At 45.9% G+C, this 115,343-nt stretch carries 102 protein-coding genes, 2 tRNA genes and 3 rRNA genes (2 of these 107 only partly in view); 67 read left to right on the forward strand and 40 right to left on the reverse strand.

What is annotated here, in order from left to right; genetic code table 11:
- The 4 genes from JM642_RS07890 to JM642_RS07905 form a co-directional block, all read right to left on the reverse strand.
- Positions 1-1,318: the 5' portion of a hypothetical protein gene (locus JM642_RS07890; RefSeq protein WP_203433762.1), read on the reverse strand. The gene continues 635 nt to the left of window position 1, outside the view; 1,318 of the gene's 1,953 nt are visible here — the first part of the coding sequence; it begins with the start codon at positions 1,316-1,318; its stop codon lies beyond the left edge, outside the window.
- A gap of 279 nt (positions 1,319-1,597) precedes the next feature.
- Positions 1,598-1,978 carry a DUF2069 domain-containing protein gene (locus JM642_RS07895; protein WP_037426780.1) on the reverse strand — a complete coding sequence of 127 codons (381 nt, stop codon included), beginning with the start codon at positions 1,976-1,978 and terminating at the stop codon, positions 1,598-1,600.
- Positions 1,979-2,029: 51 nt separating this feature from the next.
- Positions 2,030-2,380 carry an arsenate reductase (glutaredoxin) gene (arsC, locus tag JM642_RS07900; protein ID WP_037419889.1) on the reverse strand — a complete coding sequence of 117 codons (351 nt, stop codon included), beginning with the start codon at positions 2,378-2,380 and terminating at the stop codon, positions 2,030-2,032.
- A gap of 112 nt (positions 2,381-2,492) precedes the next feature.
- Entirely contained in the window at positions 2,493-3,962 is a 1,470-nt protein-coding gene (locus JM642_RS07905) for a M48 family metalloprotease (RefSeq protein ID WP_086904487.1), read from the reverse strand.
- A 112-nt stretch (positions 3,963-4,074) separates the two neighbouring features.
- On the opposite strand from JM642_RS07905, the gene JM642_RS07910 reads away from it, so the two are divergent.
- Positions 4,075-4,308, forward strand: coding sequence for a sulfurtransferase TusA family protein (locus JM642_RS07910; RefSeq protein WP_037419895.1), 234 nt, complete (start codon positions 4,075-4,077; stop codon positions 4,306-4,308).
- Positions 4,309-4,506: 198 nt separating this feature from the next.
- Entirely contained in the window at positions 4,507-5,607 is a 1,101-nt protein-coding gene (locus JM642_RS07915) for an AI-2E family transporter (protein WP_144375842.1), read from the forward strand.
- A 111-nt stretch (positions 5,608-5,718) separates the two neighbouring features.
- On the opposite strand, the gene JM642_RS07920 is transcribed toward JM642_RS07915, so the two are convergent.
- On the reverse strand, positions 5,719-6,636 hold the full coding sequence (locus JM642_RS07920; protein ID WP_037426785.1) for a LysR family transcriptional regulator ArgP: 918 nt from the start codon (positions 6,634-6,636) through the stop codon (positions 5,719-5,721).
- Between the two features lie 112 nt (positions 6,637-6,748).
- On the opposite strand from JM642_RS07920, the gene JM642_RS07925 reads away from it, so the two are divergent.
- The 10 genes from JM642_RS07925 (at position 6,749) to JM642_RS07970 (ending at position 17,139) form a co-directional block, all read left to right on the forward strand.
- Positions 6,749-7,369 (forward strand): LysE/ArgO family amino acid transporter, encoded by a 621-nt coding sequence (locus JM642_RS07925; RefSeq protein WP_037419906.1) that lies wholly within the window; start codon positions 6,749-6,751, stop codon positions 7,367-7,369.
- Between the two features lie 245 nt (positions 7,370-7,614).
- Positions 7,615-8,088: a DUF2919 domain-containing protein gene (locus JM642_RS07930; protein WP_037426787.1), complete on the forward strand. Its 474-nt coding sequence runs from the start codon at positions 7,615-7,617 to the stop codon at positions 8,086-8,088.
- Positions 8,089-8,305: 217 nt separating this feature from the next.
- Complete coding sequence (locus JM642_RS07935; protein WP_037419911.1) at positions 8,306-9,511, forward strand: HD-GYP domain-containing protein; 1,206 nt, start codon at positions 8,306-8,308, stop codon at positions 9,509-9,511.
- Between the two features lie 68 nt (positions 9,512-9,579).
- Positions 9,580-10,431 (forward strand): NAD(P)-binding domain-containing protein, encoded by an 852-nt coding sequence (locus JM642_RS07940; protein ID WP_203433378.1) that lies wholly within the window; start codon positions 9,580-9,582, stop codon positions 10,429-10,431.
- A gap of 130 nt (positions 10,432-10,561) precedes the next feature.
- Positions 10,562-11,185, forward strand: coding sequence for a thiol:disulfide interchange protein DsbA/DsbL (locus JM642_RS07945; protein WP_203433380.1), 624 nt, complete (start codon positions 10,562-10,564; stop codon positions 11,183-11,185).
- A gap of 438 nt (positions 11,186-11,623) precedes the next feature.
- Positions 11,624-11,890 (forward strand): DUF4212 domain-containing protein, encoded by a 267-nt coding sequence (locus JM642_RS07950; protein WP_011622295.1) that lies wholly within the window; start codon positions 11,624-11,626, stop codon positions 11,888-11,890.
- Between the two features lie 11 nt (positions 11,891-11,901).
- Positions 11,902-13,638: a sodium:solute symporter family protein gene (locus tag JM642_RS07955; protein WP_037419920.1), complete on the forward strand. Its 1,737-nt coding sequence runs from the start codon at positions 11,902-11,904 to the stop codon at positions 13,636-13,638.
- A gap of 150 nt (positions 13,639-13,788) precedes the next feature.
- Positions 13,789-15,651 carry a DUF294 nucleotidyltransferase-like domain-containing protein gene (locus JM642_RS07960; protein ID WP_037426795.1) on the forward strand — a complete coding sequence of 621 codons (1,863 nt, stop codon included), beginning with the start codon at positions 13,789-13,791 and terminating at the stop codon, positions 15,649-15,651.
- Complete coding sequence (locus tag JM642_RS07965; protein WP_144346172.1) at positions 15,651-16,328, forward strand: exonuclease domain-containing protein; 678 nt, start codon at positions 15,651-15,653, stop codon at positions 16,326-16,328. Before JM642_RS07960 ends, JM642_RS07965 begins: the two co-directional genes overlap by 1 nt.
- Before the next feature lie 211 nt (positions 16,329-16,539).
- Entirely contained in the window at positions 16,540-17,139 is a 600-nt protein-coding gene (locus JM642_RS07970; RefSeq protein ID WP_047533632.1) for a lecithin retinol acyltransferase family protein, read from the forward strand.
- 34 nt (positions 17,140-17,173) lie between these two features.
- Here JM642_RS07970 and JM642_RS07975 read toward each other — a convergent pair whose 3' ends face one another.
- Together JM642_RS07975 and JM642_RS07980 are read right to left on the reverse strand one after the other, a co-directional pair.
- Positions 17,174-18,238, reverse strand: a complete 1,065-nt coding sequence (locus JM642_RS07975) for a ketoacyl-ACP synthase III (RefSeq protein WP_144375844.1) — start codon at positions 18,236-18,238, stop codon at positions 17,174-17,176.
- A gap of 92 nt (positions 18,239-18,330) precedes the next feature.
- Positions 18,331-19,002, reverse strand: a complete 672-nt coding sequence (locus JM642_RS07980) for a GntR family transcriptional regulator (protein ID WP_037419935.1) — start codon at positions 19,000-19,002, stop codon at positions 18,331-18,333.
- Positions 19,003-19,318: 316 nt separating this feature from the next.
- Between JM642_RS07980 and gmhB the strand changes: the two genes are divergently transcribed.
- The 12 genes from gmhB to JM642_RS08040 all read left to right on the forward strand — a co-directional run bounded on the left by gmhB (position 19,319) and on the right by JM642_RS08040 (position 31,654).
- A complete protein-coding gene (gene gmhB / locus JM642_RS07985; RefSeq protein ID WP_037426804.1) occupies positions 19,319-19,870 on the forward strand; it encodes a D-glycero-beta-D-manno-heptose 1,7-bisphosphate 7-phosphatase in 552 nt (183 codons plus the stop codon).
- A 580-nt stretch (positions 19,871-20,450) separates the two neighbouring features.
- A 16S ribosomal RNA gene (locus tag JM642_RS07990) occupies positions 20,451-21,993 on the forward strand.
- Positions 21,994-22,063: 70 nt separating this feature from the next.
- Positions 22,064-22,140, forward strand: a tRNA-Ile gene (locus JM642_RS07995).
- Between the two features lie 137 nt (positions 22,141-22,277).
- A tRNA-Ala gene (locus JM642_RS08000) sits at positions 22,278-22,353 on the forward strand.
- 282 nt (positions 22,354-22,635) lie between these two features.
- Positions 22,636-25,528 (forward strand): 23S ribosomal RNA (locus JM642_RS08005).
- Positions 25,529-25,750: 222 nt separating this feature from the next.
- Positions 25,751-25,866 (forward strand): 5S ribosomal RNA (gene rrf / locus JM642_RS08010).
- The 16S, 23S and 5S rRNA genes sit together here with 2 tRNA genes alongside, the layout of an rRNA operon.
- A gap of 561 nt (positions 25,867-26,427) precedes the next feature.
- Positions 26,428-26,715: an OadG family transporter subunit gene (locus JM642_RS08015; RefSeq protein WP_203433382.1), complete on the forward strand. Its 288-nt coding sequence runs from the start codon at positions 26,428-26,430 to the stop codon at positions 26,713-26,715.
- 11 nt (positions 26,716-26,726) lie between these two features.
- Positions 26,727-28,562: a sodium-extruding oxaloacetate decarboxylase subunit alpha gene (gene oadA, locus JM642_RS08020; protein WP_203433384.1), complete on the forward strand. Its 1,836-nt coding sequence runs from the start codon at positions 26,727-26,729 to the stop codon at positions 28,560-28,562.
- A gap of 8 nt (positions 28,563-28,570) precedes the next feature.
- On the forward strand, positions 28,571-29,701 hold the full coding sequence (locus tag JM642_RS08025) for a sodium ion-translocating decarboxylase subunit beta (protein ID WP_203433386.1): 1,131 nt from the start codon (positions 28,571-28,573) through the stop codon (positions 29,699-29,701).
- A 361-nt stretch (positions 29,702-30,062) separates the two neighbouring features.
- Complete coding sequence (locus tag JM642_RS08030) at positions 30,063-30,665, forward strand: GNAT family protein (RefSeq protein ID WP_088585445.1); 603 nt, start codon at positions 30,063-30,065, stop codon at positions 30,663-30,665.
- A gap of 93 nt (positions 30,666-30,758) precedes the next feature.
- Positions 30,759-31,214, forward strand: a complete 456-nt coding sequence (locus JM642_RS08035; protein WP_037419745.1) for a GNAT family N-acetyltransferase — start codon at positions 30,759-30,761, stop codon at positions 31,212-31,214.
- 44 nt (positions 31,215-31,258) lie between these two features.
- Entirely contained in the window at positions 31,259-31,654 is a 396-nt protein-coding gene (locus tag JM642_RS08040) for a hypothetical protein (protein WP_037419558.1), read from the forward strand.
- Between the two features lie 50 nt (positions 31,655-31,704).
- On the opposite strand, the gene JM642_RS08045 is transcribed toward JM642_RS08040, so the two are convergent.
- A complete protein-coding gene (locus JM642_RS08045; RefSeq protein WP_203433388.1) occupies positions 31,705-32,598 on the reverse strand; it encodes a LysR family transcriptional regulator in 894 nt (297 codons plus the stop codon).
- A gap of 141 nt (positions 32,599-32,739) precedes the next feature.
- Here JM642_RS08045 and JM642_RS08050 point away from each other — a divergent pair, with 141 nt between their 5' ends.
- The 4 genes from JM642_RS08050 to JM642_RS08065 all read left to right on the forward strand — a co-directional run bounded on the left by JM642_RS08050 (position 32,740) and on the right by JM642_RS08065 (position 39,618).
- Positions 32,740-33,510, forward strand: a complete 771-nt coding sequence (locus JM642_RS08050) for a TSUP family transporter (RefSeq protein WP_037419568.1) — start codon at positions 32,740-32,742, stop codon at positions 33,508-33,510.
- A gap of 292 nt (positions 33,511-33,802) precedes the next feature.
- Positions 33,803-35,002, forward strand: a complete 1,200-nt coding sequence (locus tag JM642_RS08055) for an exonuclease SbcCD subunit D (protein WP_203433390.1) — start codon at positions 33,803-33,805, stop codon at positions 35,000-35,002.
- The gene (locus JM642_RS08060) at positions 34,999-38,055 is read left to right on the forward strand and encodes an SMC family ATPase (RefSeq protein ID WP_203433392.1); all 3,057 of its coding nucleotides are present in this window, start codon (positions 34,999-35,001) and stop codon (positions 38,053-38,055) included. Before JM642_RS08055 ends, JM642_RS08060 begins: the two co-directional genes overlap by 4 nt.
- A gap of 267 nt (positions 38,056-38,322) precedes the next feature.
- Positions 38,323-39,618 (forward strand): peptidoglycan DD-metalloendopeptidase family protein, encoded by a 1,296-nt coding sequence (locus tag JM642_RS08065; protein ID WP_037419574.1) that lies wholly within the window; start codon positions 38,323-38,325, stop codon positions 39,616-39,618.
- 361 nt (positions 39,619-39,979) lie between these two features.
- On the opposite strand, the gene JM642_RS08070 is transcribed toward JM642_RS08065, so the two are convergent.
- The 4 genes from JM642_RS08070 to JM642_RS08085 all read right to left on the reverse strand — a co-directional run bounded on the left by JM642_RS08070 (position 39,980) and on the right by JM642_RS08085 (position 43,019).
- On the reverse strand, positions 39,980-40,447 hold the full coding sequence (locus JM642_RS08070) for a hypothetical protein (protein WP_037427304.1): 468 nt from the start codon (positions 40,445-40,447) through the stop codon (positions 39,980-39,982).
- 86 nt (positions 40,448-40,533) lie between these two features.
- Entirely contained in the window at positions 40,534-41,061 is a 528-nt protein-coding gene (locus JM642_RS08075) for a M48 family metallopeptidase (protein WP_203433394.1), read from the reverse strand.
- A gap of 56 nt (positions 41,062-41,117) precedes the next feature.
- Positions 41,118-41,555, reverse strand: a complete 438-nt coding sequence (locus JM642_RS08080) for a DUF3010 family protein (protein WP_037419582.1) — start codon at positions 41,553-41,555, stop codon at positions 41,118-41,120.
- Between the two features lie 114 nt (positions 41,556-41,669).
- Positions 41,670-43,019, reverse strand: coding sequence for a DEAD/DEAH box helicase (locus tag JM642_RS08085; RefSeq protein WP_203433396.1), 1,350 nt, complete (start codon positions 43,017-43,019; stop codon positions 41,670-41,672).
- Positions 43,020-43,388: 369 nt separating this feature from the next.
- Here JM642_RS08085 and rssA point away from each other — a divergent pair, with 369 nt between their 5' ends.
- The 7 genes from rssA (at position 43,389) to JM642_RS08120 (ending at position 50,482) form a co-directional block, all read left to right on the forward strand.
- Positions 43,389-44,336, forward strand: coding sequence for a patatin-like phospholipase RssA (rssA, locus tag JM642_RS08090; protein ID WP_037427298.1), 948 nt, complete (start codon positions 43,389-43,391; stop codon positions 44,334-44,336).
- Positions 44,337-44,448: 112 nt separating this feature from the next.
- Positions 44,449-45,129, forward strand: a complete 681-nt coding sequence (locus tag JM642_RS08095; RefSeq protein WP_203433398.1) for a hypothetical protein — start codon at positions 44,449-44,451, stop codon at positions 45,127-45,129.
- 303 nt (positions 45,130-45,432) lie between these two features.
- Positions 45,433-47,550: an anaerobic ribonucleoside-triphosphate reductase gene (gene nrdD / locus JM642_RS08100; protein ID WP_203433400.1), complete on the forward strand. Its 2,118-nt coding sequence runs from the start codon at positions 45,433-45,435 to the stop codon at positions 47,548-47,550.
- 115 nt (positions 47,551-47,665) lie between these two features.
- Complete coding sequence (nrdG, locus tag JM642_RS08105; protein ID WP_047537477.1) at positions 47,666-48,127, forward strand: anaerobic ribonucleoside-triphosphate reductase-activating protein; 462 nt, start codon at positions 47,666-47,668, stop codon at positions 48,125-48,127.
- A gap of 125 nt (positions 48,128-48,252) precedes the next feature.
- Positions 48,253-48,609, forward strand: coding sequence for a YibL family ribosome-associated protein (locus JM642_RS08110; protein ID WP_037419602.1), 357 nt, complete (start codon positions 48,253-48,255; stop codon positions 48,607-48,609).
- Positions 48,610-48,872: 263 nt separating this feature from the next.
- A complete protein-coding gene (ribA, locus tag JM642_RS08115) occupies positions 48,873-49,484 on the forward strand; it encodes a GTP cyclohydrolase II (protein ID WP_069455185.1) in 612 nt (203 codons plus the stop codon).
- A 113-nt stretch (positions 49,485-49,597) separates the two neighbouring features.
- The gene (locus tag JM642_RS08120) at positions 49,598-50,482 is read left to right on the forward strand and encodes a hypothetical protein (protein WP_203433764.1); all 885 of its coding nucleotides are present in this window, start codon (positions 49,598-49,600) and stop codon (positions 50,480-50,482) included.
- A 39-nt stretch (positions 50,483-50,521) separates the two neighbouring features.
- Here the strand turns inward: JM642_RS08120 and JM642_RS08125 are convergent, their stop codons facing one another.
- Positions 50,522-50,974 carry a FlxA-like family protein gene (locus JM642_RS08125; protein ID WP_069455183.1) on the reverse strand — a complete coding sequence of 151 codons (453 nt, stop codon included), beginning with the start codon at positions 50,972-50,974 and terminating at the stop codon, positions 50,522-50,524.
- A gap of 164 nt (positions 50,975-51,138) precedes the next feature.
- Here JM642_RS08125 and JM642_RS08130 point away from each other — a divergent pair, with 164 nt between their 5' ends.
- Positions 51,139-52,248, forward strand: a complete 1,110-nt coding sequence (locus JM642_RS08130) for a PQQ-dependent sugar dehydrogenase (protein WP_203433402.1) — start codon at positions 51,139-51,141, stop codon at positions 52,246-52,248.
- A 209-nt stretch (positions 52,249-52,457) separates the two neighbouring features.
- Here the strand turns inward: JM642_RS08130 and JM642_RS08135 are convergent, their stop codons facing one another.
- The 4 genes from JM642_RS08135 to JM642_RS08150 form a co-directional block, all read right to left on the reverse strand.
- On the reverse strand, positions 52,458-52,826 hold the full coding sequence (locus tag JM642_RS08135) for a VF530 family protein (RefSeq protein WP_203433404.1): 369 nt from the start codon (positions 52,824-52,826) through the stop codon (positions 52,458-52,460).
- A 125-nt stretch (positions 52,827-52,951) separates the two neighbouring features.
- A complete protein-coding gene (locus JM642_RS08140) occupies positions 52,952-54,400 on the reverse strand; it encodes a carbon starvation protein A (RefSeq protein ID WP_037427281.1) in 1,449 nt (482 codons plus the stop codon).
- 195 nt (positions 54,401-54,595) lie between these two features.
- The gene (gene btsR, locus JM642_RS08145) at positions 54,596-55,306 is read right to left on the reverse strand and encodes a two-component system response regulator BtsR (RefSeq protein WP_037419615.1); all 711 of its coding nucleotides are present in this window, start codon (positions 55,304-55,306) and stop codon (positions 54,596-54,598) included.
- A complete protein-coding gene (locus tag JM642_RS08150) occupies positions 55,303-56,985 on the reverse strand; it encodes a sensor histidine kinase (protein ID WP_203433405.1) in 1,683 nt (560 codons plus the stop codon). The genes btsR and JM642_RS08150 overlap by 4 nt, the downstream gene beginning before the upstream one ends.
- Positions 56,986-57,113: 128 nt before the next feature.
- On the opposite strand from JM642_RS08150, the gene JM642_RS08155 reads away from it, so the two are divergent.
- Positions 57,114-57,365: a YecH family metal-binding protein gene (locus JM642_RS08155; protein ID WP_037419620.1), complete on the forward strand. Its 252-nt coding sequence runs from the start codon at positions 57,114-57,116 to the stop codon at positions 57,363-57,365.
- A 110-nt stretch (positions 57,366-57,475) separates the two neighbouring features.
- Here the strand turns inward: JM642_RS08155 and JM642_RS08160 are convergent, their stop codons facing one another.
- From JM642_RS08160 to JM642_RS08185, 6 genes are all read right to left on the reverse strand, one after another.
- On the reverse strand, positions 57,476-57,817 hold the full coding sequence (locus JM642_RS08160) for a replication protein RepA (protein WP_203433407.1): 342 nt from the start codon (positions 57,815-57,817) through the stop codon (positions 57,476-57,478).
- On the reverse strand, positions 57,804-58,472 hold the full coding sequence (locus JM642_RS08165) for an AAA family ATPase (protein WP_011623182.1): 669 nt from the start codon (positions 58,470-58,472) through the stop codon (positions 57,804-57,806). Before JM642_RS08165 ends, JM642_RS08160 begins: the two co-directional genes overlap by 14 nt.
- 77 nt (positions 58,473-58,549) lie before the next feature.
- Entirely contained in the window at positions 58,550-58,852 is a 303-nt protein-coding gene (locus JM642_RS08170; protein WP_037419625.1) for a PilZ domain-containing protein, read from the reverse strand.
- A gap of 150 nt (positions 58,853-59,002) precedes the next feature.
- Entirely contained in the window at positions 59,003-59,407 is a 405-nt protein-coding gene (locus JM642_RS08175) for a phosphate-starvation-inducible PsiE family protein (protein ID WP_011623180.1), read from the reverse strand.
- Positions 59,408-59,559: 152 nt separating this feature from the next.
- Positions 59,560-60,735 carry an NnrS family protein gene (locus JM642_RS08180; RefSeq protein WP_203433409.1) on the reverse strand — a complete coding sequence of 392 codons (1,176 nt, stop codon included), beginning with the start codon at positions 60,733-60,735 and terminating at the stop codon, positions 59,560-59,562.
- A gap of 287 nt (positions 60,736-61,022) precedes the next feature.
- Positions 61,023-61,532 carry a DUF2062 domain-containing protein gene (locus JM642_RS08185; protein ID WP_037419631.1) on the reverse strand — a complete coding sequence of 170 codons (510 nt, stop codon included), beginning with the start codon at positions 61,530-61,532 and terminating at the stop codon, positions 61,023-61,025.
- A 32-nt stretch (positions 61,533-61,564) separates the two neighbouring features.
- On the opposite strand from JM642_RS08185, the gene JM642_RS08190 reads away from it, so the two are divergent.
- From JM642_RS08190 to JM642_RS08205, 4 genes are read left to right on the forward strand one after another with little or no spacing between them, the layout of a single operon-like run.
- A complete protein-coding gene (locus JM642_RS08190) occupies positions 61,565-63,886 on the forward strand; it encodes a DNA internalization-related competence protein ComEC/Rec2 (protein WP_203433411.1) in 2,322 nt (773 codons plus the stop codon).
- A 32-nt stretch (positions 63,887-63,918) separates the two neighbouring features.
- Positions 63,919-65,724 carry a lipid A export permease/ATP-binding protein MsbA gene (msbA, locus tag JM642_RS08195; protein ID WP_203433413.1) on the forward strand — a complete coding sequence of 602 codons (1,806 nt, stop codon included), beginning with the start codon at positions 63,919-63,921 and terminating at the stop codon, positions 65,722-65,724.
- Positions 65,725-66,732 (forward strand): tetraacyldisaccharide 4'-kinase, encoded by a 1,008-nt coding sequence (gene lpxK, locus JM642_RS08200; protein ID WP_037427268.1) that lies wholly within the window; start codon positions 65,725-65,727, stop codon positions 66,730-66,732.
- Positions 66,722-66,901, forward strand: a complete 180-nt coding sequence (locus JM642_RS08205) for a Trm112 family protein (protein WP_037419644.1) — start codon at positions 66,722-66,724, stop codon at positions 66,899-66,901. The genes lpxK and JM642_RS08205 overlap by 11 nt, the downstream gene beginning before the upstream one ends.
- 117 nt (positions 66,902-67,018) lie before the next feature.
- Here the strand turns inward: JM642_RS08205 and JM642_RS08210 are convergent, their stop codons facing one another.
- Positions 67,019-67,483: a hypothetical protein gene (locus tag JM642_RS08210; RefSeq protein WP_037419646.1), complete on the reverse strand. Its 465-nt coding sequence runs from the start codon at positions 67,481-67,483 to the stop codon at positions 67,019-67,021.
- 212 nt (positions 67,484-67,695) lie between these two features.
- Here JM642_RS08210 and JM642_RS08215 point away from each other — a divergent pair, with 212 nt between their 5' ends.
- The gene (locus JM642_RS08215) at positions 67,696-68,385 is read left to right on the forward strand and encodes an energy-coupling factor ABC transporter permease (RefSeq protein WP_047540500.1); all 690 of its coding nucleotides are present in this window, start codon (positions 67,696-67,698) and stop codon (positions 68,383-68,385) included.
- Positions 68,386-68,415: 30 nt separating this feature from the next.
- Here the strand turns inward: JM642_RS08215 and JM642_RS08220 are convergent, their stop codons facing one another.
- The 3 genes from JM642_RS08220 to JM642_RS08230 all read right to left on the reverse strand — a co-directional run bounded on the left by JM642_RS08220 (position 68,416) and on the right by JM642_RS08230 (position 72,874).
- Complete coding sequence (locus JM642_RS08220) at positions 68,416-68,772, reverse strand: glutathione S-transferase N-terminal domain-containing protein (protein WP_037427267.1); 357 nt, start codon at positions 68,770-68,772, stop codon at positions 68,416-68,418.
- Between the two features lie 217 nt (positions 68,773-68,989).
- Entirely contained in the window at positions 68,990-72,244 is a 3,255-nt protein-coding gene (locus JM642_RS08225; RefSeq protein ID WP_203433415.1) for a DUF748 domain-containing protein, read from the reverse strand.
- A 249-nt stretch (positions 72,245-72,493) separates the two neighbouring features.
- On the reverse strand, positions 72,494-72,874 hold the full coding sequence (locus tag JM642_RS08230) for a VOC family protein (protein ID WP_037419655.1): 381 nt from the start codon (positions 72,872-72,874) through the stop codon (positions 72,494-72,496).
- A gap of 348 nt (positions 72,875-73,222) precedes the next feature.
- Here JM642_RS08230 and JM642_RS08235 point away from each other — a divergent pair, with 348 nt between their 5' ends.
- The 3 genes from JM642_RS08235 to JM642_RS08245 all read left to right on the forward strand — a co-directional run bounded on the left by JM642_RS08235 (position 73,223) and on the right by JM642_RS08245 (position 74,541).
- A complete protein-coding gene (locus tag JM642_RS08235) occupies positions 73,223-73,927 on the forward strand; it encodes a DUF445 domain-containing protein (RefSeq protein ID WP_203433417.1) in 705 nt (234 codons plus the stop codon).
- A gap of 79 nt (positions 73,928-74,006) precedes the next feature.
- Entirely contained in the window at positions 74,007-74,357 is a 351-nt protein-coding gene (locus tag JM642_RS08240) for a VOC family protein (RefSeq protein WP_203433419.1), read from the forward strand.
- Positions 74,332-74,541: a DUF1289 domain-containing protein gene (locus tag JM642_RS08245; RefSeq protein ID WP_169548684.1), complete on the forward strand. Its 210-nt coding sequence runs from the start codon at positions 74,332-74,334 to the stop codon at positions 74,539-74,541. Before JM642_RS08240 ends, JM642_RS08245 begins: the two co-directional genes overlap by 26 nt.
- Before the next feature lie 72 nt (positions 74,542-74,613).
- Here JM642_RS08245 and cdd read toward each other — a convergent pair whose 3' ends face one another.
- Positions 74,614-75,504 carry a cytidine deaminase gene (gene cdd / locus JM642_RS08250; RefSeq protein WP_203433421.1) on the reverse strand — a complete coding sequence of 297 codons (891 nt, stop codon included), beginning with the start codon at positions 75,502-75,504 and terminating at the stop codon, positions 74,614-74,616.
- Positions 75,505-75,677: 173 nt separating this feature from the next.
- Entirely contained in the window at positions 75,678-77,090 is a 1,413-nt protein-coding gene (gene sbcB / locus JM642_RS08255; protein ID WP_144345693.1) for an exodeoxyribonuclease I, read from the reverse strand.
- A gap of 174 nt (positions 77,091-77,264) precedes the next feature.
- Between sbcB and JM642_RS08260 the strand changes: the two genes are divergently transcribed.
- From JM642_RS08260 to JM642_RS08270, 3 genes are all read left to right on the forward strand, one after another.
- The gene (locus JM642_RS08260; RefSeq protein WP_203433423.1) at positions 77,265-78,068 is read left to right on the forward strand and encodes a hypothetical protein; all 804 of its coding nucleotides are present in this window, start codon (positions 77,265-77,267) and stop codon (positions 78,066-78,068) included.
- A gap of 34 nt (positions 78,069-78,102) precedes the next feature.
- Positions 78,103-78,918 (forward strand): 23S rRNA (guanine(745)-N(1))-methyltransferase, encoded by an 816-nt coding sequence (gene rlmA / locus JM642_RS08265; protein WP_037419673.1) that lies wholly within the window; start codon positions 78,103-78,105, stop codon positions 78,916-78,918.
- A gap of 305 nt (positions 78,919-79,223) precedes the next feature.
- On the forward strand, positions 79,224-79,433 hold the full coding sequence (locus JM642_RS08270; protein ID WP_011072720.1) for a cold-shock protein: 210 nt from the start codon (positions 79,224-79,226) through the stop codon (positions 79,431-79,433).
- Positions 79,434-79,761: 328 nt separating this feature from the next.
- On the opposite strand, the gene JM642_RS08275 is transcribed toward JM642_RS08270, so the two are convergent.
- Together JM642_RS08275 and rne are read right to left on the reverse strand one after the other, a co-directional pair.
- A complete protein-coding gene (locus tag JM642_RS08275; RefSeq protein ID WP_037427309.1) occupies positions 79,762-81,321 on the reverse strand; it encodes a SulP family inorganic anion transporter in 1,560 nt (519 codons plus the stop codon).
- Positions 81,322-81,464: 143 nt separating this feature from the next.
- Positions 81,465-84,743: a ribonuclease E gene (gene rne, locus JM642_RS08280; RefSeq protein WP_203433425.1), complete on the reverse strand. Its 3,279-nt coding sequence runs from the start codon at positions 84,741-84,743 to the stop codon at positions 81,465-81,467.
- A 595-nt stretch (positions 84,744-85,338) separates the two neighbouring features.
- Here rne and rluC point away from each other — a divergent pair.
- Positions 85,339-86,298 carry a 23S rRNA pseudouridine(955/2504/2580) synthase RluC gene (rluC, locus tag JM642_RS08285; protein WP_037427257.1) on the forward strand — a complete coding sequence of 320 codons (960 nt, stop codon included), beginning with the start codon at positions 85,339-85,341 and terminating at the stop codon, positions 86,296-86,298.
- 38 nt (positions 86,299-86,336) lie between these two features.
- Positions 86,337-87,080 carry an HAD-IA family hydrolase gene (locus tag JM642_RS08290; protein WP_144376444.1) on the forward strand — a complete coding sequence of 248 codons (744 nt, stop codon included), beginning with the start codon at positions 86,337-86,339 and terminating at the stop codon, positions 87,078-87,080.
- A 3-nt stretch (positions 87,081-87,083) separates the two neighbouring features.
- On the opposite strand, the gene JM642_RS08295 is transcribed toward JM642_RS08290, so the two are convergent.
- Positions 87,084-87,668 carry a nucleoside triphosphate pyrophosphatase gene (locus JM642_RS08295; protein WP_081990957.1) on the reverse strand — a complete coding sequence of 195 codons (585 nt, stop codon included), beginning with the start codon at positions 87,666-87,668 and terminating at the stop codon, positions 87,084-87,086.
- A gap of 284 nt (positions 87,669-87,952) precedes the next feature.
- Here JM642_RS08295 and yceD point away from each other — a divergent pair, with 284 nt between their 5' ends.
- The 11 genes from yceD (at position 87,953) to JM642_RS08350 (ending at position 96,655) form a co-directional block, all read left to right on the forward strand.
- Positions 87,953-88,477 carry a 23S rRNA accumulation protein YceD gene (yceD, locus tag JM642_RS08300; protein ID WP_011072716.1) on the forward strand — a complete coding sequence of 175 codons (525 nt, stop codon included), beginning with the start codon at positions 87,953-87,955 and terminating at the stop codon, positions 88,475-88,477.
- A gap of 17 nt (positions 88,478-88,494) precedes the next feature.
- On the forward strand, positions 88,495-88,665 hold the full coding sequence (gene rpmF, locus JM642_RS08305) for a 50S ribosomal protein L32 (RefSeq protein ID WP_011072715.1): 171 nt from the start codon (positions 88,495-88,497) through the stop codon (positions 88,663-88,665).
- 15 nt (positions 88,666-88,680) lie between these two features.
- Complete coding sequence (gene plsX / locus JM642_RS08310; protein WP_037419691.1) at positions 88,681-89,709, forward strand: phosphate acyltransferase PlsX; 1,029 nt, start codon at positions 88,681-88,683, stop codon at positions 89,707-89,709.
- A gap of 9 nt (positions 89,710-89,718) precedes the next feature.
- On the forward strand, positions 89,719-90,678 hold the full coding sequence (locus JM642_RS08315) for a beta-ketoacyl-ACP synthase III (RefSeq protein WP_037419694.1): 960 nt from the start codon (positions 89,719-89,721) through the stop codon (positions 90,676-90,678).
- A 104-nt stretch (positions 90,679-90,782) separates the two neighbouring features.
- Positions 90,783-91,709: an ACP S-malonyltransferase gene (fabD, locus tag JM642_RS08320; RefSeq protein ID WP_203433427.1), complete on the forward strand. Its 927-nt coding sequence runs from the start codon at positions 90,783-90,785 to the stop codon at positions 91,707-91,709.
- Between the two features lie 9 nt (positions 91,710-91,718).
- Positions 91,719-92,465, forward strand: a complete 747-nt coding sequence (fabG, locus tag JM642_RS08325) for a 3-oxoacyl-ACP reductase FabG (protein ID WP_011623152.1) — start codon at positions 91,719-91,721, stop codon at positions 92,463-92,465.
- A gap of 163 nt (positions 92,466-92,628) precedes the next feature.
- Positions 92,629-92,862, forward strand: a complete 234-nt coding sequence (acpP, locus tag JM642_RS08330; protein ID WP_006081231.1) for an acyl carrier protein — start codon at positions 92,629-92,631, stop codon at positions 92,860-92,862.
- Positions 92,863-93,071: 209 nt separating this feature from the next.
- Positions 93,072-94,310: a beta-ketoacyl-ACP synthase II gene (gene fabF, locus JM642_RS08335; protein ID WP_037419711.1), complete on the forward strand. Its 1,239-nt coding sequence runs from the start codon at positions 93,072-93,074 to the stop codon at positions 94,308-94,310.
- Positions 94,311-94,488: 178 nt separating this feature from the next.
- Complete coding sequence (locus JM642_RS08340) at positions 94,489-94,857, forward strand: hypothetical protein (RefSeq protein ID WP_037419714.1); 369 nt, start codon at positions 94,489-94,491, stop codon at positions 94,855-94,857.
- 116 nt (positions 94,858-94,973) lie between these two features.
- Positions 94,974-95,453, forward strand: coding sequence for an acyl-CoA thioesterase (locus JM642_RS08345; RefSeq protein ID WP_037419717.1), 480 nt, complete (start codon positions 94,974-94,976; stop codon positions 95,451-95,453).
- 326 nt (positions 95,454-95,779) lie between these two features.
- Positions 95,780-96,655 carry an NAD(P)-dependent oxidoreductase gene (locus JM642_RS08350; protein WP_037419720.1) on the forward strand — a complete coding sequence of 292 codons (876 nt, stop codon included), beginning with the start codon at positions 95,780-95,782 and terminating at the stop codon, positions 96,653-96,655.
- Between the two features lie 96 nt (positions 96,656-96,751).
- Here JM642_RS08350 and JM642_RS08355 read toward each other — a convergent pair whose 3' ends face one another.
- A complete protein-coding gene (locus JM642_RS08355) occupies positions 96,752-97,600 on the reverse strand; it encodes a D-hexose-6-phosphate mutarotase (RefSeq protein WP_037419727.1) in 849 nt (282 codons plus the stop codon).
- A gap of 227 nt (positions 97,601-97,827) precedes the next feature.
- On the opposite strand from JM642_RS08355, the gene JM642_RS08360 reads away from it, so the two are divergent.
- From JM642_RS08360 to JM642_RS08370, 3 genes are all read left to right on the forward strand, one after another.
- The gene (locus JM642_RS08360) at positions 97,828-99,618 is read left to right on the forward strand and encodes an acyl-CoA dehydrogenase C-terminal domain-containing protein (RefSeq protein ID WP_037419728.1); all 1,791 of its coding nucleotides are present in this window, start codon (positions 97,828-97,830) and stop codon (positions 99,616-99,618) included.
- A 293-nt stretch (positions 99,619-99,911) separates the two neighbouring features.
- Complete coding sequence (locus JM642_RS08365) at positions 99,912-102,128, forward strand: TonB-dependent siderophore receptor (RefSeq protein ID WP_203433429.1); 2,217 nt, start codon at positions 99,912-99,914, stop codon at positions 102,126-102,128.
- A gap of 260 nt (positions 102,129-102,388) precedes the next feature.
- The gene (locus tag JM642_RS08370) at positions 102,389-103,396 is read left to right on the forward strand and encodes a patatin family protein (protein WP_203433431.1); all 1,008 of its coding nucleotides are present in this window, start codon (positions 102,389-102,391) and stop codon (positions 103,394-103,396) included.
- A 150-nt stretch (positions 103,397-103,546) separates the two neighbouring features.
- Here JM642_RS08370 and asnB read toward each other — a convergent pair whose 3' ends face one another.
- The 5 genes from asnB to purM all read right to left on the reverse strand — a co-directional run bounded on the left by asnB (position 103,547) and on the right by purM (position 110,120).
- Entirely contained in the window at positions 103,547-105,211 is a 1,665-nt protein-coding gene (asnB, locus tag JM642_RS08375; RefSeq protein WP_144345681.1) for an asparagine synthase B, read from the reverse strand.
- A gap of 482 nt (positions 105,212-105,693) precedes the next feature.
- A complete protein-coding gene (locus JM642_RS08380) occupies positions 105,694-107,367 on the reverse strand; it encodes a M28 family metallopeptidase (RefSeq protein ID WP_203433433.1) in 1,674 nt (557 codons plus the stop codon).
- Between the two features lie 185 nt (positions 107,368-107,552).
- Complete coding sequence (locus JM642_RS08385; RefSeq protein WP_099458270.1) at positions 107,553-108,299, reverse strand: HAD-IIA family hydrolase; 747 nt, start codon at positions 108,297-108,299, stop codon at positions 107,553-107,555.
- Positions 108,300-108,438: 139 nt separating this feature from the next.
- On the reverse strand, positions 108,439-109,083 hold the full coding sequence (gene purN, locus JM642_RS08390) for a phosphoribosylglycinamide formyltransferase (protein ID WP_037427506.1): 645 nt from the start codon (positions 109,081-109,083) through the stop codon (positions 108,439-108,441).
- Entirely contained in the window at positions 109,083-110,120 is a 1,038-nt protein-coding gene (gene purM, locus JM642_RS08395; RefSeq protein WP_172588461.1) for a phosphoribosylformylglycinamidine cyclo-ligase, read from the reverse strand. The genes purN and purM overlap by 1 nt, the downstream gene beginning before the upstream one ends.
- Positions 110,121-110,447: 327 nt before the next feature.
- Here purM and upp point away from each other — a divergent pair, with 327 nt between their 5' ends.
- Positions 110,448-111,074 carry a uracil phosphoribosyltransferase gene (gene upp / locus JM642_RS08400; protein ID WP_023267861.1) on the forward strand — a complete coding sequence of 209 codons (627 nt, stop codon included), beginning with the start codon at positions 110,448-110,450 and terminating at the stop codon, positions 111,072-111,074.
- A gap of 187 nt (positions 111,075-111,261) precedes the next feature.
- Positions 111,262-112,668, forward strand: a complete 1,407-nt coding sequence (locus JM642_RS08405; protein WP_203433435.1) for a GGDEF domain-containing protein — start codon at positions 111,262-111,264, stop codon at positions 112,666-112,668.
- Positions 112,669-112,756: 88 nt separating this feature from the next.
- On the opposite strand, the gene JM642_RS08410 is transcribed toward JM642_RS08405, so the two are convergent.
- Positions 112,757-114,076, reverse strand: a complete 1,320-nt coding sequence (locus JM642_RS08410) for a Na+/H+ antiporter family protein (protein ID WP_037419402.1) — start codon at positions 114,074-114,076, stop codon at positions 112,757-112,759.
- 368 nt (positions 114,077-114,444) lie between these two features.
- On the opposite strand from JM642_RS08410, the gene JM642_RS08415 reads away from it, so the two are divergent.
- Complete coding sequence (locus JM642_RS08415) at positions 114,445-115,050, forward strand: peroxiredoxin C (protein WP_011623136.1); 606 nt, start codon at positions 114,445-114,447, stop codon at positions 115,048-115,050.
- Between the two features lie 75 nt (positions 115,051-115,125).
- On the opposite strand, the gene rnt is transcribed toward JM642_RS08415, so the two are convergent.
- Positions 115,126-115,343: the 3' portion of a ribonuclease T gene (rnt, locus tag JM642_RS08420; RefSeq protein WP_069455157.1), read on the reverse strand. It continues 451 nt past the right edge of the window; 218 of the gene's 669 nt are visible here — the last part of the coding sequence; its start codon lies beyond the right edge, outside the window — the gene reads right to left on this strand; it ends in the stop codon at positions 115,126-115,128.

Raw genomic sequence — 115,343 nt, forward strand, 5'->3', positions numbered from 1 at the left:
ATGCGTGCACGCTTCTTGGGAAGAAGTCATTAGCGTGAGCGAGCTCATGGTATAAGAGTGAGGCGAGGTCAGGATTAATTTGAGCCAGAGTCCGTGTGGCGCGCGTAGTGATTGGGAAGCCCTGTGAAGCATATTGATTATTTTTAACGTAACGCCATGGCATGATGAAATTCAGCTCATTGCCAAAGCTACTGCGATAATCTGGCGCTTCGTTGATGGTATCGCGCTGCATAGGTGTCAGCCAAAGGTCGTTGGGGTCGAGATAAATCGCCCCTGTAACAACCCAATAGAAAGATGGGCGCACATCATAACTAATCACCACTGCGGTGACCGATTGTAGCAGGCGGGCAAAGTCACTATTAGGATCCATCTGCCGTAAAAATGCGGCAAAATTGTCCCCCATCCAATCGTGGGACACTAATACCCTATCAAGAATCGTATCGACATCAAGGTTATCCGAAACTTGGCCTATGAGTGGCAATTGATTGATTGTACAAGCCTCTTTTAACTGATTCGAGTACACACAGCTCGTTAACGCACTGGCATAAGGTGAGGTTGGATGATAAGCGTGAGTGCGTGCAAGTGGCGTATCAAAGTAACTGGAGCTTATCGTGGGCGCTGCCGTGGTTAATACAAAGGCTTCATCTGTCACTACATTACCGTTAATCGTGGCTGATGCCCTAAGACGGGTTAAGGTATCTTGAGCAACAGCGGGTGCGGTAAATAGGGGTCTAAAGGGATCGCTTATGTCAAGGCTGACATCGGGGCCTTCGGCGATACACCAATTGATATTGGCGGCACTGAGGCCGGCTTGCTGACCAATTCGCAAGCTCACATCGTTACCCTCAACGGCTTGATGATCTTGACGAATATTCAGTAATCCGCCCGTGTTGTTATCGGCATTAATGCTGATGTCACCCGTCACATTGGTATTGGTGCCGGTGATTTGTAAGCGAAAGCGGTAGCTGCCCGCGGCCGGGAGGTCCATCGCTAACACAGGACTATTTTGACTAACGAGTTCAATGCTGGGGCCTTCGAGTTGTTGCCAACGGAAGGTGAGATCCTGCGAATCGCGATTACCTAGGCTGGCAATAATGGCACTGGATTGTCCTACACCATATTGAGATTCCGTTTTAAACCGAATAGCACCAGTATCTGTGGTCACTAATGGTGTGACTGAGGTACAACGTGGCACATTGGTTGTGGGAGGCGTAACTGTGCCGCCATCGCTGTTGCTATCACCTCCGCCGCCACAGGCACTCAGTGTTGCTGCGGCGGCTATGATACTGAATCGACGAATTGGGCCCCATATTTCCATCATGACTCACTCCAATTAATTCGCTGTTATTGTTTGTTTTTGTTGTTTGACAGGCACGATTCACCGTCATTTATTGGCACAAAAAATGACTATAGCACGCTCTTTTAGTTACAAAAAGCGATCGAAGGTAGCTTAAATGTTGTAGATTGTTTGTAGTGATTATTGGAGATAGGCGGGGCATTGATCATTTTGACTAAAAACGGATGGACTGGCGCCGAGGGTGTGTCGGGCAATAAAAAGCGCGGTGTAAATCAACCGCGCTTTATTATATTCGGAATATTAGTCTTGCTTATCGGATTTTTTCTTCAGACCTAGGCCGAGTTCACGCCCACGGATACGAGCATAAAACGGGAACGCGACTAACAGCGCGCCAATGAGCAGGACCTCAATAATGGCAAAGGCCAATGCATCGGTCGTGACATACAACAAGGTGAGGGCGTGCAGCATATATAAGCATAAAATAAAGCTCGCCCATGCGTAGGTGTAAGGATTACCTTTTAAAATGCCTTTGATAGGAAGCAATAAAGGCACTATCCATAATAGGCTGAATAATAATGTATATTCCCCATTTATGCCTTGACCAATAAACCAGCCGCCCAGCAGCAGAACAAGGGCAAGGTAGCCTAAGCGGCTAAGTGTCAGTAGAGAGCTTGAGGTCATGATTTTCCTAATCTAAACATCTTGGAACAGTGGTGAAATAGCCTGAACAACTTAGAGAATATTCAGTACATTTTCCGGTGGACGACCAACGGCTGCCTGTTGATTAGCCAGTACGATTGGGCGTTCAATCAATTTTGGCGTCTTGACCATGGCGTCGATAAGTTGTTCTTCGGTTAAAGCCGGATTGGCAAGACCTAGTGCTTGATACTCGTCTTCCTTAGTGCGCATTAACTCACGGGCGCTGAGTTTGAGCGTGGCTAAAATTCCACGAATATCAGCGGCGCTTGGAGGGGTTTTAAGGTATTCCACTATTGTGATTTCGCAGCCTTGTTGCTCGAGTAGGGCTAAGGTTTCGCGGCTCTTTGAACAACGTGGGTTATGGTAAATCGTTGCTTGGGTCATAGTACTCATGCTCAATCGGCTAAAACAATGGCGCGGATGATAGCAGAAAAAACAGCGCCCCGTCAGGGTGTTCGGGGCGCGATTATAGGCTGTAGAGATAAAATGGCTGATTTTACTTTAGGGCATCCATTTCTTTATCTGCCTGTTTAAATTGGCGGATCCGTGCTTCAATTCGCGCCAGTTGTAATGGATTACCTTCCGAGGCGCGATAGGCAAAGTTCAGTTGATCGATTGCGCCTTTATAATTCGCCCCCAGTGCCATTAACTCGGCATTGGAGAAATACTCCATCCCTTGGTTACCAAGTTTCTTGTAGGCAAGATTTAGCAACTGATAGGGCAGTTGATTCTGCTTATCGAGGAAAATCATATCTTCGAGCAGCGGAATCGCTTTGGCGGGATCACCAGCCTCGATATAGATATTGGCTAAGTTAGCGTTGATCACCTGCGAAGTGGGTTTCATCTTCCGCTGAGTTTCGAGTAACTTAGTTGCCTGGGCATAATCCTTACGTTCGTTAAGCAAATCCGTCTTAGTATCGAGATAAAACAAGTTGTTATCATCGATTTTTAATAGATCATCGACAATTTTTTCGGATTCATCAAACTTCTTCAATCTAAACAGTGCTAAGGCTTTGCCGTAGAGGGCCGCCTCTTTAAAGCTGTAGGTTTGCTTATTGAGCTGCTTTTCAAACATGCTCAATACCGCATCGTCGCTATAACTGGAAAAACGCACCTGAATACGGGCTTTAGCGAGCTGGAAGTTCAGATTATCCGGCACATAACGGTGGGGATATTGCTGGGCACGATCCCGCGCTTCGGAAATCCGTGATTCAGGTAAAGGGTGGGTTAACAGCATTTGCGGTGGCGTAGTCGTAAAACGGTAACGACTGGCGAGTTTGCCAAAGAAATCGGCGGAGGCATTAGGATCAAATCCCGCATCGACTAAAATTTGCATGCCGATACGATCGGCTTCTTTTTCATGCAGGCGGGTATAGTTGATTTTTGATTGTGTCGCCATGGCTTGGGTGGTTGCCAACGCGGCCATCCCTGCTTGAGGAACGGCGATCGTTAATAAAATGGCGCCGAGTAAGCCAGCTACGGTCGCTGGTCCGGTTTTTTGCTGCGCTTCGAGGGAGCGTGCTAAGTGACGCTGGGTCACGTGGGTGATTTCATGGCCTAATACTGAGGCCAGTTCACTTTCGTTATCAGCATTAAGAAATAGCCCTGTGTGCACCGCAACGTGGCCGCCAAAGAAGGCAAAGGCGTTGATTTCATCATTTTGCAGCAAGAAGAAATAAAAGGGCGTTTTGACTCCCGTGGCGTGGGCGACCAATTTGTTGCCCAGTTCAGTTAAATATTGGCTCAATACCGGATCGTTCAGCATGGGCGCCGATGAGCGAATAACGCGCATATAGGCATCGCCATAGACCATTTCTTTTTCTAGGCTGAAGGTATTGACGGCGGCGGTACCCAGATCGGGCAAGTCGTTGTTGGCAAAACTCTTTGCGGCTCCACCGAGTAACATTAATGAAAGCACACTCGCCGCAAGGGGTTTACATCGGGTCAAAAACGTCAAATTACGCAAGTGGATCCTTTATTTCTTTTAAGTGTCTCAACTAAGGCTTAGGTAGCCCTTAGCTTGTAGTTTGAATTGCAACTTAGGATAATAGCCCAAGTTCGTTCATAGCAAGTTCATTATGATTTTTATTGATTTAACATCATTGCGCTGCCCCGTTCCCTTGGTTAAGGTCAAACTTGCGTTGAAGTCTGTGTCTGCTGGTGACAGCTTACATATCCTACTCTCAGACCCAGGTTCCCGCCGAGATGTTCCCACTTTTTTAAAAAAACAGGGGCATCAGGTCGTGACGTTACACGATGATGCAAGCCAGTTAGGCCTATTAATTACAAAAGTTGATTTATCGCAGGGATAATCATACACAAAGCATGATTCAATGCCGCAGTCAAAATGGCGAGTTAGCTAGCTGACTGCAACTTAACCTAGGCTTGTCAGTCATAGTTAGCAGTTAACTGATTTTCAAGCATATACACAGTTAATCTACTGCGATAAGGTTAACTCATAAGTCACTTTCCTGCCTGTTGGGAAAGCCAACCCCCATTGGAATGAATGCATGTTTAGTTTTTTTTCTCGTTGGTATCAAGAGCGATTTAGTGATCCACAGGCCGTCACCTTATTGGCCATTCTAGTGGGTTTAGCGTTAGTACTTTATTTTGCTGGTGGTTTGTTAGCCCCGCTACTTGTTGCTCTGGTGTTGGCTTTTTTACTCGAATGGCCTGTGGCGCAAATGCTGAAATTGGGGATTAATCGCACGACGGGGGCTTCCTTAGTGCTAGTGCTGTTTTTAGGGATAGTGGTGCTGCTGACCTTTGGGCTAATCCCCAGCGTGTGGCGTCAAGGGGTAAGTCTGATGACGGATTTACCGAATATGATAGATAAAGGGCTACTGACCTTGCAGGGGTTAGCGACCCAGTATCCTAAATTTATAAGTACTGAACAGCTCGATTTAATGGTCTCCGAGTTGAAGAAATTACTTGATACCCAACATGTGCTCGACATTGCGAAACAGCTGATTGGTTACTCTGCGTCATTATTGGTGCTGATGGTGTACGCTATTTTAGTGCCATTGTTGGTGTTCTTTTTTCTTAAGGATAAAGATCAACTGATCCTCGGTAGTAAGCGTTTTTTCCCCACCAATCGTCAGTTGGCTCGAAAAGTGTGGTTTGAAATGCACCAACAGATCTTTAACTATATTCGCGGCAAAGTGATTGAGATTGTGATTGTCGGAGTGGCGAGCTACATCTTCTTTGCGTTTATGGGGCTGAGATACTCGGCCTTACTGGGGGTGTTGACCGGGTTGTCGGTGTTGATTCCCTATGTGGGCGCGACCTTAGTGACTCTACCCATTATGCTGGTGGCCTTTTTCCAGTGGGGTTTTAGCTCTGAGTTTGGTTATTTAATGCTAGGTTACGGCATTATTCAGGCCTTGGATGGTAACGTACTTGTACCTATCCTGTTTTCCGATGCGGTGGATTTGCATCCGGTGATCATTATTGCTGCTGTGTTAGTTTTCGGTGGTTTATGGGGCGTTTGGGGGGTGTTCTTTGCCATTCCATTAGCTTCCTTAGTGAAAGCGGTGATCAATGCTTGGCCTAAAACCGAGATTGAACCTGTAGCGATAGCGCAGGTGAAGGCGGATTCGACAGAAGCCTAAGCCGCTGGTAATAGGTAAAACTAATAGTTCAAAACTGGGCACGAGTGCTCAGTTTTTTTATCCGCTAACTATTTGTACTAACAATTGTTTTACTCACTCTTGCTGCACTCATTATTGCTGTAATAGATGCTGTGCGGTGGCGGCAAGGGCACGATAGACCAAAGTGGTTTGTTTGGCTTTGATATTCCAATGCTGCCAATAGAGGGGCACCCGAATGCGTTTTTCTGGGGTGAGCTCAATTAATATGCCTTTGTCTATCAAGGGTTTTGCCTGTAAGTGACCCACTAAACCGTAACCCAGACTTAAGTTAATCGCCTCTAAAAAACTCTCCGATGAGGGAATGCTGTGTTGCCACCATTGACCTGGCAACATTTGAAAATACTGGGCGAGATACTTTTCATGCATTTTATCTTTGGTCGAAAACACCACGGCCGGGGCTTTCGCAAGCTGCGCTTGGGTTATTTGAGCGCCGACATTATCGCTATTTTTTGCCCATTCGAAATAACGCGCCGCAAATGCTGGGGTAGCGACGCACATATATTCCATGGTTCCTAAAAACTCGCTGCTACAACCGGCCATGGGGTTGGCTGTCGTGGTCACGCAACCGACGGCCTCACCGTTTTTCAATAGGTGATGGGTGTAGGACTCATCATCGACAATCAATTCGAGCAGCCAGGCATGTCGGCTGAACATATCGGCCAATGCGGGCAAAAACCATGTCGCTAAACTGTCGGCATTGACTGCAATTCGCACCGTCGTGGGATGATTTGGGTCATCGGCATCTAACTCGGCTCTCAATTCACTCTCGAGTAGTTGCACCTGTGAATAGTGGCGCAATAAACGCTTCCCTGTTGGGGTCGCCACCACGGGCGTTGAGCGGATAAGTAAGGATTGGCCGACTCGTTCTTCTAATTGCCTAACGCGCTGTGACACCGCCGATTGGGTGATATGCAACACTTTGGCGGCGCGCTCGAAGCCGCCTTCGGAGACGACGACCGCAAGCGCTTTAAGATTGGCGTATTCCAACATGATTGCCGTCCTTAAGGTTATTAATTTTACTTATGATACATAAAAAACATTAGTTATATTAATTTTGTTGTTTTGTCTATGCTAGCGCCTTCTTCAGACATGAGAGGTAGTTATGCAAACGGCGTTTATACAAGGTATGGGCATTGGTGGTAGTTTGATCATTGCCGTAGGGGCGCAAAATGCCTTTGTGCTAAAGCAGGGGATTAAGCGAGCTTATCCTTTGCCGATTGCGCTGCTTTGTTCAATCATCGATGCCTTAATGATCACTGCGGGGGTTGCTGGGCTTGGGCATATTATTGAAGCCTTCCCGACCATCAAACATGTGGCCAGTTTTGGTGGTGCCGCTTTTTTGCTTTGGTACGGAGCCAATGCGCTTAAGGCCTCATTTGCCGCTAAAGGGATGGAGATGGATAATGCGCAAAATGCCGACACTTTGCGTAAAGCCATGCTGACCACGCTTGGGATCAGCCTGCTTAATCCACACCTTTATTTAGATACAGTCGTGCTGCTGGGGAGCATTAGTACTCAGTTCGAAGATGCCCATCGTCCTTGGTTTGGTGCGGGTGCGGTACTGGCTTCGTTTATTTGGTTCTTCAGCCTAAGTTTTGGTGCGCGTTTATTGGCGCCGATATTTAGCCGCCCAGCGGCGTGGCGATACTTAGATCGTTTTATTTGGTTGACTATGTGGAGCATCGCCGCGGCAATTATTTGGCCATATATGACGGTAAATTAATGTGCCTTTTTGAAGTTTTATGGCTGGTTGTCATGTTCAGGTCGAAGGGGCTAATCCTTCGACCTTATTCATATTAAGTTCAAATGGTTAAATCTACATATCGAAGGGAGTATGGGGTAGCGCACACGGCGGAAATGTTGATCTAACCGTTGAGTGTGCTTGATTTGTTTATCCCTCCCATTGAAATTACGCCAATAGGCACCATTTAATATTTATTGCTTAAGTTTTTACTAAATGGATTGCCGTTGAATTTTAGTCACATCACTTGGCTTGATGATAAAGGCCATATTAAACCGCCGATTTTTTTATATGTGATTTTGGCATTCCTCGCGCGAGGCTGGTGTATTTTTATAGCCTCCTTGACTCAAGCCAGTGATAGAGCGGAATTGGTGAGGCTCTTTTATCCTGAAAAATCAGACTTTTTACTTGCACTCGCGGCAGGTCTTGGTGCTGTAGTGCTTTATTTTGTCGTACTTGCGGAGCGGCGCCGCTCGCCCTCATGGATTCGGCCGTTGTTTGTCCATCTCAAATGGGGACTGTGGTTATTATTATTAGTTGATGCGGTTTTACTGTCTCAGCGGTTAATTCACGGACAGTTTTTATTCCATTGGAGTTTGGCACTCGATGCCTTGGTGTTGTTTTGGTCCTGTCTTTATGTCTATCAGTCAAAACGACTGCGTTATTATCTCACGGATTGGCCGAAGGAAATAAAAACTTAAAAAACATTAGTCTACATCTCTTTGTTATTACAGATTTTTATATCTTATTCGATGAAGTTAGCATAATTTATGTGTTCTATCCCTCAGTTTGATAAGCATTTTTTCATCAACAGCTTACTGATTTTGCTGAATCATCTATAGTTATATGTACTTAGCTTAAATGTACGCGCCAAGAAGTCATATTGCGTTCTTACGTGCATGAAAGGAGTCATATTGCGTGGCAAAAGCAGATCATAGAAGACTATTACTTTCACAACTTCAACTAGGAATGCGGGTTAAGTTGCCTTTGTCGTGGACAAATCACCCATTCTTATTTAACCGAGTTGATATCAATAGTGCGGCTCAGATTGAGATGATCCGGGGGCTTGGTGTTCCCTATGTTTACCTCATTTCTGGCAGTAATGATGAGATTGATACTGCTGAAGAAGAGGTTGAAATTGAAGATATTGACGCCGCGCCACCAGAGCGAGATCTGAAAGCGGATACGCGTAAATCGATGCGATTAAGCCAAAAGCGATTTTTGGAGAGTGTTAATCAGTGTCGTAATATCTTTGGTAAGGTCGTCAGTGATCCCGAAGGGGCCTATCGATTATCGGCTGCTTTAGTTGAAGATTTACTCAGTCATTTACAAGAGGTGGAAAAACCCTTCTTGACCTTAGTCGGGATGGACGAAAAGGATGTGAGTGTGACCCAGCATGGGGTATCAGTGGCGGTGCTCGCCATGATGATAGGTCATGCACTGGATTTACCAGCGAGGGATCTGCGCGATATTGCCCTTGGCAGTTTATTCCATGACATTGGCAAGTTAAAAGTGCCCGATGTGATCCGTCGAAAGCGTGGTGCTCTGACTCCCCATGAAGCCAATTACTTACAGATGCATCCTAATTTTGGCTATGACATGCTTAATCGCTCTGGGTTGTTCCCTAAAGAAGTACTAAACATCGTGTTACATCACCATGAGTTTGTTGATGGTTCGGGTTTCCCTGATGGGCTCACAGGTCATAAAATTCCCATCGTCACTCAAATCGTTAGTCTAGCAAATGATTACGATCAGCAACTGAGTGGTCAGCAAGCTTCTTCTCCTCAAGTTGCCCTCGGTTACTTATTTAAAAATAGAGCCAGTAAACATTCGGAATCGTTGATTTCTGTCTTAGTCAAGATATTAGGTATTTATCCACCAGGGACCTTAGTTAAGCTATCGGATGATAGCGTTGCAAAAGTCATTATGACCACGAAAGAGGTGAGTCAGCCTCAGGTGTGGGCCTGTAAAGAAGATGGTAGTGAAGCCTCGTTACGCTTTTTAAGTGATGAGGGCGTGACAGTGCAAAAGTCTTTGCGAGTTGAAGATTTAACTGAAGGCGCAAGGCGAACATTGCAGGTCGATAAGGGGATTAGTTTTTATTTTAGTTCCTTACAAGCTTGAATCCCTTTGCCAGAGTTCCGTATGCTATTGGCCAAAATATATTATTAGCAGTAAGTAGGTCAGAGATAATGGAACACACTGTGGTGGAGAAAAAGAGTGTTGCGGTTGTAGGCTGTGGGTGGTTCGGTTTTGCGCTCGCAAAACAACTTGTTCAAGCCGGTTATCGCGTGACTGGGGCTAAGCGCCAGTGTGAGGATCTTCCGGCGTTAACACACGCGGGTATTGAGGCATTCCAACTACAACTTGGTGATGAGGCTGATATTGTTCCCGATGCACAGCTGTTGCAAGACTTATTTCAGACAGACTTCCTTGTTGTTAATATTCCTCCTCGTCAAAAGCATGGTAATACAGCTTATCTTAACGAACTGAAACAACTCATCGACTTAACCCAAGGTTGGCAATATCAAGGCATAGTGTTTATTAGCACCACGGGCGTTTATCCCTATCTTGATAAATCCATGACCGAAGCCGATGCCCAGGCCGAGTCACCTTCAGCGCAGGTGTTGCTGGATGCTGAAGCTTTATTTGCTCACCAATCTAATACTTGCGTGGTGCGTTTTGCTGGACTCGTTGGACCAAAGCGTCATCCGGGGCGTTTTTTTGCAGGCAAAACCGATGTGGCTGGTGGTAATGTTGCAGTCAATCTCGTGCATTTACAGGATTGCGTCGCGGCAGTGAGTTTAATTATTGACACTAAGCTAAAGGGAGAGAAGATCGCCTCTATCTATAATCTATGCGCGCCAGAGCATCCTTCGCGAAGCGAATTTTATGTGGCGGCTGCCGAGTCCTTGGGATTAGCGGCGCCGCAATTTAATGGGCAGTTACAACCCAGCAAAGTCATTCTAGGTGATGCGATAGTCCGCGAGCTTGGGTTTGAGTATCAGTTTGCTTCGCCCCTTGCGATGCTGGCGGCCTGTTAGTGGGTGATTTAGCGCCTATTGTTAACAAATGTTTAAGAACCTTGGCCATCTTTTGAGGTATCTTAATGGCTTGTGCCTGTTGCAAACGACTTACGATTCAATGATGCAGTCACTAATAAGAAGAGAATATATGAAAACCCTAACTAATCTTGTTCGACCTTTGGCTGCTTTGGCCTGTGGATTGGTCTTAAGCGCCAGTTTTGCGCTGCAAGCGGCCAGTTTTGAAGAAGGAAAGGATTATGTCACTGTCGCAGGTATGAACGAGGCGCAAAAGCCTGTGCTGCGAGAGTTTTTTTCCTATAACTGCCCACATTGCTACAAACAGGAACCCTTTGTGGCTTCCACGGTAAAACTCTTGGGCAAGGATGTAGCCTTTGAGCGTACGCCTGTGGGGGCGGGGCGTCCTGCGTGGGAACTGAGCCAATTGGCTTATTATATCGCGCAAAAGCTCAATATGACCAAGCAAGTCCATGAGGCGATTTTTAAACAAATTCATGACAAGGGTGAGCAATTTACCCGCCCTGAGCAAGTGAAAGCCTTTTTTGTGGCTCAAGGTGCTAAAGCTGATGATGTGGATGCGGCGATGAATTCTGTTGACGCTAAATTTTCACTGATGAGTTACGATTCGCAAGCGGAATTGGCCGGGATTAAAGGTGTGCCATCATTATTGGTAAATGGCCGTTATTTAGTCACGTCTCAGGTTCATACTCCTGAAGAATTGGCCGAGTTAGTGAAGTACTTAGCCGCTAAATAATAACGTTGATAATGGCGTCTATGCTGGCGCCAATTTACCAGTTTCCCAGTTTCCCATAACCCAGCCATGCTGGGTTATTTTTTGCTTGTCTGCTGGCAAATCTAAGTGGTGTAGATTGAGATGATAGCTCTCGTATTACACTCGAAGTAATACGATATTTTGTTTATATGACAGGCTATTACTACTTTCTAGTTGTTCCACTTATCACGCTAATTTGTCTCTTTCTAGCCTTAAGTTCTTCGACATTGGTCTAAGTTGCTCAAAAAACGACTTTTGCAACAAAATGTAAAATCATTGTTAAGTTTATGGTTTTAAATGATATTTTATTTTTTGCTATGTGAGGTATTTCGCAAATTAGACTAAGGTCTTGATTGTGGTCACTCCAGCTGTTGCTAGATTTAACGAGACTTAAAAATAAAACAGCACAGGGGAGTCGCTATGGCGTTTGAAAATAATGATAAAGCAAAAGGTTACTGGAACGAGAATTTACGTCTGGTTTTGGGCCTATTAGCTATTTGGGCCGCAGTTTCGTTTGGATGCGGCATTCTATTGGTTGATGTACTCAATGAAATCCATTTTATGGGATTCAAATTAGGTTTCTGGTTTGCTCAACAGGGATCGATGTATGTCTTTGTTGCGCTTATTTTTGTCTACGCGGCAAAAGCCAACGCCTTAGATAAAAAATATAACGTACAAGAAGACTAAGGAGCACAGAGATGGGTGTACAAGGATTAACTTATCTGATTGTGGGGCTGTCGTTTGCCCTCTATATTGGGATTGCGCTCTGGACTCGCGCAGGTTCAACTAAAGAGTTCTATGTAGCGGGTGGTGGTGTTCATCCCGTTGTAAACGGCATGGCAACCGCCGCCGACTGGATGTCTGCGGCATCTTTCATTTCGTTGGCGGGTATTGTCTCTTTCGTCGGTTATGACGGCAGTGTGTACTTGATGGGGTGGACCGGCGGTTACGTTTTATTAGCCCTGTGTATGGCACCATACTTACGTAAATTTGGTAAGTTTACCGTGCCTGATTTCGTGGGTGAGCGTTATTACTCCCAAGCGGCGCGCACGGTAGCTGTTATTTGCGCCATCTTCATTTGCTTTACTTACATTGCTGGCCAAATGCGCGGAGTGGGCGTGGTATTCTCGCGCTTCCTTGAGGTAGAGGTAGATACCGGCGTATATATTGGTATGGCCGTAGTGTTTTTCTATGCGGTACTCGGTGGTATGAAAGGGATTACCTATACTCAGGTTGCCCAGTATTGCGTACTGATCTTCGCCTTTATGGTGCCTGCAATCTTCCTGTCTGTGATGATGACGGGTCATATCATTCCTCAAATTGGTTTTGGTGCTGAGTTACTCGATGCTGCGGGGAATAATTCTGGCGTTTATCTGTTAGAGAAACTGAATAATCTTTCTGTGGATTTAGGCTTTGCCCCTTACACCGATGGTTCTAAGAGCATGATCGACGTGTTCTGTATTACTGGTGCTTTGATGGTCGGTACAGCGGGCTTACCCCATGTTATTGTGCGTTTCTTCACCGTACCGAAAGTGAAAGATGCTCGTATATCAGCGGGTTGGGCGTTGGTGTTTATCGCCATCATGTACACCACAGTTCCTGCATTAGCGGCATTCTCTCGCGTCAATATGATCGAAACCATTAACGGCCCAGATCAAAAGGGTGTTGCCTATGAAACTGCGCCTGATTGGATCAAAAACTGGGAAAAAACCGGCCTGATCAAATGGGATGACAAAAATGGTGATGGCAAAATCTACTATGCCAAAGGCAAAATGGAAGATGCTGCTAGCCCTAACGAAATGAAAATCGACAACGACATCATCGTATTAGCAACGCCAGAAATCGCGAATCTGCCAGCTTGGGTGATTGCGCTGGTAGCTGCGGGTGGTCTCGCTGCGGCGCTATCTACCTCTGCGGGTTTGTTGTTGGTTATCTCAACATCAGTGTCACACGATTTAATGAAGAAAAACCTGATGCCAAATATTTCTGACAAGAAAGAGTTAATGTACGCTCGACTTGCTGCTGGTATCGGTATTGTGATTGCGGGTTACTTCGGGGTTAACCCTCCAGGATTCGTGGCGGCGGTGGTGGCATTCGCCTTCGGTTTGGCTGCGTCATCTCTGTTTCCTGCAATCATCATGGGTATCTTCTCTAAGACCATGAATAAAGAAGGTGCTATTTCAGGTATGGTGCTTGGCTTATTCTTCACCGCTGGTTATATCATCTACTTCAAGTTTGTTGATCCGACTGCAAACGTGCCTGCGAACTGGTTCCTTGGTATTTCGCCTGAAGGTATCGGTATGGTGGGTATGCTAGTGAACTTTGTGGTAGCAGCTATTGTCTGCAAACTGACCGCAGCGGCACCAGCTCATGTGCAGGAAATGGTTGAGTCTATCCGTTTCCCTAAAGGGGCGGGTGAGGCCAGCGGCCATTAACTTTCACCTAGATTAAGAGAAAAGGACGCGTTTGCGTCCTTTTGTTTTTGGTGGTGTCAGTGCAGAGTTTGAGCCTGACTTTAGTCGTATATGGCCCAACAATCGAGCGCGTTATAGTGGGATAAAATTCACCTAAAATAAGGTGTTGCTATGAACGCCAGCGAATTACAACCCGTTGTGCAGTTTTTAACGTCTACAGCTCCCTTTGATACTTTGCCTGACGAAACCATTCGCCATTGTGCTAAGTCAGTCATCGTCGGGTATTACAGTAAAGCCTCAGGGTTTGTGACATTTGATGCCGATGCGCCGAAATTGTATTTGGTCCGCAGCGGTGCCTTTGAGGTGCGCGATCCCGAAGGGGTATTAGTGGATAGAGTCGCTGAAGGGGAGTTTTTTGGTTTTTCGACGCTATTGTCAGGGGAGAAGGTAGTCAATCGGGTCGCCATTCTTGAAGACAGTTTGGTATACCACTTACCACAGGCATTATTCGATCAGCTACGAAGTGAGAGTCGGCACTTTGATAAATTTTTTACCCGTGCTTTTGCCAAACGGTTACGCCATGAAGCGCGTTTTAAGGCTAAAGATCTGACGACCACCAGTCGTATTAGTACCTTAATGTCATCTTCACCGATTATGATCGACGCCCACGCAAGTGTAACGCAAGCAGCCCTTTTGATGCGTAACTCGCGGGTATCGTCTTTACTCGTCACCGATAATCGTAAGCTGGTGGGGATTTTAACCGATAAAGATTTACGCAATCGAGTGCTCGCCGCAGGGCTTGATGGCCGAATTGCCGTGCATCAAGCCATGACGACTTCACCGATTTCGATTTCATCGAATGCCTTGATCTTTGAAGCTATGCTATTGATGAGTGAACATAATATTCACCATCTGCCGATTATTGATGAGCAAAATAGCGAGGAAGTGAAAGCCATTGGCATGGTGACCAGTACCGACATTTTACGCGGTCAAGGTTCGCAGCCATTACTCCTCATTGGTGAAATCGAGCGCCAACGTGATCTCGCAAGTCTCATTAGTGTTAGTAAACAAATCCCCTTGTTATTGCAAAATTTAATCAGTGCTGATGCACGGGCTGAGGAGATTGGTCGCGTGCTGACCTCGGTCACCGATGCCTTAACCCGGCGCTTGATTGTGTTAAATCAGCAAATTCTCGGTGAGGCGCCGATGGCGTTTTGTTGGTTAGCCTTTGGCTCGCAGGGGCGGCAAGACCAAGCCGCCTGTTCGGATCAAGATAACGGCTTGTTGGTGGCTGAGGAAATGGATGATTATGCGAAAGGGTATTTCGATGCGTTAACCCATGCGGTTTGTGCAGGGCTTGATCAGTGTGGTTATGCGTTTTGCCCTGGTAATATCATGGCGCAAAATCCTAAGTGGCGTATGTCGCTCAAAGAATGGCAGCAGGTTTTTGAAAAGTGGGTTGTCACGCCAGAGCCTAAGGCATTGATGCATGCAAGTATTTTCTTCGATATGCGTTCGGTATTTGGTCCATTATCATTATTTGATGCATTGCAGGATAAGGTGTTGGCACAGACCAAAGACAACGATATTTTTCTCGCGGGTTTGACTGGCAATTCCTTAATCGAGTCTCCGCCCTTAGGATTCTTTCGAAAATTTGTGTTAGAGCGCGATGGCAGTGAGGTAAAAGGCATTGATTTAAAGCATAAGGGGAATGCTTTGATCAATGATATTGCTCGCGTATATGCCCTGTCTGCGGGCATTAAAGAAGTGAATACCGCCAAACGCATTCGGGCACTGATGGACGCTAATATTCTTAATCGTAAGGATGCGCTTAACTTAGCCGATGCCCATGAGTTTATCGCCCATATGCGGTTATCAAACCAAGGTTATCAACATACGCAGGGACTTGAGATTAGTAACTATCTGTTACCCGCACATTTATCTTCTTTAGTTCGGCATCAACTACGGGATGCCTTCAAGGTGGTTCATGACGCCCAGTCGGGCATGAAGATGAAATTTATGCGGAGCTTTTAATGGGCGCTTGGTTGATTAATGCTAAGTTGCAATGGCGAGCACTGCGCTGTCAGCATCAATTATTTAAGGATTATTATCAGTCCTTAATCCCGCTGATGGCGCTGCCCATCAATCGTGCTCCCTTGATGGCGATGGATTTGGAGATGACAGGGTTAGATCCCCTTCAGGATCAAATCTTAAGCATTGGCTTAGTCCCCATTGAAAATGGAGTGATCCCCCTTGGTGAGGCGCAGCAAAAATTAGTGCAAATTAAGGGCAGTGTCGGCCAAAGTGCGACGATTCATGGGATTCTCGACAACCATTTAATCCAAGCTGTGAGCATTGAGGAGGCTATGGCATGGTTTATTGCTCAAACCCGTGGCCGAGTATTAGTTGCCCATCACTCCCCACTGGATTGTCGTTTTTTACAACAAGATATATTGGCTATCTATCATCAAGCCGTTTCACTCCCCGCTATAGATACCTTAGTACTTGAGAAACAGCGATTATTACGCGAGCATTCGGTACTTAAAGAAGGAAGTCTAAGGCTTGGGGCCTGTCGAGAGCGTTATCACTTACCGATTTACGGTGCCCATAGCGCATTAACCGATGCGTTAGCTTGTGCGGAGTTATTATTAGCACAAGTGGCGGCCATGGGGGGAGGTGCAGATATTTCGGTCGGGGATTTACTGACCTAATCACGTTAAGCCACTTCATTCGCGATATTTTCTGGAACAGAAGGCTTTTCATATTTGATTAATGGCTCATTGACTACACTCACTACGAATGAGGCATTTGCGATTGCTTAGCTTATACGTTGTTTGGTTGCTCTCGCCAAGTTGTGTTGAGCAAGTGGTGCACGCGAGTATTACTGCGTGGTTTGGAGTGTTAAGTCAATAGGAGAAGATCATGCCACTACCGTTACTATGGATTGGCGGTGCAGCGATGGGCGCATTGATGCTCGCCGATGAACGCGAAAAGCGACAACAGCTTGAACGCAATCGACTATTAGGCAGCGTTCCTCGCCAAGTAAGCACAAAGCAGGCGATGATTACTGCGCCGAGCCAATGGCAAAAGGGTTTTAAGCAAGTCACGCCACAACCTGGAAGTATCGTTTGTTGTTATGTGTTTGGGGTGATTGAGCATACAGGGATTTGGTTAGCGGATGATTGCATCGTGGAGTTACATGGCTCAGGGCTTGTTCGAGCCGTATCGGTAAAGCGATTTTTAGCGGGCCGAACAGGTAGCCAAATTTTTATTGCCTGTAATCATCAACATCAACCGCTTATCGCTAATACCATTGTTAATCGAGCCGAGCGGGCGATTTATCAGTACCGTGAATATGACCTGTTTGACAATAATTGCCACCGATTTGTGTGGTCATGTCTGTGCGGTGAAGAACGAGCGATTAAAAGCTTTAATGAGTTAAATCAAAAACTCGCAGCTTATTTTGGGCAGGGGATTTACTGGGATGAAATGCATTTAGCATCAGCGCTTACAGATATATAAAGGCCATCCAATGATGGCCTTTATATGCATAAACTTACTTACAGAAATAATCTACAGCGCGTTTTACCAACTCAATGCCAGTTTGATCGCAAGGCGGTAATTGGGCATCACTGATTTGCACTGGCGTGACACGTTCACCCCATTGCAATAGCAATGCAGCAGAGGTTAATCCCGCACCAAAGGCGCAAGAAAGAATGGTTTGGTTAGGTTTAATTAAGCCTTTTTCGAGTGCATCACAAATCGCAATTGGAATTGTTGCCGCCGATGTATTGCCATAGTTAGCAATATTCACAAAGGCTTTTTCTTTAGGGATCTTCATGCGGCTAACGAGGGTATCAATAATGCGCTCGTTCGCTTGATGTGGGATCACTAAATCAACTTCATCCTTATCGACGCCACATTTTTCCAGCACTTGAGTGCTTAACTTATTCATACCATTAATGGCGCGTTTAAAAATTTCTTGGCCATCAAATTGGATGTAAAAGTCTAATGATTCGGCGGAGAATCGATCCATCGCGGTACCGAAACCCGCTTTGAGGATGTCTCGACCATCGGGATCGTTATTCAGCTCATAACCTAATACGCCACCAGGGATATCGGTCGCTTCCACGACAACTGCGCCTGCGCCATCACCAAACAATACGGCGGTTTCACGGCGAGACCAATCGAGGTAGAAAGATAAGCGTTCGGCGCCCACAACGAGGACTTTCTTGCATTGACCACTCTTGATCTGTGAGCTCGCTAAACCTAAGCCGTACAAAAAACCACTGCAGGCGGCGTTGATATCAAAGGCTGCGCAGCTTGCACCAATATTGGCCTGCACTGTTGAGGCTATATTGGGGATCAAAGTATCTGGGCTAGCGCTGGCTAAAATGATCATATCAATTTCGCTGCCCTCAATCCCAGCCGCTGCAAGCGCACGCTTGGCGGCAACTGAGGCTAATTCCGAGGTGTTCACATGGCTGATATGACGTTGACTGATCCCTGTGCGTGATTTAATCCATTCATCGGACGTTTCGATAAAAGTGGCAAGATCATCGTTAGTCAAAGTGGCGGGTGGAACACATTTTCCCCAGCCAGTGATTGTGGCGTACTGCATGGTGTTTTCTCTCAAATAAAAAAGGCAGAACCTTTAGTGCTGCCTCAAATCGACAACAAAGCTTATCGGTATAACGAATGACAGTCCGTGATCTATACCACCTGTTTGGCGACCAGATCCCGAATTGTCATTGCGGCATGCAAAATATGATGTCGCAGTAACGCCGTGGCTTTCTCTGTTTCTCTTTGCTTACAATAGTTGAGCAGTTCGCGGTGCTCGTGTTCTGCTGCGGGAATGCCTCCTGCGAGCAGTAATTGCAAACGAATATATCTATCGCAGTTGGTATTGAGGCCATGCACGACCTCTAGCGTATGTGGGCGATTGGCGGCTTGGTATAAACAGGTATGAAACTGTGTATTTAGCTCGCTCCAACTGGCGACGGCATCTTCATGTTTAAAGGCTGATTCCAATTGTTCTAATACGCGTTCAGCTCTTATTAAATCTTCTTCTTGAAGTCGTGGAATGGCTTTGGCGAGCAGATCCGTCTCGATCATGGCGCGCAACTCAAACAGCTCGGTCACTTGTTCAACGGATAATTCAGTCGCCGTTGCCCCTTTATGGGGTTCGAATTTTACCAGCCCTTCAGCTTCAAGTTGCAGCAAGGCTTCTCTTACCGGAATGCGGCTAACATTCAATGCTTCGGCTAGTGCGCTTTGTCTGAGTGGTTCTCCTGCGGCTATATCACCCGAAAGTATTTTCTCTCTGAGCACCTCTACAACTAACTGGGTGCGGGTTTTATGGACTATAGGCGTAGTTCGACTCATTATGACCGTCTATTTTTAGGTGTTTTATTGTTATCCGTGCAAGATTACCGTTAAAAACAGCACAAATAAAGGGAAAGCTCGATTGAGCTGCGCATCGACTAGATGGCTAAAACAATTATTCGCGGACGAATTCGCCCTTAAAGATGTGTTAATCGACCATTTATAGGCGTTACGATGGCAAATGAATTGTCAGAATATGAATCAAGCTCAAATTGCTAAGTGGTATCCGTCAACTTCGCGGTGCAATTTTTTGCAATGGATGGAATAATAGTAAAATTACGCATTAAGCGCTGTTTTTTGTGAGTGGAGTAGTACTGTGAGTGCAGTCAATCGAGCCGTTTTTTTGGACCGTGATGGTGTGATCAACAAAGATCATGGTTATGTGCATCAGGTAGATGACTTTGAATATATTGAAGGCGTATTTGAGGCGTGCCTTGCATTAAAGCAAATGGGATACAAATTGGTGGTGGTCACTAATCAGTCGGGAATTGCCCGTGGCATGTATACCGAAGACCAATTCCACAGTCTCACCGAATGGATGGATTGGAACTTTGCCGATAAAGGTGTCGACCTCGATGGTATTTATTATTGCCCGCACCATAATGAAAAAGGGATTGGTGAATATAAAGTCGATTGCGACTGTCGCAAACCCAAACCAGGAATGTTACTCGACGCGGCAAAATTTTTGAAAATCGATTTGTCCCAATCTGTGATGGTAGGAGATAAAGCCGACGATATGCTCGCGGCCAAAGCTGCAGGGGTGCCGACACGTATCCTCGTCCGTACTGGTAAAGCCATTGCTAATGATAGCGAGGCGTCTGTGGTGCTCGATAGCATTGCCGATGTACCGGGTTTTTTAAAGAAATAGCCTATTCTTGCAACTTAAAGCGTGCATCAATCTATTTGAACCGTGAGATTGAACTTGAAGCGCGAGCTTAACAATAAAAAGTGCGGTATTGGCTTTATCGTTTTGCTTAGTGACCGATGCTAACGGCGTTATCAGGCGATAAAGATAGCCAAAGTGATGGAAATTACAGCGAATTAGGCGCTAAAACCTAGGTTTGGTTTAAAAAATGCGCATTCACATCGCTTTTTCTAATTATTTTGCCTAAAGGGGTTGCGGTAAAATCTGACATCCCTATAATGCGCATCCACTGGCCCAGCGGGGTCAACGGTGAAAGCCAAAAGCGCTAAATGCTTAAGGTAAATAACCATGCTCTTTAACAATTTATCAAGCAAATCTGTGTGGACACTCACAGGTGTTGAGTTAATCGAAATTACTCTGCCGTTTGGCGAGTAATCAAAGAATTAAATCAATGAATGAGTGTTCATAGCAATATGTACATACAGTAATGTATGAATTGAAACGCGATGCTTCCTTAGTGAGCAAAGCGAATCAAAACAGTAGAATTCATTGAGTCGTTTAACGCGAGTTAAACAAAAAACTTTAATTGAAGAGTTTGATCATGGCTCAGATTGAACGCTGGCGGCAGGCCTAACACATGCAAGTCGAGCGGCAGCACAAGGGAGTTTACTCCTGAGGTGGCGAGCGGCGGACGGGTGAGTAATGCCTAGGGATCTGCCCAGTCGAGGGGGATAACAGTTGGAAACGACTGCTAATACCGCATACGCCCTACGGGGGAAAGGAGGGGACCTTCGGGCCTTCCGCGATTGGATGAACCTAGGTGGGATTAGCTAGTTGGTGAGGTAATGGCTCACCAAGGCGACGATCCCTAGCTGTTCTGAGAGGATGATCAGCCACACTGGGACTGAGACACGGCCCAGACTCCTACGGGAGGCAGCAGTGGGGAATATTGCACAATGGGGGAAACCCTGATGCAGCCATGCCGCGTGTGTGAAGAAGGCCTTCGGGTTGTAAAGCACTTTCAGTAGGGAGGAAAGGGTGAGTCTTAATACGGCTCATCTGTGACGTTACCTACAGAAGAAGGACCGGCTAACTCCGTGCCAGCAGCCGCGGTAATACGGAGGGTCCGAGCGTTAATCGGAATTACTGGGCGTAAAGCGTGCGCAGGCGGTTTGTTAAGCGAGATGTGAAAGCCCTGGGCTCAACCTAGGAATAGCATTTCGAACTGGCGAACTAGAGTCTTGTAGAGGGGGGTAGAATTCCAGGTGTAGCGGTGAAATGCGTAGAGATCTGGAGGAATACCGGTGGCGAAGGCGGCCCCCTGGACAAAGACTGACGCTCATGCACGAAAGCGTGGGGAGCAAACAGGATTAGATACCCTGGTAGTCCACGCCGTAAACGATGTCTACTCGGAGTTTGGTGTCTTGAACACTGGGCTCTCAAGCTAACGCATTAAGTAGACCGCCTGGGGAGTACGGCCGCAAGGTTAAAACTCAAATGAATTGACGGGGGCCCGCACAAGCGGTGGAGCATGTGGTTTAATTCGATGCAACGCGAAGAACCTTACCTACTCTTGACATCCACAGAAGACTGCAGAGATGCGGTTGTGCCTTCGGGAACTGTGAGACAGGTGCTGCATGGCTGTCGTCAGCTCGTGTTGTGAAATGTTGGGTTAAGTCCCGCAACGAGCGCAACCCCTATCCTTATTTGCCAGCACGTAATGGTGGGAACTCTAGGGAGACTGCCGGTGATAAACCGGAGGAAGGTGGGGACGACGTCAAGTCATCATGGCCCTTACGAGTAGGGCTACACACGTGCTACAATGGCGAGTACAGAGGGTTGCAAAGCCGCGAGGTGGAGCTAATCTCACAAAGCTCGTCGTAGTCCGGATTGGAGTCTGCAACTCGACTCCATGAAGTCGGAATCGCTAGTAATCGTGGATCAGAATGCCACGGTGAATACGTTCCCGGGCCTTGTACACACCGCCCGTCACACCATGGGAGTGGGCTGCAAAAGAAGTGGGTAGCTTAACCTTCGGGGGGGCGCTCACCACTTTGTGGTTCATGACTGGGGTGAAGTCGTAACAAGGTAGCCCTAGGGGAACCTGGGGCTGGATCACCTCCTTACCTATACGACTAACTCGATGTTTGTTGAGTGTTCACACAGATTTGCTTGATAGAAGATAGAGTAAAAGATGGGTCTGTAGCTCAGCTGGTTAGAGCGCACCCCTGATAAGGGTGAGGTCGGTGGTTCAAGTCCACTCTGACCCACCAATCCTTCCTTATCAGCGTTGGAAAGTGACTCGTTTAGTGAACTAAACGTCGCCACTGTCCGCCTTGATAAGAAATGATTGGCAAACCAATCCTTTAAGAGGTTTGGAACATCTTATTTACTCGCACTGCATGTAAATGGGGCTATAGCTCAGCTGGGAGAGCGCCTGCCTTGCACGCAGGAGGTCTGCGGTTCGATCCCGCATAGCTCCACCATTTACTGCATTATGGTTAGAGATGCCAAAGATAAACTAAAACATTATCTTTGGCTTTTTTAAGCCCGCTCTTTAACAATTTGGAAAGCTGATAGTAGTTAATACAATGATGTCTGTCGTTGTGTTAATACGAAAAAAATTGAGTTCTTAAAACACTTGTTAAGTGTCTTGAATATTCAAGTCTAAGGCGAGTCCATCTTCTTGGTCGAAGATGAGACAAGTAAAACCAGCTGGTCGCAACAATTCAAGTGGCTCACGCAAGTGAAACCTATTTGGGTTGTATGGTTAAGCGACTAAGCGTATACGGTGGATGCCTTGGCAGTCAGAGGCGATGAAGGACGTAGTAACTTGCGAAAAGCGTTGGCGAGCTAGTAACAAGCATTTGAGCTAACGATGTCCGAATGGGGGAACCCGGCCGCATAAGCGGTCATCATTAAGTGAATACATAGCTTAATGAGGCAAACGAGGGGAACTGAAACATCTAAGTACCCTTAGGAAAAGAAATCAACCGAGATTCCCCTAGTAGCGGCGAGCGAACGGGGATTAGCCCTTAAGTCAGAGGGGTGTTAGTGGAATGGTCTGGAAAGTCCAGCGGCACAGGGTGATAGCCCCGTACACGAAAACTAACCTTTGATGAAAACGAGTAAGGCGGGACACGTGATATCCTGTTTGAATATGGGGGGACCATCCTCCAAGGCTAAATACTCCTGACTGACCGATAGTGAACCAGTACCGTGAGGGAAAGGCGAAAAGAACCCCTGTGAGGGGAGTGAAATAGAACCTGAAACCGTATACGTACAAGCAGTGGGAGCGGTTCTTGAGACCGTGACTGCGTACCTTTTGTATAATGGGTCAGCGACTTACGTTTTGTAGCGAGGTTAAGCGAATAGCGGAGCCGTAGGGAAACCGAGTGTTAACTGCGCGTTTAGTTGCAAGGCGTAGACCCGAAACCCGGTGATCTAGCCATGGGCAGGTTGAAGGTTGAGTAACATCAACTGGAGGACCGAACCGACTAATGTTGAAAAATTAGCGGATGACTTGTGGCTGGGGGTGAAAGGCCAATCAAACCGGGAGATATCTGGTTCTCCTCGAAAGCTATTTAGGTAGCGCCTCGAGCGAATACCATTGGGGGTAGAGCACTGTTAAGGCTAGGGGGTCATCCCGACTTACCAACCCTTTGCAAACTCCGAATACCAATGAGTACTACTCGGGAGACAGACGGCGGGTGCTAACGTCCGTCGTCAAAAGGGAAACAACCCAGACCGTCAGCTAAGGTCCCAAAGTGTATGTTAAGTGGGAAACGATGTGGGAAGGCTTAGACAGCTAGGATGTTGGCTTAGAAGCAGCCATCATTTAAAGAAAGCGTAATAGCTCACTAGTCGAGTCGGCCTGCGCGGAAGATGTAACGGGGCTAAACATACCACCGAAGCTACGGGTGCAATTCATTAGAGTTGCGCGGTAGAGGAGCGTTCTGTAAGCCGTTGAAGGTGAAGGGGTAACCCACACTGGAGGTATCAGAAGTGCGAATGCTGACATGAGTAACGATAAAGGGGGTGAAAAACCCCCTCGCCGAAAGACCAAGGGTTCCTGTCCAACGTTAATCGGGGCAGGGTGAGTCGACCCCTAAGGTGAGGCCGAAAGGCGTAATCGATGGGAAACAGATTAATATTTCTGTACTTCCGCTAACTGCGATGGAGAGACGGAGAAGGCTAGGCTAGCGCGGCGTTGGTAGTCCGCGTTTAAGGTGGTAGGTGGGTGACTTAGGCAAATCCGGGTCACTATACACTGAGAGCTGATGACGAGTCCCCAAGGGGATGAAGTAGTTGATGCCATGCTTCCAGGAAAATCTTCTAAGCTTCAGGTTAGCGGGAATCGTACCCCAAACCGACACAGGTGGTCGGGTAGAGAATACCAAGGCGCTTGAGAGAACTCGGCTGAAGGAACTAGGCAAAATGGTACCGTAACTTCGGGAGAAGGTACGCTCTTGTTGGTGATGAGACTTGCTCTCTAAGCTGACGGGAGTCGCAGATACCAGGTGGCTGCAACTGTTTATCAAAAACACAGCACTGTGCAAACTCGCAAGAGGAAGTATACGGTGTGACGCCTGCCCGGTGCCGGAAGGTTAATTGATTGGGTTATCGCAAGAGAAGCTCATGATCGAAGCCCCGGTAAACGGCGGCCGTAACTATAACGGTCCTAAGGTAGCGAAATTCCTTGTCGGGTAAGTTCCGACCTGCACGAATGGCGTAATGATGGCCACGCTGTCTCCAGCCGAGACTCAGTGAAGTTGAAATTGCGGTGAAGATGCCGTATACCCGCGGCTAGACGGAAAGACCCCGTGAACCTTTACTATAGCTTGGCACTGAACATTGACCCTACATGTGTAGGATAGGTGGGAGACTATGAAGTTGGAACGCTAGTTCTGATGGAGTCGTCCTTGAAATACCACCCTTGTAGTGTTGATGTTCTAACTTGGCCCCATTATCTGGGGTAAGGACAGTGCCTGGTGGGTAGTTTGACTGGGGCGGTCTCCTCCCAAAGAGTAACGGAGGAGCACGAAGGTTGGCTAAGTACGGTCGGACATCGTACGGTTAGTGCAATGGCATAAGCCAGCTTAACTGCGAGACAGACACGTCGAGCAGGTACGAAAGTAGGTCATAGTGATCCGGTGGTTCTGAATGGAAGGGCCATCGCTCAACGGATAAAAGGTACTCCGGGGATAACAGGCTGATACCGCCCAAGAGTTCATATCGACGGCGGTGTTTGGCACCTCGATGTCGGCTCATCACATCCTGGGGCTGAAGTCGGTCCCAAGGGTATGGCTGTTCGCCATTTAAAGTGGTACGCGAGCTGGGTTCAGAACGTCGTGAGACAGTTCGGTCCCTATCTGCCGTGGGCGTTGGATGATTGAGGGGAGTTGCTCCTAGTACGAGAGGACCGGAGTGAACGAACCGCTGGTGTTCGGGTTGTCATGCCAATGGCATTGCCCGGTAGCTATGTTCGGAATCGATAACCGCTGAAAGCATCTAAGCGGGAAGCGAGCCCCAAGATGAGTCATCCCTTGGACTTTAAGTCCACTAAAGAGCCGTTCGAGACTAGGACGTTGATAGGTCAGGTGTGTAAGCGTTGTGAGGCGTTGAGCTAACTGATACTAATGACTCGAGAGGCTTAACCATACAACCCAGATGGGTTTTGCTAAGTAGCACTTAGCTTGAATATGAACACTTAAGAAGTGATACTCAAAACAGCTTTCTAAATTAACAAATAAAGGTTAATTACGCAGGTAATTGTACGGCAGACAAAGCCGTGACGAGCGAAGGGCGGAGTGTACGGTAGTACATGAGCACTGGAGTGAGGAAACAATGCCGTCAGACGTAGAATTAACCAGTAAGAATTTGCTTGGTGACAATAGCATTGTGGTCCCACCTGATCCCATCCCGAACTCAGAAGTGAAACGCAATCGCGCCGATGGTAGTGTGGGGTCTCCCCATGTGAGAGTAGGTCATCGCCAAGCGCCTAATTAAACAATGAAGCCAGCTGAATAAGCTGGCTTTTTTGCATTTAGTGTTTTGAATTTCAACGTTCTATTCTTCAAAATACTTCTCTAATCACTGACTTCTTTAATTTATCGCCTCATACGCAATGTAAACAGAGAGCCCCTCATTGCTCCGTTTTCTTCATTCTCCAACACCCTTAGCATCATTCATTTAAATGGCTGCTTGGTCTAAATACTGTAGCGTATTGAGACCTCTTTGATTTTTGTCCTTATAGGACTAATCAGTAAATTTAAAGCTTGTACTCTTCGTATGCTCGTTTAAGGGTGAGTCAGAACCTTATTGTCAGCCCATGTTTGCTTTTGGTTTCATCTTGGCTGGTATCTTCATTTCGTCATTACTCCTCAATAAAAATTTCTGCTTTGCCGTTTCATTAACGAATATTCATTTTATCGGTCGTTCACTAAGGATCCCTCAGACACTTGCTGCTGATCTTATGTAAATTGGTCTTACCAATTTACATTCGCCGATTAAATTTGTTATCAATGCAGATGTTGTGTGGTTGTTAATTTAAAACGCGAATGTTGGTTAAGGGCGAAGGAGGTAGGGCAGTGAAAGGGGAGCTAACGCAACAGTTATTAGACGCTGTTGGCATCATGTTATTGGGGATGGGGCTGGTCTATTTATTTTTAAGTGTATTGATATTAGCTGTGAATCTGGTTGCTAAGTGGTGTCGTGAAGAGCACAAAGCAGTAGAACCGTTAAAGGTCAATGATGCGAGCTCAACCGGAGCTGTAAACACTTTAGATCCTAAATTGGTGGCTGCGATTAGCTTAGCCGTCCAGCAGTATCGTTCTCAGGCTAAATAATGGAGCGCCATATGAACCGAGTAAATTCGATAGTGGCGTCTAAGCCATTACAGTTAACTGATGTCGTCTTGAGGGATGCACATCAGTCTATTTTAGCGACGCGTTTACGCATAGATGACATGCTTCCGATTGCACCGCTCTTAGATAAAGTGGGATTTTGGTCGCTAGAGTCTTGGGGCGGAGCGACCTTCGATGCCTGTATCCGTTATTTAGGTGAGGATCCTTGGGATAGGATCCGCGAACTGAAAAAGGTAATGCCCAATACGCCTCAACAAATGTTATTGCGTGGTCAAAATCTATTGGGTTATCGCCATTATGCCGATGATTTAGTGACACGTTTTGTCGAGCGTGCGCATGCCAATGGTGTCGATGTCTTCCGTATCTTTGATGCGATGAATGATGTGCGTAACCTAGAGATGGCAGTTAAAGCGGTGCGTGATGTCGGTGGGCACGCGCAAGGCACAATTTCTTATACAACTAGCCCTGTTCATTCGGTTGATACTTGGGTTGATATGGCAAAGCGTCTTGAGGACATGGGCTGTCATTCGCTGTGTATTAAAGATATGGCGGGCTTACTCAAGCCTATGGAAGCTTTTGAGCTTATCAGCCGCCTAAAATCACAAACTCAACTCATGCTCTCATTGCATTGCCACGCGACTACAGGGCTGAGTACGGCGACCTATCAAAAGGCTATTGAGGCGGGGGTCGATGTGCTCGATACCGCGATTTCTTCCATGAGCCAAACCTATGGTCATACGGCAACTGAAACCGTGGTTGCCATGGTGGAAGATACTGAACGTGCAACAGGCTATGATCTTGCATTACTTGAGGAGATTGCAGCTTATTTTCGTGAGGTTCGCAAAAAATACGCCAAATTCGAAGGTGCGCTAAAGGGGATTGATTCCCGTATTCTACGTGCTCAAGTCCCTGGGGGCATGCTGACAAACATGGAGAGTCAACTCAAAGAGCAAGGTGCACTAGATAAGATAGATGCGGTGCTGGAGGAGATCCCTCGGGTACGCCAAGATTTAGGTTTTCTGCCTTTGGTCACGCCAACCTCGCAAATTGTTGGCTCTCAGGCGGTGATCAACGTACTGATGGGCCAAAGATACCAATCGTTGACGAAAGAGACTGAAGGCGTGCTAAGGGGCGAATATGGCGCTACGCCAGCGCCAGTGAATTCAGAGTTGCAGGCAAGAGTACTTAATGGACAGGTGGCGATCACCTGCCGTCCTGCGGATTTACTCGTACCAGAGTTAGGCAAGTTGCGTGCAGAGTTATTATCAAAGGCGCAGGATCAAGGGATTAGTCTCGTCTTAGAGAGTAAGAAAAAGCCTTCGGACGATGATTTACTCATTTATGCGCTCTTCCCACAGATTGGCTTACAGTTTTTGAAGAATCGCCATAATCCGGCGGCATTTGAGCCTAAACCTGAACTTGCGCCAATCTTACCAGCTACGCCGCGTGAGGCCGAAACCTATACCGTCACGGTTGAAGGGCAAACTTATGTGGTTGAGGTTGCCGAGGGCGGCGAAATTAGTCAGATCCAACCTCAAGGACAGGTAGCTTCGCAGCTTAATTATGCCCCTACTTCTCATTCAAACAGTGCTCCATTGGCTCAATCCGCCGAGATTAAGCTGAAGATGAGTGCGCCGCTATCGGGCAATATCTTTAAAGTGCATGTGGGGATTGGCGACAAGGTTTGCGCCGGCGATGTGGTGATCATCCTTGAGGCGATGAAAATGGAGACAGAGATCCGCGCTCAGGGGGATGGTGTTATTACCCATCTCTTTGTGAAAGAAGGCGATTCAGTTGTCGTGGGTTCTCAATTATTGGCCTTAGCCTAGGAGTCTATATGGATGGTTTACTGGCGTTTTGGGCCGAAACGGGCATAGCCCATTTTACCGCGGGGCAAGTCTTAATGATGGCCGTTGGAGTGCTACTGTTATATCTCGCTATCGTGCGTGGATTTGAGCCTTTGTTGCTGTTGCCTATTGGCTTTGGCGCAGTGCTGGCGAATATTCCCAACGCAGGTTTTACCCAAGAGGGTGGAATACTCTACTACGCCTATCATGTGGGGATTGAAACCGGTGTTTTTCCACTACTGATCTTTATGGGAGTCGGGGCGCTGACAGATTTTAGTGCCCTTATTGCCAATCCAAAGACGTTGTTGCTCGGTGCCGCAGCGCAGTTTGGGATCTTCGCGACCTTAATTGGCGCTATCGCCCTAAATCTGGTGCCAGGCTTTGAATTTACTATGCAGGATGCCGCCGCTATTGCCATTATCGGTGGGGCAGATGGACCGACAGCAATTTTCCTCGCCTCAAAGCTTGCGCCCGAATTACTTGGAGCGATTGCTGTGGCGGCTTATTCCTATATGGCGTTGGTGCCTATTATTCAGCCGCCGATCATGCGTTTACTCACAACCCAAGCGGAGCGTGAGATAAAAATGGAGCAGCTACGGGAAGTCAGTAAAAAGGAGCGGATTATTTTTCCGCTGATGGTATTAGGCTTAACCATTCTGTTTTTACCCGCGGCAACGCCACTGGTAGGGATGTTTTGCCTGGGTAACTTAATGCGCGAATCGGGCGTGGTGGATAGGCTTTCAAAAACAGCACAAAACGAGCTTATTAATATCGTGACGATTTTTTTGGGCTTAGCTGTCGGCTCTAAATTATCGGCCGAGCAGTTTTTGCGGGTAGAAACCTTGGGGATCTTAGTACTTGGTGCCCTTGCTTTTGGTATAGGTACGGCCGCAGGAGTGTTGATGGCAAAACTGATGTGTAAGTTATCCGGCGGTAAGGTTAATCCACTGATTGGGGCGGCAGGAGTATCGGCTGTGCCTATGGCTGCAAGGGTAGTGAATAAAGTGGGATTAGAGGCCAATCAGCATAACTTTCTATTAATGCATGCTATGGGGCCAAATGTTGCCGGCGTGCTAGGTTCTGCGGTCGCTGCGGGGATACTACTTGCCGTACTCGGCTAATAAAATAAATGAAACGAAACACAGTGTGAGTAGCCCTGTGTGATGGTTATACCACTTACTCAAGCGAGTGGACTAATCGTTATATTGCCTGCCTAAATAACAGTTGTGTTGGCGGGCTTTATATCATCAGGCTCTGGCTCCTTTGGCCACACTTTGCATGTTCTTAATCGCGACAGGTATGCACCTAGTCATTAACCTGTCATTTTCGGCGGAGAAGCTTACGATAAACTTAGCCATTATCCTGAGCATCAATTTATATAATCACATTGAAAATATGGGTTTTTTTATTTTATATAAATGATAGGCTAGTAAAAAGTGTGCGCAATGGCACACTTTTTACCGCGTTAATGGAGACGAGATAATGGGCAATGATGATCTTTCAGCGTGTTTAAATGGTGAACATGTCGTTCTAGAGCCTTTGTCGTTATCCCATGTGGCGGCACTTAGCTTAGCGGTCACCGATGGTGAACTGTGGCGTTTATGGTTTACCAGTGTGCCTGAGCCGAGTGAGATGAAAGCTTATGTAATGAAAGCCTTAGCTGAAAAATCCCGTGGGGAAAGTTTTCCCTTTGCGGTGCGAGACAAAGTTTCTGGTGAGATTGTGGGTTGTACGCGCATTTGCCATTGGGAGAGTGAGCATCGCCATTTAGAGATTGGTTACACTTGGTATGCTAAGCGCGCCCAGCGCACAGGTATTAATACCGAGGCTAAATTGCTACTACTCACCTTTGCCTTCGAAACCCTTGAGGCCATTGCGGTGGAGTTTAGAACCCATTGGCACAATCAAGCTTCGCGCCAAGCCATCGCTCGTTTAGGAGCCAAGCAAGATGGGGTTTTACGGAATAATAAAATTCTTAAGGATGGCACCATTCGGGACACTGTGGTTTATTCCATTATTGATTCTGAGTGGGCGACGGTGAAACATCATTTAATCTTTCGCTTACAACAGCGACTGGTAGTGTAAGGAATGATGGATGCGTATCGCGCATATCTACTATGAGTAGATATAGCTTGATAAGACGTCAAGATGGATATGGACTTAAGGTTGGTTAAGCCGATGGCAAATAGAATCATTCAAGCTAATGAGTCCCACAGTCATGATATTGCTCCTTTATTTAATGAGTATCGGCAGTTTTATGGCTGTAAGGATGATGTAGAGGCGGGTGAGCTGTTTATCCGAACTCGTTTGCATGAGGGGTCATCGGTAATTTTTTTTGCGCGCTCACCTCAAGGTTTAGGCTTGGGTTTTGTGCAGTTATATCCCAGTTTTTCATCCCTTAATTTAGCGCCGATTTTTATTCTGAATGATGTATTTGTCACGCAGCATGCGCGATGTGTCGGGCTAGGTCGGGCGCTGGTACAACGGGCAGCAGACTATGCTCGTAGCCAAGGAGCACGTTATTTAGTGCTCGAAACCCAAAAAGAGAATTTACGTGCTCAAGGGCTTTATGAAGCACTTGGGTTTGTGCGCGATCAACAATTTGTAACCTATGAACTTGAGCTAAATCCTTAGCTTAAGTCGCTTACTCTTAATTACTAATAAAAAGGACAATATCAATGTTAAAAGCTTTTGCTATTGCAGGTCTTATGCTGACGATGAGCCACAGCGTGTTTGCGGATGAAGCCCAACAGGCTCTGGCTAAAGAAGCCATAGAATGTGCAGCCTATTATCAAATTAGCTCTGAAGCGATTGGCGCCATGAATGCCCCACAAATGCAAGCGGTGGGTGAACGCTTAAAAGCGTCTAAAGTTGAAGCCGAAAATCTGGCGAAGAAATACCAGTCAGAAGCCGAGGTGACCCAAGCCGTTGCCGATGCCAAAGCTCGTCAAATACAAAGCCTGGGTGGCTCTAGTAATCTCGGGGTATTGATGGGGAAATATAAAGAAGAGTGTAAAAACTTACTGGCTGATCCTCAAAAGCGCCTCGATTATTGGACAATGGCAACCATGTAACGTGGTTACTATGACTGACGTAAAAACCACCTTCGGGTGGTTTTTAGTTTTTAGCATGCATTGCGATAAGGAGCGAAGAGGTCGAGCATCCACTCGATAAATGCTTGCACTTTTAACGGCAAGCTTGGGGATTTAGGTGTGAGTAGGTAATAAACGTATGGGCTGGTAAACGGTGCATGAAAGGGGATGACTAAACTGCCGTTAGCTAATTGTTCTTCAATAAAAAAGCGTGGGATCAACGCCGCGCCCATGCCACTGGCAGCCGCCTGACTCAACATGTAAAAATGCTCCACGCCAAAGGTTTGCTCTTGCGTGAGTGTTAAGCCTACCTTTTCAGCCCAATAATCCCAAAGTTCTGGGCGAGTGGTGTGTTTGAGTAAGGTGACATGATTAATATCCTCAATACATTTCAGTTTTGGGGCCAATGACGGCGCACAAACTAAGCACAGATCTTCATCCATGAGTTTGATGTAATTCACTCCTTTGGGCAGCTTGGTACTACTGCGGATCGCGATGTCGTAGCGCCCTTGGCTGAAGTCAACGGCAAAGTCACCTATCGAGAGATCCACATATAAATGTGGATAACGCGACTTAAATTGCTCCATACGAGGGATTAACCAGTTGATGGTTAAACTTGGTAATACATTGATGGCTAAGGTTTGTGGCCGAGAACCTTGGCTATGCAAATCGGCGGTGGCGCTCGATAAGGTTTGCAGCGCCGCTTGTACGTGGGGGAAGTAACGCTTGGCTTCGTCAGTGAGTTCGACTTTTTTATGTAGCCTAACAAAGAGGGCGAAACCTAAAAAATCTTCTAATACCCTGATTTGTTTACTGATTGCGCCATGGGTGACGTGCAGTTCTTTGCTCGCCAGCGTCATACTCTGTAAGCGGGCAGCAGACTCGAATGCCCGTAATGCATTGAGCGGTGGCAAGCTAGTAAACATATTCATATCCAAATCTAGGTGTTTAACAAACGGTTTAGTGTGAGCTTTGCTCACGCTAGCGCGACAATAACTCCTTTGCATTTATAAGGCAAACGCAGTCTAATGCGAAGCCTTAGCTCCTATAACTCAATTATAAAAATCATGGAATTTGAATTAACTCTACAAGTTGCAGCATTACTGTTTGGCGTGGCTATGGTGGCGGGCTTTATCGACTCTATTGCTGGAGGTGGGGGATTACTGACCATTCCTGCGTTAATGTGGGCTGGGTTACCGCCAGCGGTCGCCCTTGGCACTAACAAGTTACAGGCATGCGGTGGCAGCTTTTTTGCGAGCTTGTACTTTGTTCGTAAGGGATTGGTTGATCTCAAAACTGTCAAACTCGCACTGTTTTGTGCCTTTGTCGGTGCGGCGTTAGGTACAGTGTTGGTGCAGTTAGTGGATACCAAAATTCTTGAATTAGTATTGCCGTTTTTAATTCTCGCCATTGGTTGTTACTTCTTGTTCTCGAAAAAGATTTCGGAAGATGATCGCCACCAAGTCTTAACCCCTACCGCCTTTGCTTTTACTGCCGCGTTAGGTGTGGGCTTGTATGATGGCTTTTTTGGTCCAGGAACTGGCAGCTTTTTTGCGTTGGCGTTTGTTACCCTTGCGGGGTTTGGCCTCGCCAAAGCGACGGCTCACGCAAAGGTGTTGAATTTTTCGACCAATATTGCCTCGCTGATTTTTTTCGCCCTTGGCGGAAAAGTCATTTGGTTACTCGGCTTAGTGATGTTAGCGGGCCAAGCCATTGGGGCAACCTTGGGATCACGTTTAGTGGTCACTAAGGGCACAAAGATCATTAAGCCCTTAGTAGTGACCATGTCGCTGGCCATGAGTGTGAAATTGCTCGCCAGCCAATACCAACTGTTTTGATGATGATTTTGGTACGGATCAACTTTCTTCAAGCTGAGCACTGACCTTATTTGCGCTAATGGTGATCTGTTAGCGCAGTCTTCGACCTCTTTGCTGTAAATATCTCCACTCCCATTGTATTGACTATACTCAGCGGCATTTTTTAGGATAACCTAGCATTTTTTAAAGTGTTTTTAGGGTTTATTGGCGAGTCATTGGGCGAGATTATCCGACAAGCAGCTTTGACAAATAACTTAACGACAAGCATTCCGCGCCATAGCGTTGGCTTAGCATCCATTAAGGTTCAGCAATAATGCGATTTATTCACACCTCAGACTGGCATATTGGCCGTCAGTTACATAATCAATCATTACTGGATGATCAGGCCTATGTACTTGATCAAATTGTTGCATTGGCGCAGCAGCACAGTGTTGATGCGGTGATTATTGCGGGGGATATTTACGATAGATCGATTCCACCCGCCAGTGCCGTCGCTTTGCTTAATGATGTGCTTAATCGCCTTATTAACCAATTGGGTATACAAGTGCTGATGATTGCTGGCAATCACGATGGCCATGAGCGTTTGGGATTTGCTGCTAAACAAATGGCTGCCAGTGGTTTACATATTATTGGGCCGCTACAGGCCGAATTAGTGCCTATTCGTTTAACCAGTGCCAGTGGCGATGCTTACTTTTATCCGCTTCCTTATGCCGAACCTGCCACCGTGCGCCAAGTGTTTGAAACCGATGCCAAAGGCCTTAGCGTATCGAGCCATGAAGAGGCGATGGCGTTGTTGCTAGAGCAGGTCCGTTGCCATGATAGCCAAGGTTTACCTAAAGTGGTGGTGAGTCATTGCTTTTTGGATGGTGGCAGCGAGTCTGAATCCGAACGGCCATTAAGTATCGGCGGCGCGGATAAAATTTCCCCACGGCTGTTTAGTGAGTTTGACTATGTCGCGCTTGGACATTTGCATGGTCCGCAATATAAAGGCTGCGAACAGATACGTTACTCCGGCTCAATCCTAAAGTATTCCTTTAGTGAGCAACACCAGCATAAGTCTGTCACCTTAGTGGATATCGCTGCGCAATCTCCCGCTCAAATCCAACTCTTACCCTTAACTGCGCTACGTGATGTGCGGATAATTGAAGGTGAATTGGCACATTTATTAGCAGTAGGGAAAACCGATGCCAAGCGTGAGGATTATTTAATGGTGCGTCTGCTCGATAAACACGCCATTTTAGATGCCATGGGCAAACTGCGCAGTGTTTATCCCAATGTGCTGCATTTAGAACGCACCGGATTGATGGCGGGCGATCAGGCGGTGGTGCTCAATCGAGATCATATAAAAAAAGGTGAAATGGCCATGTTCCGTGACTTTTTTGCCCAAGTCTCGGGGGATGAATTAACGCCGGCGCAGCAGGCGGTGATGGAGGATATCCTAACCCAGCTTCATCGAGACGAACTTGAACGCAGCGAAACACATCGTGACGTAAAAGAGGAGCAGGCAGAATGAAGCCACTACAACTTTCCATGTCGGCTTTTGGCCCGTTTGCTTCGACTCAGACCATTGATTTTACTGAACTTGGTGATAATCCGTTATTTTTGATCAACGGGCCAACTGGCGCGGGTAAAACGACTCTGCTCGATGGTATCTGCTTTGCGTTGTATGGAAAAACCACCGGCAATGAGCGTGAAGGCAGCCAAATGCGCTGCGATATGGCCGATGATAATCTGCTTACTGAAGTGACCTTTAGTTTTAAATTGGGTAACACTGCTTATCGTATTCGCCGAGTGCCCGAACAGGACAGACTCAAAAAGAATGGCGAGGGGTCGACAGTCCAAAAGAGCGAGGCGCAGCTGTTTAAGATCGCTCCCGATGGTACTGAAACCCTATTAGTCGCCAGTAAAGTCTCAGAGGCAACGGCTGAAATTGAAGCGTTAACGGGCTTAGACGTAGAACAATTTCGTCAGGTTATGGTGCTGCCACAGGGGAAGTTTCGTGAATTACTCATGGCCGACTCTAAGGCGCGTGAGCAAATTTTTAGTCAATTATTTCAAACCCATATCTATAAACGTATTGAAGATATCTTAAAGGCGAAGGCGGCCGATATCCGCGGCTTGGTTAAAGAGCAGCGTGCGCGTCGCGATGGCATTCTACAAACCGCGGAGCTAGCGAGTGACGACGAGCTTGCCGCTGAATTTAGTCGAATAGAACCCGAATTGGCGGCCGCTATCGCCGCGAAAGAACGTAGCACGGCGGCGCATCTACAGGCGTTAAAACAGCATGACAGTGCGCAGCAACGGTTTGCTGAATTTACTCGTTTAAGTGAATTAGAATCCCAAGCCACTTTGCTTCATGAACAGCAAGCTTATATTGCAGCGCAAACGGCTCGCCTGAATGTCGCAAAGCAAGCGCAGCGTCTAAAGCCCTTATTAGATAATGCGTTATCGAGGGAACAGGAGGCGACAATTGCTAATGATCAGCGCAGCCATGCCCAAATGGTACTTGAAGCGGCAAAGCTTGCGCTTGCCAAAGCTGAGATCGAAGCGCAGGAACTTATTCCCCTTGAACAACAGCTGCGCGATTTTGATCAACAACATAATCAACTCAGCACGTTAGTACCGCAGTTGGCAGAATTTTCTAGCCTTGAACAAGCTTTATCGCAGGCAAAAGAGATACTGCAACAAACCAAAGATCAGGGACAAGAGACTAAGACGGCGCTTGTAAGCTTAGTTGATCAGCGCAGCACCTATGAAAATCAATTGCCAGCATTACAACAGCAAAGTGAGCGTCAACTCGCGACCGCACAAGCCTTGCAGCAACAGCGCCACTTACTTGAGTTGTTCAAACAATGGCAACAAATTTGCGCCAAAGTTGCACAAACCGAAGAGGCGCTTGTACAAGCAGGATTACAAGGAAAGACGCTGAGCGCGCAGCATCAGGCAGCGCTAAGTGACTATAAGTCTTTACAGCTCAGTTGGTTTCAAGGCCAAGCAGCCATTTTAGCGAGGGAACTCAAACTCGATGAACCCTGCCCAGTTTGCGGCAGTATCGAGCATCCTCATCCTGCAACCAGTCATGATCATTTACCAACGGACGCACAGCTGCAAGCTGCGCAGGATGCCGAGGTGAATGCACTCGAACAGCTCAGCAAAGCGAGGGCAGAGTATCGGGGGCTACAAAAACAGTTAGAAGCACAGCAGTCGCAGGCAAATGAACTGGCCTCCTCGCTGGGGGATACGGTTGAGTTACCACTTGAATCGCATGTCCATCGGCTTGAGGAATTAACACGCCAAGCAAAACAAGCTGAAGTCGCCACCCAAGCATTACAGCAGTTACAGAAGCAAATCAAAGCGTTGCAGCAGCAAGAGTTAGTATTGACGCAACAATTAGAGCTTGAGCGTGAGCGGTATCATCAACAAGAAGGTGAAGTGGCGCGTCTATCCGGTCAATTAGCGGAAAAAGCGCTTCGGATCCCTAACGAATACCGCTCGCTTACTGCGTTAAATCAAGCGATTAATGATAATCAACGGCAGCTTGAGAAGACTCGTGAGCAGATTCATGCTCTTAGAAACTCACTAAAGCAGGCATCTGAGCATTGTGTGGCGGCGCAAACGGCGCTAGAGGCTGCGATACAACGCTGCCATAGCGCAGATGAGCAGCAGGCTTTGGCCGATGGTGACCTTAACTCACAACTGCATTTAGCGGGTTTTACTGATAGGGACGCATTAAGGGCGGCATTATTAGCCGATGAGCAAATTCAAGCGTTGGGCGAGCGTATTGAAACCTATCATCGACAGTGCGCCTTAAATCAATCACAGCTTGATCAGCTAAGAACTGAGCTTAGTGATGTCAGCGTGCCCGACCTTGATGCCCTAGAAGCCATGCTCGCAGAAAAGCACCAACAACTTAATCTCGCTGAAGCTACATGGAGCCAACTTAATACACGGTTCTCTTTGCTTAAACAAACTCAAACACAGCTCAGTATTGTCGATCAAAAAGCGAAAGCCCTTGAGGATGAATACGCCATTATTGGCACCTTGGCCGATGTGGCCAATGGCAATACCGGCAACAAGATTTCTCTGCAACGTTTTGTATTAAGCGTATTACTCGATGATGTTTTACTCGCAGCAACTCAGAGATTACACCTGATGAGTAAAGGTCGTTATCGATTACTGCGTAAAGAAGACAGAGCGAAGGGAAATAAGGCATCAGGGCTTGAGCTTGAAGTCGAAGACGCTTACACCGCAAAAGTGCGTCCCGTGGCGACCTTAAGTGGTGGGGAGAGTTTTATGGCAGCTTTATCTATGGCGCTGGGTTTATCAGACGTGGTGCAAGCCTACGCCGGTGGGATAAAACTTGATACGTTATTTATCGACGAAGGTTTTGGCAGCCTAGATCAGGACTCCCTTGAACTTGCCATCCGTACCTTAATGGATTTGCAATCGGCGGGTAGGATGATCGGCGTGATATCTCATGTTTCTGAGATGAAAGAGCAGATAAATACCCGAATAGATTTGTTGAAAACCTCCCATGGGAGCGAAATCAAGGTGATTTTGCCTTAGTGTCAGTTAAAGGGATTAATTTTTTATTTAACTTATTGTTTTTATTGTAATTAAATATATTGTTTTGTGCTATTTAACATCTGGATACAGAACGCGCAATCGATTTAAAGTGCCAACTGACGCATGTTTTTGGGAAATAGTGCTGTTAAAGTGCAAAATAGCGTTTGTCATAATCGGTTTTTTGGGATAAGTTGGGAAAATTCGGGCTTCCCTAGGTGGGACTGGTTCAAAAATATAACGCAAAAACGATAACAAAAGGTGAAAGCGTTGCAGACAGGCAAACCCAATTTGGCTAATTTTCCGCAAATTCGTTTGCAGAATTTATCTTCAGCCCATAAAAATATTCTCCTCGTAGGTGGTTTATTGATCGGTGCGGCGATGTTAATGCCGAATGCTAATCATGTCGTACCCACAGCACAACGAATTCCCGTAGCTCTCGACATTGAAACTGTTTTACCGCAAGTTTCTGAGCCTGTTGATTCTACCACTGTTATTGACAATACCCCTGATTTTGAGCGTGTTATTGCCTCCGGTGATACTCTAAGCGCTTTATTCTCTAAGGCGGGTGTTGACCAGCTAACGATGTATAAAGTACTAGAGGCCGATTTAAATATTTTGGCACTCGATACCTTATTACCAGGGAACCGGATTCAGTTTTGGCTCGATAATGATGGCCAACTGCAAAAGTTAGAGCTTTATTTTAACGCCGCACGCCAAGTCGTATTTACTCGTTATGAAGATGGTAGCTTCAACGTTGAAGAAATTAACGTTGAAGGCGTTTGGCAAAACCGCATTATTACTGGTGATATTAAAGGCTCATTTTACGTATCGGCTCAAAAAATGGGCTTAGCGGCAGCTGATATTCAGCGGATTGAAGATTTACTCAAAGAAAAAGTGAATTTTGCACGGGATTTACATGCAGGAGATAAATTTTCTGTTTTGGTAAATGATCAATATGTTGAAGGTGAAGCAACCGGTAGCAGCCAAATATTAGGCGTTAGCATTAAAACTGGGCGTTCAGAAATCAGTGCCTTTCAGCATACTGATGGCAGTTATTATGATGCAAAAGGGCGCAGTTTAGTGCGTGCTTTCCAGCGTATTCCATTGGCTAAACAGCCTCGCATGAGTTCACGTTTTAACCCTGCTCGTAAACATCCGATCACTGGCCGTATTTCCCCCCATAATGGTACTGATTTTTCTGTCCCTATTGGTACTAAGGTTATAGCGCCTGGTGATGGCGTGGTGAGTTTAGTAACGGATCACCAATTTGCAGGTAAATATATTGTGATTGAACATGGTGGTAAATATAGCACCCGTTATTTACACCTTTCAAAGGCATTAGTGCGTAAAGGCCAGAGAGTCACACGTGGTCAAGTGATTGCTTTATCTGGTAATACTGGGCGTTCAACTGGTCCGCATTTACATTATGAATTCCATGTAAACGGTAAACCCGTCGATCCAATGAAAGCCGATATTCCTATGGCGAGCCAACTAGCAAACCAAGAATTGCGTAGCTTTACGAATATGGTCAATAGTCGTCAGTCGTTGATGAATTTAGGTTAATTCCTTTTCGTTTGTCCCGTTCTGAGTATAAAAACGCCGATGAATACTGATTCATCGGCGTTTTTATTTCTATTGAGTGTGCCTCAGCAACTAAATGATTTGAGTGGTGTATTTGTCAGGCTTTTTGTTGGGTTTGTTGTTTAGCTGCATATGCTTGGATAAGACTGCTTGCTTAAATTTGATTAAATTTCGCCCTTGTTATCGGTATTTAAAATAATAAATCGAGCCACTTTAGGCTTTAGTGAGCGTACAGGTATTGATTGAATGACGTGTGAATAGCGAAGATAGCTAGCAGAAAATATCTAACCACTCTTACTTTGAGATATCTTCAAATTTATTTAATCAAGATCGATAAACAATATTAACTTGCCTGGCGTTTCTGCATCGCTTTTAACGCACATTTACATAGACGCCCCTTTAATGCAGGACATCCTCCACAGGGAGACTTTTTATAAGGACGAAGTGCAAAGCTTCGCTCTGTCGGTAAGGGGGAAATACGTTTGATGGCTGCAAAGGATAAAAATTGTGCATCATTTGCGGCATTAAAATGCGCTTTGGCTAATTTTAATTGCTGCTTACGGGCTGCTTTATCAAGATCTTGAATGTGTTGTTTGGTAATATACTCAGCCAATAATTGATTTAAGTGCTTGCGTTGTGCTTTTTTACTTTTGGCCGCAGTCGTCTGTTTTATTGGTTCCGCTGAGAAAGATGATTTTGCAGCATAGTTAACTGATGCCGCATAGGATAATGTTGCCTGTTGCTTTTGCAGTTTCTTGGCTTGTTTCTTACACCATTTTTCTAGCTTTCTACCAATATTTTGCGTTTTCATACAGCCTAAGTACGTGACAGATAATACATGACTATTCTAAATGAAAACTATTATCAGTCAACTCTTGGGGCAATAAAAATAAGTACTCAAACTGAGTCTATTGAGTGCGCGATATAAGGGGATTGATTGGCATCAATACAGGTCAGCAGTAAGCGCAGATCAAATTCAAATTGGTGGTAATCTGGTTCCATATAAGTACACAGATTATAAAAAGCTTTATTGTGATCCTTCTCTTTTAGGTGGGCGAGTTCGTGCACCACTACCATTCGTAACAAAGGTTCAGGTACACGTTTTAAGCGAGAAGATATACGAATTTCATTCTTCGCTTTGATTTTGTTACCTTGCACTCTAGAGACGTAGGAATGTAAGCCAAGTGCATGATGACTCATGCTAATTTTGTCATCAAAGATCACTTTCGATAGGGGAGCGGATTGGCGTAAAAACTGATTTTTTATCCCTTGGGTATAGTCGTAGAGGGCTTTATCGCTGCGGATCTGATGAATGTGCGGATGACGGCGAAGCAATACTTCCCCAAGCTTGCCACTTTGTAAAAGCTGTTCAACTTGGCGTTGGATATCTAGGCTATAACCACTGACATATTTTAGGTTTTGCATGATGCTTTCGACATGTAAGAGGCTTGGCGCTAAGTGATAGCGCCAAGCAAGAGCACTTAAGCTTTACCAAAAATATGGCGATTTTGCTGAGCGTAGGCAGCCTCAAAGGCGGGTTGTTGGAAGCGTTTCAGATCTAAGCTATCAAAGTCTACCTGAGGTGGATTGCGCTTATTTTGTTCCTTGATCGCCACTGGAGATAGCAAGGTTACAGGCAGCTCGCCTAATTGAATTGCGGCTTCGAGTTTGAAGCTAGTAGCAGAACCTGCCAGTTTGCCTTTTTGCTCACGTTCAATAATTACAATTTCATCGATCTTGTAATCTTCCATCAACTTATGGAAAGCAAAGTGAAACTCACGAATTGCCTCCGTCGATGCCGACTGTGCAATGCTAAAAGACACTTTACGGCAGCTGGGTACATTGAAGGTTTCACCTTCGTAACTGAGCAGACTGATGATGGCTTCGCCACCTTTTAATTCAACACCACAAATTCGCATGTTACACCTTTAACTATTTCAAATTGCTTATGTATCGCTGGAAGAATCGCTCCCGCGAGTCACTGATTTTGAGCGCTCAAGTTTCACGGACTTGAGCTATCTTTTGCGTTATTTTTAGATCTCGTCGTCATTATCTTGTAGCAGTTGTGCCGCAGGTTTTTTGCGCATTGGCGCATCACCGACATCAACACCCGTGATAAAGCGTTTATCACGGGATGGCGCGGCTTTAACAAGGTGCGACTTAGGTTTAGATTTGGCTTTGGTGTTTGCCTTTACTACACCTTTAGTCGCGACGGACTTTGGCTTTTCTTTTAGACCACTAAATTTAGCTTCAAGCCCCTTAATTACACTGATCTCAAAAGTTTTTCTTAAGAAAAGTTGTACTTTTTTAAAGTTATCCCAATCCTTAGGACCAACTAAGGAGATTGCGTCACCTTTGGCGCCCGCGCGGCCAGTGCGGCCAATGCGATGAACATATTCTTCGGCAAATTTGGGCATATCGAAGTTAATGACTAAGGATACATTCAGTAAGTCTAAACCACGGGATGCCACATCTGTGGTCACCAATATTTGCTGCTGACCACGGGCAAATTGGTCCATGATCTGGTTACGTGCCGTTTGTTTTAACTCGCCACTTAAGGCGGCGGTTGCAAAACCTTGAGCCGAGAGCTTAGCGGCTAACCGCTCTGTATCGGCACGGGTGGCGGTAAAAATAATCACTTGCTTGTGCGGCTCATCCGTCAGTAAACGACTGAGCAGGGCTTCTTTATGATCTAAATGATCACACAGATAAATTCGCTGCGAAATATCCTGATGTTCACTGTGGGCCGTGCCGATTGCCACATGTAATGGATTTTTAAGTAATGCCGCCGCGATATCATTGATTTCACTATGATCTAAGGTTGCTGAGAACATTAAGGTCTGACGACGTTTATGATCGGCCGCCTCGTTGATAGCTTTTAACTGTGGCGCAAAGCCTAAATCCAACATACGGTCGGCTTCGTCCAAAACTAACAACTCTAATCCATTGAGGAATAAGTTTTTTTGTTCTAAGTGATCAGCGATTCGCCCTGGCGTTGCAACAATAAAATGCGGCTCTTTTGCCAGCGCTTTAGCCTGATCGTTAAAGTTTTCACCGCCCAATACACTAATCGCTTTATATTGGGTATTGGCCACCAATAAGCGTAACTGACTGTACACCTGATGGGCTAATTCGCGGGTCGGTAATAAAATCAATACTCTAGGGTCGCGCTTACTGAGGGCGCGGGTGGAGATAACCCTTTGCAATGCGGGCAGCAAAAATGCCAAGGTCTTACCTGACCCAGTCTTTGATGATGCCATTAAATCTTTACCTGCCAATGCGATAGGTAATGCTTGTTCCTGGATGGCGGTTGGGGTTGCAATCCCCATATGCTTTAAGCTTTGTAACAGACGCTGGTCCAGAGAAAAATCAGTAAACTGCAAAGGTATATCCCCTAAATCTGAGTGAGGGCAGATTATAGCGCTAAATCACTATGGTCAGCTATCTTGATTGGGCATAATCTTGCGTAATCATCTAAATAGCCACTTATTTGCTTGGCTTGTGTCACGCTCGATATTTGTCCCGAGTGCTATGTTTAGCCAAATTGGCTATGAACTTACAGGATATCAAGCGACGATGTGGTTACTCTCTGCCCAAGGGGATAAGGCCGAGCGTAAACCATATAAATGTATCTAATGACTGGCTAGCATAACGGTTTATGTTGTCTAATGATTGACAACACTTTGGCTGGAATTTAGCTTTTTCACGTCATAGCGCTTCTTTAAATCATCGATTTATTAAGGGAATTTATTATGAGTAAGGGGACAACTCCGACGATCGGTATTGCCTTAGGCAGTGGTGCAGCCAAAGGTTGGGCACATATTGGCGTACTCAATGGGCTTGCCGCCATGGGAATTAAACCCGATAAGGTCGCTGGATGCTCAATCGGCGCCCTTGTTGGCGCTGCTTATGCTCATAATCATTTAGCGGAACTTGAAGAGTGGGTGCGCAGCTTCTCTAGTTGGGATGTGTTGGGACTGATGGACATTCGTTGGCGTAAAGGTGGGCTAATTGGCGGCGAAAAAGTATTCGATGTACTGCAATCGCGGATTGGTGATATCAATATCGAGGATTTAGAGCGTCCCTTTGCGGCCATTGCCACGGATCTTTATTCAGGTCAGGAAATCTGGTTTCGCCATGGTGATTTACGCCAAGCCGTACGGGCCTCTTGCTCTATGCCTGGGATATTAGCGCCTGTCCGTCAAGGTGAGCGTTGGTTAGTGGATGGTGCAGTTGTTAATCCTGTCCCCGTTTCGGTGAGCCGTGCTATGGGGGTAGATATTGTCATTGCCGTTGATTTACAAGGTTTTCATACCGGTCGATTACAAGTTTTACCCGTTAATATGACCAGCCATCGGGCATCTAAAGATGAAACCCAAATGCCCGCGCGCCAAGAAACGGGTTTTATGGATTTATTCGCCCGCGGGCGAGAATATGTCGGTAGCTTAACCGATAAGTTTTCCCTAGGGACTAAATCTAATCCCGGTATGATTGCGGTGATGTCCCAGTCGATGAGTATTTTAGAGCAGCGGCATAAACGGGCGCGTTTAATGGGTGACCCTCCCGATATCTGTGTTGTACCCGAAGTCGCGAATATCGGCACCATGGAGTTCCACCGAGCAGCTGAAGCCATTGCAGCAGGTGAAGCTGCCGTGGCAAAAGTGGCACATTTAATTGAAGCTGCGATCTGGAAAGGCTAAAAATGTCAGGATGAATTTATCTGTTAATTACGATATGACACTACTTACTGCTTGATTGGCTTAGTTTTTGCTTTAAAACCATTAATCAGTATTAGACGCCGAATTATTGACGATGAATTCTCTTTTAAATGCCCTTAATCTAAATCGTAGCAGTGCTGCTGAAGCTTATGGCCTGAATAGCAAAAAGACGGAGACAGGTAAAACTGAATCGAGTACGGAGTCAAACTCCTCAGCCAAAGAACCCCCTAAGGTGGATACTAAACCGAGTGACGAGATAGCGCTGTCACCACGGGCACTGCGAGCACAAAAAATTCAGGCCATGTCGAAAGACTTTTTTGCTGATGGCAAATTTAGCGTGGCTGAGATACCCGCTTTAGTCTCGCGGTTACAAAAAGACGGTATTCTTTCCGATGCACAGGTGGAACGGCTCTCGCAAAACGGCATTAGTTTGCCAAGCCAAAGTACCAATAAGCAGTCTTTGCAGGATTTTATCGATGATGAGCTAAAGTCTTTGGCTGAAAAATCGCCTAATAGCCCGATGATCAACACGTTAGTAGATGCTAAAAATGTGTTAAAAAACATGGATGATGCCCAGTCGCCAGTGCTGGCACAAAAGGCGACTAAAGTGTTTGGTCAATTAACGGATTATTTGAATAGCAACCCCACCATGAGCGATAGTCAAAAACAGTTATGGCAGGGACTTAAATCAACGATGCAGGTGGCTTCATCCATGGGGATGCAGCAATTGGCGTTGGGACAATTGAGCAGTTATCTTGCCTTAGCTAAGCGCTAGTCTTATTTACAATATTCTTTCAAAAACAATAGACTTTGGCTTTTGGGTCAGAGTCTTTTGTCATTACTAGCGCCATTTCCTGCGTCTACTATCTTGCTTTAGCATCAAGGTCAAGGCCTAAAACTGAGATCATTGGGTTTGGCAGCAGTTCTTATTTGTTCTTTTTATCCATCCGATAAATCATGATCTGGATCATGGAATTTTAGGTGTCGATGCCGCTTAATTGCCTACATATTGTGTTGATAGATTATTTAATCACTATATATAGTGTTAATTTTAATCGGGATGGAGAGGAATTAAACAATGCCAGTCGTGATCAAGCGGGATGGTTGCCGCACACCTTTTGATGAAACAAGGATAAGAGATGCAGTGGTCGCTGCTGCAAACTCGGTTGGGATAGAGGACGCAGATTATGCCGCGACGGTAGCCGCTTGTGTGAGAGAACGAGTGGCGAATATGGCAGAAGTTGAAATCCACCATCTACAGGATGCGGTTGAAAACCTATTGATGGAAGGCCCTTATAAATCATTGGCACGGGTCTACATTGAATATCGTCACGACAGAGACATTTGCCGCGATGCTACCAGTAAGCTCAATCTTGAAATCCGTGGTTTAGTCGAGCAGAGCAATGCCGCGCTGTTAAATGAAAACGCCAATAAAGACTCTAAAGTGATCCCAACTCAACGGGATCTGCTGGCGGGCATCGTGGCTAAACATTATGCCAAGAGCCATATTCTGCCTAAGGATGTGGTGGCTGCGCACGAAATCGGTGAGATCCACTATCACGATCTTGATTACTCGCCCTTTTTCCCGATGTTTAACTGTATGTTGATTGATTTGGCGGGCATGTTGACCCATGGCTTTAAGATGGGCAATGCCGAAATTGAGACCCCAAAATCGATCTCTACCGCTACGGCCGTGACGGCGCAAATTATTGCCCAAGTGGCAAGCCATATCTATGGCGGCACCACGATTAATCGTATTGATGAAGTGTTAGCGCCTTTTGTGGCCAAGAGTTATGACAAACATTATCAAGTGGCACTGAACTGGCAGATTAAAGATGCTAAAGCCTATGCCACTGCTCAGACTGAAAAAGAATGCCACGATGCTTTCCAATCCCTTGAATATGAGGTGAATACCTTACATACCGCTAATGGACAAACCCCGTTTGTGACCTTTGGTTTCGGTCTAGGTACTTCGTGGGAGTCGCGTTTAATTCAACAATCGATGCTGAAAGTACGCATGGCGGGGTTAGGTAAAAATCGTAAAACAGCGGTGTTCCCTAAATTGGTATTTGCCATCCGTGATGGTATTAACCACAAAGTCGGTGATTGCAATTACGATGTAAAACAAATGGCCCTTAAATGCGCCAGTATGCGCATGTACCCAGATATTTTGAACTATGAGCAAGTGGAAAAAGTGACGGGTTCGTTCAAAACGCCTATGGGTTGCCGCAGCTTTTTAGGTTCCTATAAAGAAAATGGTGAACTCGTCCATGAAGGCCGCAATAACCTTGGCGTTGTTAGCTTAAACTTACCACGTGTTGCGCTAGAAGCGAATGGCGATGAGGCTGAGTTTTACCGTATTCTGGATGAGCGGCTATTACTTGCCCGCCGCGCATTAGATACGCGTATCGAACGGTTAAACGGAGTGAAAGCCAGAGTTGCGCCGATTTTGTATATGGAAGGTGCCTGTGGCGTGCGCTTGCGTGCCGATGATGATATTGCCCAAATCTTTAAAAATGGTCGGGCATCGATTTCATTAGGTTATATCGGTTTACATGAAACCATTAATGCGCTCTATGGCACTAAAACCCATGTGTTTGATGATGCTAAGCTTCGTGAAAAAGCGGTGGCGATTGTTGCGCACCTTAAAGCGGCTACCGACGCATGGAAGGCCGAAACGGGTTATGGATTCAGCCTGTATAGCACCCCAAGTGAGAGTCTCTGCAGTCGTTTTTGTAAGCTCGATGCGCGCCAGTTTGGTGTGGTTGCGGGGGTAACCGATAAGGGCTATTACACCAATAGCTTCCATTTAGATGTGGAAAAGCACGTGAATCCTTACGATAAAATCGATTTTGAGCAGCCATATCCCGCCATCGCCAATGGTGGTTTTATTTGCTACGGCGAATATCCTAATATGCAGCACAATATCGAAGCGCTCGAAAATGTCTGGGATTACAGCTATAGCCGTGTACCTTACTACGGTACTAACACGCCGATTGACGAATGTTATGATTGTGGTTTTACCGGCGAATTTAGCTGTACTAGCAAAGGATTTACTTGCCCTAAATGCGGCAACCATGAGCCAAGTCGAGTGTCTGTTACGCGCCGTGTGTGTGGTTACTTAGGCAGTCCCGATGCCAGACCGTTCAACCATGGTAAGCAAGAAGAAGTGAAGCGTAGGATCAAACACTTGTAACATTTTTGCCTTGTTGTGTTTGTTGCACTGATATCAGCACAGTCGCTTACCATGGGACTGTGCTTTGATTTTTAGCCAGTCTGGCGCTCTTTGTATTTCGTATTGGACTTATACAATGAACTATCAGCAATATTATCCCGTTGATGTGGTCAACGGCCCAGGCACTCGGGCCACCTTATTTGTTTCAGGTTGTGAGCACCAATGCCGTGGTTGCTATAATCAAAGTACTTGGGATGTGCGCTCTGGCCATTTATTTGATAAGGCAATGGAAGATAATATCATCGCCGATTTGCAGGATACGCGGATCGTTCGCCGTGGCTTATCACTCTCTGGCGGCGATCCACTTTTACCCGCCAATCTTGAGGGGATTTTGGCGCTTGTTAAGCGCGTCAAAGCTGAATGTCCCGGTAAAGATATTTGGCTGTGGACGGGCTATGTATGGAATGAATTGAGCGATAAACAGCGTGCGGTGCTGGAATATGTAGATGTGCTGGTGGATGGCAAATTTGAGCAAAATCTTGCAGATCCGAGCCTTCCATATCGAGGTAGCAGTAATCAGGTGATCCGTTTCTTATAAAAGCGGTAACGAGGATCGCTAACTTGCTGTTATAATCCCACACCTTGACACAGTGACCCAGACAAACAGGCCAAAGATTAGGTCAATATCGGTCGGGATTCGCTAAAGTAATTTAAGGTAACATAATGAATTTAAAGCAAGAACTGCAGCAGCTAAACGATAAGTTAGATAAGTTTCGTCGTAAACTGGCGGCGGCAGAGCAACGTGGCGATGTTGTCATCGTGGCGCAGTTTAAACGCGAGATTGAGGCTGTTACTAAGCAAATCAATAGCGTAAAAACGCAGCAGTCGCGTTTATTACAAAAGCAAGGGGTGGATATTCAGCACTTGCCATTTCACCGCGCCCTCACCAAAGCCGAGCAAGCCGATATGGGTCAACTGAAAAAGTCAGTAAAAGGCTTAGTTGTTGTGCACCCAATGACTGCTTTAGGGCGCGAAATGGGCTTGACTGAAGTAACAGGTTTTGCACCAGCAAAATTTTAAGCTACATTGCTAAGTTATTCAATAAGTTGCAAAATAGAACACTTATCTATTTTGCAGCGCCTTGGCTCGACATATTACCCATTGAGCTGAATGAGTCACCCAGTTAATAGCTTAGTTTTGTAGTTGATTAAATTACTAAAGTATTTCGTGATTGCTGAAAACACTTTAGAATAGGTGCGCCGTAGGCTAAGTACCTAATCATTGTTTTGTTTATGGATGTTCCTTCCGTCTCATGGAATGAGAGTTGTCGTTAAGGTTAAGTCATGTCGATAAAATATGTCGCGACGTCAAAATTACCCACTCCCTGGGGCGTTTTTGCCATGCACGGTTTTGAAGATACCGAAACCGGTAAAGAGCATGTTGCCCTCACATTTGGCACCCTAAGTAGCGATGCTCCTGTTTTAGGCCGTATTCACTCTGAGTGTCTCACGGGCGATGCCTTATTCAGCTTACGCTGTGACTGTGGATTCCAGCTGCAAACCGCGATGCAAAACATTGCCGAGACCGGCAGTGGGTTTATCTTATATTTGCGTCAGGAAGGTCGTGGTATTGGTCTGCTAAACAAGATCCGTGCCTATGAGTTGCAGGATAAAGGCGCCAATACGGTTGAGGCGAATGAACAGTTAGGTTTCCCTGCGGACATGCGTAAATACGATATGATCCAGCCTATGCTTGAGCAGATTGGCGTAAAGCATGTACGCTTAATGACCAATAACCCTCGCAAAGTCAAAGCGATGAAAGACATCGGCATCGAAGTGGTTGAGCGCGTACCCTTACAAGTCGGTAAAAATCGCTATAATGAGGCTTACTTAAAGACTAAGTCCACTGAGCTTGGGCATATGATGTCTGAGTATCATTTTACGGATGAACAGTAGTTCTTAGTGCAATAAATTTACCGATTAGGCTGCAAATTAGGATCTGTTTGCGTAAATTGAATATCATTTTTAGTCGGTTTATCGTCAACCTCTGCTCCATTTCGGCGCTATCAATGGGGATTGTTTTCCCGCTGTTGGCGTCGACAGAGCCTGTTTCAAACTCCAGTTACCCGCAAGATTTTGCTGCATTTGCCCCCCAATCTTCCCAAGCGTTTTCGAAGATTAGCCCTGAAACGCCGATTGATGGGAAAAATAATCCTAACTCTGTTTATGCCTTTGGCAGTTACCTTGGCACAGGGGTATATCGAGCTGCTGAGCAAAATGCCACCGTCGTTAGTATTCCGTTAAACTTTGATTTTTTGAAGGATGATAGTAGTCAGACTTGGCTGCGTTTACCCTTATCCTTCGGTTTTTTTGACTACTTAGCCAAAGACATCACCGACGGCGAATTGCCATCGTCAGTTGGCACCATGACGATAACGCCCGGCATTGAGCACCATTGGCAGGCAACGGCAAATACGCGGATGGAAGCCTATTTGGATGTGGGCTTTGGGACAAATTTTGAGACCGATGCGAATGTGGCGATTTTAGCCTCAGGTGTAAGTACCTTGTATGATTTTAGTCTCGCGGGTGAAGACAGCGTCTGGGTATCGAGGTTAAGGTTTGCGGGCTATAGTGAACGGGTAGGAAAATTAACCGACCAATTTGCGGTATTGCAAACCGGGGTAGATATTGGCCTTTCGCCGCGCTGGCAATGGTTGAATATCCAAATGCAACCTAGATTATTTGCGGTTGGTTATTGGTACTTCAACGAGCTGGATTTTAGCCAAGATACTGAAGATGAAACCATAGTCTCCGGAAGCTATGAGTTTGGTGCCACACTGGCATTTTCTAAGCCTTTGGGCGGCGATCTCCTCGGCATAGATAGAATTGGCATCAGTTATCGAACCGGTGACGGGTTAAACATTTGGCGTTTATTGTTTAGTTTCCCAATCTAGTTCACAGCTACCAAGATTGAAAATGATTCTGTACTCAGCTTAGCCTGCGGCTTTTTGTGCATCGCGCATTTTCTGGTCCATTAACACGGCAATTTGGTTACCGAGTTGCATAATTTGTTCCTGCAATAGCTTACGTTGCTGAGCTGCGGCCTCTGAATCATCTCCTTCCAGTTTCGTGAGCATCTCCTGCAAAGCTTTGATTTGCTCTTTCAGACGCTTAATTTGTTCGTCGATGATAGATTTGGGTTCTTCATTCTCAGCACTTTCCGTCTGTTGCCGTTTTTCCGCGGTTTGACCTCTGAGAGAAGCGCCTACTTCGGTAGCGAGAGCTTGTCTTCCGGCATTGGATATATTGACCGTTTCTTGCGTGCCGGTCTCTGCCGACGAATTCTCAGAAGCTGAGCTAGCTGTTGGCGTAGTGGTGATATAAGCGCTGGAAACAGATTTGAAGGCGCTGCTATTTGCGGTCGTATTTAATCCATTAATGTTCACGATAGGCTCCATAAGTACCTGAAGGTTATTTATCGAATTATCGGCCTTGAGATAAAAAACTTAAGTGCTAAGCATCCTATTTGATACAAAAGGCGTATCTAGGATAGGTTAGGGGATTAATGGTTAAGGTCGTTCACTTTTTGACTGATAAGGATATGAAAGATATGGCTCGTAAACTACAAATAACATGCGCTGCATTTTTGGCTTTGAGTGGAATAAGTGTGCCTGCGATGGCTAAAAATATTTTAGATAAACTGACCGTTGCAGAAGGCTTTAACCTGAGCTTATTTGCAGATAATGTTGACAATGCGCGCGAAATTGCCGTATCCGAAAAAGGCATTGTCTATGCGGGCTCGATGAAGGCCGGGAATGTTTATGCCCTTATCGACAGTAACCAGGACGGTGTTGCCGATGAGAAAATTCTCGTTGCCTCGGGACTAAAGCTACCATCAGGTGTGGTGATCAAAGATGGCGATCTGTATGTCTCCGAAGTGGAGCGCATCATTCGCTTCAAGGATATTGATAACCACTTAAACTCACCAACATTTGAGGTGGTCTTTGATGGGTTTCCAACTGAAACCCATCATGGCTGGAAAGTACTGGGAGTTTCACCGACAGGCGAGTTAATTATTCCTGTGGGCGTGCCTTGTAATGTGTGCGCGGAGAATGAACGCTATGGGCGCATTTTCTCGCTCAATCTGGAGACCAAAAAATTAACCACTATCGCCCAAGGAGTTCGTAATTCGGTCGGATTTGATTTTCAGCCCGGCACTCAAACTCTTTGGTTTAGCGATAATGGCCGCGACATGATGGGCGATGATATTCCTCCCTGCGAAATCAATAAGGTCAGTTACTTGGGTGAACATTTTGGCTTCCCCTATGTGCATGCAGGTACGATTATTGACCCTGAGTTTGGCCAAGGTAAAAATCCTACCAAGTACACCGCTCCTGCGCTCTCCTTAGGGGCCCACGTGGCGCCTCTGGGCATTCATTTTTATCTTGGTAAACAGTTCCCTAGCGATTATCAACAGCAGTTGTTTGTGGCTGAGCATGGTTCGTGGAATCGTACTAAAAAAGCGGGTTATAAAGTGGCCGTGGCGACGATAGAGCAAGGTAAAGTGGTCAAATACACTCCATTTTTAACTGGCTTTATGCAGGACGAGCAAACCTTTGGTCGCCCAGTGGCTTTTGCTGAATTGGCCGATGGCAGTTTACTCGTATCGGATGATTATGCAGGGGCAATCTATCGCGTCACTTATCCGCAGACAAAGTAGCCAATAGGTGAAGTTTTAAACGCTTATTCTTAGCTGTAGGCTTGATTAGCAGGGGGCTCTTGCCAATCAGGTTGCCTACCGAAGGATATTGGATTGGCGCTAATCTAGCTGATAGACTGCTTAAAAATAATGCGCGGGATAATTGAATTAATTATTCCGCGCATTTTTGTCTGTTCTTGTGAATATGCGTTTGAATATTCTAGCGAAATTTAGTCGCGCTTGCCCCAGATATGGCTATTAATCTGGCCATCTGTTGCGGCTATTGATGTAGCCGTACTTGCCTGAGCTGGTTTCTGTGCTGGTTTTGCAGGTTTTTTGGCCGATATTTTCGCTGGTGCATTGGATGTTTTCGCGGCGGGCAACGGCAGTTTATTGGTTTTTAAATATAAATATTCTACTTTTTCCCGTGCCCAATCGGTTTTTCTTAAAAATCGTAGACTCGATTTGATACTCGGATCTTCGGTAAAACAGCGGATCTTGATGCGAGCTCCGAGTTCTTCCCAGCCATAGTGCTCAACGAGTTGTGTGACTATGGTTTCCAGTTTGATGCCGTGTAATGGGTTATTTTCTTGAGTCATTTTGTATAAATTACCGTGAACAATAATCGGATTATACCAGTATTATACCGATTGACTAAAATCATAGATAAAAAAACGGGCACTCATCAGTGCCCGTTTGCTTTGTATATCAATATTGTTGGAAATTAAGCTTCATCGGGTAATTCGCTGTCGCTATCAACTTCACCTTTACCTTTGGTTTTCACAATCAGTAAGCCTGTGATGACTAGTGTTGAAACAGTCCCTGCGATGGTGGATAAGGTCATCGGTAAGCCTGCACCTAAAGTTGCAGAGTTAAGTAGGAAGGTGATAACCACTGTGGTCATAAACATGGCTGGAATGGTGGTGATCCAGTGCAGCTTATTGTGACGCAGTAGGTAAGCTGAGGCCGTCCAGAGCATTAATACAGCTGTCGCTTGGTTAGCCACACCGAAGTAGCGCCAGATCACGCCGAAGTCGACTTGAGTCAGTAAGCCACCAATCACAAACAATGGAATAGCTAACACTAAACGTTTAGGTAAAGCCACCTGCGGCATGTTAAAGAATTCAGCCAAAATCAGACGAGCAGAGCGGAAAGCCGTATCGCCTGAAGTAATTGGCAGAATGATCACACCAAGGATTGCCATAAAGCCACCCACTGCGCCTAATAGACCAGTTGATGCTTCGTATACAACGTTTGCAGGGTTACCCGCCATGCCTGTGCTTAATCCTTCAACACCGTGGAAGTAAGACAGTGCAATCGCACACCAGAGTAGGGCGATGATACCTTCACCGATCATGGCACCAAAGAACACAAAACGACCGTTCTTTTCGTTTTCAACGCAACGTGCCATCAGTGGTGATTGCGTGGCGTGGAAGCCTGAAATCGCACCACAAGCGATGGTGATAAACAGCGCAGGCCATAATGGCATATCTTTAGGGTTTAAATTTTGGAAGAAGTCGCCCGCTTGCACATTGGGCAGTAGCGTATGTTCGCTTGATAACATGATCGCAAAGGCTAAACCAAATGACATGAAGAACAACAGCGCGCCAAAGAAAGGATATAAACGGCCGATAATTTTATCGACAGGTACCACAGTGGCAATCAGGTAGTAAACGAAGATAATCGCAACAAAAATGCTAACATCCCAACCCGTTAGCTTGCCTAACAGGCCTGCTGGCGCAGAGATAAACACCACACCTACGAGCAATAATAGAATGATGGCAAACACATTCATAAAGTGCTTGGCACTTTTGCCTAAATACTTACCAGCAAGGTTTGGTACAGATTGACCACCATTACGGACCGACAACATACCGGAGAAGTAATCGTGCACCGCTCCTCCGAAGATACAGCCGATCACAATCCACAACATCGCTGAAGGACCGTAGAGCGCCCCGAGGATTGGACCGAAGATTGGACCCACACCTGCGATATTCAATAATTGGATTAAGTACACTTTGCCTTTCGACATAGGCACATAGTCCACACCGTCGGTTTGGGTAAAAGCCGGTGTTTGACGTTTTTCGTTGATACCAAATACCTTTTCGACAAAGGTACCGTAGATAAAGTAGCCGCCGATCAATAGACCGACACAGAGTAGGAACCACATCATTTTAGTTATCTCCCCATTTTGAGTTGTGCAGAGTGTAAACAAGTTGTTTACATAAAACAGGGGTAACTGGGTGAGAGGTCGATAATGCTGACTCAGCGGCAATAGAATGGGGCGAGCGGTTGTGTGAGGATGTCATTCATAAGTATTAACCGCCTCCAGCGGCTTAGATACGCGCATTAGTGGTTAACAATGGGGCTATTGGAAGCCGAACAATTGCTTAAGGCTTTTTAAATAACGGCGAGAAACGGGCACTTTGTCGCCAAGCAGAGTCGTGACTTCGGCGCCAGTATCGAGCAGCTCTATTTCGGCAATGGCTTTGGGTGAAATCAGATATTGGCGATGGCAACGCACTAGCGGTGTTTTTTCTTCCAGCACTTTAAGGGTAAGTTGGGTATGGACTTTGCCCTTGATACAGGCGACATGAATACCGCTTAAATCACTAAAAACATACTCAACATCTTGAATGGGGATCACTTTTAATTTACTACCGCTGTAACAGGGTAGGTGCTCGAGGCATCGAGGCGCGATCAGATTAACGGCTTGCGGAGTGAGGTCCTTACGAACACGTTTTAGGGTTTGGCTGAGTCGATCGGCATCTATTGGCTTAAGTAAATAATCAAAGGCATGATTATCAAAGGCTTTGACGGCAAATTCATCAAATGCAGTGACAAACACGATTTTAGGTAAGGTGTCGGGATCGAGCATAGCAATCAGTTCCATGCCTGAAATACGTGGCATTTGGATGTCGAGAAAAACTAATTGAGGCTTTTCTTTGGCAATGGTTTGCAATGCTTCTATGGCGTTGCTGCATTGGCCAATAATCTCAATGTCGGCTTCTTGGCCGAGCAAATCCGCAAGCTCCTCGCGGGCAAACAATTCATCATCGACAATCAAACAAGTGATCACGTGCTAGTTTCCGTCTGTTCTATGGGTAAGCGGATGGTCACCTTGGTGTATTCATCCGGTTTGCATTCAACTTGGATGCCATACTGTTCGCCAAACAGATTTTGTATCCGTTTATGAACTAAATTCATCCCCAATCCCTCAGAATCTATTGAGGGTTGATAAAGGCCAGCGTTATCTGTCACCTCAAGGGCTAATATATGGTCATCCATATGTCCAGTGACCTTGATTTGTCCTTGCTCAATCATATGGGAGGTGCCATGTTTTACTGCATTCTCAATGATGGGTTGTAGGGTAAATGCAGGCACTTTACAGTGGTAAAGTGATTCAGGTATAGCAATGTTGACCTGTAATTTATCAATAAATCTCGCTTTCTCAATAGTGAGATAAGACGCTATGTGATCGAGCTCATCCCCGAGTGTCACTAAACCCGTTGTACGTTTTAAATTGATCCGCAAAAATTGTGACAACTGCTGCAACAGTTGCTTCGACATATCGGGATCGCGCTTAATAATCGCACTGATGGTATTGAGAGCGTTGAATAAAAAGTGTGGATTCACTTGAGCTTGCAGTAATTTTAATTCCGCTTGGGTGAGCAGGTTTTGCTGCTGTTCAAAACGGCCGTAGAGGATCTGGTTCGACAATAGCCGTGCAATCCCTTCCCCTAAGGTGCGATTAATGTTCAAAAATAGTTTATTTTTTGGCTCGTATAACTTGATGGTGCCAATGACTTCGGTGTCACTGCGAAGTGGGATCACAAGGCTCGAACCGAGTTTACACTGGCTCGAAATCGAGCAGGAATAGGGCATCTCCACCCCATCGGCGAACATCACCTTGTTTTGGTTTATGGCCTCAAGAGTGATTTTTGAGGAAATCGGTGTTCCTGGGATATGATGGTCGGCACCAATACCGATAAAGGCCAAAAGTTTTTCTCTGTCCGTAATGGCAACAGCACCCACATTGGTTTCTTCAATGACAATTTGCGCGACCTTGCCGCTGCTTTCTTCGTTAAACCCCTTAGAAAGCAGCCCAACACTGCGCTCGGCAATTTTAAGCGCCTTGGTTGAGAAACTAGAGGAGAGCTTGTCAAACATGGTTTTTTGGTCGCGGATCATGCTCATAAACAGCGCTGCGCCAATGGAATTAACCAACAGCATAGGTGGAGCTATCTGCCGCACTAATTCCCATGCGGCATCAAACGGGCGTGCAATCAGCAAAATAATGCTCATTTGCATCATTTCGGCGTAAAAGGTCACCAAACAGACTAAGAGAGGATTGTAGATAAGTTCACTTTTACCCGCGCGGCGTAGGTAAAAACTGATCATTCCCGCGGAGAGTCCTTCGAGAGTGGTTGAAATCGCGCAGGCTAAATCGGTAAAGCCACCCATGCTGTAGCGGTGTAAACCGCCAGTGAATCCGACTAAAAATCCGGTGACAGGACCGCCGAGTAAACCGCCTAGCACGGCACCCATGGCGCGAGTATTGGCAATGGCCCCTGAAGTTTGCTCACCAAAATAGGTCGCCATGATACAAAAGCTAGAAAAAACCAGATAAATAAATATTTTATGAGGTAGGCGCGGTGATGTTTCTGCAAACAGTTTAAAAAGAGGTGTTTTACTGACTAAATAAACAATCACTAAATAAAGTGACATCTGTTGGGTCAGTAGCAAGATCAAGGACATAGTGGCTCACTTTATCGTCACAGCGGTCAGCGCAGTTATTGACATTGGCAGTATGTGCGCGAGATCAGGGTTAAAATTCAACAGTTCGGTTATAAAGCCTAATCTTATTTGCATCTTTTGGAGAGACTATGTCCGATTCTGTTCACGGTCATGACGTTATGGCGCTGATGGTAGCGCAAGCTCATCCCGTTTTAAAGCCTCAGTTTATTGCTCTGATGACTGAAACTTTTGGTGAAGCAGCGCGTTATCACACTTGTAGTGCCGAAAACCTTACTGCGGAGGAGTTAATTTTTTTGTTGTTGAGTAAAGGGAAAATGGCAGAATCAGCGCAAGGGCTCGCCCTTGTTGCTGGGCGGCAGTGTCATCATTCTCATCATTAAGTATGGCTAATCTGGTCTATGAGCCGCGCAATAGCTTGGGGTCATAGGCCATAACTTGCTGTTAAAGAAAGGGTGATCAGCGGATTGGTTTACCTTGATGCTCATGAAGATTAATGCTCATCCTGCTTACTTTTATTTAACACTTCAAGCTGTTCTGCAATCGTTTTTTGACAGAATTCATCAATCAAGATCCGCAATAAGCGTGATTTGGCGATTTTAGTTCCTTTAGCGAGCCCATCTAATTGGGTAATACTGGTTTCCGTTAAGGTAAAGGTGGCATGGCGATAAATTTTGGCTGACTTTTTATCTAAGCCTTTTGGCTCTGCGGGAGGCACCGCTAAAATACTCGCTTTACCTAAAGCATAGTTATTGGCATCTTCGATAAAATCCTCAATAGAAACCGTTTTGATAACTTGTTTTGGTTTCTTGCGTTTAAGATCAGTTAAGCTCATAACTATTTTCTGGTGGTAAGGTGAACAGCTCATCCACTATGGCGCGGATCTCGTCGGCCGCTTTCCCATCTGGCTCAATTTCCATTACGGACGATCCTTTTTCCTCACTGTCATCGTAGATATTTCGGCAAAAAGTCACCGAATTGAGTACGCGTAATCCAAAGGATTGGACTACTTCTTTGGCCTCTAAAATACGCTTTACTTGGGTGGGCAAAGCGGGACATTGGGTTAGCACAATGGTTGCCACCATTTTGGGATTAACCATCTTACAGGTGCTGAGCATATCTTCCATATGGGGTAAGGTTTTAAGATCGCGACGTTTGGGTCTAAGTGGGATAACTACGTAAGTGGCCACCGACATGGCGGCGCGCATAGCAAGGTTATCTTGACCGCCACAGTCAACAATGACGTAGTCGAAGCGTTCATTAAGACTGAGCAGATCGTTACGTATTTTGCCGTAGAGCTGAATACAATTGATTGCTGGGAGGCTAGGGTCGTTGTTTCGAGCTTGGATCCAATCGGATGTTGTACGTTGGGGATCGCAGTCTACCATTAGTACATTGGCGGCAAATTTTTGCTTTATATAAACCGCAAGATTTTGCGCGAGGCAACTCTTGCCACTGCCACCTTTCTCTCCACCCACCAGCAATATCATAGCAATGTCCTTTGTACGAATAGTTCAACTAATTCAGTGTAGAACAGCTCAATCGACCCTGCGTAGCTAGATTGAAATTAAAGCAATTGCATCGCGACATGATAACTTTGATCATGACGTTTAGAGCAGCGGCAAACTTGGCCTTTTACGCTATTTTGTCGGGATGTTTCTGGATTGAATGTCACGTTAACTAATTCACCGAGTTCAAATGGGTTTTTATAATCAAACAGAATGCCTCTGCGGGCTAAATCGATACATACGCCTTCGTCCGTATGTTCAACGCCATTCTTATCAGTCCAATGCAAGAGCACGCGTTCAGCTTCCATATCTACTCGAAGTGAGCTGCGTTTTTCTTCAAATCCAACTGGATGTTCACCCATAACTCAATTGTCCCGTAAATAATTGATCTCAGTAAAACTAGCATAATTGCTTTTTGGCAGAATACCAATCTGAAAGCGAGGGATTTGGAAGGATTTTGCAGGTAAAGAATGGCGCCATTGAGCTTGGTTGGCAATGGCGCCCAGTAGTCATTAGTTATCGTATTCTTGATTTTTAGGATAGGGCATTTTTAATTGGCCCCAACGGATCACGATGACCGTTGCCGCAAGGATCAAGGTTGAAAGCGAAATTGCGGCGATGCGCCAGTCATCCATACTCTTCATATCTAAGATCAAATAACGAGCAAGGGCAACAATGGCAATATACAGCGGCATGCGCACAGGCAATTTTCCCGATTCTGCATAATTAGCAACCATGGCCAGTACTTCGAGATAAATAAACAATAACAACAGATCGGCAAGGGCGACTGCGCCGACATTAAATACATGGACAATTTCTTGACCAATAGCAACCACAGTCGCTATTGCTATGATGATTAAGACGAGATGCTCAACTGCTTTTAAGCCTTTGGCACCATATTGACGATAAAATGGCATGGGTACTCCCTACTCAATATTTTTGTAAATAGTAACAGTAAAAATACTTTAGTTAGGGAAAAGAGACGCGATTCTCTGTGACTCAATTCACAAGATAGTAATTGGTTGTCTGCTATAGGCATCGCGCCATGAGTTTTCTCGAGTCACCTTGCTTAGCCTGGCCGTCCATCGGCTCTGACGCGACAAAGCATTGGTGCGTAGTAGTAACAGAAACACCCAAAAGCCAGCATCCAACAAATAATGGCTGCGAGCATTAATTCGATAAACCATGCACTGGGTAAACCCGCTAAGACACGGAACACTGTAGCCAGTAACATTAACCCAAAAGCCAGTGTCATTGGCCTAGCGGGTTTTAGTTGTCTGCCGGTATGGCCTAGCGATACCCTCGACATCATTGCGAGGATCATGCCGCCAAGTCCTCCAACAGTAATGGCATGCATTCCTACGGAAAGTGGTAGTCCTGTAGCAATCAGTATCAAACCAATGGGAATACATAAGTAACTTAAATGCAGTGACCATAACAGCGGCACAGACCAACTTGCCTGCCATCCCCAACGAGACCAACGTAGTAACAGCACCATACCCGCAATACCTGCCAGAGCTCGCGTCAGTAATATTATCTGCGGTAAAAAGAGACTCGCAACAAGCGCTAATAGGCTAGCAAAACTTAACCATTCCAGTACGGGAATGGCGGAGTGTCTTTGCCATTGGGTGGCGCGCTCAGTAAAGAATGGGATCACTCTACCACCAAGCAGGGCAACAATTACCCCAACAAGGATGACTGCTGCATAAAGACCATTATTAGCCCACTGTAATTGATTAGTTATTAAACCGTAATAGCTAAATCCATTAAAAAGCGTGAGTAAACTGAGAATAGGGATAAACACAAAGTTACGCCATTGGCGTACTTTAACCACAGATATTGATAATGCAATTGCGGTTAAGGGTAAAAACATCAAGTCGATGATCATGATCGCCACAAACGGAATATCTAGCGGCAATATAAATAAAAGCCTTGGTAGTAACCAGACCGTAAATAGCCCTATAAGAGGTAAGCCTTTCAACCCAGGTTGTCCTGTCCAGTTTTGTACTGCGGTGAGTAAAAAACCTGCGACGACGGCACAGGCAAACCCAAAAATCATCTCATGACCATGCCACCATAAAGGATTGATGTTGTTAGGAAGTAATGACAGACCGGAAAGAAATCCTCCCCAGATCCCTAAACTTAATAGACTAAATAGACTCGCAAATAAGAAGAAAGGTCTAAAACCTAAGCGGAAAAGCGGTAGTTTAGGTTGTAAATGTGCAGGTTCATCAATATTCAACATAATGACAGCGTAGTAGTGAAACACGAAAAGTATTTTAAGCTGCAAATTAAATGAATGTATATATCTACTTATGAGTAGCTTGTAAGTAAGCGTCCGAGTGAAGGGATTAAGATAGTCTTATCGCCGTGGTTTAATCTATTGATAAGGTAGAATAAATTACAATAGAGGACGTAAAGGAAATACAGGGATGCAAACGCTAAAAAGGTGTTAATGCTTAACTTGTTCAATTAGGAAAGTCAATTTCTCTAACATAAAACAAGTTAAGCCATTGTATCTGCAAGTCGCAATTATTTGGTCTTACGCTTTTGCCACTTAAACATGATCGAGTATTTCCAGAGGTTACTGATCATTAAATATCCTACAGTGGAAAACACGATCCCTAATACTAGGCAACCTAGTAGGAATGCTGGCCCAATTGTGGCTAATGAGGCTTCTATCCATTGCCAGCTTGCCTCAAAGGCAAATTCCTGCGGTGCGTGGCCAAGAATTTTTGCACCTAATAAATAAGCCCCATAAAACATAACTGGCATCGTAAGTGGATTGGTGATCCAGACTAAAGCGACGGAAACGGGAATATTGACATTAAAAAGGATTGCAAAGGCCGCGGCGACCACCATTTGAAAAGGCATTGGGATCCAAGCGACAAACAAGCCTATGGCAAAGGCCCCCGGCGCAGAGCGTCGATTAAGCGCCCAAAGATTAGGATTGTGTAATAAGCGACCGAAAATGCGTAGGTGTTTGTGCTCACGCAGGGTTTCAGGCTTAGGCATAAATCTTTTTATTAATTTTTTTGGCATAGGCTGAAATTGCTGTCTTAACTTAATTCACTATGAATGGATTCATGTTTGGCTTTAGTGCCACCTTACTGTCAGCGATGTTATGGCCTTCGCTGCCGCCAATTACTTATCTACCCTACTTTTGCTTTGGGGCTCTCATCTTATTCAAAAAAGCACCTAGCTTATCTGGCACACTCTTTGCGATGTTCTGGCTAACAGGATTTTGCTTAGTGTTATCTCGGCAGGATCTTCCTTTATCCCAAAAGCCTATACAGGTGAGGGGCGAAATCATATCACTAGTTAGTCAAAACAGCGACTGGGTTAGCTTCGATATTGTTGTCGATAAACCAAATTTAATCTTTGGGCCAACGGCTAAGTTGCGTTTAACCTGGCAATCCGAGGCGACACTGCAAGTTGGGCAAGTTTGGGATTTCACTTTTATGCCTAAAAGTATATCCAGTGTACTCAATCAAGGAGGATATAACGAACAAAAGCAATTGATTAGTCAGCATATTGTCGGTAAAGGCCGCGTTATGCATGCAAGGCTTCAAGCTGAGCGTTTTTCGTTAAGACATCACTTAATCACACGACTTGCTCCAAAGTTATCTGCGTTAACACAGGGGGATATTCTGCTGGCGTTAATCCTCGGGGATAAACAACTTATCTCGCAAACTAAGTGGCAGGCGTTAAGGCAAACGGGCACGGGCCATCTGGTGGCGATATCGGGATTACATTTATCGGTGATCACCGCTTGGGTCTATGCTTGCGCTTTGTTTTTTCTTACGCGTTTGGCGCCGCATCCAAGTCGACGAAATATAGTTATTGCGCTCATTTTAGCAGGAGTGAGTGCTCTATTTTATAGCTATTTAGCCGGTTTTGCCGTGTCAACACAGCGGGCGTTAGTGATGATTTTATTGGTTATGCTGTTGAGTTTATTAAGACGCTACTCAAGCGCATGGGATCGTTTGCTGTTTGCCTTATTTGTGGTGTTACTCATTGATCCTCTCGCTTGTTTGAGTGCTGGATTTTGGCTTTCTTTTTGTGCTTTGGCGATTATTTTATATACCTTAGAAAGTGCCAAATTTACACAGTCTGTTGATAGTAAAACAACTTTTTTAGCCAAGTCGCGAGTCAGAGTCATACAGTTTTGGTCAATACAATGGCGCTTAAGCCTGATATTGGGACTGCTGCAAGCCATCTTTTTTGGTGGTGTGAGTATCCATAGTTTGTGGATGAATATGCTGGTGGTGCCTTGGTTTAGTCTTATTGTCATTCCGCTATCGATGCTGGCTTTTATCATCTGGTGGTTAGGTACGCTTTTGGGGCAATCGTGGTTGGGATTATTCAATTTGGCGGATTTAGCACTATTTCCCTACGGCAAGTTACTCGAACTCAGCGTCGATTTACCCGCCCATTGGCATGTGGTTTCCGAGACATTATTAGCAAGCGGCCTGTGCGCACTTTTTGCGTTGATTCTGTGGCGATATGTTCCTCATCGGCGCCAATATTGGCACTGGCATTTGTTGATAGGGTTACTGTTTCTACCTCTGGCATTGTCTGTTTTTCAGCGCATTACAGCATCGAAAACCACTCAATGGACACTACATTTACTTGATGTAGGGCAAGGATTAGCCGTGGTGGTTGAAAAGGATGATAGGGCACTTATCTATGATACGGGCGCCGCATTTGGCGATGATTTTAGCTACAGTGACCGTGTGGTTATCCCTTTTCTTAATACTCGAGGATTAACTGATATCGATTTTATTGTGATCAGCCACGGCGATAACGACCATGCTGGAGGCGCTCAAGTACTGGCAAAAGCGTATCCTCAGGCAAAATGGATTACTGATGTTGACCACTTAAATGCTCAGCCTTGTTTGCCACAACAGATTGATTGGCAACAACTTACCTTACGCTTTATTTCCCCACAAACCCAGGCGGGTGGCAATAATGCTTCTTGTGTGCTGCGGATTGATGATGGTCAGCAAAGTCTATTACTGAGCGGTGATATTGAAAAGGAAACAGAGAGTATATTGATTGAGCGAGTGCAAGCGGGCTTTATACTTAAAAGTCAGGTGCTTATTGCTCCACACCATGGAAGCCGCACCTCATCTACGCTGGCATTTATTGAAAGGGTGGCACCGGAGTTAGTACTGTTTCCTGCGGGGTTGAATAATCGTTATGGCTTTCCTAAAGCCGATGTCGTTGCCCGCTACCAAGCTTTGCAGATAAACCACTTAACCACAGGGATTGAAGGACAAATTAGCGTTACTTTTGAACAAGGGCGACTCGACGTAAAAACCTATCGGCAAGATTTAGCTCCATTTTGGTATAACCGCTTGTTTAGATTTGGTGACTTGATTAATCCAGAGTAGAATGAGCACTTTGCCATAATTTAGTGTTACCAATGACAGCATATCCTAAAGACGAAATGTGGACCGTATTCAAGCGATTACTGGCCTATCTCAAACCGATGAAGGGCATGTTTTTGCTTTCAGTTGCTGGCCTTATTGTGTATGGGCTTGTCGATGCGGCTTTTATTTCTTTTATTGGCCCTTTTATCGATAAAGGGTTTTCCAGCAGTACACCAGCGATAACTAACGGTATTGCACTCCCCACGAACCAAGGCTTTCATGCCGATAACCAAGTGCTATTAATGGCGCCTATCGTGGTTATTTTAATGTTCTCCCTGCGCGGCTTTGCAAACTTCGTATCCACCTACGGCATTTCTTATATGAGCGCTAGGTTAATTATGGATATGCGCCAGCAAGTGTTTCAACATTATCTAAGTTTACCCGTGAGTTACATGGATAAGGAAAACACGGGCAATTTAATTTCAAAAGTGACCTTCGATACCGAGCAAATTGCCCGTGCATCGGGCAGTGCCTTGATTTCGATTGTTCGTGACGGTGTGACCGTTATCGGTATGCTGGGATTGATGTTTTATAACTCTTGGAAGCTTTCTCTGTGTATTTTAGTGATTGGTCCGATTATGGGATTAGTGATGACTATTGTGAGTCGCCGCTTCCGTAAGGTGTCGAAACAAATCCAAACGGCGATGGGGGATGTCAGTGCCGCAACGGAGCAGATGATCAAAGGTCATAAAAACGTACTGGCCTTTGGTGGACAAGAAACAGAAACGGCTCGCTTTGCCAAAATTAATGACAGAAACCGTCATCAAAATATGAAACTTGCGATCGCACAGGCTATCAGCCAGCCGCTTATCATGGTGATTGGCTCCTTTGCCTTGGCCTTTGTGCTGTATGCGGCGAGCCTAGATAGTATGAAAGCCGATTTGACCGCAGGTACCTTCGCGACGATTCTGGGCGCGATGATGGCCATGCTGCAACCCATCAAAAACCTCACGCGTGTGAATGCCGAATTTCAACGTGGTATTGCAGCGTGCACCACAGTATTTGAACTGTTAGACACTTTGCCAGAATCGGATACTGGTACTTATACCGTCAAGCGTGCTAAGGGCAACTTACGTTTTGATAATGTTTCCTTTAGTTACGAAGGCCAGGAGCGCCGCGCTTTAGATAAAATTGACTTTGAAGTGTCCCAAGGGCAAACCTTAGCCTTAGTCGGGCGCTCTGGGTCGGGGAAGTCGACGATCGCAAGCTTGGTGACTCGTTTTTACACCGGACTAGCGTCTGGCGATATTCTGCTTGATGATGTGAGTATTTATGATTACTCATTGAAATCATTACGTAGTCAAGTGGCTTTGGTATCGCAGCAAGTGACACTCTTTAACGATACTATTGCCAATAATATCGCCTATGCCTATCCGGGCGAAGTCACCCGCGAGCAGATTATTGAGGCGGCGACCTTAGCTCATGCGATGGAATTTATTGAGCAATTGCCCGATGGCTTAGATACCCAAGTCGGTGAAAACGGCGTGCTATTGTCAGGCGGTCAGAGGCAACGGATTGCGATTGCGCGGGCAATGTTACGTGATGCACCAGTGCTCATTCTGGATGAAGCGACATCGGCCCTTGATACTGAATCTGAGAAAGCGATTCAGCAGGGATTAGACAATTTACGCCATAACCGCACCTCGGTTGTGATTGCTCACCGGTTATCAACGATTGAAAGTGCCGATCAAATTTTAGTGGTCGATCAAGGTCGCATCGTTGAGCGTGGCACCCACAAATCTCTACTCGAACTTGGCGGCATGTATGCCAAGTTATACCAAATGCAGTTTGGTAGCTAAATGCAGGCGTTAGTGAATAAAATTTGGTATCAAGGCCACCCATTACGGTGGCTCTTACTGCCTTTTTCTGCGTTGTTTGCGCTTATTACCGCAATTCGCCGTGGTTTATTTCGCTTAGGGATTAAATCACAAACCACACTGCCAGTCCCCGTGATCGTGGTGGGCAATATTACCGTTGGCGGTAGTGGTAAAACCCCTACAGTCATCTATTTGATTGAACTGCTGCGTCAACAGGGGTTTAATCCGGGTGTGATCAGCCGTGGTTATGGCGCGCATATCCAAGGGGTAAAAGTCGTTAGCGTAAAGGATGCTGCAACTGATGTGGGCGATGAGCCAGCTATGATTGTGGCGCGTACTGGTGTGCCTATGGTGGTGGGCCCTAAACGTGTTGATACCGCAAAAACCTTGCTGGCGCAGTTTGCCGTGGATGTCATTATCTGTGACGATGGCTTGCAACATTACGCCCTCGGCCGTGATATTGAGCTGGTGGTGATTGATGGAAAGCGCGGTTTAGGGAATCGTCATTTGCTTCCAGCAGGCCCACTACGGGAAGGTGCTTGGCGTCTTAATCAAGTGGATTTTGTGGTGGTCAATAGTGGACCCGCGCAGGCGAATCAATATGAGATGCAGCTGAGCCCAAGTGCGGTGTTGCCGGTAAATCCTAAGGCTGAGGCCGTGTTTGATCCGACCCAGCCCGTGGTGGCAATGGCGGGTATTGGTCATCCGGCGCGTTTTTTTGAAACCTTAACGCAGCAAGGTTTTCAACTCGCGTTATCCCATGGTTTTGATGACCACCAAGCCTACGATAAACACGTGTTATGCGAGCTTGCAGCATCTCGCCCCTTGATGATGACTGAAAAAGATGCGGTTAAATGTCGCGATTTTGCACAAGAAAACTGGTGGTATTTGGCTGTCGATGCCAAGCTATCGCCACAATTTGATCAACAGTTGCTGAGCCGATTACGCTCTGTGGCTGCAGCTAAAAAAGGAAAATCCCATGGCGTTTGATAAAAAACTGTTAGATATCGTTGCTTGTCCAGTATGTAAAGGAAAGTTGGAGTACGATAAGGCGGCGCAGCAATTGATTTGTAAAGCGGACAAATTAGCTTATCCCATTACCGATGGCATCCCAGTGTTATTGGAAAATCGTGCCTTACCGTTAAATGAAGCAGTTTGATTTTTAGGCATAAAACTCAGCGTTATTGAACTTAACGGTTTGAGCTAAGTCGTGTACTTGCGACACCGCCGTGCATAAGTGTAGAGAACAGGGCGATCATCTCGCCCTTTTCATGACTTAAAAGCGCACAAACTTTTGTTTATCTTCCTCAGTGGCGCCTTCTTTACATTCACCACGTATTTCTCCCCGTCCTGATTCTATTATTCGGCTCAACTCAAAGTAACCTTCGCGGCAGTAACCTGTCATTTCTAAGGTTTTCTCGAGTCCCAATTCAACTTGTCTGCCCCAGATATCGAGTGCATCCGCTTGTTGTTGGTATAAACGACGCTGCTCGCGGGGATCTTGCGCGACTTGACGCATACGTTCTTCGTGGGGGAAGGGGCGTTCGGTGACATCTCTTGGTGAGTATTCCTCCGCAAAACCTGCCTGATAGGTAAAGAGTTTAAGGCCATCTGCGCGGATATCAGTGGTGAGTTTGTCTTTAAATTTACCTGCAAATTCAGAGGGGTCTATCGGAGCGCTGCTGCAAGCGAGTAATGTTAAGCAGCTCAATAATGTCAGGCTTATCGATCTCAATGGCATATCAAGGATTACTCTTAGATGATTTACTTAGCGAAGAATACCTTAATATGTCGCTCAATATCATGCAATTATCGGTTTTATTCGCGATATACTGGTAAAGAAGTTTATTCGCCCGAATAGGTTGGTTAATCACCCTAATACCGAAACAACTTGAATCTGCTCTGAAACTTGTCGCGATAGGTTGAATGGGCATCTACTCCGGAGCCTTACTGATGCTGGATTTTTGGGCCAAGCGATTTGCTGAAATAGACTGGAATATCAGCCCATTACAGGGGGTAAGCCTGCTACTGCTGGGACTTTGGATTTATGCTATTTGGCCTAAGGAAGAGTTACTGCAGGTTGTTAAGGATAAAGGCTTGCAATGGCGGTTGTTGTTAACGCTGATTGCGGTAAATACCTTATGGCTCCTCAATGCCAGTATTCAAGTCGGAATTCATTTACATTTTCTAGGGATAGTCACTTGTCTATTGATGTTTGGTTGGCGCTTAGCGACGGTTGCCTTACTCCTCCCAAGTGCGTTTTTCAGCATATTTGTCCTAAAGCAGCCTGGTGAGTTTGGTGCATTTGGCTTGTTTGCAATAGCCCTCCCGTTATTCTGTGCGTTTATGCTTTACAGCCGCAGTTACCATTTATTTCCTAAGCATCTTTTTGTGTTTATTTTTGTTGGCGCCTTTATTAATGCAGGATTATCGACGGTTTTTCATCAATTTAGTTGGGCATTTTGGCTTTGGTTGTCGGCGGATTATGACTGGAGCATGTTAGTTGATAACTATCTGATGTTAATCCCGTTATTAGCCTTTCCTGAGGCGTTGCTCAACGGCATGGCGGTGACGCTGTTGGTGGTGTATCAACCCCAATGGTTGTTTGATTATTCTGACCGTGAGTACTTGTGGCGTAAATGAAAAGCGCGCCGTGGGGCGCGCATTGTTGTGCTAGGCAAAACGTTGTTCTAAGTAGCTGATGATATCCTTAGATTCATATAGCCATTGCACTTGACCATTGTCTTCAATCCGTAAACAGGGCACTTGTTGCTTGCCACCTTGGGCGATGAGCTCGTCTCTATGTGGGGATTTTTTTGCATCCAAGGTTTGGATATTCAGCCCTTGACGGCGCATAGCTCGGCGCACTTTTACGCAGAAAGGACAAGCATTGTACTGATATAGCGCCAGTGCTTGAGTTTGCGCATCGATTTTTTGTTGTTCTGCTGATGGGCGTTTGAGTTTCTTTGGGGCGAACACAAAGTTAAGCAACAAAATGATCCGGCCTAAAATCCAGCGAATAATGAACATAACTACCTCGAGTAAAAGTGTTTTAGCGCGCCGCAATATTGGCTGTGCGAAAGGGGATAGACGCGCGGAATGTGATTCCGCTCGCATAAAGCCGCAGAGTTTAACCTAATGGATGTTTTAGGCCAAGTAATAGAACGAGGGGGCGCTACCTTAATCAACCAATAAAAATGCCCAGTGAATACTGGGCATTTGATTCTCTATGGTCTTGTACAACGCGTTATTTAGCTTCGATGCTCATATTCACTTGGGCAGCATCTTGATTGAGGGTGACGCGACTTTCGAGTAGGAAAATGCGTTCAGGTGCGATGCCCTTGCTATCAACAAGGTAGGCCTTGACTGATTTCGCTCTCTCCTGCGCTAAATCTCCCAACCTGTCTTGACCGACCGTTTGCGCTTTTAGCGAAAGGTTATAAAGCGCGATATGCCATCGGGTGGTCAGTTCCTCTTTACTCAGTGGTGTATCTTTGGTTTCAGCAATAATATTGTCTTTCACATCATCAGGATTGGCTTTAACTTCCTGCTCATAGAGTTTGAGAAGGGCATCGGCTAGAGGTCCTTGAGTCGGAAACTGACTCGGGCTGAGATCTGCCGGCAATTCCGTCAGCTGAATATTCGCTAAGGCAGCCAGCTTGCGTTTCATCATACGCTCGCTAATTGCTTGGCTATCGTTTATTGCATCGACACTGCCCTCAAGACTGAGCTGTAGCATGGGTCTATCCTCTAATCCTTTGGCGAGCTTATCTAGGCTTTCTTGCTCACGGGAAGTGAGGGTAAATTGCCCGGGATTAAAGGGGATTTTATCTAAGGTATCATCAGCGCCAATGAGACCTGCAAGGAAAGAGAAGGGGGCTGTGACGGCTTTAGTAATCACATTGGTAATGGCTGTCATGATGATGCTGCCAACACTAAAGCTGGGTGAGTCTAGATCGCCAGAGACTTCCATTCCTAGGTCAATCACGCCATGGCGATCCTGCAATAATGCAATCGCTAACGTTACGGGCAAACTGGTGGCTAAATCACTGTTACTGCGTTTCCCCAGTTTGAGTTGATTAATCACTAGGTGGTTGCTGCCCTTGAGTTGGTTTTGCTCAAGTTTGTAGTTAAGTGCTAACGATAATTGCCCTTTATCAATGTAATAGCCTGCATAGGTGCCAGAGTATGGGTTTACTGACGTCAGCTCAACACTCTTAAAAACCAAGTCTAAATCAAGATAAGGTTTATCTAACAAGGGATTAATATCCCCCTTTAATGTAACTGGTGCATAGCGGTCAATTTTGCCTTTAATATCGACTGATGCCTTAGTACCCGGCTTGGAGGATAGGTGACTGATATAACCTTCTAGCTGCTCGATGCCTGAGGCAAAGTTAGGTGTTAGCGAATTATCGGCAAAAAATGCTGATCCTTGGTTAAAGCTAATTTTTTGAATATCTAAGCTTAACTCGGGCTTTTTAGCTGCGGTTTGGGATGGCGCAACTGTATTGGTGCTGATTTCGGCTTGAATGCCAGTTTGCGCCATTTGTCCAGTGACTTTAGGCTCGGTAATGGCTTGCTGTTCAATAATCAGATTGCTGATATTGGTTGTACGATCCTTCGCGATAACAACCTTGGCATAAGGTTGCTCAAAACTTAAATGATCAATCTTGATTTGATTCTGTTGCTGGTCAAAATCGAGCTGATTAATATGCATTTTTTGCCATTTCACCAATGGCGCTTTGCGGATGCTGTCGAGGATATTCAAATCATCCAGCTCAACGTTACCTTGATAAATGGCTTTGCCTTTGCCATTGGCATGAACCTCGCCATCGCTACTGAATAGGCCGCTTTTAAGCTGCATATTGACATAGGGCTCAAGGTAAGGTTGAAATTGGGCTAAGGCCAACTGCTCCACTTTGAGGTTAGCGCTGATGGCTTTCCCAAGGACATCGACTTGCCCCTTGGAGGTAAAATGGCCTTTATCGTTTAGTCCAAAGGAGAGTTGGTATTCAATCGGGGCTTTTAAATCGCTCACTATGGTTTCAGTCGCAAAATCTAATGGATAGATTCGCCATTGCTGCGCCGTTTTGCTGAGTTTGTGCTCCTCAAGCTGAATATCATAGTTTTCGACATTCAGTCCGCCCAGTGTCACTAACCAGGCATCTTGCTGTTCAGTAACACTCTTATCCGAGGTTGCTTGTGAAGGCGATGCGGCTGACGTGTTCGTTTCAGCTGACGCTTCTGCTGTTTGCGCTTCTGCAGGCGAGTTCGGCGTTGCAGTATCAGTGCTGGCAGCCATAGATTTTGGCATTAATAGTTGAACTAAATCAATACCTTGTTCATCTAGCTTAGCCTTAAGACTTAAGCCTTCAGTGTGGATTTGCTTAATATTGACCCGCTGCTTGGCCAGATGAGCGCTGATCCCATCTACAGCCAGCAAAGGTAAGGTGATAACTGATTGGTCACCATTGAGCAAATTCACTTTTTCAACAATCACTTGCCCACTTTCGGCAGTGAGTTGTAATTCACCTTGTTCGGGTAAATCGACTTGGTAATGGGCGTTGATACTGAGCTCACCTGTCCCCAGTTTGACATTGAATTGATCGGCAACAAATTGCCAGAGCGGCACAAGTTTGAGTTTGGCAAGCTGTACATCCCCGACGAGCTTAAAGGGAAACAGCTGAAATTGTCCGGCAAGGCTCACTTCACCTGCGTGGGCATCCTGCAACTGGGCGACAAATTGGTTATGCACGATAGTCGTAGTGGCATTTGTCGCCGATGTTGCTGGAGTAGTATTCGCCGTAGTTGTTGCTGGAACGGCATTGTTTGTCACCGCATCTTTGGTTGATGACGTCTTAGCTACGCTAGCAGGATTAGGTAACATCAGGTATTCAGTATCTAATTGACTGAGTTTGAAGTTGATATTGGGGTAATCAATTTGCGCCTTGGTTATCTTGTCATCAAATTTGAACTTGGCTGCACTGACGGTTAACTCACCTAAGATGATGCGCAAAGGACGTGCTTGTTCAGCACTCGTGTCTGGTTTGCTGGCGGTTTTAGCTTGGTTGAGGGTGGTAACGATGTCGTCAAAGTTAAACTGAGTTGCCCCATGAGTTTGAAACCGTTGGATATGAGCAAAGGGCGTTTGCAACTGAATATGATCAATCACTAAGGCTCGATTGAATATAGACTGCCAAAAATGCACCTCAAATTGGAGCTGTGCTAATCCGGCAAAATCCCGATTATCTTTCTCCTTAACGGCGAGCTGGCCGATATTGACGCGGTAGTTAAAAGGATTGATATGCATACCCTGTAAACTGACCGGACGCCCTAATAGCTGTGAAAGCTTCTCTGGGGCGAAGGCGACGATAGCCTTGGGGAGTATTAATCCGAGGGCGATAAGGTAACTTAAGTAGGTAATGGTTAAATAGACGAGAACTCGTTGGTATCGGGGGCGACTAAAAAACGCGAGTTTTAACCGTGATAGTTGAGTTAGCATAGTCAGATTAATGCTCCAATACGCACGCTGGCGCGAAATCTATCAATAAATGTGGTTATTCTAGCGAATAATGCTTACCTCTGCATGATTTTTTTGGTGTTTTGTCAATTAAATCTGAGTGTTACCGTATGGCAACCAATGTGAGTCAGAATGTATGTTAACTCATAACCCTCGCTTTACGAGGGTAACATGTTGTGTCTCCAGTGGGCATTTTATGACCGCTAAGCTTTTTAATACGAATAGCTTAGTTTAAGTGGTGAGATAACTTATCGCGGCGATGACGGCGCCTTGTGGATCTTTTATCCAACAAAAGCGACCCACTTTCGGAATATCTTCTGGACCAAACAGAATATCGCCACCAAGTTTTTTAGCGTTAATCGCGACCAAGTCGACATCGGCGACCGTGACATAACCTGTCCAGTGCGAAGGTAGCGTCGGGAGCTGATTATCAGTGATACCGCCGATACCTACACCTTGATTTTCAATCAAGTGGTACTGACCATGGGGCATCTTGACCGTTCTAAATTGCCAGCCAAATACTTCACCATAAAAGCGCATGGCCTCTTCAGTGTTGTGGGTCGTGAGTTCATGCCAGCCTAAGGCACCAGCGGTATTAAATGCAGAGTCCATAAGCGCGTCCTTTATGTTATTGAGCCTTGTGGCGAGGCGATTAGTATTTTGAGTGTAGACGATGCTTTTCAATAATTCCTAAGCAGATCCAGAAATGTGACATTATTTTCTGCTGTAAATCATTAAACTAAGTTAATGTTAATTAATGAAATAACAAAAATCTGTTTATCGAGTTTGTCTTGATGTTGTGCTTGTGCCGCTCCGCTGAGTATTTGCTGAGTTTGCGCTCTGTTTTGCGGCTGATTGGTGGTGTTAGTATTGTTTTACAGCATTAGACCTTACTCCCCTTCGCTTGCTAAACTAGCGCCATTTGCAATCGATGAAATTGCGTAATAGGGGGATTAACGATTGAATAAGAGTTTAGTGACCAATGTGTTGGCAGCCATTTGTGTGATCTTGGGATACGCACTGAGCTTACCCATTCTATTTAATGTTGGGTTATTTGCATTATCTGGTGCGATAACCAATTGGCTTGCGGTGTATATGTTGTTTGAAAAAGTCCCTGGCTTGTATGGTTCTGGTGTGGTGCCTTCGCGGTTTGAAGAATTTAAACTCGGCATTGCTCATCTGATGATGAAACAGTTTTTTACCGCTGAAAACATTGATCGTTTTTTGTCTGAAAAAGAAGGTATAAGCCAAATCGATTTGGCGCCTGTGATTGAGAAAGTAGACTTAGCACCGTCTTTCGATGCCTTAGTCAATACTGTGGCACAATCTTCATTTGGTGGCATGTTAGCCATGTTTGGGGGGACTGAGGCGCTAATGCCGCTAAAAGAACCCTTTATTGAGAAGATGAAAGCTTCATTGGTCGATATGGCCGAGAGTGAACAATTCCGCGGCCTATTGAAGCAAGAGCTTGAACAGCCAAATGTGATGGCCGATTTACAACAGAAGATTGCTAATATCGTTGAGCAACGCTTAAATGAATTAACCCCGCAAATGGTTAAGCAGATAGTTCAGGAGATGATCCAGACGCATTTAGGTTGGCTCGTGGTGTGGGGCGGTGTGTTTGGTGGAGCCATCGGACTTGTCGCCGCCTTAGTACAGGGCTAATCTGAGATTAGCCACTATCGCGAAGGGAGCAATGGCTCCCTTTTTTATTGATTAAGTTATTCATTGGGCAGGGAAGATTATGAATCGTCATCACACTATCAATTATTTAGAGATTCCAACATCTGATATTGATTGTTCTAAAGCGTTTTTCAATACTGTATTTGGTTGGCGTTTTGAGGATTATGGCCCACAGTACAGTTGCTTTATCGATGCGGGAATAACGGGTGGTTTTTATCAAGCTGATGTTTGTTTTACCCTAGAAAAGGGCTGTCCCCTGATTGTGCTATACAGTAAGACCTTGGAAGAAACTTTAGCCGCCGTGATCGCGGCTGGCGGCACCATTAGCACTGAGATTTTTAGCTTCCCAGGTGGTCGACGTTTCCATTTTATCGAGCCTGCGGGCAATGAATATGCGGTCTGGTCAGAATAACAGTATTTATCAGCCCTGTGTACGAAATTGCTGTCTCGATCAGCAGGATATCTGCATGGGGTGTTTTAGGCATCTTGAGGAGATTTTGGCGTGGCGAAACATGACAGAGGAGCAGCGAAGCGCCTGTTGTCTTAAAATGGCTGAGCGCAAAGCCGTTTTTATGGCAAAACGCCCTAGCAGCTAAAATAGGCCAAAGCATCGCGGCGCAACTTAAGTCAATACCGAAGTATAAAAACAGAAGCGCCGCGTTAACTGACTAGATAGGATCAACCACAATATGTTCGAGTTCTATCGCGGCAACAGCATGCAATGCATCCATTGCTGCGCCCACTAAGCTGATTTTACCTTGGGAGGATTCCACCAATACCGCGCGGCGGATCTCACCAAAATCACGATTATGCCGAGTCAGATTCGATAGCGCCATTTGCATTGGGAGCATCGATGGGTTAAACGCGGCGTTTTCAGCGTAGCGACCACAGTAGGTTGCGCCATCCGCGGTTTCTAATACAACCGCCGCATAGCTTTGGGTATAAGGTGCATAGCTTAAGCCCGCATGATCTAAGGCTTCAATTACCATAGGATCACTGCTATCGAGTGCAAATTCAGTTTCCTGCTTGACTAACAGCGGTGACTGAACATTTAAGTCTTTTGGCCCAAACGCATAGGGCAGATAATAGGACAATAAATGGCTATCCTGTGATGGCAAATGGATCTTGATTTGGCCGCCTTCGACTAATTCATTCATAAACTGACGGCAATGACCGCAGGGACTGGCGTTCACGATCATATCCACAATCTGGCTTTCGCCGCTAAGCCACGCGTGACTAATAGCGCTTTGCTCTGCGTGTACTGAGTGGAAGAGGGCTTCGCCAGGCAGTTCTAAGTTGGCACCCATATAAATGTCGCCACTTTTTCCTTTGGCAATTGCACCAACATAAAACTCACTAATGGGTGGTTTGGCCAAGGCGGCGGCAATAGGTAACAAAGCCAGTAACACCTCTGATTCGGTCATATTGCTGCTTTTGACTAACTCTGCCAGTTGCTGTACATCGATATGTCCCGCAAAACCTTGATGTAATAAGGGAATTAATGCGTCAGCCAATGGGGTTGGCAGCTGGGTTATGCTTCGGATAAATCTATCTTGCATTTCCCGACTCCTTGTTTGTTAAGTTCATGGAAGAACATTCTAGTAATTTTGTTACAGTATAAATGCGAGTTAGTTCGCGTTTATGGTTCAATTAAGCGCCTGTTAGTTAACATCTGAAAGAAGTTATCAATCATAGGCGCTAAATCAACAAAAAACATGGGCTATTTTGTGGTCTACAATCCACGCAAATAGTGGCACAGGGCGGCGAGTAGTTTTTGTTTATGCTCATCGCCTTCGGTATCTTGCAACAAATTTTCAAGTTTGAGCAGATAATCCTGATCGGCCAAACGCTGCTGACAGAAGGTGCGCCAGCGATGGGACTCTTGATCATCAAGCAATTCGGGATAATTGCGCGCCCGATAACGGAATAGCATTTCTGGGATGCGTCCATCATCAAATTGCAAATCAAGTGCGGCTAAATTTTGAGGTAAGGTATGGCGAATGATCTCCATCTTAGCTTTATCGGCAGGGCTGAAAAATCCACCCGAATACAACATTAAGTCAGGATCCGTGGTGGTTACTTCGCCATCATGCTCAAACAGTTGCGCCAGCTTCTCCCGTAATTCCGGGTGAGACTTTAAGCGTTTGTATTGTTCTCTGGCAAAGGCTTTATCAATGTTGAGTCTTTCTGCCTGCACATCATCTAAAATTTTGGCCGAAGTAATAAAAGGGCATTTGTTAAGATGCACCTGTTTAACTGGGATGGGTAACTCATCCTCGGCAAGCTCCGCTCTGGGCGTGTACATGCGCGTTTTTATCTGCTCGACATCCAGCTCAAACAGTGGGCTTAAATCCATCGCTAAATTCACGCAAATAATGGCATTTTTGTTACTTGGGTGGTGTGCAACGGGGGCGATAAGGGTTGTACAACCGTGCATTGCACTTATCTTCGAACTGACATGGGCAAGCGGTAGCATATTTAATACGTCAATTTGCGCGCTGACGGCTTGTTTACGGCGCAATTCAAAATAGTACTGGTATAACTTAGGTTGCTTTTCTTTTATCAGTTTTGCCATTGCGATGGTGGCGTAAACATCTGACATGGCATCGTGCGCTTTTTCATGGCTTAAACCATTAGCTTGGGTCAGATGTTCCAGTTTAAAACTGGGTGAACCGTCTTCTTTTAATGGCCAATGGATACCGTCGGGTCTAAAGGCATAACAAGCCCTCACTAAATCAATGATATCCCAACGCGTATTGCCATTTTGCCATTCGCGGGCATAGGGATCGATAAAGTTACGGTAAAAGCCATAGCGGGTGACTTCATCGTCAAATCGTAACGAGTTATAGCCAGCGACACAGGTATTAGGTTGGCTGAAGAGAGTATGGATACGCCCCATAAACTCGGTTTCAGGTAAACCTTTTAAATTGGCTAATTGTGGCGTGATCCCTGTAATTAAAATCGCTTCGGGTGAGGGCAGGTAATCCGTTGATTGTTTGCAGTAAAAAGTCTCTGGCTCACCGATAATGTTAAGATCTAAATCGGTACGGACCCCGGCAAATTGGGCGGGTCTATCTTGGGCTGGGTTGGCACCGAATGTTTCATAGTCGTGCCAAAAAATACTTGGCTGAGATGCTGTATACATAATTTCAATCAAATGACGGTTTTGTCGAATGATAGCATCTTAGCCGTTAAACTCACCCCAATATTGATCAGCAAAAACCTTGATGGATAAATTATATTGAAAAGAGAAGCGCTTAACAGGTGATCTTTACCACGATTGGCAGTTACAATTCCCATTGAACAGGGGATCAGTCTTATGCATCATCAATATCTCAATGAACCTATGATACTCGATGTCGCACAGACGTCGTCATTGATCATAACGTTACCAAGCAACATGAGTGATTTTATTGTGCTTGAAACGATGGGAGCTCCCTTACTTGAGCTGATTGTCGTTTCACAAACTCCACCACAGATTGCAGTGCGCCTTCAACCGATTTTAGGGTTAAAACTAAACACAACTTCTGTTTCAGACGCAGGGCTAAGTGCTCCTGTATCAAGGTGCTTGGGTCAAGGTGTGCGGCTTTATCATCGAATGGGGACTGCCCCTAAATTTGTTGCCCAAGAGCTTCGGGCAGGAATTTTAATTAAAGTTGATGTGAGAGAAAGTGTAACATTCTCTTTGCAATCGGCATCAAAGTTCGAGTTTGTAACACTTGAATCCGACGTCAGATGCTTACATGAGCCGAGAGTACTGATGATGGCTAAGGCTATTCTTGCTAGGGAGTACGATTACGGTGCGACATCGGAATCCCTTGCGGTTTACCTCACCGAAATTGAGCAGATAAGATTGGAGTTACAAGCATTTTTACGGGGTGAACTCGGTCAATACCATACTGGCTTAGCTGAAGAGGCCGTACGATTAGATCCATTACTACAACAGAAGCGCCAATGGCTTTTTCGAACTTATACCCACATGTTTGAGCGCCCGAGCTTTAGTCGCGCCGCAAATGATAGTCAGAATATCGACAAAGCCTTAAGGAAACTTGAGTGTTTTGAGCTACTCGCTTCTCCTGAATTACTGCAAATGGTCGAGCGATTAATGGAAGATGAGATATAAGCTTGACATCCCCCATTTTAAATAGAGTTAATCAATGCAATATATATGTCCTTTGTGCGCGTTACCCCTCACCCTAACACAACGAACTTGGGGATGCCCGCAGGCACACAAGTTTGACATGGCGAAAGAAGGTTATGTCAATTTGCTTCCCGTTCAGAAAAAAAACTCGAAAGATCCGGGTGATAATCAGCAAATGATGTTTGCTCGTCGGGAGTTCTTAAATGCGGGTTATTATCAAATCTTAAGTGATAGAGTTAATCAACTGGCACTCCAATATGCCAGTAGTGCACAGCAGATCCTTGATATAGGCTGTGGTGAGGGTTACTACAGTCATCGTTTATATAATGCCCTTGTTGCTCATCATTTTTGTTATTTACAGGGCGTTGATATCTCTAAGTCGGCAATAAAATATGCAGCCAAGCGCTATCCTAACTTAAGCTTTTGTGTAGCGAGTGCCTATGAAATGCCGATCCCATCTAATAGCATTGATTTAGCGATTCGAATTTATGCACCATCAAAAGTAGAAGAACTTCAGCGGATCATGGCACCTAGCGGCATTCTTATCACGGTATCGCCAGGGCCTTTGCATCATTTTGCGCTAAAACAACAGATTTATGACCAGCCAAGATTGCATCCTGAGTCTGAGGCCAGAGTTGATGGATTTGAATGCCTACATCAAGAGCGGCTTAGCGCGCAACTCGAGCTTAACGACAGCAAAGATATCGGCAATTTTCTCGAAATGACTCCCTATGCGTGGAAGTTTACCGCAGAGCAGAAACAAGCATTTACTCAGCGCGGATTAAGCTGTGAGTTAGATTTCCAGATTGAAGTACATCGCATTTCAGTCTAGGGGCTGATTTTAACCTATTGAAATAAATTATTTAAAATGCTTTACTGTCTAAGCTTAAGCCGTAAGAACATATTGTTCTGCGAGCCGGTAGCAAAACCTTAAAAGGCTTTGTTTAAATAAATTTTTCAAAGTGTCGCAGTATGTTGACTTATCTTTAGAATGGTTTATAGTTTTACTAGCTTGAAGGTTGGGCTTATATTTATGTGTTCAATACGACCCGTTCGTCCTGTAAACATAAGTAATACCGGCATTTTCCAGCTCCACCGCCGTTAAGGCTTTAATTTTTTATTTACAGGATTTATATCATGTCTCAAGTAACTGGTGTAGTTAAGTGGTTCAACTCTGACAAAGGTTTTGGTTTCATCGAGCAAGAATCTGGTCCAGACGTATTCGTTCACTTCCGTGCAATCAACTCTGACGGTTTCAAAACTCTTGATGAAGGTCAAAAAGTGTCTTTCACTGTGACCCAAGGTCAAAAAGGTCCTCAAGCTGAAAATGTAACCGTAATCGGTTAATTTTCAGTGCTGTTAGCCTAGGCGCTAATAGCAATGGATTTAAGAGCTGTGGTTTTTACCATAGCTCTTTTTATTTGTGCTGTTTTATCATAATACTTACATCTCTCATTTCTCTCACTTTTAAGACCGCGTTCAGATTAATCTGCTGTTAGCTGTTATCATTTTTCCCGTGAATTTTGTTTATTTCGCTGTTAACGATATTAATAAATACATAAGCTTGGCTTGAAAACTGACTATTTACGTACGCGAACATTCAGGGCGATGACTGTCAGCCCACAGCCATATTGCAGTGCCGTGGACCGTTGCTTAAGGATGGATAGTGACTTCATTAGGAGTCGAGTTTATCATCCGCGACTTTATAATGTGGGTCATCCAACAGATTCACTTCAACAAGATCACCTGCCTTATGAAGTAAGGCTTTACAATCAGCACTTAAATGCACCAAGTGTAGTCTTTTGCCTATGGACACATAACGCTCTGCAAGCGTATCAATCGCTTCTAAGGCGGAGTGATCGGCTACGCGAGAAAACTTAAAATCGATTACGACATCCTGTGGATCCTGTGAAGCATCAAATAACTCGAGGAAACTCGCGACAGAACCAAAAAACAGTGGTCCATTAAGCTCATAGACTTTCCAGCCTTGAGAGTTTTGAGTCACTTTGACGCTAATGTGTTTCGCATGCTGCCAAGCAAATACCAGCGCGGATACCACCACTCCCACAAATACAGCAAAGGCGAGATCAGTAAACACAGTTACTGTGGTTACAAGAACGATCACAAAGGCATCATGTTTGGGCACTTTGCCCATAAACTTAAAACTTGCCCATTCGAATGTGCCGAGTACAACGATAAACATCACCCCAACGAGGGCTGCTAACGGAATAATTTCGATAAAGGCTGCACCAAAGAGAATAAATGCCAGTAGGCCAATGGCCGCGGTAATCCCTGATAACCTGCCGCGGCCACCAGAATTAATATTAATCATCGATTGACCGATCATGGCACAACCACCCATAGCCCCAAAAAAGCCGCTGGTGATGTTACCTACACCTTGGCCAATACATTCTTTATTGCTGCGTCCTCGGGTATGGGTCATCTCATCGATAACCGTCAAGGTTAACAGGGATTCGATTAATCCGACTGCGGCTAAAATAAAGGAATAGGGCAGAATGATATAGAGCGTCTCAAGGTTAAAAGGTACCTGTGGGATTGCAAAGCTTGGGAGTGAGCCTGCAATTGTCGCATTCTCGTCACCACTCATAGTCTTGAGAAAATCCAATACGTTACGAGTATCAAGATCAAAGCTGACGACAATAGCCGTGACGCTAAGAATTGCGACCAACGAGGACGGTATTGCAGTGGTCAGCTTAGGCAAGAAATAAATAATTGCCATGGTTAATGCTACGAGAGCAAACATCAGCAACAACGGCTCTGGTGGTAACCAGACTAAGTTTCCAGCAGTGTCTTTTACTTTAAACTGGCCAAGTTGTGCCAAAAAAATCACAATGGCGAGGCCGTTTACAAAACCTATCATCACCGGATAGGGTACGATGCGAATAAATTTCCCCAGTTTAAAGATGCCAGCGCTGATTTGGATTAATCCTGCCAGCACGACAGCCGCAAATAAGTATTGCACGCCATGTTCAACCACTAAGGACACCATGACCACGGCCATCGCTCCTGTTGCACCAGAAATCATCCCAGGTCGACCACCAATCAGTGCGGTGACCAATCCCATGATAAAAGCCGCATAGAGGCCCACCATAGGTTCGACATTGGCAACAAAAGCAAAGGCAACAGCCTCAGGGATCAGTGCGAGTGCGACGGTTAGCCCTGAGAGTATATCGGCTTTGTAGCTAGATGTTTTGTGGCGGAAGAGATCGAACATGAAACCTCTGTTACTGGTGTGTAGACAAAATAAGCCGCGCATACTATCAAAGAAACTGATTGAGCTAAACCTGAAATATGCCTTAATTAGCTGAAAATAAAAAAGCCATGCAGATGCATGGCTTTTTAGATTGTGGAAGGGTCCTATGGACGAGCCATATCCGATTCAGCACTATTGCTGTGTTTCAGCTTAGGTTCAGTGGCTTCAGCGGTGGCGGTATTTTCATACTCACGGCCTTTAGGCACTTCAACCTGCGCTCTGACTTCTACCGTTGGTTTAGTCATTTCAGATGATACCATAGCACCAAAACGGCTAGACGCTTTCGGTTTGCTGACGACAACTTCCGTTGGTTGAGCCGTAGCAGCTTGCGCCATTACAGGTTTTGCCTGAGGTTTAACAAACGCTGCAGGTTTCGCCATCGGTGCTGATGCGACTGATTTTACCGCTTCTTTCGGCTCAGTCTTTTCTGTCACTGGTGTCACTTCTTCGGCTTTTGCTTCAGGAGTTATATCAGTCACTATTTGCATAACCTCTGTGGCTTGCACTGCTGGTTCTGTTGCTGATTGTGGCTCGGCATCAGATGCTTTAACCGTTTCAGCGGCCTTATCGTTAACTACAGGCTCAGATGTAACTTCAGCGACAACAGCATTAGACTTAATTTCCGCGGAGGATTCAGTTACTGTGGTATCTGATACCGTGCTTTCTGTCGCTATGCTTTGAGAGACTGCGGCTTCAGTTGAGGAGATCACATCAGCAGTGTGCACAATAGGCGCTGGCTGCGTTGCTGTACTCTTCACTTCAACTGCAACCGTTTCAGCCACGGTTTGCTCTGTTAAGTTAGCCGTTTCAACAACTGCAGTTGGTGCTGGATAGTCTTGATCTTCGCCTAATGCATCATTAGGAATGAACTGCGCAGGAGCCGTTGTGCCTTGTTCATCTTCATCGCGGCGACGGCGTTGGCCAGCAGCTCGCAGATGGCGAGGACTACGGCGGCTACGACGTTGTCCATCACGGGATTCACGTTTGGCTTTGTCATCTGCATCAACATTTGCTTCGGCGTTATCTTCATCAATGGCCGCTGGTTGAGTGTCTAACTTAGCATCCACTTGAGTGTCTGCTTGGCTTTCAACAACAGGCATATCAACAATAGCATCGGCTGGCTTAGTTTCTACGACATCAGCAGCTTCTGATACTGTGGTGTCGCCGACCTCATTTGCAACCGTAACCTCTTTACGTGGCTGGCGGCGGCGCGGCGCTTTCACTTCCGGTTGAACTTCTACCGTGACATCCGCATTGATTGCAACCAACTCAGCTAAAATCGCTTCTTCCTGAATTGACGTTTCTACAACATCTGTGGTGTTGTCGATACGAACTTTACGGCGCATATTACGGCGCTGACGACGTTCACGGACGACCTCTTGCTTTGGTGCTTCGTCTTGAACATCCGCAATCACTTCTTTAACTGCTTGATTGCGGGGTTTAGGCTCAGGCTTAGCACGTTTCGCACTTTCATCCTTTTCACGGATTGGGCGCTCTTGAGCTTGTGGTGCATCGGCGACTTTTTTGGCATTACGAGTACGTGGTTCGCGAGTACCTTCTTTCGCTTTTTCAGTATCTTGTGGATTTCGAGTACGGCGAGTGTCGTTACGACGATTGCGACGGTTGGCATTCGTGGCTTGACTGTCTTGCTTCTTAGTCTCTGTGCTCTTTTCTGCGACTGCGTTATCACTTGAGCTAAAGAAAGCACCAATTGCACTGAAGAGTTTACTGAAGAAACCCGGCTGTGCGGTTTCAACTTTGGCAACTGGTGCAGTGTCTTGTTCCACTTTTTGTGGAGCAGCAAAGCCTTTTAGGGCTGGAGCTGGCGCCGCAGTACGTTCCAGTTTACGTGGCTCGTACAATTTTGCTTCAGGCTGTTCGATGCGCTTGTAGCTGGATTCATCGATTTCATCGTCGGTGCGGTGACGGATCACGCGATAATCTGGGGTCATCATATGTGGATCTGGGATCACATAGACTTCCACGTCATGGCGTTGTTCGGTGATACGAATCGCTTTACGTTTCTCGTTAAGCAGGAATGCAGCCACATCGACAGGCACAATGGCTTCGATTTGTGAGGTATTTTCTTTGATGGCTTCTTCTTCCATCAAACGCAGAATCGACAACGCTAAAGATTCAGTACTGCGGATAGTGCCTTGGCCATGACAGCGAGGGCAGATATGTGCAGCGGATTCTTCTAATGATGGACGCAGACGCTGGCGTGACATTTCCATCAAGCCGAAACGAGAAATACGACCTAATTGAACGCGAGCGCGGTCATGGTGTACGGCATCACGTAGGCGGTTTTCGACTTCACGTTGATGGCGCACTGGCGTCATATCAATAAAGTCAATAACCACTAAGCCACCTAAGTCACGTAGACGTAATTGACGGGCAATTTCATCGGCGGCTTCAAGATTGGTATTTAATGCGGTTTCTTCGATATCGCCGCCCTTGGTGGCACGGGCAGAGTTGATATCGATAGAGGTTAAGGCTTCAGTTGGATCAATGACGATTGAACCACCCGATGGCAGACGTACTTCACGTTGGAACGCCGATTCGATTTGCGACTCGATTTGGAAGTGAGTGAATAACGGTACTTCAGCTTCGTAGAGTTTTACACGTTCAACAAAATCTGGGCGCACAAGTGCGATATGCTGTTTAGCTTCTTCGAAAATACGTGGATGGTCGATTAAAATTTCCCCGACATCACGGCGTAAATAGTCACGAATGGCGCGAACAATCACGTTGCTTTCTTGGTGAATGAGGAAAGGTGCGCCTTTGGTTTGCGCCGCTTCAGTGATCGCCGCCCAGTGGTGTTGCAGAACTTTTAAGTCCCACTTCAGCTCTGTCGACTCTTTACCCACACCAGCGGTACGGACGATAAGGCCCATACCAGCAGGGACTTCTAAATCGGCCATAGCTTCTTTTAATTCAGTGCGCTCATCCCCTTCGATACGGCGAGAAATACCGCCTGCACGTGGGTTGTTTGGCATTAACACTAAGTAAGAACCAGCAAGGCTGATAAAGGTGGTCAATGCCGCGCCTTTGTTGCCACGTTCTTCTTTGTCAATTTGAACAATAACTTCTTGTCCTTCACTGACGACTTCTTTGATGTTTGGGCGACCTTGGAATGAATAACCTTTAGGGAAATATTCTCTGGCAATTTCTTTTAATGGTAAAAAGCCGTGACGATCAGCACCATAGTCTACGAAAGCGGCTTCTAAAGAGGGCTCTACGCGGGTGATCTTACCCTTGTAAATATTTGATTTTTTTTGCTCATGACCAGGACTTTCAATATCGAGGTCGTACAGTTGTTGCCCGTCAACGAGGGCAACACGCAACTCTTCTGATTGAGTTGCATTGATTAACATACGTTTCATGATGACGTCATTCTTCTTTAAATGGAGGTCATCAAACAATCGCGTTTCGTTGCATTACGGGCCTAGCTGTGGTGAACAAAGCCTCACGGCTGGTGAGCTAGGCAAGGTGCGCATTACTGTTAGACGCAGTCGCTGCGTGTCGCATCCTATTTATGGCTTATTTTTTAATGATTACAAAAACAAGGAATTCGTTGTAAAACATCAACCAACCCCATAAATTCTTTAATTTCGTTCCGGTAATGCCCAAGTCGAATCGGTTTGTCTGACGACAAGTTAAAATATATTTCGAAATCGGTGAGAAAAGCTTTAGATAAACCTTGATAAAGTAAGGTGAGATTCTCGATTTAATCGTAAAAAACGCATTTGTGGTATTTTTACTCAGTATACGATTTGCAAATCAATGATTTGCTATCAAGAAAATCTTTTTTGATCTATAAAGCTTTTCACTTGGGACAGGGAGTTTGTGAACACTTTATTCACGGCTTATCCCTAATCGCTGGTGAAATATAGCAATAATCAAAAAATTCAGCAATGGAAAGGCACAATTCTTGTGAGTTGTTGTACAATGGCCGCCGTTATAAGCAGATGGCACATCATGAATACAGAATCTCCACAGCAACAGGTGCAGTTGATCACCATTGACGAAGATCACCTCGACCAACGAATTGATAATTTTTTAATCACAGCGCTCAAAGGTGTACCTAAGAGCATGATTTATCGTATCGTCCGTAAGGGCGAAGTACGGGTGAATAAGAAGCGCATTAAGCCAGAATATAAATTACAAATTGGTGATGTGGTACGTGTGCCACCCGTGAGAATGGCTGAGTCTGATAATCGGACTGCGCCTTCGGCTAACTTGAGCAAAGTGTCGCAACTTGAAGATCGTATTTTGCATGAAGATAATCATCTTATTGTGCTCAATAAACCTGCGGGTATTGCGGTTCATGGCGGCAGTGGTGTTGATTATGGTGTGATTGAAGCGCTGCGCTCCTTACGTCCGCAACAGAAGTTTTTAGAGTTGGTTCATCGCCTTGATAAAGATACCTCTGGCGTACTGTTAGTCGCTAAAAAACGCAGTGCGCTTAAACATATGCACGATCAACTGCGTTATAAAAAAATGCAGAAGGATTACTTAGCTTTAGTTAAGGGAGAGTGGTCGGCGCAGGATAAAGTGGTCAAACAACCTTTATTAAAGCTGACACTTAAATCCGGTGAGCGCATTGTGCGGGTCAATGTAGAAGGCAAACCATCAGAAACGCGTTTTAAAATTGTACAGCGTTATCAAGGTTGTACGCTTGTGCAGGCGAGTCCGGTCACGGGACGTACTCATCAAATTCGCGTGCATTGTCAATATGCCGGGCATCCCATTGCCTGTGATGATAAGTACAGTGAGCAAGCTTTCGATGACAGTATGCGCTCGCTTGGCTTGAGTAGATTGTTTTTACACGCTGCAGAATTAATGTTTATCCATCCTGAAAACGATGAAGTGATGCGGGTTTCTGCACCACTGGATGATAATCTGCAGCAACTGTTGAATAAGTTAAAGCGGGTTTAATTCCCGCTCCTCTATATACCTGTGGATAACCTTGAAGTATGAAGGCTGCCAACCATTCTAGCCTGCGTAAATATGATTTAGTGATTTTTGATTGGGATGGCACTTTGATGGATTCCATCGGTAAGATTATTATTTGCATTGAGAATATGGCTAGGGCACTTGCGCTGCCTGTTCCTGCTGAGGCGGATATTCGTAATGTGATTGGCTTGTCGATGACGCAGGCGTTACAAGTGTTGTTTCCTTGCGGATTATTGTCTTCATCACAGCGATTTTCGGCGTTTCCTGAAGAGGATATGTCTACTGCTTCTACTGTCAGCACTGGCACTGACGAGTGTTACATCACGATGCGCGCCGAGTTTAAGACGCAGTATTTGCATCTTGATACCACGCCAACGCCAATCTTCGACCAAGCGCCACAATTGCTCGAATCATTATCTACAAAGGGTTATCAGCTAGCAGTGGCGACGGGGAAGGCGAGAGCTGGTCTGGTGCGCGTGTGGGAGCAATCTGGATTAGGGCATTACTTTATTGCCTCCCGCTGCGCCGATGAAGCGCAGAGTAAGCCCCATCCTGAGATGATCATCAGCCTATTGCAGGAGCTGGGCATTCAGCCTGAGCGTGCTTTGATGGTCGGTGACTCTTTACTGGATTTAACCATGGCAGCAAACGCAGGCATCGATAGCATCGGTGTGACTTACGGCGCCCATAGTGAGGCGGTATTACGACAAGCTAAGCCGATAGCATTGATTGATTCACCGCAGCAGCTCCTTCAGCATTTATAAGCATTATGCTAATACATCTATGCCTTGGCTGAGCAGCATTTCCGTGAGCAGGATTAAAGGTAACCCCACGAGCGTATTAGGATCTCGTCCTTCTAAACGATTAAAGAGTGCAATGCCTAAACCTTCACTTTTAAAACTGCCTGCACAGTAAAACGGTTGCTCTTTATCCACATAAGCACTGATTTGTGATGCTGTAAGGTGCCGAAAATGCACTGTAAAAGGCTCAACTTGGGCATTCATTTCACCCGTTTGAGCATTATAAAGCGCAAGACCTGTGTAAAAGGTAATGGCTTTCCCCGAGGCTTGACTGAGCTGCTTAATCGCATTATCGCGATTTAATGGCTTACCGATGATCTTGCCATCGATCACGGCAACCTGATCGGAGCCAATAATCAGACCATCAGGACAATATTTTGCACCAGCTTCTGCTTTTGCCTGCGCTAATCGTTGTACTAAGGCTTGCGCTGACTCATTAGGCAGTGAGGTTTCATCAACCTTGGGATCGCAGCACTCAAAGGGTAAGCCTAATTTGTTCAGCAGTGCTTGCCGATATACGGAGGTGGAGGCGAGGATTAACTGGGGCGTCATCATTAATAATCCATTAGAAAACTTCACTTATTGTCGCCAATCTGGATGATTGAATGCAAGCCGTGGCAATAGATGCTGTCACTTTAGGAAGGTAATTGAGGATTCTTTCGGTGAATGCGGCTATTTTAGACGGCTTACGCTTGTGTGCCGCCCCCTGCTTGGGTAAAATTTCGCTTCCATTAATTCAATGTTGGGGCTAGAGAATCGCTTAAGTTGCAAACTGGGACTTAAGTAAGAAATTTTTCTTTGACTCTAGCGTTTTCAAACTATAATATGCGCGCCTTATGCAAACAGTAAAGATACCGGTTTCAATTGATCCTATTCGCGCCGCCTCGAGCCGTTCTACCTATGAGGGGATCGTGCCCGGGCAGCAATTGAAAAGATTAAATGAGTTATGTGCCGGCGACTGTTCCGATGTGGCAGTGTCGCTTGAATGTGGCGTAGATTTGCAGGGGATAGTCTACCTGAAAGGGAAGGCTGTGACGGAGCTCACTCTGGTTTGTCAACGTTGCATGACACTATTTACCACTGAGGTTACGGTCGAGTTTTGCTTCGGTCCATGCCGGACTAAGGCAGAAATCGATGAGCTCCCGGATGCGTATGACCCAATTGAGTGCAATGAGATTGGCGAAGTACGTCTGCATCAATTGATCGAAGATGAATTGATAGTCGCTATGCCCATCATCCCGATGCATGAAGAAACTGATTGCAATATCGGGTCAATGGATATAGTTGTAGGCGAGATCGAACCCGCTCAAGAGGAGCGTCCAAATCCGTTTGCAGTGTTAGAAAAACTGAAGAGCAAGTAATCTAGGAGACAGGGCCAATGGCTGTACAACAGAATAAAAAATCTCGTTCAAAGCGCGGTATGCGCCGTTCACATGACGCACTGAGCACTGCTCAGCTGTCTGTAGACGCTACCAGCGGTGAAGTCCATATGCGTCACAACGTGACTGCTGATGGTTTCTATCGCGGTAAAAAGGTAATCAACAAGTAATTTGTTGGTTTCCTAATGACGAGTCTGACGCTCGCGTTAGATGCGATGGGCGGCGATCATGGCCCCCACGTCACAGTGCCTGCAGCTTTGCGGGCACTAAAATCTCATTCTTCCCTTAAAATCATTTTAGTCGGTGATAAGACTGAAATAGATGTCTATCTGCACCAAGCAGAACAAGAGTTACTCTCCCGTATTGAAGTCATCCACACCGATGAAGTGGTGAGTATGTCTGACAGGCCCGTGCACGCTTTGCGCACTCGTAAAAATAGTTCGATGCGTTTATCAATTGAACTGGTGCGAGATGGACGTGCTGCTGCGTGTGTGAGTGCGGGAAATACCGGCGCGTTAATGGCGATGGCCAAGGTGCTGTTAAAAACCTTGCCCGGCGTGGACAGACCTGCATTGGTCAGTTGTTTACCCTCCGTGACGCAAAAGCCAGTTTATTTATTGGATTTAGGTGCCAATATTTCCTGCGATTCCGAAACGCTATTCCAATTTGCCGTGATGGGCTCAGTACTGTGTGAGGCCGTGGATAAAAAATCCCGCCCTAAAGTCGCACTCCTTAATGTGGGCACAGAAGAAATCAAAGGCAACGATCAGGTTCAACAAGCGGCACAAATACTGCAAAACACTGATCAGATTAATTACACCGGCTTTATTGAAGGTGATGAAATCTATTCTGGGAATGTTGATGTGATCGTTTGTGATGGTTTTGTGGGTAACATCACGCTCAAAACCTCTGAAGGCATTGCCAAGCTATTGGTACATCAGTTAAAACGGGGCCTAACTCAAGGTTTCTTCGTGCGTTTTTTGGCAAAACTCATCGCCCCCCGCATTCAGGCGGTTCTCAGCCAGATGAACCCCGACCACTATAATGGTGCAAGTCTGATAGGATTGCGCGGCATAGTTGTAAAGAGCCATGGAAATGCGGATGAAACTGCCTATTTACAAGCAATTAGTTTGGCAGTGACTGAAGCGCAACGTCGACTCCCCGAAATGATAAAAGATCGTTTGGAGTCGATTCTTTTAGATATAAATAACTGATTCCTCCTTATGCATACAAAAATTCTCGGAACTGGTAGTTACCTACCGGTGCAGGTGCGTAGTAATCAAGATTTGGAAAAAATGGTGGAAACCAGTGACCAATGGATTGTTGAACGCACTGGTATTTCAGAGCGCCGCATTGCAGCGCAAGACGAAACTGTCTCAACGATGGGCTATCAGGCGGCATTAAATGCGTTAGAGATGGCCGGTATTGAGGCATCAGATTTAGATATGATCATTTGCGGTACAACCAGTGCGGCAAATGCATTCCCTGCCGCGGCCTGCGAAATCCAAGCCATGCTCGGTGTGCATACCATTCCAGCCTTTGATATTGCGGCGGCTTGTTCAGGTTTTGTGTATGCCTTATCGGTTGCGGACCAATTCGTTAAAAATGGTACCGCGAAAAAAGTATTAGTGATTGGTGCTGACGTTTTATCCCGTCTGTGTGAGCCGGAAGATCGTACCACCATCATTCTGTTTGGGGATGGTGCGGGGGCGGTGGTTATCGGTGCTTCCGATGAGCCCGGGATTATTTCAACCCATATTTATGCCGATGGTCGTCAAGGCGATTTGCTTAAGTGCGCTTTCCCACCACGTCAGGGGGAAACCTCTGAAGCGGTTGGTTTTATGACGATGAAAGGCAATGACGTCTTTAAAGTGGCGGTGACCCAGTTATCCCATGTCGTGACTGAAACCTTGCGCCTGAATAATATCGATAAGTCGGAAATCGACTGGTTGGTTCCCCATCAGGCTAACTTCCGCATTATTAATGCCACGGCGAAAAAGCTAGACATGAGCTTAGATAAAGTGGTGTTAACCCTTGCTAAGCATGGTAATACCTCGGCGGCTTCGGTACCTATTGCTCTGGATGAAGCTGTGCGTGATGGTCGGATCCAACGTGGTCAGCTCTTGCTGCTCGAAGCCTTTGGCGCTGGTTTTGCGTGGGGCAGTGCGCTCGTCCGTTTTTAATCGTATCTGTATACGAATAAATTCCTGCTCATCGTTATCTTGGTTAGCTGTCCAAGATAACGGTTTAGTGTTCAATAAATTAAGTTCGCCATAGGTAATTTGATATGGAAAATGTAGCTTTTGTATTCCCAGGCCAAGGTTCACAGGCCCTAGGCATGTTAGCCGAGCTGGCTGCTGTACAGCCAATAGTGGGACAAACCTTTGCCGAAGCGAGTGAGGTGCTAGGGTATGATTTGTGGGCATTAGTGCAAGACGGCCCCGTTGAAACCTTAAATGAAACCGATAAAACTCAGCCTGCTTTATTAGCGGCAAGTGTGGCGATTTGGCGTGCCTATGTTGCCTCTGGTAAATCTATGCCTGCGATGTTAGCGGGTCACAGCCTAGGTGAATATTCTGCATTAGTTTGTGCTGGTGTCATCGACTTTAAAGATGCGATTAAACTGGTTGAGCTACGTGGTCAATTGATGCAGCAAGCCGTACCCGTTGGTACTGGCGCTATGTACGCGATTATCGGTCTAGATAATGACGGTATTGCTAATGCGTGTATTGAAGCCGCTCAAGGCGAAGTGGTAAGCCCAGTTAACTTCAACAGCCCTGGCCAAGTGGTTATCGCCGGTCAAAAAGATGCGGTTGAACGCGCCGCTGCGGCCTGTAAAGCGGCGGGCGCCAAAATGGCGGTAGCCTTGCCTGTTAGCGTGCCATCACACTGCGCATTAATGAAACCTGCTGCTGATAAATTAGCTCTTGCGTTAAACGATGTGCAGTTTAATGCGCCGACCATTACCGTTATTAATAACGTAGATGTGGCATCACCCACTGTGGTTGCCGACATTAAAGATGCACTGGTGCGTCAACTGTATTGCCCTGTACGCTGGAGCGAAACCGTTGAATTAATGGCCGAAAAAGGTATTACCCAGTTAGTTGAGTGTGGTCCTGGTAAAGTATTGACAGGTCTTGCGAAACGCATTAATAAATCTCTTTCTGCCCAAGCAGTTAATGACGTTGCATCTCTTGCCGCGTTAACTGAATAAGGAGTTTGTATGAGTATCAATCTGAGTTTAGCGGGCAAAGTTGCCTTAGTGACAGGCGCGAGCCGTGGTATTGGCCGTGCGATTGCCGAAACCTTAGTCGAAGCCGGTGCGATTGTGGTTGGAACTGCCACAAGTGAGAAGGGCGCCGCAGCAATTCAAGAATATCTGGGTGACAAAGGTTTTGGTTTAGTGCTTAATGTTACCGATAGTCAATCCGTCACCGATTTATTCGATTCGATCAAAGAAAAAGCGGGTGATGTTGATATTCTAGTCAACAACGCGGGTATCACCCGTGATAATTTGCTGATGCGAATGAAAGATGATGAATGGAACGATATCATCGATACCAACCTGACATCATTGTTCAGACTATCAAAACCTGTGATGCGTACCATGATGAAAAAGCGTTTCGGCCGGATCATCAATATCGGTTCAGTGGTAGGCACTATGGGCAATGCAGGTCAAGTTAACTACTCGGCAGCAAAAGCTGGTTTGATCGGATTTACAAAATCTCTTGCAAGAGAGGTTGCATCTCGTCAAATTACAGTTAATGCTATCGCTCCTGGATTTATCCAGACCGATATGACTGATGAGCTGACCGAAGATCAGCAAAAAGCTATCATGTCTCAGGTTCCGATGGAACGATTAGGGCAAGCGCAAGAAATTGCCAATGCCGTACTCTTCTTGGCGTCGGACTCTGCCGCTTATATCACAGGCGAGACTTTGCATGTGAATGGCGGAATGTACATGGTTTAAGGGCGGATGGCAGGGATACTGTCGCAACTGAGTAGTGATCTGTATCAATTGGTCGCTAAATTTCGTGGTTAGACCACGAAAACTAAGCTTGCATTGTCAGCCAAATCTAATAAACTACTCGCAATCTTACGCAAGTGCGTAATTTGAATAGGAAAGAAAACTAATGAGCAACATCGAAGAACGTGTAAAGAAAATCATTGTAGAGCAACTGGGCGTTAAAGAAGAAGACGTTAAACCAGCGGCATCTTTCGTTGACGATCTGGGTGCAGATTCTCTGGACACTGTTGAGTTGGTTATGGCTCTGGAAGAAGAGTTTGATACCGAGATCCCTGATGAAGAAGCTGAAAAGATCACTACTGTTCAAGCAGCGATCGATTACGTTTCTAAGAATCAGTAATTCTGAATTCTAGAGAACAGGCGGCAAATATGCCGCCTGTTTTTGTTTTATCCCCGCCTAATTCTGCAATAGTGCCATTCAATCGTCTCTGGAAGCTGTGTTGAATTTATCCATGAGATGCTCGCCGCAGATTGGCGAAGACATTTTAATGATAGAACCGCATTTGTCTGTCATAACTTAATCTATTTAGCATTCAAAAGGTGACTGCCGTGTCTAAACGTCGTGTAGTGGTAACCGGTTTAGGGTTAGTAACGCCCGTGGGCAATACTGTCGACACTACTTGGAAAGCCCTGCTTTCGGGTAAGAGTGGGATTGCGCCCATAACCAAATTTGATGCCAGCGAATTTACCACTCGTTTCAGTGGTTCTGTAAAAGATTTCGATGTTGAGCAGTACTTAACTAAAAAAGACGCCCGCAAAATGGACCTCTTTATTCAGTATGGTATGGCTGCGGGCATCCAAGCTATCCAAGACTCAGGTCTGGATATGACTAAAGAAAACCCTGGCCGTGTGGGTACCGCAATCGGTGCTGGCATGGGCGGTATGTGGTTGATTGAACAAAACCACAGTGCGCTATTAAGTGGTGGCCCTCGTAAAATTTCGCCTTTCTTCGTGCCTAGCACCATCATCAATATGATTGCTGGCCATTTATCGATTATGTACGGTATGACGGGCCCTAACTTTGCCGTCACTACCGCCTGTACTACTGGTGTGCACAATATCGGTTTTGCGGCGCGCACTATCGCCTATGGCGATGCTGACGTGATGGTTGCCGGTGGGGCGGAAGATGTCACTTGTCCACTCGGTGTTGGTGGTTTTGGTGCCGCCAAAGCGCTGTCAACCCGTAACGATGACCCAACGGCGGCCAGTCGCCCATGGGATAAAGACCGTGATGGTTTTGTCATCGGTGATGGTGCGGGTGTGATGGTGATGGAAGAATACGAGCACGCGAAGGCGCGCGGTGCGACCATTTATGGTGAACTCGTCGGCTTTGGTATGAGTGGTGATGCGTTCCATATGACATCGCCTCCAAGTGATGGAGCGGGCGCTGCGGCCGCTATGGTCAATGCAGTGAATGATGCTAAGCTGCCATTTGAAAAAATTGGTTATATCAATGCGCACGGCACTTCAACGCCTGCGGGTGATAAAGCGGAAGCGGCAGCGGTGAAATCTGTGTTTGGCGATCATGCCTACAACCTGCTTGTCAGCTCGACTAAGTCTATGACGGGTCACTTGCTGGGCGCTGCGGGTGCGGTTGAAGCGATTTTCACTCTGCTTGCGCTGCGCGACCAAGCCGTACCACCGACCATCAACCTCGATAATCCAGATGAAGGCTGTGATTTAGACTTCGTGGCGCACACTGCCCGTGATGTAAAGTTAGAGTATGCTCTGTGTAACTCCTTCGGATTTGGTGGCACTAACGGTTCATTGCTGTTTAAGAAAGTCTAAACAGCGGTTAGCTCGATAAAAAATGCGCCTACTGGCGCATTTTTTTATGCTCGAATTGTGCCTAATATCACTTTCTAACCTGCTGATATCCAAATAGTTAACCTTTGTTCATCAAGCTTGTTTAATGCCCTTTGCGGCCGATAATGACAGGCATATTCTATTTAAAAGGAAATCTGTCATGTTAAACCCTCTGGTGATCCCGCTTGTGCCTATCGTTGGTGCCGTAACCGCAAATTTGACCGAATTAATTCGTGGTGAATCCAAAGCTTGGCATCCTAATATGGATATCGGCATGAAGACCTTCACCTTTGCGATTGCGGCATATGTGTTGGTGTGGTTCGCCTTATTGGTGACCGCCATCAGTGTCGGTGGCAGTAACCATATGTCATCGGGATTTGAAGTGATTGGGCTGTTTTTGGCAGGGTTGGGTGTTTACACTTATGGCAAGGGCACTCGCTTTGTTAGCAGTCAATTACAGCTGTGGTTGTATCGCCTGGCGTTGCCGGGATTATTACTCTCCTGTGGGCTAATAAGTTACTTTGGCTAAATCGGTTCTCTTCACTGGGACAATCGTAATTATCTTTACGCTATTGAGCATTTCTATCGTAAACTCAACTTATTGCAAAATCATTGAGCCACAGAGGCTGAATAAGTTGAGGTTATATGGCTGGTATCGATAGACAAATTACCCTGAGATTTTTGTCAGAACCCGCAGATGTGAATTTTGGTGGTAAGGTTCACGGTGGCGCTGTGATGAAATGGATTGACCTTGCGGCTTATGCCTGTGCTGCGGGCTGGAGTGGTAAATATTGTATTACCGCCTATGCGGGTGGAATTCGATTTGTTCAGCCAATTCTCGTGGGAAATATCGTCGAAGTCAGCGCTAAGGTGATTTATACCGGCAAGACCTCTATGCATATCGGTATTGATGTGCGGGCAGGAGATCCTAAGGTCTCTGAGCGTCATCTCACCACTCACTGTATCGTCATCATGGTTGCCGTGGATGAAAATGGTCAACCTACACCCGTGCCTGAATGGGTGCCGCAGACTGAGTATGATATTCATCTGCGTGATTCCGCACTGCGCTTAATGGAAATGCGCAAGAAAATTGGCGCCGAAATGGAAGCACACGTACAAAAGTGATTTGGGTTAGTTATAAAAACAAAGGCGCCTCTGTGCGCCTTTGTTGTTTCTGTCGAACACTGCGTTTGTTACCAAGGGCATTTTTACTCTGACGCTCGCCTAATCGAGTGCTACACTGCCGCCACCGTTTTAGCTACAGATTGACCTTTTAAGTTGAAACACTTGCTCGCATTTTTTTAGTTTGGGTCGGGTCTTTCTCGGAGTAACATAAGCGCGCATCCTGTGTGTCGTTAATCTATTGTGTTAATTCAGTGAGGTTAAATGAACGCAGTGCAAATGTGTGGTGTAAAACGTTTCACCTTGTTTATCAATTAAAGGAGTTCCTCATGGCAAAAGTCGCATTTATTGGTTTAGGCGTAATGGGTTACCCCATGGCAAGACACTTACTCAACAAGGGCCATGAGGTTACTGTGTATAACCGCACTTTTGCCAAGGCACAAACCTGGGTCGAGAACTACGGTGGTCGCTGCTGCCCAACGCCTAAAGAGGCGGCAATCGGCCAAGATATTGTTTTTACCTGCGTAGGCAACGATAACGACTTGCGTGAAGTGGTATTAGGCAATGATGGCCTGCTCCATGGTATGGCTCAAGGCACTGTATTGGTGGACCATACGACGGCTTCAGCCGATGTGGCCCGTGAATTACATAAAGTGCTGGCCGAAAAAGGCGTCGATTTTCTCGATGCGCCTGTATCGGGTGGCCAAGCTGGTGCCGAAAATGGCGTACTGACTGTGATGGTCGGGGGCGATCAAGCCGCGTTCGAGCGTGTAAAGCCCGTTATCGAAGCGTTTGCGCGCTGCGCAGAGCGCTTAGGTGAGGTAGGTGCCGGCCAACTCACTAAGATGGTCAACCAAATTTGTATCGCAGGTGTGGTTCAAGGCCTTGCCGAAGCGCTGCAATTTGCTCGTAAGGCCGGTCTTGACGGTGAAAAAGTGGTGGAAGTGATCAGTAAAGGTGCGGCGCAAAGCTGGCAAATGGAAAATCGCTACAAGACCATGTGGGCACAAAACTATGATTTTGGTTTTGCCGTCGATTGGATGCGTAAGGATTTAGGCATTGCCCTAGAAGAAGCTCGCCGCAATGGCTCGCACTTACCCTTAACCGCGTTAGTGGATCAGTTTTATTCTGAAGTTCAAGCCATGGGCGGTAATCGCTGGGACACCTCAAGCTTGTTAGCGCGTTTTGAGAAAAACCCTAAGTAGGCGGTTATTGCCAAACAGCTGGCCATAGTGAATTTGATGGTATAAAAAAGCCCAGTCATGCACTGGGCTTTTCATTGATGAGGTGATAAAGACCGATTAGTCTGCCCAGCGAATATGGGTAACTAAACTGTGGCTTTCGCCGGGAGCCAGCGTTAACTTATCTTCAAGCACATTGGCAGCTTCGAGACACACCATGGTGAGATAGTCATCGTCATTAAAGCGGGCAAGACGGGTCGATTTTTCAATCCAAGGGTTCCACAACACGGCCGAGTGGCTATTTTCACGGCTCACTTCAATCACACCTTTGGGCGTATGTAAGTGTTGTTCTGGACCTAGGTTGGTGTAAACGCGGTCGGTTTCGCGGTCAAATAGCACGTCATCCGTCGTTTGTGGGTAAGGCCCTTCGGAAAACTCAATATATTGAGCACCGCTAAAACCAGTGGCTTTAAGCTGGTGAATATCTTCAACCGGAAAATAGCTGTGTAGCGCTTGGGTGAGTGTAACCGGGACATCGCCAAGGTTAGTGTTAACTAAGCTGATACTTAAGGTTTCACCTAAGGTAAAGAGTACGTTGACTTGGGTATGGTGCGGCCAAAAGACCTTATCTTCTTCGCTGATAGTTAAGCTAAAACGTAAATCCACCAGTTGATTACGCATCTCAACCGACTCGAGTGTCCAAATTCGGGTGCGGGCAAAACCATGTTGCGGAAAATTAGCTTGATTGCTCATACCAAACCAAGGCCAGCAGACGGGCACTCCGCCACGGATCCCATTACCGGGTTGATAGTCATCCGCTGAAGACACCCATAACAAGGGGGGCTTACCTACGGGTTGAAAATGATCGATTTGCGCGCCCTGTAAAAAAATCCTTGCTTGGCATAACGCAGTGTTCACTTCGACATAATCGAGCCCGTTTGCGTGTTTTTTGGTGGTAACAGAACCCATAGTAACAATATCCTCAACCTGATGACGTATCAGCAATACAGACACTTAGCTTACAAACTTTTGCACTTGAGCATAAGCCTTTGTTGCGATCAATTTACGGTTTTGCTGTTCGATTGTGCAAACAAAAGTCACTGCACAGAGGCTCAGATGCTTCCTTTTTCAACAGATTTAGCTAAAGTGGTCAGAGCACTTAGTCCATTGCCATAAAACAAGAAAGGGAAGCGATTATGCCAGTCTATCAAGCACCACTTCGTGACTATCAATTTATCCTCGATGAAATGTTGCATGTTTATCAGCAAGATGCCCTAAAAGGCTTCGATGAAATCGACCCCGATTTGGTCGATGCCATCCTACAGGGGATGGCGGATTTCAGTACTGAGGTGATGTTGCCGTTAAATAGCGTGGGGGATGTGCAGGGCTGCAAACTCGTGGATGGCAAAGTGGTTACCCCCGAAGGTTTTGCCGACGCTTATCAGCAGTTTGTCGACAATGGTTGGCCGACACTGACCTGCGATCCTGCCTTTGGTGGTCAAGGGCTACCCGAAGTGGTTGGGATTTTCGTCACCGAAATGCAAACCTCGACCAACATGGCCTTTGCCATGTATCCCGGACTTACCCATGGTGCTTACTCAGCCATTCATGCCCACGGTAGTGAGGCATTAAAACAAAAGTATTTACCTAAATTGGTGAGTGGTGAATGGACTGGCACCATGAATCTAACTGAATCCCATGCCGGAACCGACTTAGCACTATTGCGTACTAAGGCCGTACCTGCGGCGGACGGCTACTTTGCGATAACAGGTGAGAAGATTTTTATCTCCTCGGGCGACCATCAATTTACCGATAACATAGTGCACTTAGTGTTAGCACGCTTGCCCGATGCGCCCGAAGGGGTTAAGGGCATTTCGCTGTTTGCCGTGCCCAAAGTGTTAGTGAACAGTGATGGCAGTTTAGGTGAGGCGAACAGCCTCTATGCCAGTGGGCTTGAGCACAAAATGGGCATCCACGGTAACTCAACCTGTGTGATGGTATTTGAGGGGGCACTCGGTGAGTTAGTGGGAGAACCCCACCAAGGGCTGCGCGCCATGTTTACCATGATGAACCAAGCGCGTTTGGGGGTTGGAATGCAGGGATTAGGCGTCTCCGAAATCGCCTATCAAAATGCCTTAGCCTACGCAAAGGACAGATTGCAGAGCCGCGCCATTAGTGGCGCTAAAGCGCCTGAAAAAGCTGCCGACCCGATTTTGGTACACGGTGATGTGCGCCGGATGTTGTTATCGCAAAAAGCCTTTAATGAAGGTGCTCGGGCTCTGGTTGGCCAACAGGCGTTGTGGCTCGATGAGGCAGAGCGCCATAGCGATCCTGCAAAAGCCAAAGCGGCCTCGCAATTAGCGGCCTTGTTTACGCCTGTGGTGAAAGGCTTTATCACTAATCGAGGCTTTAATGCCTGCGTGGATGCGCAGCAAGTGTTTGGTGGCCATGGTTATATTCACGAGTGGGGGATGGAGCAATTTGTGCGTGATAGCCGTATTGCACTGATTTATGAAGGTACAAACGGTATTCAGGCGCTCGATTTAGTTGGCCGTAAACTGCTGAGTGACCGTGGTGCGGCTATGCAGCAATGGTCTGTGCTTGTTACCGAATTTATTCAATCGCAGAGCAAAGATGCGCAAATGCAGCCCTATGTGAGTGGACTAATGGATTGCGCCACCGATTTACAAAAGGCGAGTGGTTATTTAGCGAGCCATGCAGCCAGCAATCCCGACATTATCGGCGCGGCATCGATGGCGTATCTGGAGTTATTTGGCATTACGGCTCTGGCATGGATGTGGGCGCGTATGGCCAAGATTGCGCTAACTGCGCTCGCAAATGGCACGCAAGAGGCGCAGTTTTACCAGGCTAAACTGAAAACGGCGGACTTTTATATGGCGTATTGGGCCGTGCAGAGCCGCAGCCTGCGTAAACAGTTGGAGCAGGCGAGTGAGATGCTAACCACGCTTGATGAAGCTATTTTTTAAGTTTTTATATTCAAAGCGTTATAGCCACTAAAAACAGTAAAAAGCCAGCAGAGTGATGCTGGCTTTTTTATTGGAGATGGCTTTCGTTAAACGCCATTCAGTAAGTGCGATGCACTAAGAGTCATGCCGCTATATCCACACATAACGAGTAGACTCTCTTTACAATTGTTACAAATCCTGACCGATGTAAATTTAAATGAGAATTATTGTCATCTAATAATCAAACTTTATAATGACGGCACATTTTAGATGACATGGGTAAACCATAGGTTTGCTCAAGGTTGGGGGACTTTGTGAAATCACGTTTTGCCTATTCAATACTAACGCTTGCCCTGATGCCGCATTTGGTCTTTGCGGTTGCGCCTAACGCTCAAGAGAGTAAACCTGAGCAAGAAAGTACTTCAACGGTACAAGCTGCTATGCAAACCAACACTCAGGTCGAAGCACAAGCCGAGACTAAAGCGCCCGAGCGGATTGTGGTACGTGGTCGCGCTATGCAAATGTACGTCGATAAAGAGACTGAAATCGGCACTAAAACGGCAATCAATGTGATGGAATTGCCGCAGTCTGTACAAGTGCTGACCGAGCAACTGATTGACGATCAAGCCGCTCGTAACATCACTGACTTATACCGCTCCATTGCCGGTGTGAGTGAATTTAGCTATTCCGGCGTGACCTTTCGTGGCTTTCGCGATGATGCAAACGTGTTTTACGATGGTGTACGTGGCGACCCGTATTCGGGATTTTCGGTGCCACAACTGTTCAACGTACAGCGGGTTGAAGTATTAAAAGGCCCTGCATCGGCACTCTATGGCGGCGGTGAACCCGGCGGAATGATTAACTATGTGACGAAGAAACCGACCTTTGTCGAGCGTAAAGAGCTCACCTTAAGCACGGGTAGCTACGATATGATGGGCGGCTCGCTGGATTTCACTGGCGGTTTAACTGAGGATTTAGCCTATCGATTGGGGGGCTACTATCAGCAGGAAGATAGCTTTCGTAACAATGCCGATAGCTTAAATGCCGAAGTGGCAGGTGGTTTGCTCTATGAAATCAGTGAAGATACCAAGCTCACCACCACCTTCGATCTGATAAGGCAGGATTTGGGTGGCAATCGACTCCGTGGTGTACCCGTGGATGATGCGGGTAATTTCCTTGTCGATCCTTCCTACAATGCCAACGAGAAGAGCGATTTCCAGAAAATGGATGCCTTGGTGCTGCAAGCGATTCTCGATCATCAATTTAGTGATGATTTTTCGGTAAAAACTCAAATTCGTTACCTGAATAATGAATCCGATCAGCAATATCACGAATCCCGTGGTTGGGTCGATGTGAATGGTGATGGCAAGGCAAACAGTGCCGATGGCACCATCAAACGTGAATATCGTGTCCAATCCCGTGCCAATGACGAAATCAGTTTAACCAATGATTTTGTCTATCGTTTTAATGCCTTAGGTTTTGAGCATGAGTTCCTGTTTGGTGGTGATTATCACTACGTCGAAACCGAATACCATTACAAGTTGGCGACCAGTAAGGAAGGCGTGGGTAATCTGAATATCTTTGAGCTGAATTACGGTGAAACAAACCCAAGTGCTTATCAGTTAAAAGACATGGATACCGACGGTACCCGTGCCAACCGTTTTGGCCTCTATTTGCAAGAGCATCTGCATTTCAACGAGCAGTGGTCTTTAATTGCGGGTCTACGCTTTAGCCAGTTTGATGATTACGATAAAAAGACCGGATTCTCCTTTAGCGATAATGCCATTACCCCAAGGGCTGGATTGAATTATCGTCCAATCGATGCGATGTCTTTCTACTTGAACTACTCAGAGAGTTTCAATCCGGCAGCATTGTCTGATCAAGAGAGCATCAAAAGTGACGGCGCACTCGATCCCGAAACTGGTAATCAAATAGAACTTGGGATGAAAAACGAGTGGCTCGATGGCCAGTTTATGACCACGCTTGCACTCTATCGCATTGAAAAACAAAATGTGGCCCAGGCTAACCCTTTAGATACTGGGGATGACGATGGTATTCCGAATTTAGTTAATTTTGGCGAAGTACGTAGCCAAGGGGTGGAATGGACGCTGGTGGGGGATCTTACGGAGAACCTTACCGTAACGGCCAACTATGCCTATAACGATACCGAAGTGATTAAAGGCGTGATCAACGATAGCCTGACCAACACCTTTGGTGACGGCAAACACTTTGCCAATGCGCCGCGACATCAAGCTGGGTTATGGACACGCTATGATATTCAAGCGATTGATTCCGCCATTGCTTTTGGGATGGACTATGTAGGCGAGCAATTTAGTCTCAATGGTCAAACGGTAAAACCCCATACGGTGTTTGACATGAGCTGGACGACTCAGTGGGACCAAACCCAAGTGCGTGTAAATCTGAAGAATATCTTCGATAAGGAATATGCTGTTAGCGGGTTTAGTGAACGCAATGGCCATTTCCCTGGCGAGCCGCGCAATGTCACGCTTGAACTGAGCCATAAGTTCTAACGTTAAGAAACCAAGTGCAATCTAAGCCAGCGTGACGATTCGCGGGCTTAGATTGCATATGCAACGCATTGTATCTACAAGCAACGTTACCTATAGCTTTTAACTATGTATGCGAGTATTGCATCGTTGCTAAAGTGCTTTAATTCACGCAAAACGCTTCTTATATTTATCGATTACAACAATAGATTCTATCCGTTTTTTACTATGGCTTTCTTTGTTTAGACTGGGCTTATCTATTCTCCATTGCGATAAGGTCAGTTATGCCGCCGATTAACCATTTATCCTCAGCTTCTCAATCTGTTACCGCGCCTAAAGTGGCGTTAATTGCAGAGGGTGGTGGTCAGCGCGGTATTTTTACCGCAGGCGTACTCGATGCTTGGCTTGATGCGGAGTTCGACCCTTTCGATTTATTGATTGGTACCTCCGCTGGCTCGCAAAACTTGACGAGTTTCTTAGCTAGGCAAAAGGGATACGCTAAAAAACTTATCCGTGGCTTAACGCGTCATAAACGCTTCTATCAATTAGGACGAGGTCTGATTGGCGCCAATGTGATCGATCTCGACTGGTATTTTGACCAGATTCAACGTGGAAGCTTTAAGCTAGATTTAGCCGCGGCGAGTCAATCCCTCCGTGGGCGAGAACTTCTTATCGCCACCACGCGAGTCAGCGATCGCCAAGGGTATTTTTTGAGCCCAACCAACCACGATCACTGGCGTGAACTACTTAAAGCCTCTAGCGCATTGCCTTTTTTATATAAACAAGGGGTGAAGTTAACACCTTGGTTAGCGATTGAATCTGCTAATCATGCCGAAGTTATGGCTGAGCCAGAGCAGGATTTTTATCTCGATGGCGGTTTAGCTGCGCCGCTACCTGTGCGTGAAGCGTATCGACGCGGCGCCCGTAAAATTGTGGTGGTCAGAACGGTGAATGAGGATTTTCAAGCCCAATCCGCTTGGGTACATAAACTCAAGTCGTGGATCTGCGTCTCAGGTTTTTGTCCTAAGACCATTGATTACTTAGTGCAGCATGAAGAGGCCTATCAGGCCGAGCTAGACTTTATTGCAAATCCTCCCGATGATGTTGAAATTGTGCAGATTTTTGCGAAGTCACCATTACAGAGTAAGCTGTTAGGTAGCACAGATGCGGATTTACGGATTGATTACCAGCAAGGGATAAAGGCGGGGGAGGCGTTTCTTGCTAAGTCTTCTGGGCAAATTGCCAAGGTTAAAGATGTGACGCCAGTTTTACCATTGGCAATATCGGCCTAGGTCATTGGTTCGCTTCTTCTTGAATCACTCAAGGTATTATTGCTCGGCCGTATTTTAGCTTGCTTGGCAAAGCTAAATGAATGGGGCAAAGCGTTAAAGGTAATAAAGCCACCCGAGGGTGGCTTTATTATTAGGATGGAATATCAGTGGTTAATAACTGGCGGCATGCACTGAGCGCACGGCGCGGCCTGATGGGTCGATAATACCCCGTAAACTTTCATCCCATGCCAGCGCTTCTGGGGTAGAGCAGGCGACCGACTTACCACCAGGAACCGTTTCGGCAGCACTTGGCAGTGGATAATGCTCTTCAAAGAAACAGCGATAGAAGTAAGCCTCTTTGGTTTCTGGCGTGTTATACGGGAAGCGGAACTTCGCGTTGGCTAGTTGCAAATCGTCGACCTGTTCTGCGGCATGGGCCTTCAAACCATCAATCCAAGAGTAGCCTACGCCATCGCTGAATTGCTCCTTTTGACGCCAGGCGACTTCTTTAGGTAATTTATGCTCAAAGGCTTGGCGCAGAATGTGTTTCTCAATCCGGCCATCCTTAGACATTTTTGCTTCAGGGTTGATACGCATCGCCACATCCATAAATTCCTTATCGAGGAAAGGCACACGGGCTTCCAATCCCCACGCCGCCATGGCTTTGTTGGCGCGTAGACAATCGAATAGATGCAGTTTATCCAGTTTACGCACGAGTTCCTCATGGAAGGCCTGCGCGTTTGGCGCCTTATGGAAGTATAAGTAACCGCCAAAGAGTTCGTCGGCACCTTCACCCGATAACACCATTTTGATCCCCATCGCCTTGATTTTACGCGCCATCAGATACATGGGTGTGGCAGCACGAATGGTGGTGACATCATAGGTTTCTAAGTGGTAGATGACTTCTTTAATCGCATCTAGCCCTTCTTGGAAGGTAAAGTTGATCTCATGGTGAATCGTTCCAATGGCATCAGCAACCTTTTTGGCCGCGATTAAATCCGGAGCGCCTTTTAAACCGACAGCAAAGGAGTGTAGCTGTGGCCACCAAGCGTTTGTTTCACCGTCATCTTCGATACGGCGTTTGGCAAATGTCTGGGTGATAGCCGAGATTACCGATGAGTCTAAACCGCCGGAGAGTAATACTCCGTAAGGTACATCCGACATCAATTGACGTTTTACCGCGGCTTCTAGAGCTTCACGCAATTCTTCTTGGCTGGCGCCGTTATCTTTAACTGCATCATACTGTTGCCAATCGCGGGTGTAGTATTTCACTGCCGCAGCATCGCTTGAGTATAAGTATTGGCCCGGCTGGAATTCTTCCACCGTTTTACACACTGGCATCAGTGCTTTCATTTCGGAGGCGACATAGAAGTTACCTGCCGCATCTCGACCCGTGTAGAGCGGAATGATACCCATATGATCGCGGCCAATTAGGTAGGCGTCTTTGGCTTTGTCGTAGAGTACGAAGGCGAAAATACCGTTTAATTTATCAAGAAATTCAGTGCCATATTCCTGATACAACGCCAGAATGACTTCGCAATCCGAGTTGGTTTGATAGCTATATTTATCGCCGAGTTGGGCTTTGAGTTCTTTGTGGTTATAGATTTCACCGTTGACCGCGAGGATAAGGCTGCCATCTTCGGTTAGCAGTGGTTGCGCGCCATGTTCAATATCGACAATGGCCAAGCGTTCGTGGGCCAAAATCGCTTTATCGCTGGCGTAAATGCCTGACCAATCGGGGCCGCGATGGCGCATCAGTTTGGACATTTCCAGTGCAACTTGGCGTAGCTCTTTCGCATCGGATTGAATATCTAAAATTGAAAAAATCGAACACATAATGCAACTCCTAAACCGCTGTATTTCATTTGAGGATGTCTCAATTGAGTATCAATGTGCCAGCGATTCGGGATTTTGCCAAATATTATTTTTGATGATTTATTCGTTTTTAGGTGTTTTGGATGAGTTTGATCTATCTTTAAAATGATTTTAATTGAAGTTTATTTAATTAATTTCGCTTTTTTATGAATAAAGTGTTTTTGCTTGTTGATTGCAAAGCGGGATATTGGCAAATACGTAATGTTCACTCAAGAAAATCCGTTTTTGAGAAAATCATGATAAATGTGAGCAAGATAGTGATCTAAGTGTAAATGTTGCTGGTTTTATGAACGGCTTATCGGCAGTCATTGCCCGTGTTGCTACAGTCAAGGTCAACAGTGAGCGTAAAGTGGGGCGGCTCATAAAATACTCATAACATAATAAGGCACCCTTCAAGGTGCCTTATTAGATTTTTTAGCGATTAATCCCTTTGCTCAAGCCGCTTACTTTGCGGTCGTGGCAAGTTCTGTTTTGGCAGGACGCAGGCTGTTAAACTCAGTGCCTTGATAATAGCCTGGCCAATCTTGGCTGTTGCCTAAGCTGCGAGTCACTTGATAGTAAATTTCCAGATCTTGAATCGCACCACTCAAATCCCAGTCATCACGGTATTCATCGCAAACATTGTGATAGCAGCCTTTCATGGTCGCCTGCATTTGAGTCTTATAGTCCGCAGTTGCCACATCGATTGGCTCACTACCGCCACCGGCAAAAACCGCAGGAACGCCAAGTTTGGCGAAGCTGAAGTGGTCAGAGCGGAAGAAACCGCCCGATGCAGGATTCTTTTCACCCAAAGCAATGCGGTTTTGCTGTTTGGCGGCATCGATTAAGTAGTTTTCAAGCTCGGACTTGCCTTTACCGACGATAGTGAAATCCTTGGTTTTTCCATAGATATTGGTGCTATCTAGGTTTAGCACTGCCACGGTTTTATCAATGGGGTAGATAGGATTAGCGGCATAATAACGTGAGCCAAGCAACCCTTGCTCTTCGCCCGTGGTGGCGATAAAGGTCACCGAGCGAGCTAAGCCGTGGCCCTGTTTAGCGTTATCGGCCAGTAGTCTGGCGATTTCTAAAATGCCCGCAATGCCCGATGCGTTGTCCATGGCACCGTTGTAAATTTTATCGCCTTCTTTACTGTCATCTTTGCCAATATGGTCCCAGTGGCCAGTAAACAGGATTTGCTCATCTACTTGCTTGGTGCCAGGAAGGGTGGCGACGACGTTATAGCTATTGGCGTATTCCGCTTTGTTTTTAAAGGCGATGCTGGCCGTTTGCTCTAGGGATAAGCTAATTGGGCTATCGGCAGCGCGAGCCATGAGAGTAGGAAGTGATAGGCCAGCCTTTTCAAACAGTTTTGTGGCGGTATCTAAGGTTAACCAACCTTCAACTTGGACGCGGCTATCCTGCTCAGCTTTGCTGTGCACTAAATCCTGTTGTGGCCCCGTCCAACTGTTTTCGACGACAGACCAAGGATAAGATGCAGGCTCAGTATCGTGGATCAGCAGCGCGCCGAGTGCGCCTTGGCGGCTAGCTTCTTCAAATTTATAACTCCAGCGGCCGTAGTAGGTCATCGCTTTGCCATTAAATTTGCCTGAGTCTGGGCGGGCAAAACCGGGATCGTTCACTAAGATGACTGCGATTTTACCTTTCATATCCACATCTTGGTAATCGTTCCAGCCATATTCAGGTGCATTAACACCGTAGCCAACAAATACCAATGGCGCGTTTTCAATGTTAATACCACCGTTATCATGGCGACTACTGAGCACCAGATCTTGACGGTATTTAAAGGGTAATCCTGCTAGCGTGACTTGCTGTGCTTCATCTGCGGTATAGCTCACCATAGGCACAGGTTGTAAAAAGCTACCTTGGTAAGCACCTTTAAGTCCCATCTCTGCAAAGGCCTTGGATAAATAATCCAAGGTGAGTTTTTCACCCTGAGTGGTTGGGGCGCGGCCTTCAAACTCATCGGAAGACAGGTTTTTAATATCGTCTCTAAAACGTGCTTCATTCATTTGCACGGGTTTCAGTGCGGCACTGCTGTTGGCATCGGGCTGGGCCGAGTTGGGGCTACAGGCACTGAGCAAGGCTAGTGCGCAAAACGGATACAAACGTCGCATAGGTTGATCCTACTGTTATTTTTAGGGCGTGTTTAACGCGAATATCAAAGGGGGATGTCGTGCCTTATCATGAATCAAGCGACAATGGGGTACAAGGGAAGTCCAACGGCAAATATGTTACTTAATGTTAAGGTCAGTGGTGTTTCTCAGCACGCTAAGGTGCTGAGAAGCTGGCAGTTTGATGCTTAAACGACATCGATATCGCCCGCGCAGGCGAAAACATGATTTGGGCGGAAAGGTTCTTTATCGATATCTTCAAGCTTACTTACGCCGCTGGTAACCAGAATGGTCTCAAGTCCGGCTTGGAAGCCCGCCAAGATATCGGTGCGCATATTGTCGCCGATGATCACGGTATTTTCGGAGTGACCGTCAATATGATTGAGCGCCGAGCGGATAATCCATGAACTCGGTTTACCGACGTAGAAAGGCTTTTTGCCGGTAATACGCTCAATCGGTGAACACAGGGCGCCGCAGGCTGGACTGTAAGCGGGGCCGTGAGTGTCGGGGTTGGTGGCGATAAAACGGGCGCCACGGGCGACAAATCCGGCGGCCTTATGGATCATATCCCAGTTATAGGAGCGGGTTTCACCGACAATCACGAAGTCGGGGTTAATGTCGGTAATGGTAAAACCAGCCTTGTAGAGCTCATGGGTGAGGGCGCCTTCACCGATAACAAAGGCTTTACTGCCCTCTTGGTGCTTTAAAAAGTCAGCGGTAGCCATAGCAGAGGTGTAAAAACATTCTTCGGGAATATCCATTCCAGCGGCGCTGAGGCGATTTTGTAGATCTTTGCCCGTTTGTACCGGATAGTTTGTGAGGATGACGAGGGGGTTGCCTTGCTCGAGAATGCGCTGGATAAATTTATCGCTGCCGGGGATCAGCTTATTGTCGTGCAGGAGTACACCATCGATATCGCAGATAATATTTTTCATCTAATAATCTCTTTTATGCCGAACAAAATCACTTTTCGTTAGCTTATCTAATGCCACATTAGTCCATAAAACAATGGTTTTGTATGTCATAGCCCAAAAAAAAGAGACCTTTAAGGTCTCTTCTTCAAATATTCAGAGATTAATCGGGTGCGTAACCATTAGGTCCGATGAGCGTGCCATCAAGATAGGCTTGGCCGTCTTGCATTTTTAGGCGTTGATGGCTAAACCATTTCACCACTAGGGGGTAAATAGCATGCTCTTGCTCGTGGACACGCGCAGCGAGCATCTCTGCGGTATCGTCTTCATAAACTGGGACTTTCGCCTGTAAAATCACCGGACCAGCATCTAGCGCTGGGGTAACAAAATGCACACTTGCGCCATGTTCTGTTTCTTTGGCATCAATGGCACGTTGGTGGGTGTGTAATCCGGTAAATTTGGGCAGCAATGAAGGGTGGATATTGATCATGCGACCTAAATAATGATTCACGAATTCATCGGTTAGAATGCGCATAAATCCAGCCAACACGATTAAATCCGGTTGGTATTGTTCAATTGCAGCCATTAACCGTGCATCGTAATCAGAGCGAGATTCACCTGTGCGAGCAATCACGCAGCTGGTATCAATTTCACTATGATGGGCACGAACTAGGCCGTAGGCATCGGGTTTATTACTGATCACTCCGACAACTTCGGCTTGCAAATTATCGTCACAACCGTCGATAACGGCTTGCAGATTACTGCCATTTCCGGAAATTAATACAACTACACGACAGCTTTGGGGCATTACAGGATCTCCACTTGCTCTTCATTACCTTCGCGAGCAGCGATAGCACCGATAAGCCATGCTTGTTCGCTTTCCGCTGCAAGCAGCGCAAGTGCGGCATCCACTTTATCGGCTGGCAGCGCAACGATCATGCCTACACCACAGTTAAAGGTGCGGTACATTTCATATTCTGCAATGTTACCGTTTTCCATTAACCAATTGAAAACAGCTGGCCATTGCCATGAATCACCTTGGATAACGGCTTTGCAGTTTTCAGGCAGTACGCGAGGAATGTTCTCCCAGAAACCGCCGCCAGTGATGTGTGCCATTGCGTGCACGTCTGATGCTTCAATCAGCTTGAGCAATGATTTAACGTAAATTTTGGTTGGTTCTAACAGATGTTGGATCAATGGCTTGCCATTGAGATCCTGTTGAGGGTCCGCTTGGCTGACTTCTAATACTTTACGAATTAATGAATAGCCATTTGAATGAGGACCACTTGAAGCTAAGGCGATCAGTGCATCACCCGCGGCCACTTTACTCCCGTCAATGATGTCGGCCTTTTCAACCACGCCCACACAGAAACCTGCGAGGTCGTAATCTTCACCTTCATACATGCCTGGCATTTCAGCGGTTTCGCCGCCGATTAACGCACAACCAGATTGGAAACAACCTTCACCGATGCCGTTAACAACAGAAGTTGCTGTTTCAACATCGAGCTTGCCTGTTGCGTAGTAATCGAGGAAAAACAATGGCTCAGCGCCTTGAACGATCAAATCGTTCACACACATGGCCACTAAGTCGATACCGACTGTGTCGTGTTTTTTGTAATCGATAGCTAAACGCAATTTAGTACCAACACCATCGGTGCCTGACACTAAAACAGGTTGCTTGTATTTAGTGGGTAATTCACACAATGCGCCAAAACCACCTAAGTTGCCCATTACCTCTGGACGACGGGTACGTTTAACAGCCGCTTTAATGTTATTTACCAGTGCATTACCAGCATCAATATCAACGCCAGCGTCTTTATAGCTCAGTGGGGTAGGAGTGCTCACGGAGGATCCTCTCGGGTACATCGTTATTGGATTTTTATGCGGCGGTATTCTATCAGCTTGTGCTAGGGGTCGAAAGTCATGATTTGGATTTATCAGTATCTCTGAAGTTTTTTTAGCTTCACAGGGGGATATTTCACATTTTCAATCTAGTGATTGGTCATAAAATAGTGTGTTAGTGGGCGTATCTTAAGCGATAAGTAATAATTCTTGCGATATTGCTCACGATTAGTCCGAATGGAAAAACTTTATGTTTTACCCAATAAACAAATCATCTAAAATCTGAAAAATTTGCCTAAGATAATTCGCGAACAATAGTAGGAGAGAAAAATGAAAGTTGTCGAGGTTAAACACCCGTTAGTGCGTCACAAAATCGGCTTAATGCGTGAAGGTGACATTAGCACTAAACGTTTCCGTGAGCTAGCCGCTGAAGTCGGCAGCTTGTTAACCTATGAAGCTACCGCAGATTTCGAAACCGAAACTGTTACGATTGAAGGCTGGAATGGTCCGGTAGATGTGGATCAGATCAAAGGCAAGAAAGTGACTGTTGTGCCTATCTTGCGTGCGGGTTTAGGCATGATGGACGGTGTACTTGAGCATATTCCAAGTGCGCGTATTTCGGTTGTGGGTATCTACCGCGACGAAGAAACCCTAGAACCTGTGCCATATTTTGAAAAGCTGGCCAGCGACATGAACGAGCGTATTGCGCTGATCGTTGACCCTATGCTGGCAACTGGTGGCTCGATGATTGCGACTATCGACCTGTTGAAAAAACGCGGTTGCACGTCAATTAAAGCCTTAGTGTTAGTTGCCGCGCCCGAAGGGCTCAAAGCCCTTGAAGCGGCTCACCCGGATGTTGAGCTGTATACTGCCGCCATCGACAGATGCTTAAACGAGAAGGGCTATATCCTGCCTGGTTTAGGTGATGCGGGCGATAAGATTTTTGGGACTAAATAATGTTCTGATGGCTTAAATGCTATCTCGATTTGACAAGGGGGCTTAGGCTCCCTTTTTGTTTTTTATGATTCCATTTTTGCCGACTCGTTCTACAGTTAACGATAAGATTAATTTTTGACAGAATGCGTTTTGCGCGGCGCAGTAGGTTTGCAATAAATCGATTTAACTCAGGTCATCATCGGGGATTATGATGGTTTCAAAACTAAGTTGGTCACTTGTTCGCCAATCTTGTTCATTGGCTACCTTGATATTTGTTGTGTTACTGCTGGTCCTTTTACCCCTGCGAATAGAGAAAGAACACAGGGCATTTGTCAAATTTGTACGGGCGAAACACGTGGTGCCAAGTTATTTAGAGTTGCTTGGTAAGAGCTTATCTTTACACGATATTATTGATTTTGATAGTGCGCTACTGACACCATTTAAGCTTGATTCCTCCCGCTTATTATTGCCTTCAGGCGGAGCCTTATCACCAGAAGAAGAGCTGATCCTGCGCTATTTTGACTATTTATATTCAAATAATAAGAATCCTGTCAGAAGTGCGTTTATATATATCGGTCTATACAAAAGTAATGCGCTATATTTTGCCTCCACGATTCCTGATGAGGTGAAAAGTCGCTTAATACACGAAAATTCTTTCACCAATGAGTTTTGCCAACGGCTGCATTATTGTAGTAAGGATGCCTCTGCGGACTCCTTAGTTGATGATATTGTGCTGTCCGTTCCTTATCGTGATGAAGTAACGGGAAACATTATTCTTTCTATGGCGGCGCCCATTTCATCCTCACATGCGCCTGAGCATCTTTGGGGGGATGTGATTGCTGATACATCATTTATGGCAACGGATTTTATGCAAAGAAAAGTGTTTGAAACTCAGAACTCGGCTTATGGCACTGAGATTGTCATTAGCGGAGATAGTTTTTGGACACGGATCACGCCCAACTTTCTGTTTTATGCTATGAGTAATCACTTAGATAATCAGAGTGTTTTAACGTACAAAATCAGTACTTTAAGGTTTTTTATGCAATATCTGCCTCTTTGGTTATTGCTGTCGGGCTTAACAATTATTTTCCAACTTAAATTTATGCGTCTCAAGCAGTTACGTACTGAGCGTCAGCAATTTTCTGAAGCTATGCTGTTGGATCCATTTACGAAGACCTACAATAAAAAAATCTATGAAACACTTATTTTTAAGGCTGCAACTGCGTCTCAATATGCTGTGATTTGTATTGATGGCGATAAAATAAAAACGATTAACGACACCCATGGGCATCAATTAGGTGATTTGGCAATAATGCAAATTGTCGAAGCGATGCGAGCCGTTTTTCGAGAAAACGACATTATTATCCGCACTGGTGGTGATGAGTTTGTAGTGATTTTAGCCAACTGTCCTATTGATAAAGCACAACAACTTGCGGATAGACTTAAAGATAACATTCGGCAGCGACATTTTTTAAATATGCTAACTGTTTCTTGCGGTGTTGCAGATTCAATGGATTGTCCATCCTTTGAGGCGGTATTTCTGGCGGCAGATAAGGCGTTATACGCGGATAAGACACAAAAAAGATCCGATGATGAAAATGATGTTTTGCGGTAACGTTCTAATACTCAATGCTTAAATCCCTATCATAAAAAAAGCGTGGCATTACCACGCTTTTGCTTATGTCTATATGTCTTTCCTACGCTTAGAGCACCATGGCGGCAATCCAGCCAAATACTAACAGTGGAATATTGTAGTGAATAAAGGTGGGGATCACGCTGTCGCGGATATGGTCGTGCTGACCATCGGCATTTAAACCCGATGTGGGACCCAATGTCGAGTCCGATGCTGGCGAGCCTGCATCGCCCAACGCAGCAGCAGTCCCGACTAACGCGATAGTTGCAGGTACTGAAAAGCCAAAACTTAGCGCCAAGGGCACATAAATGGTCGCAATAATCGGGATGGTCGAGAAGGATGAGCCAATACCCATAGTAATTAATAGTCCAACGACTAACATCAAAAAGGCGGCGAGGGCTTTATTGTCGCCAATCAGACTACTCAATGATGAAACCAGGGTGCCAACTTCACCAGTTTCTTTCACTACTGCGGCAAAACCTGCGGCGGAGATCATGATAAAACCGATATTGGCCATCATGCGCACGCCCTGAGTAAAGATATCTTGATCAGCAACGTGTTTTAGTGCGCCAGAGAAACTAAAGATCATAAAGCCGACTAAAGCGCCGAAGATCATCGAATCAGTTTCAAGCTGTACAAATAAAGTTGCAAGAATTGCTACCGCTGCGATAGCGATATTGCGCTTATTGAGCGTCTCTTCGGGCTCGGCACTGAGCACTTTAGTTTCATCGTATACCCTTGGCTTGCGATAGCTAACAAATACGGCGATCAATAAACCGACCACCATGCCTGCTGCGGGGATCAACATGGCAGGGGGGATTTGGTCACGCACAGCGACTAAGCCGTTGCTGGTGAGGTTTGACAGCAAAATATCATTTAAGAAAATACCGCCAAAGCCCACGGGTAAAATCATATAGGTAGTGACAAGGCCAAAGGTCAGCACGCAGGCGACCAAACGGCGGTCGATATGCAGCTTGGTCATCACATGCAGCAGTGGTGGCACGAGTATCGGAATAAAGGCGATATGGATCGGCAGGATATTTTGCGAGGCCATCGACATCACGAGCAGGGATAACAGCAGTAACCAGCGCACCCAATTAGTGTTGGTCGGATTAGGTTCTTGGCCGAGGCTTTTAATGATCGAGTTGGAGATCAGCGTCGTCAAGCCTGAATGGGATAATGCTACGGCAAATGCACCCAATAAGGCATAACTCAGGGCGATTTGTGCGCCGCCACCTAATCCTGTATTGAAGGCATCAATCGTTTGATGCAGATCCATTCCCCCGACTAAACCAGCAACGAGGGCGCTGATGGTGAGCGCTACCACTACATTCACCCTCGCCAAACTAAGGGCTAACATTAAACACACAGCAATGACGACTGCATTCATAGACAAATTCTTAATTCTGTAAACCAAAAGGGTTATTTTCGACTGCGAAGGCCGTGTCTGTCCAGTTTACCGAGCCTTAATCTGAAAAATATCTGAAAATGTGAATCGAGAGGGCTTTTAGTGTTAGATGAATGTGGGCTAAAGCGCTTATCAATGGCACAGATTGCTCTATCCTTAAGCAGTAACGTCAAAATGCCCTTGAAAAATGTGATATTGGTCTTAAATAGGTTGTAAGGCAAAACGCACGACTTATAATGCCTAAAGATTTGATTGGTAAGCGCTCTCAAATACACTCGCACAAATGTGCAAGCGTGTTTAAGGGATGTTTTACTTTTATAGTTAGTTCAACTCATAGATGGAGATATAAAATGAGCGTATTAGTAGGCCGTCCGGCTCCTGATTTTACTGCAGCAGCTGTATTAGGTTCTGGCGAAATCGTAGATAGCTTTAACTTAACTGCAGCCATCAAAGGCAAGCCTGCAGTGGTATTTTTCTATCCACTTGACTTCACTTTCGTTTGTCCATCAGAGTTGATCGCTTTTGATCACCGCATGGAAGAGTTCACTAAGCGTGGTGTTGAAGTGATCGGTGTGTCTATCGATTCTCAATTCACTCACAATGCATGGCGCAACACCCCAGTAGAAAAAGGTGGTATTGGCCAAGTGAAATACACTTTAGTTGCTGACGTTAAACACGACATCTGTAAAGCATATGATGTTGAGCACCCAGAAGCTGGCGTGGCTTTCCGTGGTTCATTCCTGATCGACAAAGAAGGTATGGTACGTCACCAAGTGGTTAACGATCTGCCATTAGGCCGTAACGTTGACGAAATGCTGCGTATGATCGACGCACTGCAATTCCACGAAGAGCACGGTGATGTTTGCCCAGCAGGTTGGGAAAAAGGCGACAAAGGTATGAACGCAAGCACTGAAGGTGTTGCGGCTTACTTAGCTGAAAACGCAAGCTCTCTGTAATTTACAAACCTTTAGTTAGGTAAAAAGAAAGCTGCCAAATGGCAGCTTTCTTGTTTTAGGCAATTGTTGGTAAAGCTATGCTTCGCTATCCGAATCATCAGGTTCGTTGGTGGCTAAGAGTGGCCAGCCACCTAAAGATTTCCAGCGGTTGACGATATAACAAAAGAGTTCAGCAGTGCGCTCGGTATCGTAGAGTGCTGAATGGGCTTCTTTATTGTCAAAAGGGATGCCTGCCATAATACAGGCTTTTGCTAATACCGTATGGCCAATCGCTAATCCTGCCAACGTCGCGG

This window comes from Shewanella sp. LZH-2, assembly GCF_016859145.1.
In the GTDB taxonomy this organism is placed as follows: Bacteria; Pseudomonadota; Gammaproteobacteria; order Enterobacterales; family Shewanellaceae; genus Shewanella; species Shewanella xiamenensis.

Excerpts from the sequence above, each read along its gene's own strand:
- JM642_RS07895 (WP_037426780.1), bottom strand. The coding sequence starts at position 1,978 with ATGACCTCAAGCTCTCTACTGACACTTAGCCGCTTAGGCTACCTTGCC.
- arsC (WP_037419889.1), bottom strand. The coding sequence starts at position 2,380 with ATGACCCAAGCAACGATTTACCATAACCCACGTTGTTCAAAGAGCCGC.
- JM642_RS07910 (WP_037419895.1), top strand. The coding sequence starts at position 4,075 with ATGATTTTTATTGATTTAACATCATTGCGCTGCCCCGTTCCCTTGGTT.
- JM642_RS07915 (WP_144375842.1), top strand. The coding sequence starts at position 4,507 with ATGTTTAGTTTTTTTTCTCGTTGGTATCAAGAGCGATTTAGTGATCCA.
- JM642_RS07920 (WP_037426785.1), bottom strand. The coding sequence starts at position 6,636 with ATGTTGGAATACGCCAATCTTAAAGCGCTTGCGGTCGTCGTCTCCGAA.
- JM642_RS07925 (WP_037419906.1), top strand. The coding sequence starts at position 6,749 with ATGCAAACGGCGTTTATACAAGGTATGGGCATTGGTGGTAGTTTGATC.
- JM642_RS07940 (WP_203433378.1), top strand. The coding sequence starts at position 9,580 with ATGGAACACACTGTGGTGGAGAAAAAGAGTGTTGCGGTTGTAGGCTGT.
- JM642_RS07945 (WP_203433380.1), top strand. The coding sequence starts at position 10,562 with ATGAAAACCCTAACTAATCTTGTTCGACCTTTGGCTGCTTTGGCCTGT.
- JM642_RS07950 (WP_011622295.1), top strand. The coding sequence starts at position 11,624 with ATGGCGTTTGAAAATAATGATAAAGCAAAAGGTTACTGGAACGAGAAT.
- JM642_RS07955 (WP_037419920.1), top strand. The coding sequence starts at position 11,902 with ATGGGTGTACAAGGATTAACTTATCTGATTGTGGGGCTGTCGTTTGCC.
- JM642_RS07960 (WP_037426795.1), top strand. The coding sequence starts at position 13,789 with ATGAACGCCAGCGAATTACAACCCGTTGTGCAGTTTTTAACGTCTACA.
- JM642_RS07965 (WP_144346172.1), top strand. The coding sequence starts at position 15,651 with ATGGGCGCTTGGTTGATTAATGCTAAGTTGCAATGGCGAGCACTGCGC.
- JM642_RS07970 (WP_047533632.1), top strand. The coding sequence starts at position 16,540 with ATGCCACTACCGTTACTATGGATTGGCGGTGCAGCGATGGGCGCATTG.
- JM642_RS07975 (WP_144375844.1), bottom strand. The coding sequence starts at position 18,238 with ATGCAGTACGCCACAATCACTGGCTGGGGAAAATGTGTTCCACCCGCC.
- JM642_RS07980 (WP_037419935.1), bottom strand. The coding sequence starts at position 19,002 with ATGAGTCGAACTACGCCTATAGTCCATAAAACCCGCACCCAGTTAGTT.
- JM642_RS08015 (WP_203433382.1), top strand. The coding sequence starts at position 26,428 with ATGTTGGTTAAGGGCGAAGGAGGTAGGGCAGTGAAAGGGGAGCTAACG.
- oadA (WP_203433384.1), top strand. The coding sequence starts at position 26,727 with ATGAACCGAGTAAATTCGATAGTGGCGTCTAAGCCATTACAGTTAACT.
- JM642_RS08025 (WP_203433386.1), top strand. The coding sequence starts at position 28,571 with ATGGATGGTTTACTGGCGTTTTGGGCCGAAACGGGCATAGCCCATTTT.
- JM642_RS08030 (WP_088585445.1), top strand. The coding sequence starts at position 30,063 with ATGGGCAATGATGATCTTTCAGCGTGTTTAAATGGTGAACATGTCGTT.
- JM642_RS08035 (WP_037419745.1), top strand. The coding sequence starts at position 30,759 with ATGGCAAATAGAATCATTCAAGCTAATGAGTCCCACAGTCATGATATT.
- JM642_RS08040 (WP_037419558.1), top strand. The coding sequence starts at position 31,259 with ATGTTAAAAGCTTTTGCTATTGCAGGTCTTATGCTGACGATGAGCCAC.
- JM642_RS08045 (WP_203433388.1), bottom strand. The coding sequence starts at position 32,598 with ATGTTTACTAGCTTGCCACCGCTCAATGCATTACGGGCATTCGAGTCT.
- JM642_RS08050 (WP_037419568.1), top strand. The coding sequence starts at position 32,740 with ATGGAATTTGAATTAACTCTACAAGTTGCAGCATTACTGTTTGGCGTG.
- JM642_RS08055 (WP_203433390.1), top strand. The coding sequence starts at position 33,803 with ATGCGATTTATTCACACCTCAGACTGGCATATTGGCCGTCAGTTACAT.
- JM642_RS08060 (WP_203433392.1), top strand. The coding sequence starts at position 34,999 with ATGAAGCCACTACAACTTTCCATGTCGGCTTTTGGCCCGTTTGCTTCG.
- JM642_RS08070 (WP_037427304.1), bottom strand. The coding sequence starts at position 40,447 with ATGAAAACGCAAAATATTGGTAGAAAGCTAGAAAAATGGTGTAAGAAA.
- JM642_RS08075 (WP_203433394.1), bottom strand. The coding sequence starts at position 41,061 with ATGCAAAACCTAAAATATGTCAGTGGTTATAGCCTAGATATCCAACGC.
- JM642_RS08080 (WP_037419582.1), bottom strand. The coding sequence starts at position 41,555 with ATGCGAATTTGTGGTGTTGAATTAAAAGGTGGCGAAGCCATCATCAGT.
- rssA (WP_037427298.1), top strand. The coding sequence starts at position 43,389 with ATGAGTAAGGGGACAACTCCGACGATCGGTATTGCCTTAGGCAGTGGT.
- JM642_RS08095 (WP_203433398.1), top strand. The coding sequence starts at position 44,449 with ATGAATTCTCTTTTAAATGCCCTTAATCTAAATCGTAGCAGTGCTGCT.
- nrdD (WP_203433400.1), top strand. The coding sequence starts at position 45,433 with ATGCCAGTCGTGATCAAGCGGGATGGTTGCCGCACACCTTTTGATGAA.
- nrdG (WP_047537477.1), top strand. The coding sequence starts at position 47,666 with ATGAACTATCAGCAATATTATCCCGTTGATGTGGTCAACGGCCCAGGC.
- JM642_RS08110 (WP_037419602.1), top strand. The coding sequence starts at position 48,253 with ATGAATTTAAAGCAAGAACTGCAGCAGCTAAACGATAAGTTAGATAAG.
- ribA (WP_069455185.1), top strand. The coding sequence starts at position 48,873 with ATGTCGATAAAATATGTCGCGACGTCAAAATTACCCACTCCCTGGGGC.
- JM642_RS08120 (WP_203433764.1), top strand. The coding sequence starts at position 49,598 with ATGGGGATTGTTTTCCCGCTGTTGGCGTCGACAGAGCCTGTTTCAAAC.
- JM642_RS08130 (WP_203433402.1), top strand. The coding sequence starts at position 51,139 with ATGGCTCGTAAACTACAAATAACATGCGCTGCATTTTTGGCTTTGAGT.
- JM642_RS08135 (WP_203433404.1), bottom strand. The coding sequence starts at position 52,826 with ATGACTCAAGAAAATAACCCATTACACGGCATCAAACTGGAAACCATA.
- JM642_RS08140 (WP_037427281.1), bottom strand. The coding sequence starts at position 54,400 with ATGATGTGGTTCCTACTCTGTGTCGGTCTATTGATCGGCGGCTACTTT.
- JM642_RS08150 (WP_203433405.1), bottom strand. The coding sequence starts at position 56,985 with ATGTCCTTGATCTTGCTACTGACCCAACAGATGTCACTTTATTTAGTG.
- JM642_RS08155 (WP_037419620.1), top strand. The coding sequence starts at position 57,114 with ATGTCCGATTCTGTTCACGGTCATGACGTTATGGCGCTGATGGTAGCG.
- JM642_RS08160 (WP_203433407.1), bottom strand. The coding sequence starts at position 57,817 with ATGAGCTTAACTGATCTTAAACGCAAGAAACCAAAACAAGTTATCAAA.
- JM642_RS08165 (WP_011623182.1), bottom strand. The coding sequence starts at position 58,472 with ATGATATTGCTGGTGGGTGGAGAGAAAGGTGGCAGTGGCAAGAGTTGC.
- JM642_RS08170 (WP_037419625.1), bottom strand. The coding sequence starts at position 58,852 with ATGGGTGAACATCCAGTTGGATTTGAAGAAAAACGCAGCTCACTTCGA.
- JM642_RS08175 (WP_011623180.1), bottom strand. The coding sequence starts at position 59,407 with ATGCCATTTTATCGTCAATATGGTGCCAAAGGCTTAAAAGCAGTTGAG.
- JM642_RS08180 (WP_203433409.1), bottom strand. The coding sequence starts at position 60,735 with ATGTTGAATATTGATGAACCTGCACATTTACAACCTAAACTACCGCTT.
- JM642_RS08185 (WP_037419631.1), bottom strand. The coding sequence starts at position 61,532 with ATGCCAAAAAAATTAATAAAAAGATTTATGCCTAAGCCTGAAACCCTG.
- JM642_RS08190 (WP_203433411.1), top strand. The coding sequence starts at position 61,565 with ATGAATGGATTCATGTTTGGCTTTAGTGCCACCTTACTGTCAGCGATG.
- msbA (WP_203433413.1), top strand. The coding sequence starts at position 63,919 with ATGACAGCATATCCTAAAGACGAAATGTGGACCGTATTCAAGCGATTA.
- lpxK (WP_037427268.1), top strand. The coding sequence starts at position 65,725 with ATGCAGGCGTTAGTGAATAAAATTTGGTATCAAGGCCACCCATTACGG.
- JM642_RS08205 (WP_037419644.1), top strand. The coding sequence starts at position 66,722 with ATGGCGTTTGATAAAAAACTGTTAGATATCGTTGCTTGTCCAGTATGT.
- JM642_RS08210 (WP_037419646.1), bottom strand. The coding sequence starts at position 67,483 with ATGCCATTGAGATCGATAAGCCTGACATTATTGAGCTGCTTAACATTA.
- JM642_RS08215 (WP_047540500.1), top strand. The coding sequence starts at position 67,696 with ATGCTGGATTTTTGGGCCAAGCGATTTGCTGAAATAGACTGGAATATC.
- JM642_RS08220 (WP_037427267.1), bottom strand. The coding sequence starts at position 68,772 with ATGTTCATTATTCGCTGGATTTTAGGCCGGATCATTTTGTTGCTTAAC.
- JM642_RS08225 (WP_203433415.1), bottom strand. The coding sequence starts at position 72,244 with ATGCTAACTCAACTATCACGGTTAAAACTCGCGTTTTTTAGTCGCCCC.
- JM642_RS08230 (WP_037419655.1), bottom strand. The coding sequence starts at position 72,874 with ATGGACTCTGCATTTAATACCGCTGGTGCCTTAGGCTGGCATGAACTC.
- JM642_RS08240 (WP_203433419.1), top strand. The coding sequence starts at position 74,007 with ATGAATCGTCATCACACTATCAATTATTTAGAGATTCCAACATCTGAT.
- JM642_RS08245 (WP_169548684.1), top strand. The coding sequence starts at position 74,332 with ATGAATATGCGGTCTGGTCAGAATAACAGTATTTATCAGCCCTGTGTA.
- cdd (WP_203433421.1), bottom strand. The coding sequence starts at position 75,504 with ATGCAAGATAGATTTATCCGAAGCATAACCCAGCTGCCAACCCCATTG.
- sbcB (WP_144345693.1), bottom strand. The coding sequence starts at position 77,090 with ATGTATACAGCATCTCAGCCAAGTATTTTTTGGCACGACTATGAAACA.
- JM642_RS08260 (WP_203433423.1), top strand. The coding sequence starts at position 77,265 with ATGCATCATCAATATCTCAATGAACCTATGATACTCGATGTCGCACAG.
- rlmA (WP_037419673.1), top strand. The coding sequence starts at position 78,103 with ATGCAATATATATGTCCTTTGTGCGCGTTACCCCTCACCCTAACACAA.
- JM642_RS08270 (WP_011072720.1), top strand. The coding sequence starts at position 79,224 with ATGTCTCAAGTAACTGGTGTAGTTAAGTGGTTCAACTCTGACAAAGGT.
- JM642_RS08275 (WP_037427309.1), bottom strand. The coding sequence starts at position 81,321 with ATGTTCGATCTCTTCCGCCACAAAACATCTAGCTACAAAGCCGATATA.
- rne (WP_203433425.1), bottom strand. The coding sequence starts at position 84,743 with ATGAAACGTATGTTAATCAATGCAACTCAATCAGAAGAGTTGCGTGTT.
- rluC (WP_037427257.1), top strand. The coding sequence starts at position 85,339 with ATGAATACAGAATCTCCACAGCAACAGGTGCAGTTGATCACCATTGAC.
- JM642_RS08290 (WP_144376444.1), top strand. The coding sequence starts at position 86,337 with ATGAAGGCTGCCAACCATTCTAGCCTGCGTAAATATGATTTAGTGATT.
- JM642_RS08295 (WP_081990957.1), bottom strand. The coding sequence starts at position 87,668 with ATGACGCCCCAGTTAATCCTCGCCTCCACCTCCGTATATCGGCAAGCA.
- yceD (WP_011072716.1), top strand. The coding sequence starts at position 87,953 with ATGCAAACAGTAAAGATACCGGTTTCAATTGATCCTATTCGCGCCGCC.
- rpmF (WP_011072715.1), top strand. The coding sequence starts at position 88,495 with ATGGCTGTACAACAGAATAAAAAATCTCGTTCAAAGCGCGGTATGCGC.
- plsX (WP_037419691.1), top strand. The coding sequence starts at position 88,681 with ATGACGAGTCTGACGCTCGCGTTAGATGCGATGGGCGGCGATCATGGC.
- JM642_RS08315 (WP_037419694.1), top strand. The coding sequence starts at position 89,719 with ATGCATACAAAAATTCTCGGAACTGGTAGTTACCTACCGGTGCAGGTG.
- fabD (WP_203433427.1), top strand. The coding sequence starts at position 90,783 with ATGGAAAATGTAGCTTTTGTATTCCCAGGCCAAGGTTCACAGGCCCTA.
- fabG (WP_011623152.1), top strand. The coding sequence starts at position 91,719 with ATGAGTATCAATCTGAGTTTAGCGGGCAAAGTTGCCTTAGTGACAGGC.
- acpP (WP_006081231.1), top strand. The coding sequence starts at position 92,629 with ATGAGCAACATCGAAGAACGTGTAAAGAAAATCATTGTAGAGCAACTG.
- JM642_RS08340 (WP_037419714.1), top strand. The coding sequence starts at position 94,489 with ATGTTAAACCCTCTGGTGATCCCGCTTGTGCCTATCGTTGGTGCCGTA.
- JM642_RS08345 (WP_037419717.1), top strand. The coding sequence starts at position 94,974 with ATGGCTGGTATCGATAGACAAATTACCCTGAGATTTTTGTCAGAACCC.
- JM642_RS08350 (WP_037419720.1), top strand. The coding sequence starts at position 95,780 with ATGGCAAAAGTCGCATTTATTGGTTTAGGCGTAATGGGTTACCCCATG.
- JM642_RS08355 (WP_037419727.1), bottom strand. The coding sequence starts at position 97,600 with ATGGGTTCTGTTACCACCAAAAAACACGCAAACGGGCTCGATTATGTC.
- JM642_RS08360 (WP_037419728.1), top strand. The coding sequence starts at position 97,828 with ATGCCAGTCTATCAAGCACCACTTCGTGACTATCAATTTATCCTCGAT.
- JM642_RS08370 (WP_203433431.1), top strand. The coding sequence starts at position 102,389 with ATGCCGCCGATTAACCATTTATCCTCAGCTTCTCAATCTGTTACCGCG.
- asnB (WP_144345681.1), bottom strand. The coding sequence starts at position 105,211 with ATGTGTTCGATTTTTTCAATTTTAGATATTCAATCCGATGCGAAAGAG.
- JM642_RS08380 (WP_203433433.1), bottom strand. The coding sequence starts at position 107,367 with ATGCGACGTTTGTATCCGTTTTGCGCACTAGCCTTGCTCAGTGCCTGT.
- JM642_RS08385 (WP_099458270.1), bottom strand. The coding sequence starts at position 108,299 with ATGAAAAATATTATCTGCGATATCGATGGTGTACTCCTGCACGACAAT.
- purN (WP_037427506.1), bottom strand. The coding sequence starts at position 109,083 with ATGCCCCAAAGCTGTCGTGTAGTTGTATTAATTTCCGGAAATGGCAGT.
- upp (WP_023267861.1), top strand. The coding sequence starts at position 110,448 with ATGAAAGTTGTCGAGGTTAAACACCCGTTAGTGCGTCACAAAATCGGC.
- JM642_RS08405 (WP_203433435.1), top strand. The coding sequence starts at position 111,262 with ATGATGGTTTCAAAACTAAGTTGGTCACTTGTTCGCCAATCTTGTTCA.
- JM642_RS08410 (WP_037419402.1), bottom strand. The coding sequence starts at position 114,076 with ATGAATGCAGTCGTCATTGCTGTGTGTTTAATGTTAGCCCTTAGTTTG.
- JM642_RS08415 (WP_011623136.1), top strand. The coding sequence starts at position 114,445 with ATGAGCGTATTAGTAGGCCGTCCGGCTCCTGATTTTACTGCAGCAGCT.